We start from the raw sequence: 115,343 nt of genomic DNA, 5'->3' as shown, positions 1-115,343 counted from the left end.
TAAAATTCTTTCATCAGTTCCTTCAGGAAGTACGATAGAAATGCCTTTTCCTTGAACTTTTTCTTTTACTGTTGTAAATAAGTTGCTCACGAATAAACCCTCCTACATATGTTAAAAAACTCTATCTTTAAGAATACTGCTTTTCCTCTATATTTTAAACTTATAGCTCCCAAAAAATAGATAAAATGAAAATGATTATATTTTCATAAAATTCAGCCTAAAAATACGTCCTACTTAAGCCTTATTTTCTCCCGTTTTCTAATAAATATAAATGTGACAATTTTATGTGCCGAAACTTTATATAGATGATTTTAAAACTATATATGCTATAGTTAACGTGTAAAACTATCATTAACTGAGGTGAATAGAATGAGTGAAGCAACAACAACGTTAGATGGCTGGTATTGTCTACATGATTTACGTTCTATTGATTGGGCTGCATGGAAAACATTATCTAGCGACGAACGCGGACAAGCTGTGTCTGAATTTTTAAATGTCGTTGAAAAATGGAACGAAGTAGCTACTGCAAAAAAAGGTAGTCACGCAATGTATACAGTTGTTGGTCAAAAAGCTGATATTATGCTTATGATTTTACGTCCAACAATGGAAGAATTAAATGAAATTGAAACAGAATTAAATAAAACAACATTAGCTGAATATATGGTTCCTGCATATTCTTACGTATCTGTTGTTGAACTAAGCAACTATCTTCCAGCTGATGAAGATCCATACCAAAACCCACAAATTTTAGCTCGCTTATATCCTGAATTACCAAAAGCAAATCATATTTGCTTCTATCCAATGGACAAGCGTCGCCAAGGTGATGACAACTGGTACATGCTTCCTATGGAAGAACGTAAAAAAATGATGTACAGTCATAGTAAAATTGGTCGACAGTACGCAGGTAAAGTACGCCAAGTTATTTCAGGATCAGTCGGATTCGACGATTTCGAGTGGGGCGTAACATTATTCGCTGATGATGTTCTTCAATTTAAGAAACTTATATATGAAATGCGCTTCGATGAAGTAAGTGCTCGTTATGGTGAATTCGGAACATTTTTCGTTGGAAACATTTTACCGAACGAAAAAGTAGAGAAATTTTTACACATATAAAGTGAAACTTTAATCAGCCCTCACCAATCGGGCTGCCTGGCCAATAGCTGGATAAATAGTAAAAAAGGAACGAATTTCGTTCCTTTTTTTATTTCCATCTATATTTCTCCTCAAAAAACTTCTTTTCTCCGCAAATTTGAACAAAAATCGACAAATTCTTTTCAAATTTCTTGTAAAATTGTAACCTTTTTATATATAAAATTATGCTAGAATGATACGAGCTATATGCTAAATAACGATGCGAAGGTGATAATCTATATGAAGAAAATCTTGTCTATTTTACTATTGTTTGTATTGTCAATTTCTTCCTTAGGAGTAACAACATCCCATGCGGAAGAAAAAATACATATTGAGGCAGCCGCTGCACTTCTATTTGATGCAGATACAGGAAAAATACTGCATGAGCAAAATCCAGATGAATTACTAGCTATCGCTAGTATGTCAAAATTAATTGTTGTTTATGCTGTTTTAGAGGCAATTAAAGAAGGGAAAATTACTTGGGATACAAAAGTAAATATTTCTGATTATGCTTATGAAGTCTCTCGTAATAACGAATTCTCTAACGTACCGTTTGAAAAAGGACGTCAATATACTGTAAAAGAATTATATCATTCTATCGTTATCTTCTCTGCGAATGGATCTAGTATTGCTTTAGCAGAACTTCTTGCAGGAAGCGAAAAAAACTTCTTAAATCTTGCAAATGACCATGCAAAAAAACTAGGGTTAAAGAAATATAAATTTGTAAACGCTACTGGGTTAAATAACGCTGATTTAAAAGGGAAACATCCTGAAGGAACTGATCCGAATGGAGAAAACTCCATGTCAGCTCGCGATATGGGTATTCTTTCAAAAACAATTATTACAAAGTATCCAGAAATGCTAGAGGATACAAAACAAAGATTTAGAAACTTCCCGGATAATCATCCGAAGCCAATTCGTATGGAAAACTGGAACTGGATGTTACCAGGTGCTGCTTTCGCTTATGAAGGGTCAGATGGTTTGAAAACAGGAAGTTCTGATACGGCTGGATATGGATTCACTATTACAGCAAAACGTGGTGATTTACGTCTTATTTCCGTTATTATTAAGACAAAATCAATGGACGAACGTTTCACAGAATCTCGTGCATTAATTGAATATGGATTTAATAGCTTCGAAAAACAAAAGCTGAAAATTGATAAAAATAATACAATCTCTGTAGTAAAAGGGAAAGCAGATCAAGTAACTGTTGCACCTGAAAAAGAAATAACAGTAATTGCGAAAAAGGGTAACAAATCACCTTACAAAATTTCTACTGAAGCAGATAAGTCACTCGCTGAAGATGGACATTTAATTGCTCCTATTAAGAAAGATACAAAGGTGGGTTCCATCGTTTTAGAATCAACTGATAAATATGGTTTCTTAGATGGAAATAAGAGCATGAAGGTTGCTGCAAAAACGACAGAAGAAGTAGAAAAAGCAAATTGGTTCGTATTAACAATGCGTTCCGTTGGTGATTTCTTCTCAAACTTATGGTCCAAAATATTTTAATGATAAAAAGCTAGCACACGCTAGCTTTTTTATTTTCCTCTCTCAATGTAAAACTTCGTTTGGTTGTCATATCTGAGTCCTTTTCCTCATACGTATGAACTAGTAATTGTTCCACACTTCATCTAGAGATAAAGTGAAACTTTAATCAGTAGGGGTTTTGTTCATCCCCCACTGATTATTAGCCTTCACCAATCGGGCGTTTAGGGGCAGTTTGATCTCCCACCCACCTTCTTTGCTCCAGCCAAATTTCAAGGTGGGAGTCTTACTGCCCATTAATGCGGGATAAACCTCTTTCCAAAAGGTATTCCACAAAGAGAGGTGACACATAATGGGTGTTATTGCTTATAACGAAGAAGATGTAAAGTTATTAGCTAGACTGATGCGTGCTGAAGCCGAAGGAGAAGGGCAACAAGGAATGTTAATGGTCGGAAACGTTGGGGTAAATCGTGTCCGCGGAAATTGTTTAGATTTTAAAAAGATACGTAATTTACGTCAAATGGTTTATCAAAATCCTGGTGGTTTTGAGGCAACTCAAAAAGGATATTTTTATCAGCGAGCGAGGGAGCAAGATATCGCATTAGCAAGACGGACCATTCAAGGACAACGTTTTTGGCCCGCTAACTTTGCCTTATGGTTTTTTAGACCTGAAGGTCCTTGTCCGCCAACTTGGTATGACCAACAAAATTCTGGTCGCTTTAAAAAGCACTGCTTCTTCCAGCCATCTGCCGGAGACTGTCCAAGCGTATATTAGGGAATGAAAATGAGGAGGGATTTTTGAATGGCACAGCAACAAAACCCGTACTATGGAACAGGTTTTTATCAACCATCAGGTACTTACGTACAACCGCAACAAATGACCGCGCAGCAACAGCAACAACAGCAAGCAATGCAACAACAAGCTGCTCAGGCTCAACTTGCAGTTTCTCAAGGGATGTTACCGCTCGAGCAATCATATATTGAAAATATTCTTCGTTTAAACAAAGGAAAGCAAGCTACAGTTGTAATGACTTATGAGCGCGGTAGCTCGCTCGGTACACAATCTTATACAGGGATTATCGAAGCGGCTGGACGTGATCATATCGTTATTAGTGAACCACAATCAGGGAAACGTTTTTTACTATTAATGATCTATTTAGATTATGTAGAATTCCCAGAAGAAATTACGTATTTACCTAGTCAACAAGCAACTTATGCTCCAAGACCATAAACAAAAGCTGGCAAATGCCAGCTTTTGTTTTTTTATAACCCTTTTACTACTGCAGTTCCTACTAAAATCCACGCCACAATAAACGCTACACCACCAAGAGGTGTAATTGGACCAAAAAACTTAATACCTGTCGTACTTAGCGCGTAAAGACTACCTGAGAACATAATAATCCCAGCTACCATAAGCCAACCAGCAGTAGTTAAAAGTGATGATTGAATCTTATCCATCAATAGAGCAACTACGAATAGCCCACCTGCATGAAACATTTGATATGTAACGCCTGTTTTCCAAACTTCTAACATTTTCGCAGAAATTTTATTTTCTAAACCATGTGCCCCAAAGGCCCCTAACGCAACAGATAGCCCCGCTGCAATACAACCTAGTAAAAAGAAAATTTTCATCTTAATTCCCCTTTTTTACTTTTATCATAAGCAATTTTTTCATATAAGCCAAACGATTTAATCCTTAAAAATCAAATAAAGAATTACCATTTGCCCCTTCTTCTTTTATATACACAGGTTCTCCAGAAACCGGTATAACTGGTTGAACTGGTTGAACTGTTGTTATAGGCTGCGATCTAATTACTTGCGATTGAATTTGCGGCTCTCTATACGTAGAAGATTCAACCTGTTCATCTAATAGTAAATCGCATAAAGCACGCACAACTAATAAATGATCTTTTGATTTTTGTCCTTCACTACTTTTTGCCTTTGCAATTTCATTCGCCATTTTATTTAAAATCTTATCGCTCGATATTTGCATTCCTTATCACCTCGTACTTTGTAGTTCTTTCTCAAATTGCCCCAGCTTCTCTACTGAACCAAATACTATTATCATATCATGTTCTTGCAATTTTTCCTGCCCCGTCGGATTATGTATAATATCCCCACTTCTCAAAATCGCTAAAATTGTTACATCAAATTGATTTCTCACATCACTCTCTAGTAACGATTTATTGACTAAGATAGAATCGTTTCCGACTGAAATTTCTTCAATTACAAATGATTGCTCTATTCCATACAGTACTGTATCAATATAATGAACTGTTAGCGGATTCGCAATACCTTTTGCAATATGAATTCCTGCCATACTAGATGGATTAATAACCTTATTTGCACCAGCACGCCTTAATTTTTCTTCGGTTTCTTGCTTTTCCGCTCTTGCTACAATTTTAATTGCATCGTTTAATCCTCTTGCCGTTAATGTAATAAATACATTTTCAGCATCATTTGCAACAATAGCAACTAAACCAGCCGCTTTTGAAATTCCAGCATGATGTAAAACTTGATCCTCCGTCGCATCTCCATGTATATACAAAAGCTTTTCCTTCTCTAATATGCTTTCATCTTTATCGACAACAACAAATGGAATTTTCTTTTCTTGCAATTCGTGTACAACTTGAAGCCCCACTCTACCGCAACCACATACTATAATGTGATTTTGTAACTGTGCTATTTGTTTATCCATCTTCTTCCTCCGCACTGCATGAAATAAATTCCCTTCAATAATTATAGCTGCCACTACTCCAATTGCATATGTAACAATACCAACACCAACAGGAATAATAAGGAGCGCAAATACTTTCCCTGCTTGCGTTACAGGAACGGCATCTCCGTATCCAACAGTCAATACAGTAATCATCGTCATCCAAAATGCTTGAAACAAACTAATCTCTTCAATTGTCATAAATCCTAGTGTTCCTAAAATTACAACAAAGGTCATACATACAACAGCTATCCATAATTGCTTACGTGCATTCATATCGTGTTTCAACTCTTTTCTCTATCTACAATCTTTGCCAGTGGAAATAAAATACGTATATACTAGATACGGAATCTATGAAAGAGGTTGATATAATGAAGACATTTCTTTCCGCCTTACAATGGGCACTATTTATTTTAGCGGGAAGCCTTATTGTACCAATTAGTGTCGCAACTAGTTATGGTCTTGATGGCGCTGAAGCTATCGCATTCGTACAAAGAACATTATTTGTTCTAGGCTTTGCTGGTCTCTTGCAAGCTATATTTGGGCATAAACTTCCTATTCAAGAAGGTCCTGCTGGCCTTTGGTGGGGAATTTTCTCCCTTTACGCAAGTTTAGGCGTCATATTATTTGGATCAAGCAATGAGACACTTAAAGTTCTTCAATATGCTTTCTTATTAAGCGGTATTATTTGCATTATTCTTAGCGTTTTTGGACTCATTGATAAACTAGTTCGCTACTTTACACCGACAGTTATTGGAACATATTTATTTCTTCTTGTCACGCAACTCAGTGGCTCCTTCTTAAAAGGAATGTTTGGTCTTGATGGACAACATACAGAAGTACAACCAAAAGTATTTATTCTTTCACTCATTGTTATTTTACTATCCTTTTTCATTATGAAGCTACCTATTATTGGACAATATTCCGTTCTCTTCAGTATTGTCTGCGGCTGGATTTTATTTGCATGCTTCGGATTATCTAATCCTGTAACACCTGTAACAGACATAATCCGTCTTCCATCTCTATTCGTTTTCGGAATGCCTCGCGTTGAATGGAACATGGCAATTACAGTCATTTTCGTTACACTATTACTTCTAACAAATATGTTAGCAAGTATTCGTGTTGTACAAAAGGTTGTTTCTAAGTACGAAACAGATGCAGCTCCAGATCGATTTAAACAAGCTGGCATTATAACGGGAATAAATCAATTGCTAGGCGGTCTATTTTCAGCTATTGGACCTGTTGCCATTTCTGGATCAGCAGGATTTATTGCAACGACTAATATTTATAAACGCCTTCCATTTATATTAGGATCAAGCTTTATTATTGCCGTTAGTATATTCCCAAAGATCACTTCATTTTTTGCAGCAATTCCTGTTGCAGTTGGTTATGCCGCTATTTATCCTGTATTCGCAAGCATGATTGGCCTCGCCTTTCGAGAATACGAAACTGTCCAAGATAAAGAACGATTATTTAAAGTAGCCGGTCTTTCAATCTTTACAGGAGTCGGAGTTATGTTTGTTCCAGCAGGAGCATATTCCACACTTCCACCATTTCTAGCATCTTTTTTAAGTAATGGTCTCGTTCTTGGATCTGTAATGGCAATCTTGCTAGAAATACTATTTTCTCGTTCCACGGCAAAACAAATATCTTAAATTGGAAAACTTCCATTATTGCACTCTACCTTTAGAGTTGTTACGATAAAATCAAACTTTAATCATTGGGGTTTTATTCATCCCCAATGATTATTAACCAATATTATGAGCAACACACTCATAATAATTTATCTACTTCTTTTCAAAGAGGTTTGATGTCTTACTATTATTCCTCAATATCTTCATGAACATGTATTTTGATTTCAATTAAAGAAAGGAATTTTCTATATGACTTATAAAATGATTGTTTTAGATTTAGATGATACTTTATTACGTGATGACCATACTATTTCACCTCGTACGAAAGAAGCTTTAATGACTGCACAAGAGCAAGGGGTAAAGGTTGTACTTGCTTCTGGACGTCCAACGTTTGGTATGCGCAATGTAGCCAAAGAACTTCGTTTAGAAGAATACGGCAGTTTCATTCTATCTTTTAATGGTGCAAAAATTATTAACTGTAAAACAAACGAAGAAATCTTTAGTAGTACGCTATCTCCTGAAATCGTTCACAACCTATTTGAAATTAGTAAAACTGAAGATGTATGGATTCATACTTATATGGGCGATGATATCGTAACGGAAGAAAATAACCCTTATACTGAAATTGAGGGCGATATTACTGGTATGCCAATTGTTGTAGTAGATGACTTTAAAGCCGCAGTTAAAGAGCCGGTAGTAAAAGTATTAATGAATAAAGAGGCTGAACGTCTTGTTGAAGTTGAAAAGAAACTACAAAAACAACTAGAAGGCCAATTAAGCGTGATGCGTTCGAAACCATTCTTCTTAGAATTTACAGAAGCCGGTGTTACAAAAGGAACGAGCTTAAACAAACTGATCCAAAAGCTTGGCATTAAGCGTGAAGAAGTTATCGCAATGGGCGATAGCTATAACGACCAAGCAATGATTGAATTTGCTGGTCTTGGCGTTGCAATGGGCAATGCACCTGATGATATTAAAGAAATTGCAAACTATGTAACAGATACAAATATGAACGATGGCGTTGCAAAAGTTGTAGAGAAATTCGTTTTAAAAACAGAAGTACTTGTTTAATATTTTCATTCATAAAACCTATTTGAAGTCAAACACTTCAAATAGGTTTTTATTTAAATTCTCGTGCTTTTGTGACTATATTTTGAACTTTGCACTATTCTCGTAGTGTAAACTTTCTTTTTGTATATAATGAAACAAAATAGACTATTTTATTTTGAAAAAGAATACAAATTTACTATAAACAAGCATACGTTAAAGGAGGCTATTTTACATGTTATCTACACCAATCGGACGATTAAGAGCAATTGGACTAGTTGAGGGGATTTCTTTCCTATTACTATTATTTGTAGCAATGCCATTGAAATACTTCGCAGGATTTGCAACAGCTGTTAAAATTACAGGCATGGCTCATGGTGTTCTATTTATTCTATTCATCTTTGCAGTCATTCAAGTAACAATCGTACACCGTAAATCAATTTTATGGGCACTTGGGGCATTCGTTTCATCAGTTATCCCATTTGGTACTTTTGTACTAGATGCAAAATTAAAGAACGAGCAACAATGATAATAAAAAGGTAGTTAACGACTGTTAACTACCTTTTCTATTTATAAATTTGGAATTTCCCAATCAATTTCTCTCTCATCCATATTAGCTAAAATCGTATTTACTTTAGAGTACGGCTTACTTCCAAAGAAACCACGTCTTGCTGACAATGGGCTTGGATGTACAGATTCGATAATATGATGATTTGGATTCGTAATTAACTTCTTCTTCGCCTGTGCATGGCGTCCCCACAATATGAAAATAACTGGTTTTTCACGTTCATTTAATAGCTCAATTACACGATCAGTGAAATGCTCCCATCCTTTTCCTTTATGAGAATTTGCTTCACCTTGCCGAACTGTTAATACAGTATTTAATAATAAAACTCCTTGCTCTGCCCACTTTACTAAATAACCGTTATTTGGAATGCCATACCCATATTCATCTCGAAGTTCTTTATACATATTTAACAACGACGGTGGCGTTTTAATACCGGGTTGCACAGAAAAGCTTAAACCATGCGCTTGATCCGGTCCATGGTATGGATCTTGTCCTAAAATAACGACCTTTGTATTTTCATAACTTGTATACTCTAGAGCGTTAAAAATATCTTCTATCTTTGGATAAACAACATGTGTACTGTATTCTTCTTTCAAAAAATTAGCCAATTCGCGATAATATTCTTTCTCAAATTCTGGTGCCAATAACGGCCCCCAATCATTTTTTAAAACATTTTCCATACTGTCACTTCCTGTCTAATTAATTCAACATATCCTGTTTTGTAAATACTATGAACGAAATAATAAGGGAAACAACTGCCCAAACAGTTAAATTCATCAAAGAAAATCCCATCGATAAACCTTGTAATGCAGGTAATTTTCCTGATAAATAATCCGTTAATGATAGGTTCACACTAAAAATATATTTTGCGCCTTCCCAAGACGTTGCAAATGAACTTAAAATACCACCTGCAATTAATGCAGCTAACATAACACCCATACCAGCTGGTGTATTGCGAATTAAAACAGAAACCATAAACGATATAGTTCCGACAACGATAGCAACAAACCAAGCTAATCCGTACGCCATTAAAATATATTGCCACTGCGGAATAAGATGTACAAAATTCGTATTTAACGTTTCCTTATCAATGACAAATCCAGTTAAAACAGGTAAATTCCATCCCGAGTACCCAAATACAAGCCCTGATAATATGTAAGCAAACAAACCTACAAGAAGCAGTATGAGCGAAATGAAAAATAACATCGTCACGTATTTACTAAGTAGTATTTTCCAGCGCCGAATCGGCCGCGTAAGTAACATCTTCATCGTCCCATCACTTCGTTCTCCCGAAACGATATCAATAGCGACAATCATCACGAGAAGCGGAATAAACAATGTAATTCCTTGTTCAATAAATGCTCTGACAAAAGTCGGTGCACCCGGTGCCATCGGGTTAATATCATGATCTAAATAATATTGTTGTTGCTCAACTCTTACTTTTAACCAATCACGCCATTCTTCTGGCAACCTAGAATTGTTCAACCGGTTCTGGGAATCAACAATTTGCTGTTGTAATGAAACTTTCCAATCCTTTGTACCGAGTCTTTTTTGTGTCGTTTCTATTTCACGATACTGCGCATACACAAAAAGCGGGATCAAGATTGCTAAAATAAGCATGACAACAAAAATACGTTTCTTACGGTAAATCTTTTCTGATTCATTTAAAACTAGATTCGCAAATTCACGCATGCTGCTCACCCCTTGTGAGTTCAATAAATAAATCTTCTAGCGTAAATACAAGCTCCTTAACGCTATGCACATCTATCTCATTTTCTACAAAGTGTTTATTCCAACTACTTATAGATGCAATATCCATGCGGCATAGTAATCGCTCGCCTTCTACACTCACTTCTCTTACTTCCTCGGCCGCTTCTAGCATATCTTTCGCCTTAGAAATTGGTGTAACAATCCATTCTACACGATCACTTGCTGTTTTAATTAACTCTTCAACCTTGGCAACTGTTATCATTTTTCCTTTATGAATAATTGCAACACGATCACATATCATTTGTACTTCACTTAGCAAGTGACTTGAAATAAACACGCTCATATTTTCTTCTTTCACAAGCGTATGTATAAATTCTCTAAGTTCTCTAATCCCGGCTGGATCTAAACCATTCGTTGGCTCATCTAATATGAGCAACTTCGGATTCCCAAGGAGCGCCTGCGCAATTCCAAGGCGCTGTTTCATACCGAGTGAGTACGTTTTTACCTTGTCATGAATTCTTTCATCCAAATGAACCATTTGAGCAATTTCAATAATACGTTCATCTGATATATCACCTAACATACGAGCAAATTGCTTTAAATTTTCCCATCCTGTTAAATATGTATACAGTTCTGGGTTTTCAACGATACTCCCAATTTGACGCATCGCTTCTCTGAAATTTTCCTTAATTGAATAACCACCGATAGAAATCGTACCTTCTGTCGCCTTAATCAATCCGACTAACATTCGAATGGTAGTCGTCTTTCCAGCACCATTCGGTCCTAGGAACCCGAACACTTCTCCTTGCTTTACATCAAAGGAAATATTCTCTACAAGAGTCTTCTTTCCAATTACCTTCTTCAAGTCTCGTACGGAAAGTATCGTCGTCATTTTACCCCTCCTTGTTCTAGTTTTAACTTACTCACAACATTTTGAACTAATCGTTCTGCCATATATGTGTACCCTACTTCATTCGGGTGAAAATGATCAGAGTATAATAAATCTTTTCCACGGTTTTGGAATAAATCAAATGTCGGTGTAATATATACATTTTTATCATTTAACGCTAACTTCTCTAAAGAAGCGTTCCAATCCACAACAATGTTTGAAGACCCTTTTAAATCTTCTACATCTTCAAAAGGATTATATAAACCTAGCCAAAAAATAGGGCTATCTGTATTTAACTTACGAATTTGTTCTATAATTTTCTTAGCTTCATTTTGGAACGTTTCCGTATCAGGACGGTATGTTTCTAAATCTATCTTTCCAAGCGATTCCCAGCCTGGAAATAAATCATTTCCGCCAATTGTTAAAACGATCACATCTGCTTGCTTAATTGAATATTGAGCACCGCTGCTTTCAATTTGTTTTAATAAATCGGGCATTTTTGCACCACTCACTGCCAAGTTAGTTAGTGCAACCTTTTGCTTATAATCTTTTTGTAAATCTTCTTTCATTCGTCCAATATAGCCAATTCCTTCTTTATCACCAACGCCGCGCGTTAACGAATCACCTAAACTAACGACTTGCAATGTTCCCGTTTTCTTTTTCTCTTTTGCTACTACATCCGTTTTCTTAATTAAACTTGAAGCTTTCGGATTTAATACATCATTTACACCTGAAACAAAGCCATATGCAAATAAACAAAAAGATGCAATTGTAATGAGTAGGATTACTTTTACTACTTTTGATCTCATATCAAAACCCCTTTTAGCCCTCTTAGATTGTCCATAATTATACCAAACGAAATTTTGAAAAGCGATTTTCACACCTTCCCTATCACGTCGTTTCTCTATTTACTAACTCTGGTAATAACTCTATATGTTTCACATCTAATTTCTCTGCATTAATCTTTTCATATAATAATTCAAATGCTTTTATCCCGACATTTTTACTAGGATGAGAAATTGTTGTTATACCTAATATATCTGCTACCTCTTGATCGTCACATCCGATAATCGTCATATCTTCTGGAATTCGAATTCCTTGTTTTTTTGCTTCTGTTACCATGCCCGCTGCAATATGATTACAAGATACAAGAAACGCCGTCGGTTTTACAGACATACGAGCCCATTCTCTAATTACGTTACGTCCATCTTCCACCGTAAAACACCCTTCAAATTTCCAAGTCTCTAACGGTGTTACGGTACTCTGTTGCAGCGAATCTGCATACGCCTTTTTTCGTCTTTGGCTATTAATGCTATTACTTCTTCCAATGCAATATCCAATACGTGTATGACCGACATCTATTAAGCTTTTCATCCCATGCGAAAATAATTTGTAGTAATCAATATGCACACTTGAAATGCATTTCGAATCTATTTCTTCACACATAACAATCGGGCCGAATTTCGTATATTCTTCAAGTTTCTCCTTACTATTGGCACGGGAACATATAATAACCCCATCAAGCTTTTTCATTTTTAACATATGTAAAATTTCTAGTTCTCTTTCTTCACTGTAATTTGTCTGGCAAAGCATCATATTATAATTATTCTTTGCCGTTTCTTTTGATATCCCCTCAATAATAGCACTATAATATTGATCATTTACGTGTGGCAATAAAACGCCAATTACATTCGTTTTTCCTTTCACTAAATGAATCGCGTTCACATTTTGCGTATAATTCAATTCCTCTATAATCGCTAAAATTTCTTTTCGTTTCTGTTCATTCACGTATGGATGATTATTTAGTACACGTGAAACGGTTGAAACCGATACCCCGGCAAGTTCAGCAATCTTTCTTATATTCGTCATCTGATTTTCCCCTTCCCCTCAAAAATTCTCGCTTGACCTGGTAAGCTTTCCACAATATATCCTTTCCTAGCAAATACATTTAGAAAGGATATACAACTATGCTTCGATTCAAATTAGAATATATATTTTTTATTGGCGGTTTACTCATTCTCGCCATCGGTATTAATATGATGACGACAATTACTTCCTTTGGACTTAGCCCTTACGATTCCTTCTTTATTGCACTATATCAAAATTTCGGGATAAGTATTGGTTTTTGGATTTTCATGATTAACTTTGCTTTTACACTTATCGTACTCTTTTGGAATAAAAAACAAATTACAATCGGCACAATTGTAACGATGATTCTTATTTCTCTTTTTGTTGACTGGATTGGTTCCATTACAATTATTATGGACGCTATCCGCTCTCTTCCAAAATATATAACACTTATTTGTGGAAATCTATTTGTCGGAGCTGGCATTGGCCTTTATGTCTCAACAAACCTTTGCGCAGCACCTCAAGAAGCTTTCGTTTTAACAGTTGCTGAAAAGAGAAAATGGACGTTTAGAAAAACAGAGATTTCATTGGCTTTTCTATTTTTAACATTAAGCTTCTTATTAGATGGACCCATCTATTTTGGAACAATTATCTTATCCTTTACAACAGGTTGGATCATTCAAGCATTTATTCAAATTGGTACGCAGATTTTAAATAGAAAAGAGCCTATTAAGCAAGCCGCTTAATAGGCTCTTTCTGTTTTATGGTAAGAGATACTACTTAGCATCCCCTTCAATTCGATAATTTGCTTTCACACAATCAATTTCTTCATACCCTTGCAATGTATGTAGAATGTACTCGTAATCCGCAAGAGAAGCACGATGCGTTACAATTACAATTTCTGCTTTCCCTTTCTCTTCAAGCGGCATTTGAATAATCTTTTCAAAGCTAACACCACGCTCAGAGAACAATGATGTAATTTTTGCAAATACACCAATTTCGTCTTTTACATGAAGTCTTAAAAACTTTTTCACGACAATTTCGTCTGGCTCCTTTAACACCTTTTGATATTGTGGGACTACAGCACTATTTCCTGTTACCCCTAGTCTAATATTTTGCATTACAGCAACCAAATCCGAAACAACCGCTGTTGCTGTCGGTAAGCTTCCTGCTCCCGGCCCATAAAACATCGTTTCTCCTACCGCTTCACCGTACACATACACAGCATTATATTCATTTTGCACTGCCGCAAGAGGATGTGTATTAGGAAGTAAAGTCGGTTCAACTGTAACCTCTAATTTTTCGCCATCTCTCTTTGCAAGACCAATTAATTTAATTGTATAACCTAAGCTCTTACTATATTCAATATCTTCTTCTGTAATAGAAGTAATTCCTTTTACTTTCACATCTCCAAGCTCTACGTTTGTAGAGAAACCGAGAGTAGCTAAAATCGTCATTTTTCTTGCCGCGTCTAAACCTTCTACATCTGATGTTGGATCTGCTTCTGCAAATCCAAGTTGTTGGGCTTCTTTTAACACGTCGTTATATGCTCTCCCTTCATCTGACATTTTCGTCAAAATAAAATTTGTCGTTCCATTTACAATTCCCATTACTTTCGTAATAAGATCTGAAGAAAGTCCTTCTACGATGCTTCGCAAAATCGGGATTCCTCCAGCTACACTTGCTTCATAAAACAAATCAGCCTTATTATCCTTTGCTACTGCTAATAGTTCCGCTCCGTGTAACGCCATTAAATCTTTATTTGCAGTCACAACGTGCTTCCCACTTTGTAAAGCTTGTAAAATATATGCCTTTGCATCATCAATGCCACCCATCACTTCGATGACAACATCAATATTTGGATTATCTAAAATTTCATTTGCATTTTGTGTTAATAGAGTAGAAGGTACCTCTACCTCTCTCTCTTTCTCAATGTTTTGCACCAATACTTTCGTTACCTTCACTGGACAACCCACTTGGTGTATAAGTCGCTCTTGATGATCTGTAATAATACGAACTACACCGCTACCAACTGTCCCAAGACCTAATAGACCAACCTGAATTTCTTTCATAATACTGTCCACCCCTCAAAAATTGTGTTTAGATGAAATTATATGAGTAAAAAATCTGAAAAACAATGTATTTTGAACATTCGGAAAAATAAAGAGTGATTCTTACAAAGAAAACGTTGCCACGTGTTACACAATCTTTTTTTACAATGCATAAGGGGTTTCTTGATACACGTAATAATTCAACCAATTAGAGAATAATAAATTCCCATGACTCCTCCACCTAACAAGCGGCTTTTCATCTGGATTATTATGTTTAAAATAATTTTTTGGCACGTCAATATTTAACCCTTTGTCACGATCTCGTTCATATTCTTGTTTTAACGTCTCACAACTATATTCACTATGTCCGAGGGCGAAAACTTGCCTTCCTTCTTGCCCAATAACAAGGTGAACACCAGCTTCTTCAGAGTTTGCTAACAACGTTAATTCTTTCACCCCTCTAATATCACTCTCTCGTACTTCTGTATGACGGGAATGCGGGGCAAAAAACAACTCATCAAACCCCTGTAACAGTTTCACATGTTGCTCACAGACTTCATGTTCAAATACGCCGAACATTTTTTCCTTAAGGGGATACTTCGGAACGCCGTAATGATGATACAAAGCAGCCTGTGCCCCCCAGCAAATATGAAGCGTCGATGTTACATTCGTTTTTGAATACTCCATAATACGTTTAAGCTCTTCCCAATAATCTACTTCTTCAAAAGAAAGAGTTTCAACTGGCGCTCCTGTAATAATGAGCCCATCAAATTTTTCATTTTCAATATCACGAAACGTTTTATAAAAGCTTGTTAAATGGTCCTGCGCTACATTACGAGACAGATGTGATTCCATATGAAGCAAATGAACATCTAATTGCAATGGTGTATTTCCAATTAATCGAAGTAATTGTGCCTCTGTGTCTTGCTTCGTTGGCATTAAATTTAATATAGCAATTTTCAATGCCCGAATATCTTGTGTTTCTGCTCGTTCCTTCGTCATTACAAAAATATTTTCTTTTTGCAATACTTTACGAGCTGGTAAGTCTTTATCAATTATGATCGGCATGTTGTTTGCCTCCGACTAATGCCGCTTCTAAATCTGCAATAATATCAGAAACATCTTCTATACCAACCGATAAACGAATTAAATCAGATGTAACACCAGCTAAACGCTGATCTTCAGCACTTAATTGTCTATGCGTCGTACTAGCAGGATGTATAACACAAGTTCTTGCATCAGCTACATGCGTTACGAGAGTCGCTAGTTTTACATTTGCGATAAATTCTTTTGCTGCTTCTAATCCACCTTTAATACCGAAAGTTAAAACTCCACTAGCACCTTTTTTCAAATACTTTTGTGCTAACGAGTAATTTTCATTACTATCTAACCCCGGATAATTCACCCATTCAATACGTTCATGGTTAGCAAGCCACTTGGCAACTGCGAGAGCATTTTCGCTATGACGCTCCATTCGTAAATGCAGTGTTTCTAAGCCAATATTGCTAATATACGCATTGAATGGGCTCATACAATTTCCATAGTCTCTTAACAGCTGAACACGTGCTTTCACAATATAAGCTGCTGCCCCGAAGTTTTGAACATAGCTTACGCCGTGATAACTTGGATCTGGTTCAACAAGCTCAGGATATTTCCCTTTTGTCCAATCAAAATTTCCTCCGTCAATTACAATGCCACCTAAAGAGCTTGCATGCCCATCAATATATTTCGTCGTAGAATGAACAATAATATTTGCTCCATGTTCGAACGCTTGGCATAAATAAGGAGTCGCTAATGTGTTATCAACGATAAAAGGTACTTCCAGCTCCTTGGCTGCATCTGAAAATTCTTTGAAATTTAAAACGTTCATTGCTGGATTTCCTAACGATTCTGCATAGATGAGTTTCGTCTTATCATTAGCAAGTGCCACAATTTCATCTGCTGCTAAATTTGGATTAAAGAACGTAACATCAATGCCAAGCTTACGTAAACTTACTCCAAATAAATTAAACGTCCCCCCGTAAACTGTTGAAGAACAAAGAAGATGATCTCCACTACTACAAATATTTAAAACTGCTAGCATAATGGCTGCCTGCCCAGAAGCTGTTGCAACCGCTCCTACACCGCCTTCTAAATCTGATAACTTCTGCTCGAATGCAGCTAGAGTAGGATTGCCAATACGCGTATATATATATCCTTCTGCCTCTAAATTAAATAGTGCTGCTAAATCATCCGACGTATCGTATTTATACGTTGTACTTTGATAAAGCGGCAAAACACGTGGTTCACCATTCTTTGGTGTATAGCCACCTTGCACACAAATCGTTCCTTTTCCCCATGATTCTCCCATCTCTCATTCTCCTTTCTTTTATACAAAATAAAAAACTGCCCCTTTCCTGAAAATAAGAAAGGAGCAGTTTGAAAACACGCTCTAAAGGCTCTTTCTTATCTCTCAGGATTATTACCTGCAGGATTTGGCACAATTCCGTTATACGGCTGTTGCCAAGGTTTCATCGGGCCTGTCCCTCCACCTTTTCTTGATAAGACTATGCAATTACCGTTGATTTTATAGCAATAATTTCCTAATGTCAATTGATTTTTCCGAATGTTCTAAAATAAATGTTAACAGTTTTATAGAAAGCAACAAAAGAAATATATTCCATTCTATTTCAAAAAAGACCTTTAAAAAACTCAAATCAATCTATAAAATTAAATAAGTAACTTAAACTATAAATTCAAAAAATCGCCCTACATGTTGAATAAGCAATCCTCTCAAAAAGATACTATACATATTCAATCCATTTCACACTAACATCTGCAACCTTTTCCTACTAAGACTTGCATAATGGAGGTATAACATGACAAATACAAAAGACATGCATTATATAATCGTCTTATATGGCATTCTTCTAGGATCCATAGTAGGCGCTACAGTCTGGCTATTTTTAGTTACGATAAATATCGGAATCCATTTTATTTGGGGTTATTTACCTAGCGTTTTCTCTTCCCCCCCTTATTACACCCTTTGCGTAACCACAATCGGCGGGATTCTTGTTGGTTTATCACAAAAATACTTTGGTACATATCCACGTCTTATGCCAGAGGTTATGGATGAATATAAAAAAACAGGTAGGATTGAATACCGTTTTGTCCATCAAGCTACTTTAACTGCGATTATTGTCTTAATATTTGGGGCTAGTCTCGGTCCAGAAGCCGCACTTGTTGGAATTATTGGCGGACTTTGCACATGGGTTGGTGATCGCTTTAAATTTGCTTTAAAGGGAATGAATGAACTAACAGAGGTTGGAATTGGTGCTACTTTAAGTGTCATTTTTAATGCACCATTATTCGGTTACTTGGCCCCAAATGAAAATGAGAGTGAGCAAATTAACGAATTTTCTAAAGGAAAAAAAGCAATTGTATACTTAACTACTACTTTTGCAGGTTTTTCTGTTTATTTACTACTGAGTAAACTCGATAATCGAGGATCCTTTATTGTTGATTTTGGAGAAGGTTCACTTTCTTTCAATGAATGGATCGCATTTCTCCCGCTTGCTAGTATTGGTGCTATAATTGGTTTCTTTTATTTCAAATTAGAATTCATATTAGAGAAGTTAATTCATCCTTTTACAAAGTACAAAATTACACTTGGAATTATCGGTGGTATTTTATTAGGAATTGTAGGCACTTTTCTTCCGTACACATTATTTTCAGGGGAACATCAATTAAAAGAATTAGTTGTTGAATGGGGGCATTTATCCTTTTGGATACTACTTCTTTCAGGGGTTTTAAAGCTATGCATTACTGCCGTTTGTTTAAATACGGGGTGGCGTGGTGGACATATTTTCCCAATTATATTTTCAGGGTCAAGTATTGGATACGCTATAGCTTCTATTCTTCCTATAGATCCAGTAGCATCTGTGGCCATCGTAACGACAGCGATTTCGAGCTATGCGTTACGAAAGCCAATAGCTATAACTTTGCTATTACTTATGTTTTTCCCGCTTAATTTACTATTACCAATGCTCGGGGCAGCAGCGATTGGTAATGCATTTCCGCTTCCTAAACGGAACGAAACTACAAATTAATAAAAATAGGCAGTAGGGACAAAAATTCCACTGCCTATTTTTGTTACACATGCCGCTTCAATAGAGCGTATAAATCTTCAAAACTATGCACTTCATATGTTGGCACAATCTCGCTATCATTTAATTTCTTTTCTGGATTAAACCAACAAGTATCAATTCCCGCTACATATCCACCTTTAATATCGGCGCTTAATGAATCCCCAATAATAAGCCCTTCCTCAGAAGCAAAGTTAGGAATCCGTTCAAAAACATAATCAAAATACTCTTTCATGGGCTTTTGAAAACCTGTATCTTCAGAAACAAAAATACCTTTAAACAATGAATGTAACCCTGCATTGCGTAAACGTTTATCTTGCGTCTTAGAAACGCCGTTTGTCACTATATATAAATCATACTCATTTTGAATTTGATTTATAAATTCAAATGCACCTTGTATGAGTTGATTTCCTTCTTCTAAGTAGCTACGGTAATTATTTTCGAATAATATCCCATCTACTTCTTCCCCGTACTCTTTAAATAAAATGGAAAACCGTGTATTTACAACTTCATCGCGGTTGATTTCGCCTTTTTCAAAAACATCCCAAAGACCTTTATTAACTTTTTTATAACGCGCTTCAACCTCACTAGTTAGAGGAATCCCTTTCTCCTCAAAAAGCATACGTAATGCCACTTTCTCCGTCTTCTGGAAATCTAACAGTGTATCATCTACATCAAACAACAATGTTTTATATTTTTTCATAAACCCCTCACACTCTCTTTTCTACAAAAACAAATTTAAGTAAATCGTATCATTCTTTCTTGTAAAAATAATAGGAGATATCTCATACTAAATATGAGGTGAAAATATGAAAGTCAGCAAAAACAACGAAGAAATTTCTCATTACATGCAAACTTACAATCTCCACACTCTTTTTTCTTTTGATGTCTTACCGTATGCTGAGCTACATTCCTTCCAAAAGAAAGAAAAGATATGTACTGAAGGGGTTGATTTCCCTTATCTTTATTATTTAATTTCTGGGAAAGCAAAAATATATATGAGTCACAAAAACGGAAAGGTTTCATTAATTAACTTTATTCAAGCACCTTCGTTCATTGGAGAATTAGGATTAATTGGTGTAGAATCCTTTACTAAAGCAGTTGAGGTAATCGATGATTGTATTTGCTTAGCACTTCCTCTTAAAGATTGTCAGCATCTTTTATTGCAAGATGCTACCTTTTTACAGAAACTATGCAAATTCATTGGCGAAAAAACAATTGCCCGAACAGAAAGTTATGCAAAAAACAATAGTTATCCGTTCGAAAATCGATTAGCGGCGTTTATTCTATTAACAGAACAAAATAATTGCTATACCGAAAAACATACCGAAGCCTCAGAATACTTAAACGTCAGTTATCGTCACCTTTTATACGTATTAAACCAGTTTTGCCAGCAAAATTATTTAAAAAAAGAAGGCCGAACATATTATATACAAGATCGAAGTCAATTAGAAAAACTTGCTGATGAGTTAAAAATATAAAGAAACAGCATTAACGTTTATGTTAATGCTGTTTCTTTGAGTGGCGATTATAATTTCAATTAAAATTTGCTTGCTACTTTAGCTGCTTCTTCAAGACCCGCAGTAATGATTTCTTCTGCTTTATCTGGGAATTGGTTATGTCCTTCAATAACCACTGTTTCCATGTTTGTTGCACCGAAGAAGCCCATCATACTTGCTACATATTTAACAGCCATTTCTACTTCAGCCGCTGGACCTTCAGAATATACGCCACCGCGTGCGTTTAATAATGCGATTTTTTTATCTCCAATAAGTCCAACTGGACCTTCTGGTGTATATTTAAACGTTTTACCAGCACGGTTTAAATAATCAATATACGTGTGCAATACTGCTGGAATCGTTAAGTTCCATAATGGGAAACCGAAAACAACTTTATCAGCTTCTAAAAATTGATTTAAGTACTTATCAGCAACTGCTACTGCCTTTGCTTCCTCTTCCGTTAAATCAAATCCTTTACCTGCTTTGAATGTACCATTAATCATGTCTACGCCTACGTATGGTAATTCTTCTTTATATAAATCAAGTTCTACTACTGTATCATTTGGATGTGCTTCTTTATAGTTTGCTAAAAATGCCTCATATAATTTCACACTAACTGCTTGTTCCGCTGGACGATTGTTTGCTTTTACGAATAAAACTGTTGCCATTATTTCTTCCTCCTAATACTCACTCTTACGTTGTTATATGTTTTTAAAAAAGGTATCCCTTGTAATTGTTGTTTTGTTGCTTACAAACATATTTTATCTTTATATCAAGACAATTTCGTCCTCACATAGACGTATTTTTCCATAAAAAAAGTCCACCTCCTAAAGGCGAACTAGGTCTTACGACTTTCGTCTTATACAATCCCATTTTTCACTGCATATAATGCTGCCTGCGTGCGATCAGATAAGTTTAATTTACTCAAAATACTACTTACATGTGCTTTAACCGTTTTTTCTGTAATAACTAAAACAGAGGCAATTTCTTTATTGCTCATCCCTTTTGCTAATAGTTGTAACACTTCGTTTTCTCTTGCTGTCAATACATCTACATGAACGAAATGTTCCTCTGCCCTCTCTTCTTTAGGCAATGTTTGAGAGATAAGGGTGCTCGCAATATCGGGATGTAATTGAATATTACCTTTATATGCGCTTCTAATAGCTTCAACAAGTTGATCCGGTTCTACATCTTTTAAAATATAACCACTTGCTCCTGCTTTTAATGCTGGTAAAACATGTGCCTGATCAGAAAAGCTAGTTAATACGATTACTTTCACATCTGGATATTCATTTTTTATACAAGCTGTCGCCTCAACGCCATCCATTTCAGGCATATATAAATCCATTAGTACAACATCAGGATTTGTTTCTCCTACTTTCACTAATGCTTCTTTCCCATTATTTGCTTCTCCAACTAACTCTAAATCTTCCTGTGTACTCAAGAAAAATGCTAACCCTTTTAAAACGACTGTATGATCATCAACTAACAATACTTTTATTTTCACAAACTTCCCTCATTTTCACATCATAATGGTACATTTACTTTTACGCTCGTTCGTCTCTTGCTACTTACAACTTTAATTGTTCCACTAACTAATTCTACTCTTTCACGCATCGTAGTCATACCGAGTGATTTTTTCTCTTTTATATCTTTTTCTACAAAGCCATTTCCTTGATCAACTATTTCTAATGATACATTTTTCTCAGTCACTGTAAAATAAACCGTCGCTTCTTTTACACCTGCATGCTTACTTACATTGTTTAACGCTTCTTGTCCAATGCGCCATAATGCCTCTTCTACCACACGAGGTAAGTCACGAACACCGGTAACTTGCTCCCTAATTTTCAATCCTAAGTTTTCACCGTACTGCTTTAGAGCAGGTAATAATCCTTTTTCTAATCCTGCCGGACGAAGCTGCCAAATTAATGTCCTCATTTCTTTTAATGCCCCTTGCGCTAGTTCACGCATGTCATGCAAAGATCGATCCACTTTTTCGTTTTGACCTTTTAAAACTGCCTCAGCACCTTTTGTCATAAAGGTTAATGAAAATAATTTCTGTGAAACAGAATCATGTAAATCTCTTGCTAATCGATTTCTTTCTTCCATTCGTACAAGTTCACGACGCTGCTCGTTTAATCTTAAATTCTCTATTATCAACGAAATATGATTCGATAGCGCTTGGATTACATCTATTGTATTCACATCAAATTCTCCATTATTTAAACTTACACATAAAACACCAAATACATGGCTTTGAATATGTATTGGCGTAGCAATAACAGCTCCATTTAGATGTACATTATGACCAATTTGACGTTTTAAAAGAACCGATTCACCTTTTACTAGCGCCTTCTTTGCCGCTTCTTTTACATCTTCTTGTAACTCTTCCTGACTAAAAGACGCTCGCAAAGATAATTCTTTTTCTTCTCTAATAAAAAACGCCACTTGATTCCATTGAAATACTTCACCTACGTGATTTACAACTTTTTCAGGTAATACATTAAACCTATGAATTGTTTTTAAATCTTGAATAAAACGTTCCAATTTCACATAATAATGTGCTCTTCGTTTTTCATTTTCATATAATTTCGTTCGTTTTAAAGCCGTCCCAATTTGGAAAGCAACGGATTGGAGCAATACTAATTCTTCTTCTGAAAAATGTGTTTTACCTGGACTCGCTACATTTAATAAGCCAAACTTTTCTCCTCCTGCTTTTAAAGGAACTGTAGCATGATGAAGAATTCCTTCTGTATCTCCCCAATTGTATTCAATTGCATTATTAATTCTTTTACATTCAATAATGTTAACAGCTCGTTCTAATTTCCCATCTACAAATCCACGTAAACACCAACATTCACCTTCACACATTGGGCGTTTGTTTTCATATGTCAGCGCCTCTGGTAACTGGTAATCGATCAACTTCGTATACTTCCCATTTTCATCCGCAAGAAAGATCCATCCTGTCGTCAAACCTGTTACACTTAGCAATTTTTCTAGCACCGCTTGCAATACATGATATGTATCATTTGATGTATTTAGTGTTTCTGCAATTTCTTTTAATATAACTAATTCATTTGTACGATTATCTCGAAACATGCTCAATCTCCTACATACAAGATTTTAAATCGCCTCTAAAGTAAATCATCTACTTTTCACTTTGTACTTATTCGTAACATTGATATAATGGTGAAAACATAGTTTTCATTATATCACTTGAGGGGGATTTCATAATGACATTAAATAAAGCACTTACTATCGCTGGTTCTGATACAAGTGGCGGTGCTGGTATACAAGCAGATTTAAAAACATTCCAAGAACTTGGCGTATATGGAATGACATCTCTTACGACGATCGTAACGATGGATCCACATAACGGTTGGGCACATAACGTATTCCCAATCCCAGCTTCTACATTAAAACCACAATTAGAAACAACAATTGAAGGTGTTGGCGTAGATGCTTTAAAAACGGGTATGCTTGGATCAGTAGAAATTATTGAAATGGTTGCAGAAACAATTGAAAAGCATAATTTCAAAAACGTAATAGTTGATCCTGTTATGGTATGTAAAGGCGCAGATGAAGCATTACATCCTGAAACGAATGATTGCTTACGTGACGTTTTAGTTCCAAAAGCATTAGTTGTAACACCAAACTTATTTGAGGCTTACCAATTAAGCGGCGTGAAAATTAATTCTCTTGAGGACATGAAAGAAGCAGCGAAGAAAATCCACGCTTTAGGTGCTAAATACGTCCTAATTAAAGGCGGTAGTAAACTAGGTACAGAAACTGCAATCGACGTCCTATATGACGGAGAAACATTCGATCTTCTAGAATCAGAAAAAATTGATACTACCAACACACACGGCGCTGGTTGTACATATTCTGCTGCAATTACAGCAGAACTTGCAAAAGGAAAATCTGTGAAAGAAGCAGTAAAAACTGCTAAAGAATTTATCACAGCTGCTATTCGTTACTCATTCAAGATTAACGAATACGTAGGACCAACTCATCATGGTGCATATCGTAAATTCGTTGCACCGAAAGAGCTTGTCTAGCGTATAAATAAAAACACCCGCAGAGCTAATACGTTGCCTCTGTGGGTGTTTTTTTTAATAAACTTTACATCTTCTGGTCATCTTACCTTTAAGATGCAGAATTGACCTGATTTCTACCATTTCTTTTTGAGTAATATAACGCGTCATCAGCCGCTTGAATAAGCTGTTCCTGTGATCCTTTATACTCTGAAATCCCTACCGACACTGTGATTTTTATTTTCGTTCCATCTAACAATTGAAATGAATGTTTTTCAACAGCTATACGGATTTGTTCCCCAAGATGAATACCATAAGATAGTCCCTTCTGCGGTATCAAAAGTGCAAATTCCTCTCCACCCTTTCGAAAAACCAAATCCGGAAATGTTGAAATTCCTCTTAAAATACACCCTATTTGTTTTAACACTTCGTCTCCTGCCGGATGCCCATACGTATCATTTACATACTTAAAGTGATCAATATCTATAAGTAGCAAACAAAGTGAATCATTTTCCATGTGTTTATTACCAATATGATGATTCATCTCTAGATCAAACTGCCTTACGTTTCCTAAACCTGTCAATGCGTCTATCGTTGCGTATTGCTTCATCGTTTGAAATAGCTCATTGGATTGTAAAACATAGTTTGCACTTACGAATGTTATGTAGCCTGTAGTAATACTTGAAATTAAATACAGTACAACTACAGATATATCGTTAAATAATATATACATCGGTACTACTAAAATAGAAAGGCAGTATACGTGTAACCATATCAACTTTAATATAATGGAAATTTGCATTCTTGCAATAAAGATAACACCAATTCCACTTAATACAATTGTATAGCAAGCCAATTCAGAGGCTAAAGAGTACTCAGTAAAAACTATCCTTGTAATTAAAATCATAATAACTGTTATACTACTAGCTATCGGTCCTCCAACTATAATTGCTAAAATAACAGCTAGATAGCGTAGATCCAACATAATATCTTCAATATGTACACCAAAATGCATTAGTAATATACCTAATATTCCAGTAAAAATACCTACTACACATTTCTGCCAGAAAGAGAATCCTTCTTTTAACGGACTATCTCTTAAAAGCTGACCTCCAATAAAGATAAAGGAAAGAATGATTGTTGTGTTTACAAATAAATCCCTTAACATAAAATAATCTCCCTACTTTTTCGTCTATCCCTTTCCTTACTTTATTGTATACGAACTCCCTATAATTCCCAAAGCTTTTTATTTATTTTTGCTGTTCCACGTGAAACAGCAAAAAATAAAAAAGGGACGAAGATTCGTCCCTCTTTTATTAACAACAACGTGATATCTTGCCGCCTTTCGCATTAAATCTAGCTTCTTGCGCCTCAGCGAAAAATTGCTTCTGACATACAATCTCTTCTTCTGGATGATGCTTTTTCATATGCTCCACATATGCTTCATAACTTGGTACCCCTACAAGTAAACTAATAAACTGTTTCCTTTTACCCCATACTTGCCGTAGTTTTTTAAGCATAATTCCTCGACTCACTTTCATCCCTAGGAATATATGGTGCCTCTTTTAACGGCATCGGCTTATTTCTTAATACTTGAATCCAAATTCGAATTGCAGAAATTAATACGGCGATTACAACTATCATAAAAATCCCACAAAGTGCGGCATCGATATAATCATTGAAAATAATTTGTTTCATTTGAGCGACATTTTTAGCTGGAGCTAACACTTTCCCCTCATCTAATGCTCCCTGAAACACCTTTGCATGAGATAGAAATCCTATTTTTGGATTTTCATGAAATAGCTTTTGATAACCAGCTGTCATTGTTACAATTAACAATCCGACAGTCGGGATAAGTGTCACCCAAACATACACCTTTTTCCCCATTTTGAATAAAATTGTCGTCCCAAGTAATAATGCAATACCCGCTAACATTTGGTTTGCAATACCGAACAATGGCCATAATGTATTAATTCCACCAAGTGGATCTATTACTCCTTGGTATAAGAAATATCCCCAGCCTAATACACATAACGTTGTAGCTATTACATTCGCTAATGTAGAATCTGTTTTTGCAAACGGCTTATATACATGTCCTAAAATATCTTGAATCATAAAGCGACCGACACGCGTTCCTGCATCAATCGTTGTTAAAATAAATAGTGCTTCAAAAAGAATGGCAAAATGATACCAAAATGCCATCATTGCGGTCCCACCTATTACTTGCGAGAAAATATATGCCATACCTATCGCTAACGTTGGTGCGCCACCTGTACGTGATAAAATCGTTTGTTCTCCAACGTTTACAGCAAGATTTTTTAATTCATTTGGTGTAATAGCAAATCCCCATGAAGAAATAACTTGGGCCGCCTGAGATACATCCGTACCGATAAGTGCTGCCGGACTGTTAATTGCAAAATAAGTTCCTGGTGTTAATACACAAGCCGCAATCATAGCCATCGCCGCTACAAACGACTCCATCAACATTGCTCCATAACCAATTGGCTGTGCATGCCCCTCTTGCTCAATCATTTTTGGCGTCGTACCAGATGAAACAAGCGCATGGAATCCAGACACCGCCCCACAGGCAATCGTAATAAATAAGAACGGGAATAAGTTACCTGAGAAAACAGGGCCTGTTCCATCGATAAATTTTGAAACTGCTGGCATTTGTAAATCTGGTGCTACAATTAAAATACCGATTGCCAATCCAACAATTGTCCCTACTTTTAAAAATGTACTTAAATAATCACGCGGTGCCAAAAGCATCCAAACTGGTAATGCCGATGCAATAAATCCATATACGATAAGCATAATAGCAATTGTTTCACCACTAAACGTAAACATACTTGCAAGCGTTGGGTTTTCAGCTACATACTGACCTCCAATAAGAGATAGAATAAGTAGAATAATACCAATTACCGATCCTTCACCAACCCGGCCAGGTCTAATGTAGCGCATGTATACTCCCATTAAAATAGCGATAGGAATCGTTGCCGCTATCGTAAACATTCCCCAAGGGCTTCCGATAAGTGCCTTTACTACAACTAATGCTAATACTGCTAATAAAATAATCATAATGCCTAAAATACCTATCATGGCAATGAGCCCAGTCACAGGGCCTATCTCATCTTTAATCATTTCACCTAACGATTTACCATTACGTCTCATCGAAGCAAATAAAATTACAAAATCTTGTACAGCTCCAGCGACCACTACCCCGACAATAATCCAAATTGTCCCTGGTAAATATCCCATCTGTGCTGCCAAAATAGGTCCTACTAAAGGCCCTGCCCCAGCAATTGCTGCAAAGTGATGCCCGAATAATACCCACTTATTTGTCGGAACATAATCTTTTCCATCATTCAATGTATGGGCTGGCGTTTGCCGATTATTATCTAAATCAAAAACCTTTCTCGCTATAAATCTACTATAAAATCGATAAGCAACTGCATACACACATACTGCAGCTACTAAGAGCCACACAGCATTAATAGTTTCACCTTGTGATAAAGCTATTACACCAAAAGCACCTGCTCCTACTGCCGTAATAACCCCCCAAAGTAAAATCGACTTCAACGTCTTCACATACAATCCCCCCAATACTACTTCTTAGTGGAGATTGTACTAAATTTTCTGAATATTTAAGTTGAATCCTCCTTATCATGAAGGATTTTTAGTTTATCATGTTAAAATACTCTCATTACCTACTATAATTCAATTTTATTTCGAAGGCGCTTTACATAATTACGGCTGACTGGAATCGGTTGCTCATCATACCTGTCTAAATATAAATTATACGTGCCGTTATAATATGGTTTCAGTTCTTGTACATATGACATATTAATTAAATAGCTTTTATGCACACGTAAAAAATCATATACATTTAGTTTATTTTCCAATTCTTGAAGTGTATATGTTGAAATATACTGATTATTTGTTGTATAAATTGAAACCGTCTTATTCTCCTTATTTTTACTCACATATACAATATCTTCTGGGAAAACATATCTAATTCCCTCTTGACCTTCTATCGGTAGTTTTCGCAAATAACTCTTTGCTCTCTCTCCTTGCTCTTTACCCATTCTATATAAAAGAAATTGTAAATCTTCTTCACGAAATGGTCGTAATAAATAATAAAATGCTTGAAAACGAAATGCTGTAATGGATTCTTCTATATCCTCACCCATAAAAATAAATTTCGTATAGCAATTTACTTCTCGTAATAAACTCGCATATTCAAAACCAGTACCATCTATTAATTGCGAACTTAAAAAAACAAAATCTGGTGTATGTTTTTTCATTATTAACAAAGATTCTGCTCCTGTATTCGTTTCAAAACATTCTATATTTCGAATATTCTCAGTAAAGTTCTCAACTAATTTCCTTCGCTCTTCTGCCTCTTCCATGATAAGTAAAATTTTCATTTATCCAACCACCTAATTCCTTTGTCCGTATGTCCTGTTGTATACATTCTCTTTAATAAGAAACAATCCCTTTTTCTTACTATACCATTATTTATCTAAAAAAACAGAAAAAAGGAAACCACCTCGGTCCCCCCTTTCCTTTTACGCTAATTCTCGTTGCTTCGTTTCTTGCCCAAGTATAACTACAGCAAATGCTCCAATTAAAATTGATCCACAGAAGATCGTAAATATTAGCGAAAGTGAAGCTTGTGCAGCAACTAAATAGCCTACTAATAACGGGCCAATAATACCACCAATACGGCCAAATGCGGCCGCCATTCCTGCACCTGTACCACGAATAGCTGTCGGATACTGTTCAGGTGTATAAGCGTATAATGCCCCCCAGGCACCTAAATTAAAGAAGGATAGTAACATGCCTGCCACGATTAAAACTGTTAATGAATCTGCAACTCCAAACAAGTAGGCACTGCACGCTGTACCGATTAAATACGTAACTAAAACAAACTTTCGCCCAAGACGTTCAATAAACCAAGCGGCTGTGAAATACCCTGGAAGTTGAGCTAATGTCATAATAAGTACGTACTGGAAACTTTTTATTAAACTAAATCCTTTTAATACCATTACACTAGGTAACCAAAGGAACATTCCATAATAGGAAAAGACAACACAAAACCATAAAATCCATAACATAATTGTAGCTTTACGATATTCTCCAGACCAAACTGACTTTATATTTTCGATAACAGACGGTCTTTTTTCGACCTTTTCAAATCTCGGAGAATCTGGTAAATTCCATCTTAAATATAAAGCATATAGTGCCGGAACCGCACTCAACACCATCGCAACTTCCCAACCATATTTCGGAATAACGAAATATGAGATAAGAGCTGCAATTAGCCAGCCACCTGCCCAAAAACTTTCTAATAGCACAACTATTTTACCTCGTTCATGTGCTTCAACACTCTCTGATACTAGTGTAGAGGCAACCGGAAGCTCACCGCCAAGCCCCATACCAATTAAAAATCTTAAAACGAGGAACATCGCGAGTGTCGTCGTTAAAGCAGTTAAACCACTACCGATAGAAAATAGTAATAATGTAATAATAAAGACTGATTTTCGGCCTATTTTATCCGATAGTATCCCAAAAAGGAGCGCTCCTACTGCCATACCAATTGAATTAATACTACCTATCCATCCCATTTCTTGCGTACTTAATCCCCAATCTTTTTGGAGTGCCACCATTACAAATGAAAGCATTCCAACATCCATTGCATCAAATAGCCATCCAAGCCCCGCTATGCCAAGTAGCTTTCGCTTCGAAATTTCTTTTACCTTGCCCACAAGAAGTCCTCCTCACACAGGTGTCTTTACACATCATTTTACATGTGTGAATTACATAAGTAAAATACTTTCGTGTAAAAAATTCTCCTTCATCATTCCCAAAATTTAAAATATTTATCAAAAATCAACAAAAAAAAGTAGCGAGATTTCGCTACTTTTTTGAACGCATTACTTCTTTTAAAAATTCCGCTAATACTAACTGACGACGCCAGCGTGTTGGATTACTACATAACCTGTAAAACCACTCTAAATGAATCGCTTGAATCCACTTTGGTGCGCGTTTTACCTCTCCCGCCCATACGTCTAAACTTCCACCTACTCCAACAGCCATTTTCGTTTCTAAACGATGCTTATTGTTTTGGATAAAGTTCTCTTGTCTTGGGAAACCAAGTGCAACAAGTAGTAGATCTGGTTTTGCTTCTTGAATACGAGAAACGATATTCTCTTCTTCTTCTTGCTTAAAATACCCATCTTGCGTACCAACAATAGATACAGCTGAATATGTCTTCTTTAAATGATCCGCTGCAGCTTGTACAACATGTGGTTTTGCTCCTAATAAGAAAACGGATACTGGTTTATTCTCTTCTGATAACTTCGCAAACAAATTACACATTAAATCAAAACCTGCTACACGCTCTTTTACAGGTGTACCAAGCATACCACTTGCTTTTACAACCCCAATACCATCAGGTGTAATTAAATCTGTATTTAATAATGTTTTATGGAACTTTTCATCCTTTTTTGCACACATAACAATTTCAGGATTCGCTGTTACTACCTGAAAGGTATCATTTTGCTCCGATTCTAGTTGTTCCTTTAAATATTGGACTGTTTCATCCATTGTCATTGTAGAGAAAGGAACGCCTAGAATATCAACTGTTTGTACTGCCATAATTAAATATCCTCTCTATTTCAATAAAAGTTTTTTATATGCACTACGAGTATCTTCATACAAATTCTTTAGTGAGAAATGAGTAGATGCGTAATCATATAAACGATTTCCCATCTCTTCTAATTCCCCATTCAACCACTTTTCATAAGCATTTTCTAATGATTTTGCTAACGAATCTGCATCACCAATCGGTACAATCCATCCATATGTATCATCAACTATTAGCTTTCTCATATCCCCCACATTTGTTGCAATCGATGTTAAGCGTTGATTGGCTGCTTCTAATAAAACAAGAGGGAAACTTTCACTATAAGAAGTTAACAAATTAATGTGTGCAGATGCATATAATTCTTTTGAATCTGTACGAAAACCTAGAAAAATCACCTTATCCTCTAAGTTTTTTTGTTTCACCATAGCTTTTAATTCTGCTTCTATAGGTCCATCACCAAGCAAAAGTATCTTTATATTTTGGATTTTAATTTTTTGTAACGCTTCAAATAAAATACTATGTCCTTTAACAGGATGAAGACGAGCTACTTGGATCGCTGTAAATACTCCTTCATCGATACCAAATTCACTCTTATCATAAGCCTTTGCTGGAATATTATCATACTCAATTCCATTATAAATTGTACAAATTTTCTCTTCTGATACCCCAAGCTTTATTATATTTTCCTTAAAGTTTTCCGTAATTGCAAAAAACAAATCTACTTTCTTGAAAGAACGTAAATTTAATTTCGTAAATACCCATCCTTTTAATCCCCCCTTCATAAAATCTAAGGTTGGATCACTATGAACGGTCATTATCCATTTCGCTTTTATACCTTTTTTCAAGAGGGAGAGGTAGAAATTCGCTCGTGCGCCATGTGTATGCACAATGTCAAAGTGATTTTCATTAATAAATGATTTTATTTTTGAAAGAATTGATAGGTCGTACCGAGATGACTGAGTAAAAACATGTACTTGAATACCAAGGTTCCTCGCTTCTCTAGCAATCGCCCCTTCTTCAAATACCATTAATTCCACTTCTTTCTGTGGAAACTGAGATAAGAGTGAAATAATATGTGTTTTCCCCCCACCTTCTTCTGCACCAGCATTAATATGCAACACTTTCATTTCTTACATCCTCCATTTTTATTTTTATTTACTATAACAAAAATAAAAGCTAACATATGCTAGCTTTTATTTTTCTATCATTCAATTTCCAAGTCAACTATTAAATATGCCATGAGTAATACTAAGTAAAAACTTACTCCAGGTGCCATTAAAATATGCCCAGCGATAAATGAGATACCTAATCCTAATAGGATCGCTGCAATTACCATTGCGTACCTCACTGTAAATATTTGTTTAAACTTAGTAAATACACATGCGATGAATTTAATGCCAAAGTATACGAACGGAACTACCAGTAAAATAAATCCTATAATTCCGAATGAATAGAACCAATCATGAAAATCACGTTCAATCAATTTCGGATCTGCTTTATAGTTACCAGCATAACCCATACCTAATAATTTTTGAGACATTGGGGCTTCCTTATAAAAATCTTTATACATTTGCTCAAATATTTGACGCCCACTAAAAATAATAGCTTGAGTTTCTTCCTTTTTCTCAGCTACTTTTTCTTTCTCTTTTTCTTTCTCTCTTTCTTTTTCTTGTTCCTTTTCTTTCTCTGTCACTGGAGGTTTATGCTCTTTCGCTTCCTCTTTCTTTCTCTCTTCATTTTTCGCACTCTGTTGCTGTTCAATAAATTGGAAATGGAATCCCATGTTTTTCATGAATGGCGAAAAAGGTGTATATGCCATTATGCCTACAAAAACAGTCATTGCAATAAAACCATTTAATAAATAGACATTTTTCTTTCCATCTTTACGCTGTGTATATGCCTGGATAAAGCACATAACAACTGCAATAGCCATTGCCACAAAGATGGCTCCTACACCAACCTTCGTTCCAATTGCAAATAGTGAATAGACAACTAAAACTGAAGGAATCCAATAATATACTTTACCTATACTTTTTGTTTTTTCAATTGAATACAGAATAACAATTGGGCACATGATGGCTAAAATAGATCCTAGCTCGTTACCTGCATAAAACCAACCACGAGACCCCAATTTCAACCACGTATAACTATTGTAATCTGTTCCCGTTGCAATCGAAACTACCATTACTATTCCTATGATTAACGATGCATACGTAATATATTCAAGCATTTTTGAATGTCTTTTTTCTTTTAAAGATTTAAAAACAAACACATAACAAGTAAGCATAACAAACGGATATAAAGCTTTTGCTATAAACTTAACTTCTTCTGTAAACACCATAGGGTTCTTTGTAAATTTATTATTTATTAACCCAATAGTGAAAACAATTCCAACTAGAATTATATACGATATATATTTTATACTCTCTCTCTTCTTTGTTTGAATTAAAATATATATCCCACCTAGAAGCATAACGAATAAACGTGTAATAACTCCAATAGTCGTATCAATTTTTAAAACCATTATACAAAATGCTGTAAGCAAATCTAAAATGGGTTGCAACAAAATAAAGATTAATAGAAAATTTTCAAATTTATTACTTGTACTATTTTCCCTTAACATCTAGAACCTCCATAACTTATACCTAAATTCACTCTATACAATTATTATTATTTTTCTCATCTCAAATATGTATTATAACATATATTTTTTAATTAAACGTCTCACATTTCTATCCAACCTTACCTCATAAAAAAAGTAAATTTGCATTTTCAAACGCTTTCCTTCCTTATTTTTTCTTTTTTTCTACATGTAACGAAAATGCATTGTTATTTACATAACTTTAGTGTATATTTTTTCTCTGGAACATCTTTAGGAGGAAGGGATTACAGCCATGTTATTAATCGACATATTTACGTTTCTTGGCATTATCGCCGCTGCTATTTCTGGTACATTAGTTGGTTTAAAAAAAGATTTAGATTTATTCGGTGTCCTTTGTTTAGCTGTAGCTACTGCGCTCGGCGGCGGTATTATTCGTGATATTATGATCGGTAACCTGCCTCCTGTCGCATTTGTAAAACCTATTTACTTTTTCGTAAGCGTATTATCAGCACTATTTACTTGTATGTTTTTTGAGCGTATCAATAAACTTCAAGTCGTTATTATGCTTTCTGATGCTGTTGGCTTAGGTGTTTTTACAGCCATTGGTGCAAATGCGGCAATGTCACATCATGTTGATGCCTCATTTTTAGTTGTTTCAATGGGAGTCATTACGGGGATTGGAGGCGGTATTTTGCGTGATATATGCGCCCAAGATATCCCTTACGTATTCCGAAAAGAAATTTACGCAATCGCTTCTATATTAGGAGCAATTAGCTTCTTAATCACACATGCAATGGGGGCGCACGTATTAGCTTTCTATGTTTGTTTATTAGTAACATTCATTATTCGTGTCGTCACTGTAATATATAATGTACATTTCCCTGTTTTCTTTAAAACACATGCTAAAATTAATAAAGGTCATTAAGAGAATTCTACATAGAATTCTCTTAATTTATATACTATTCTATACACAGATATAGAGTAATTGAATATAAAAATATATAATTATATTAGAAACAAAAATGAAAACGCTTCACAAACAGGGGGAAGAACGATGCTTGGGGTTTTTAAAAAACATACTCATAAAACAAACACCAGTATAATTGAATTAAGTAAGGAACAACAAATAACCTTTAACGTACCTGCTAATTCCGAATTAAGGATTCAAATGGATATGCTACATATTTCAAAGGAAGATTTACAAATTGTAAAAGTACTACAGCCCTTTATTTATGAGGAAATAGATTGGATTACAGAAAAATTCTATGCCAATATTACAAAACAACCTAATTTAATTACTATTATTGAACGTTACAGCTCTATTCCAAAACTAAAACAAACTTTAAAAACACATATTAAAGAATTATTCAGTGGAGATATGCACGAAGATTTTATTGAACAACGTGTCAGAATTGCCAAAAGACATGTTCAAATTGGCTTACATAGAAAATGGTATACGGCTGCCTATCAAGAATTATTCCGTTCCATCATAAAGATTTTACAAACAAAGATTACAATAATCGATGATTTTTCATATTCTATAAATGTAATAAATAAATTATTCACACTTGAACAAGAGCTTGTTCTTGCAGCTTATGAATCTGAGTATGAACAAATTCAAAAAGAACATGAAAAAGAAAAAGAAATAACGGCTATGACAATTACACATATTGCAAATGAACTAGCAGCTGTATCTGAAAAAACAAGCTCTTCTATTCAAAAGTTAACTGCTAAATCCGAAACTATTGTAGAGATTGCCAAAACCGGTACATCATTAGCAACAACATCAGAAGAAAAAGCTAATAAAGGTAAAGAACAATTAAATCAGCAAAACAAACGAATGGGATACATTCAAACAAATATGGAAACTATCATTACAGATACTCATGAACTTCTCAATATTTCTAACAAAATTAACGAAATCATAGATATCGTTAAATCAATTGCAGAGCAAACAAATTTACTAGCACTAAACGCTGCTATTGAATCTGCACGTGCTGGAGAGTTTGGCAAAGGTTTTTCTGTTGTAGCTGGAGAAATCCGAAAATTATCAGAGCAAACGAAAGAATCGATCTCCAACGTTACAAAACTCGTTGAAAAAACAAATGAACAGATTATTCATGTTTCTTCTTCTGTAAAACAAATTAGTTCTCTCGTATCTGAAGGAACTGATAGTATGTACGCGACAGATCAATACTTCCATGAAATCGTAAAAGATATGTCTAATTCGAAAGAACAGAATAAAAAAATTGAAAATGAATTAGAAGCTATTTCGCAAGTAATGAAGGGCATTCAAGACGATTCTTCAAAAATGGCTCTAACAGCTGATAGTCTACAACTAGAACTAAACCGATAAGGCCAAGCTTATATTAATAACGATTTTTCATCATCTAACAATAAAAAAAGAATCCATTTTGGATTCTTTTTATTTTCTAAAAAATATTTTTTGACAATATACATAACTCATATAGACACCGAAGCTTTGTAAAATAAACAATGCTGGCATAATAATATTATAGTATGCCATATCTACTTGAAAGATTTTTAGCAATACATATCCGCTAATCAACAATAAGAACAACATGTATCCTTCATTCTTTTGTTTCTTAATAAGGAAATGTAATAAAGCTATAGCCATGAATAATGTTATCGCTATATATATCAGCTTTTCACATTTGAATAGGATAGAATTTATCCCCTCATCTGAAAACTGATTCATTACTGGTTTTAGCAGTTTAAATCTTTCACTCTCAATCTCTTTTAACTTTTGATCAATATGTTCTATTACAGTTTGATTTCCCGGTATTTTTTCCTCTTTTTGATTTTTACCGATTAAAACCGATTGAACATACGTCTCATTCGAAATCGTATATTGTGACATTCCCATCGTCTTAATTCCGTAACTCACGCCAAAATGAACACTATAAAATAGAATAAGCATCCCTATCATCTTTAATAGTATTTTTTGTTTCGTTGCGGATTGAAACAATTCAATTAACAACACATATACCGCAATAAAAATAGGAAGAAATAACCCCATTGGGAACAGCATATTGCTAAATGCAAATAATGTCGCTGAAAGCACCCACATATAAGGATGATCTAATCCTTTATATAAAAGTATGTAACAAGCAAAATAAAATAAGCATATTGCGAGCGACTCAGGCGCTAATAAGGAACTCATAAATATATTTGGAATATATAAAGCGTAAAATACGGACGCAATGCGACCACATTCTTCCCCAAAAACCATAGCGGCAATACGATAAATTAAAAATGCAGTTCCTGTACAGAACAAAATATTAAATAACTGTAAAACAAATACCGTATCACCAAATATACGAATAACTATCGATTCATAAATGATAAAGGGTAACTGTGTTACATTCTCTATATTATTGCCAATTGCAATCTGCTTTGCAGACTCATACATCGCTTTCATATCACCGATGATCGGAACATCTACAAATAAAACCATACTAACTCTCACAACTATAGATACGCTCATAAGAAAAATAAAAAATTGTTTATCTGTAAAACGATATTGTAAAATTGATGCCACTAACAATATGAGGATGACGAAAATTGCCAATACGATTGTTACACTCGTTGTACTTCCTCCAAAAAATTGCTTACTTGTTTCAAACGCTGACCAACAACTATAAACAAAAAATGCGAGCATCGCACCAATCATTATTTTACTGAAAAAAGACGAAAAATTTGTTTGTATATGATTCATATGTCCATTGCACCTCTATCTCCATTCATAACAAAACGATTCTATCATGAATAGGTACACGGCTGATAGGGAATTTCTATGACAAATATATAGTCATTACTTTTTCACTTGCAATGTAAGCGAATCCTCTTTTACACTACACTTTAGACAAAATAAATTTTCTTTCAGTTACATGAATATACTTTCAAAAGTATTATTACTCCTCTACTCATACATTTTACTTGTTTAAATACCCGGTAAAATCAAATAGGAACTAACCTTCCTTTTATGTCATAAAGAACATGTCACTCTGATTGAAAATGTACACTAGGGGCTGAATATATGGAAAAGAAATTTATGAGAGAATCAAAAGCAATTAAAACAACACGTGTTTTTCCAAATGATTTAAACAACCATCAAACATTATTTGGTGGCAAATTATTGGCTGAAATTGATAGTATTGCTTCTATTGCAGCAGCAAGGCATAGTCGCAAGCATTGTGTGACAGCATCCATTGATTCTGTTGATTTTTTAACACCTATTCATCAAGCTGACTCTGTTTGTTATGAGGCATTTGTTTGCTATACTGGGAAATCATCTATGGAAGTCTTCGTAAAAATAATTGCAGAAAATTTATTAGAGGGAGAACGCCGTATCGCTGCTACTTGCTTTATTACATTCGTAGCATTACAAGATGGAAAACCTTCTTCTGTACCTCAAGTATTACCAGAAACTGAGGAAGAACATTGGTTGCATAAAACTGGTTCCGAACGTGCTGAGACCCGAAAAAAAGGACGTTTAAAAAGCAAAGAAATGGCTGAGGTATTAACTTTAAATAAGCCTTGGAGTGTATAAAATTTCAATATCGAAAATACCTTCTGAGCGGATAACTAAATTGTATTCGCTCATTTCTTTATAAACAGTTCAAGTCTCTCGTACAATCTCTACGTCTTTTCACAAATACTATGTAATATTTTTATACATATCTTGGCTAGGCTATTTCAATATTAACTTTTTCTAGTGTATAAAGTTCTATTTATAACTCGCTTCTAATCGAGGAATAGTTGCTTTACAAAGTTTATGTAAGGTACACTTATACGGGCGGTCAGCAAACTAATTTAAAAATTTGCAAGTTGTGTAGAAAACGCCTTGTTTTTTACTATATCAAAATACAATAAAAAACGATCATTATTCTTTACCAACGAAAAACAATTTCATTTTAGTTGAAGTAATTATCCCTACTTAAAAACTTTAATATAAAACGCATTTTAATTAAATTGTATTACTTTAATGGAAAGGTGAAACTATGCAAAAGTCTATTGTTTCAAATATTTTTTATAAAATACTACTCAATACGTTTAACATTATACTTCCCATCTTAGTTGGTCCATACGCATACCGCATGCTAGGAGCCAATTCAATGGGAACTGTTAACTTTGCTGAAACTATTTTTAATTACTTTTTCATATTCGCGGTTTTTGGTGTATATCAATATGGCTTACGTGAAGTTAGCTTAATTAAAAATGATAAAAAGAAAGTTTCTCAATTATTCACAAGTCTCTATGTAATTAATGTTACAACTAGCCTTTTAGCTTTATGTGCTTTTTTAGCCTTTAGTTATATTGGATATGGAAATAAAAGCTTATTTCCTGTTCTTCTTATTTTTGGCTTCAATTTTATTTCCAATCTATTTTATGTGGAATGGTTCAATGAAGCGTATGAAAATTATGACTTCATCACTAAAAAAACAGTTATTGTTCGACTAATTTATGTTGTACTGCTTTTCTGCCTAGTTCATGGAGTGGATGATTATAAAACATTCGCAGGTTTATTAGCACTATCAACATTTTTAAATCATTCTATTAGCTTTGTATATGTGAAACGCCAAGTTAAGTTTGATTTTTCTAACTTAACCATTATCCCGCATTTAAAACCGTTGCTATTAGTCGTCATTTTTTCAAATGCTAATATTTTATATACACAATTAGATCGTCTTGTGTTAGGTGAATACGCCGGAAAAGCAGAGGTCGCTTACTACGTTATGGCTTTTCAAATTATGACCATTATTAATACACTTATGTTAAGCGTTGTACAAGTAACGATTCCACGGCTTTCTTACTTATCAGGAAATGCATCTGAAAGTGAGTATGAATCTTTGTTAAACAAAATTTCAAAAGTGTATTTTATTACCCTATTTCCCGCCGCAATTGGTTTAATGCTCATTGCTCACGGAGCTGTTGTCATTTATGGTGGATCAGAATTTGCTGGGGCTGGTAATACATTAATTGTGTTCGCTTTCTATATGATTACAGTTGGTATTGAATCTATTTTATCGAATCAAATTATTTATGTTAAAAAGAAGGAAGGTATTTTAGTACGCTTCTTATTCATTTGCGGGTTTATTAACCTAGCATCTAATATTGCACTAATATTCTTCCATGTGCTTACACCAGCGACAGCAATTTTCACAACTACAATTGCTAACAGTTTATTAATTGTACTTGAATATATTTATGTTAAAAAGAAATTAAAAGTGAATTATACATTATTTGATATGCCAAAACTTAAATATCTATTTTATTCACTAACATTTGTACCAATAGCATTCGTTATTCGTATGTTCGTATCTGGGCAAATACTACAAGTTCTCCTAGTCATGGTAGCATGCGGATTAACATATGCTCTTATCCTTTTCTTAACAAAGGATGAAATTCTCTTTACTCTAATAGAAAAAATACAAGCACGATTTAAAAAAGCTTAAACGTAATTCTTAAAGGAGCTGTTAAAATTGAAATTCTCTTTAATCATGGCTACTTGTGGCAGACGTGATGATATTCTTGACTTACTAAAATCACTTGAAAAACAAACTTACCAAAACTTTGAACTCATCGTAGTAGATCAAAATGATACTCCAATCTCGGATCTCTTTGATGAATATAAAGAAAAATTTTCTATTAACTACATTTATACACCTATTAAAGGGTTATCTAGAGCTCGAAATACTGGATTAAAAGTAGCGGATGGCGATATCATCGCTTTTCCAGATGACGATTGTATTTATGAAACAAATGTTTTAGAAAGTATATTAGAAACTTTCAACTCTAATAACGATGTTCAGTTTATATCAACAAACACTACTAATGTTGAAGGAACTGGTTCTTTAATACTTGCACCTAATACAGACATTATTCTTAATAACAAATATGGATTTTTAGGTCCCTCTTTTACACTATTCTTTACAAAACAATTTGTACAAGATGTAGGTACATTCGACGAGGATTTAGGTGTTGGCTCTGGAACGATTTATGGAGCTGGTGAAGAAACCGACTTTGTTCTACGCGGTATGAAAAAAGACCACACTGGTTTATTTAGAAAAGATCTGTTCGTATACCATCCTGTAAAAGAAGAAGTTATAAATGAACAATCATTAAAACGTGCCATTTCTTATGCTGGCGGTTTTGGCAGAGTGATTCGCTTACATTATGGATTCCCTTATTTCTTACGTGCTGTTGCTGCTGCCACATTCCGTATGACACAAAATATTTCTAATGATAAACGTAAATTCCATGCAAATCGTTTACGCGGGATTATTCGTGGATATTTAAAATAAACTCATATGAAAAAGGTGTAACCATTTCTATGAAATGGTTACACCTTTTATTTCTTTTGCATAGATAAGATTGTTTCCTCTAATCCTTCGCGATAAGATGTTTTAGGTACTTTCCCAATGAGCATTTCATATTTTTCTCCACTTAATACAACCGGTTTTTCTGTCAAATAGAGCATTTCTACATATTCTTTCATCTGCTTATCAAATAAACCCATTAACTTTATTATTCCTCTTTTTACGGTCATAACTTGTTTTGTATATCCCGTCAATTCGCGTATATATTGCATCATCTCTTCTCCGGTAATGACACCGCAACCTGGTATGTTCCACTGTTGTCCATAAGCCTCCTCACATAACGCTAATTCAACCATCGCTTTTGCACCATCTGGCGTAAAAATATACTCGCGTGCAATTCTCTTATCTCCAACAAAGCTAGACACTTTATTTGCAAGTACGCCATGTAAAGTATGATGAACAAGTGTGCTTTCCGCATTTGGACCGTAAAAATCAGGAAAATGAGCAATAAACATTTTGACGCTACTCTGCTTTGCCATCGCTTCAAGTTGTAATCGTATTTTCCCCTTCTTCGTATGAGGATTCTTTTCAGCATCTTCTTTAACCAGCCTTTGATTTTGCCTTCCATATGCATAAATATTATCAACGATCCCTAACTTACTATCACTCTCTTTTGCTACTTCCAATATGTTTCTTAATAGTTTATGTTGCTTCTTTTCCCAATCTGAATATGGGATATTTACAGCATGGAATATAACATCTACACCTTTCGCGGCATCTATTATATCCTCTTTTACAAATACATCTCCTGCTACTGTTTGTATATGTTCCTCTCCTTGAAATAAATTCTCCAACTTCTCCTTATTTCTTGCAAAGGCAACTACATCAATCCCTCTATTACATAACTCCTTTGTAATCGCATATCCCATTGCTCCTGATGCTCCCAGTACTAACGCTTTTCTCATCATAAGTTCCCCCTCTAATTAATTAACCACTGTTCAATTAATAACAAAAAGAAAATCACCTACATTAGAAGCGATTTTGAAATAAACTCTACATGCACTTGAGCAAGCCCCTTTAATTCTTCAAATGTTTGCCCACTTCCGCAATAATGTGCGACAAACCCATGTAATGATAAAAAGACAGACCATATCGTCATTGTATCTATTTTTTTATTACATAAAGAAAAAACAACCTTTGCAAATTTTTCATAACTAACATTTGGGCCGTCTGCCAAACATTCCTTTAACTCATCGTTTTTAATTAAAAACATAATTTCATAATGACTTTGATTTTTCAAACCAAACTCTATAAAACCAAATAAAACTGCTTTTAACTGCTCTTCTCGAGATAAGTTTCTTTTACTAATCTCATCTAACTTTTCATTTAACAATTGAAAGTCTTGTTCTACCATCGCATAAAAAAGTTCAGCTTTATTTTTAAAATGGTAATAAATTGAACCATGGCTATACCCTAGTTCCGTCGCAATTTTACGCATTGAAGTGTGCTGATATCCTTGTTGTACAAATAAATTTCTTGCTACGTTCATAATCATTTCTCTTGTTAACTCTTGTTTGACTGCTCTTCTTGGCGACATTTTTTATACCTCACGATTTAATTAACCACTGTTCAATTATATTATATATTTTTTCCAAAATAATGCAACTCCTTATTTGAAAAAATATACATTTTTGAAATGATAGCATTATATCGAAGAATTTAGTATCATGATTCAAGACACTATTTAGAATTGAACGGAGGACATTATGAGCTTATTAACTGTTGAAAAATTAGGCCATACATTTGGTGATCGTACATTATTTAAAGATGTATCCATGCGCTTACTCGCAGGAGAACACGTTGGATTAGTTGGAGCAAACGGTGTTGGTAAATCAACATTTATGAATATAATTACTGGTCAACTTATCCATGATGAAGGCCGAGTTGAATGGACACCTGGTACAAATTATGGTTACTTAGACCAACATACAATTTTAACACCTGGCCGCACAATTCGTGACATATTAGCAGATGCGTTTTTACCTTTATTTGAACAAGAAAAAGCTTTAAATGAAGTTACAGAAAAAATGGGAACTGCTACACCTGAAGAATTAGAAGAGCTTCTTGAGCAAATGGCAGAAATACAAGATGCTCTTGAAGCAGGGGGTTTCTATTTATTAGATATGAAAATTGAGGAAGCAGCGCGTGGTCTTGGAATTGACGCAATTGGTTTAGATCGTGATGTTGCCGCATTAAGTGGTGGACAACGTACAAAAGTGTTACTTGCAAAATTACTACTTGAACAACCAGAAGTATTACTATTAGATGAACCTACCAACTATCTAGACGTTGAACATATTCATTGGTTAACAAATTATTTAAAAGAATATCCACATGCATTCCTATTAATTTCCCATGATACGGAATTTATGAATAAATGTGTCGATATTATTTTCCATCTAGAGTTTACAAAAATGACGCGTTATACAGCGACATATGAAAAATTCCTAGAACTTGCGGAAATTAATAAAAACCAACATATTAATGCTTACGAAAAACAAAAAGAATTTATTAAAAAACAAGAAGATTTTATTGCGAAAAATAAGGCTCGCTACTCAACGACAGGTCGTGCAAAGAGTCGTCAAAAACAACTCGATCGTATGGAACGTATCGATCGTCCTGAAACAGCAATTAAACCTGAATTCTCATTTAAAGAGAGTCGCGCAAGTAGCCGATTCGTCTTTGAAGGAGAAAATGTAGAGATTGGATATACACATCCGTTATTACCAAAATTAACGATGACAATCGAACGTGGTGAAAAAATTGCAATCGTTGGATGTAATGGGGTCGGTAAGTCAACACTATTAAAGACAATTTTAGGTAAGATCAAACCATTAAGCGGAAAAACAAGTCTTGGTGACTTCTTAAATCCATCATACTTCGAACAAGAAGTAAAAGCTGATAATATAACACCAATCGATGATGTTTGGAATACATTCCCTAGCATGGACCAACACCAAGTACGTGCAATGCTAGCAAAATGCGGTTTGAAAAATGAACATATTTCTCGTCCACTGAACCAATTAAGCGGTGGTGAACAAGCAAAGGTTCGTTTATGTAAGCTAATGGGAGAAGACAGCAACTGGTTACTATTTGACGAGCCGACGAACCACCTTGATGTTACAGCAAAAGAGGAACTAAAAAAGGCGATGAAAGCATATAAAGGAACAATTCTTCTTGTATGCCACGAACCCGATTTTTATGAAGATTGGATAACAAAAACTTGGGATGTAGAAAAATGGGCCCAAGAAAATTCTTAATCACCTGAAATCATCCCTTTACACCACCACTTAGTGTGTAAAGGGATTTTTCCTTAAAATAGCCATAAAATTCAATAAGGAGTTTTTAATTATAATGCAAAGTTCATTTTTTCTAAAACTCAATACATTTTTTGTGAAATCATTGTTAGTGCTATGTCTCATTATTTCTGGAGCTATTACATGGCACTCAGTATATGTAGTTAGAGAACAGGCCAACACTCGTTTACTTATTATAATCCCAAGTATTATTCTAATAGGGATTTTATTTTTACTAATTGGCTATATTTCCAATAAATATATGTCAAAATTAATGTTCGCCATTTCACTTATCATTTTAGCTTTCTCTATTCGATTAATCTGGATTCTTAATATCCAAACTCCTGTCGAATCAGATTTTGGTATGATGTACAATGGTGCTTTACAAGCGACTAAAGGAGATTTTAGTTTTGCTCAAAGCATATATTATACTTCGTGGGTTTATCAACTTGGATTTACAATGTACGAAGCTTTTATTGTTAATTTATTTGGTGAAGGGACCTTCCTTCTAAAACTCTTAAATGTATTCTATTGCACTGGAACAACATTTCTCGTTTACAAAATAACTTCTCACATATTTAATGAGTGGTCCGGACGCGTGGCTGGATTACTATATGCAGTATATATCCCAAGTATTGTGCTGAGCTCAGTCCTAACAAATCAGCATCTTGCCACGTTCCTATTTTACCTTGGATTTTATTTATTAATTACAAAAGGATTAAGCCATAAATATATGTGGATTTTTATAGGAGTTTCACTTTCCTTAGGGGACATCATGCGTCCGCTTGGTGGTATAATCTTGATTGCAGTAACTATTTATGTCTTTTTACACGGTATGTTAGGGAAATCAAAGCAAGATATTTTCACTTCTATAAAAAAACTTTGTGGGATTTTCGTTGTATTTTACCTTGTTCATTACATTATAAGTTATTCGTTTATATCTGCGGGAATTACACAATATCCACTATCTAACCGTGATCCTCTCTGGAAGTTTACAGTAGGATTTAATCACGAAACAAAAGGTGGCTATTCTGCAGCAGATGCGGAATATATTATGTCCCTTGAGATTGGCGAAGAACGAAAAGCTGCTGAAAAGAAACTGATTCAAGAACGATTAGCTGATCCACAAAAGGTTTTATCGTTATTTGGTGATAAGTTCATACTCATGTGGGCAGAGTACGACTCCGCCCCAGTATGGAGTCTACTAACACTTGGGAACACAGATAATGATATGATTACTTTAAAAGACGACCTTACGAAATATGAAAAGTATATATATACTACATCTATGCTATTCAGTACATTAGCACTTCTTTATCTCATATTGACTAAGCAAAACAACACGCATTACACACTATTTTTATTATTAATAATTGGTTACGTAACTGTTCATTTCTTAATCGAATACCAAACAAGATATCGATACTTCATCATGCCTAGCTTTACCATCATTCAAAGCTATGGGCTATATTTATGCTATCGATTTATATCAAATAGAAAAACCTCAAAAGTATAAAATACAGTAAGGTTTTAATCATCAAAACAAATTAAAACCGAATAAAAAGGCATGAGCCCGGTACAATACCGAACTCATGCCTTTTCATTTATATCTATATTCTCTTTTTTATTGAAAGCATGATTTATACCAAAAGCAGCCAAGATTACCATTGATATTGTAGCTGAATAATGATATCTTGATGCCACTTCTACTAACAACTGTGCCATTGTTAGCCCTATTGCAAATAAGCAAATAATAAATAGAGAAGATTTATTTTTATTTTTTATAGCCACTAATACACCTAGTATTGAGGTAGCAATTAAGAAGTAATAAAACATATTCGATGCTACAGTATATCGTACTATATTATCTAATACAGGCCCAGCATAGTCCACTGCTGAACTATCATCACCTAAAAACGAAAAGAATTTATCGGAGAATAGTTTCACAAAGTCGATATTACCACTTTGCACCCTTTCTTTTGCTTCTTCTAGCATTTTCTGTTGAGCATCATCAGCAGTCCATCCTGGTTTATCACTATAATAAAACAATAGTTCAGCATCTGGCTTATTCCATTTCCCCGAACTTTCCTCATTAAATCCTACATAAATATTATAACCCGGGGTTGATGCTATTTCTTCACCTAAACGTAATGTTATATACTGATTTATCGCCGAGGAAAAAATAAGGTATCCGACAACGATAACCCCTACATATGTTATCTTATTTAACCATATTTTTTTATTCCCAATTTGCTTTATATCTATAATAAAGAACCATATCACTAGAGCTATAATTGGAACTGCTGCAATTGGTCGTACCATATTCATAAATGCAAGTAACGCTGCTATTAAAATGGAATAAACAAGTAATCTTTTTATATTTATATTGGCGATTTTCTCATGAACGATTATCATAATCATCCAAATCAACAACAGTACTGTACAATAGAGCGGCTCTGACAATGCAAACATATTATACATGGTTTGCGAAGGTAACGCGATCCATAAAACACTTGCTGTTATTGCAGTTTTTACCCCACCAATTTTTCTAGATATAGCATATATTAATCCCATTGATATTGTAGTTAGGATAACATTCAAAATAGGTGGTATCATATAACTAGAGCCAAATATCTTCAAGAAAATACTTAAGACGGACGCATAACCAAAAATATGTGGAAATAATGCTATGTATCTCTTATTAATAACGAAGCTTTCACTTAATTCTTCTGCAGTATAATAAAACGTAGCATAATCAACTAATGGCTGAATTTGATAGCTGAGCACCCATGTTAATTTAACTGCTAAACAAACGATTACTAAAACGAAAAAGCATTTTTTTTCATTTAATTTTTCTAGATACAGCGAGCCTTTTCTAAGGATAAAACTTCCTACTATAGATAATAATAAAACACCCGTTAATAATATTACGTAATTATATTTTTGTGTATCTGAAAAATAATTAATAAATAATACCGAAGCAAAAAATCCGTATATGATATATACCGCTCGTGTAGAGAAAGTAGACATTCCTTTTAAAAATAAGTTCAATACAATTTACTCCTTTATACATTACTATAAGAATAGTGGTATCTCCTTTACAAAAATGTAATGAATATGTAGGGCCCTTCATTTCTACCCAAAAACCTAAAATACCCATTTTTTTTGCTCACACTATACCTTTTCTAATTGTCGATCGTAAATCAATCATACCATATATATAACTAGACTTTACATATATCGCTCGTTCTTTTCATATTTTCCCTAATTAAAACAAATAACGTTTCACCATAAAATATGTTATAATATGTATTTGTTATGTATGAATAATCTTTCTATATTTTCTATTTTATAAAAATGAGGATACTATGATGGAAAAACTCTTAAAGTTTGGTTTAGTAGGAATCTTTAATACACTCATTACAATTATTAGTTTTGGGATATTGGTAAAGCTCGGGATGAACTATCTTGTTGCGAATACCATTGCCTATTTAATTGGTGTTGCCAATAGCTATTATTGGAATAAAAATTGGGTGTTTAAACCTAATAATAAAAGCACGTCAATGTTCTTTAAGTTTCTAACTGTAAATTTAATTGTATTGGCTTTTAATACATTATGTTTGTTTATATTAGTAGATAAACTTACCTTTAATGCATTTATTGCACAAATCTTCGCAATTGGTGTTGGAATGGTTATAAATTTTATCCTTAATAAAATTTGGACATTCAACCAAACTGAACAGGCTACCAATTAAACTTAAGCAACTTATTAAAACTACGGAGGATACAACATGGAAAAATTAATTTCGGTTGTAGTTCCTATGTACTTCGAGGAAGAAGTGGCACAGGAATGTTATAATCGTTTAAAGTCCGTTATGCTTCAAAATAATATTAATTATGAATTTGTCTTTGTAAACGATGGTAGTACAGATCGTACAATGGACATTTTATCTGAGATTGCAGCAAATGATTACCGTACAAAAATTGTTGATTTTGCACGTAACTTCGGACATCAAGTAGCTGTTACAGCGGGTATTGCTGCTGCAAAAGGTGACGCTATTGTAATTATAGATGCAGATTTACAAGATCCACCAGAAGTTATTCCTGAGCTTATTGCCAAATGGGAAGAAGGATATGAAGTTGTTTATGCAAAACGTAAACAACGTAAAGGTGAAACTTGGTTTAAACTTTTAACTGCTAAATATTTCTATAAATTCTTAAACTATATGTCTGATATCGATATCCCAAAAGATACAGGTGATTTCCGAATCATCGATCGCAAAGTTGCTGATGTGTTCAATCAAATGACAGAACGAAATCGCTTTATTCGCGGTATGATGTCTTGGGTTGGCTTCCGCCAAACGTATGTTGAATATGAACGTGACGAGCGTTTTGCTGGTGAAACAAAATATCCATTAAAGAAAATGATTAAATTTGCATCAGACGGTATCATTGCCTTTTCGACAAAACCGTTACGAATTGTTATGTCTTTAGGCTTATTATCAGTTCTCATTTCTATAATTGTCTTGCTGTATACAATTACTGTGAAAATCATCGGCGATGGTACTCAAACAGGTTGGGCATCCATTATGGTTGCTATTACATTCTTTAGCGGTATTCAGTTACTTGGTCTTGGAATCGTCGGTCAGTATATTGCTCGTATTTATGACGAAAGTAAAAACCGTCCGATTTATATCGTGAAAGAAACGATCAATATTGAACAAGAAGAGGCTGCACAGAAAAAAGAAAAAGTGAATGCATAATAAAAAAGGTAACAATGAAAACTATCATTGTTACCTTTTTATATTGTAATACCCCATAAGTCTCAAACGGAACTCTTTTAAATTTGGGTATACATCTAAATTAGACAACATCCCTTGAATGACTGGGACCCTTGGATTTGGCAATCTCATTTCTGCCTCTAAAACATCTAGCGTAATAAGTAATTCATCATCTTCTAATTGATCAGCTAATGTACGCTTAAAAACAATTATTTCTTTTAAAAAATGCTCCTTAACTTGTTCTTTAATAAGCTCTGATTTACAAAGAAACTCTCCAAGTCTTTCTTCATGTAAAACAGGTTCTTCCGAAGATTCTATAAGTCCATCTACTAAATGATCCACCCTTTTTAAAATAAAAGCCGATACATAGGACAAATCAATTTCTGGCGCTTGTAAAATAATTAATTCTAAATATCCACGGCAGATCCCTTCTGCCATAATTACTAAATCTAATAAATACGGCATAACCTTGTCACCATAAATAGACAACAAACTATTTCGATAAAATGCATGAGATTCCAATTTCATCCGCATCATAAATTCTTCTACTTCTTTATTAAATGGAATAGCATTTTCCCTCGCATGCATAATAATAAATTCCTTATGCTTTTGTATATCATTAAACTGGCAGCACAATTGTTTTTCAAATTTTTCACGCGGTAATAGTGATTCTTTTTCAATATCCATCATTTTATTTTGAATCTTGTCATAATAATATCGAAGTGTTGCTAATAAAAGCTCATCTTTCGATTTAAAGTATAAATAAAAAGCTCCCTTAGATATACCACAAGCTGTCACAATTTCCTGCACTGATGTCGCATTTACACCCTTAGTCGCAAATAACTTCATAGCCATCTCTATAATTAAGCGCTCTTTTTCTTTCATATCTTCTCTCCTACGTTTAATCTCGCATCATATTATAAACTCGAATTTGATTTTATTATACCATCTCTTTTCATTGACTACTGACCAATCAGTCAGTTATATTATGTATTAGACTGACCAGTTGGTCAATACGATATAAAGGGAGCACAAACATGAACAAAATCATCAATTTCTCATTAAAAAATAAGTTCGCAGTTTGGCTACTAACCATTATTGTTACCATTGCAGGGATATATTCTGGGCTTAATATGAAACTGGAAACAATTCCTGATATTACAACACCTGTTGTAACAGTAACTACGGTTTATCCTGGTGCTACACCAGAAGAAGTAGCTGACAAAGTTTCAAAACCGATGGAAGAGCAATTGCAAAATTTAAGCGGTGTAAACGTTGTGAGTTCATCATCTTTTCAAAACGCATCTTCTATTCAAGTAGAGTATGATTTTGATAAAAATATGGAAAAGGCCGAAACAGAAATTAAAGAAGCTCTCGCGAATGTGAAACTTCCTGAAGGCGTAAAAGATCCGAAAGTTTCACGAGTAAACTTTAATGCCTTTCCTGTTATTTCGTTAAGTGTAGCAAGTAAAAATGAATCTTTAGCTACGTTAACAGAAAATGTAGAAAAAAATGTTATTCCAGGATTAAAAGGACTTGATGGTGTTGCATCTGTTCAAATTTCAGGTCAACAAGTAGATGAAGTACAACTTGTTTTCAAGAAAGATAAGATGAAAGAATTAGGTTTAAGTGAAGATGCTGTAAAAAATGTGATTAAAGGATCGGATGTATCTTTACCACTTGGCTTATATACATTTAAAGACACGGAAAAATCAGTTATTGTAGATGGAAATATTACAACAATCAAAGCATTAAAAGAGCTAAAAATCCCAGCTGTACCTTCAGCACCTAGCGCTCAAGGTAATCAAAATGCTGGAGCCGGTGCACAAACGCCGCAAATGAATCCAGCCGCTATGAATGGAATTCCAACAGTTACATTAGACGAAATTGCTGACATTAAAGAAGTTGGGAAAGCAGAATCTATTTCTCGAACGAATGGAAAAGAAGCCATTGGAATTCAAATTGTGAAGGCTGCTGATGCAAATACGGTTGATGTTGTAAATGCTGTGAAAGATAAAGTAAAAGACCTTGAGAAAAAATATAAAGACTTAGAAATCATCTCAACCTTCGACCAAGGTGCACCGATTGAGAAATCAGTTGAAACAATGCTTAGCAAAGCAATTTTCGGGGCTATCTTTGCGATTGTTATTATTATGTTGTTCCTACGAAATATCCGAACAACATTAATCTCTGTCGTTTCTATACCACTTTCTTTATTAATTGCTGTTTTAGTTATAAAGCAAATGGATATTACGCTTAACATTATGACGCTTGGAGCAATGACAGTCGCTATCGGACGCGTTGTCGATGACTCCATTGTTGTTATTGAAAATATTTACCGAAGAATGTCGTTATCAGAAGAGAAACTACGCGGAAAAGATTTAATTCGTGAAGCTACGAAGGAAATGTTTGTCCCAATTATGTCTTCTACTATTGTAACCATTGCTGTATTCTTACCTCTTGGACTTGTAAAAGGTATGATTGGTGAAATGTTCTTACCATTCGCCTTAACTATCGTCTTCGCTTTATTAGCATCGTTACTAGTAGCAGTTACAATCGTACCAATGCTAGCTCATTCTTTATTTAAAAAAGAGAGCATGAGAGAAAAAGAAGTACATCACGAAGAGAAACCAAGTAAATTAGCAAACGGTTATAAACGCATACTTGCATGGGCTTTAAATCATAAAATCATTACATCAAGTATCGCTGTCCTTCTATTAGTTGGTAGTCTCGCACTTGTGCCGATTATCGGTGTAAGCTTCTTACCTTCTGAAGAAGAAAAAATGATTATTACAACATACAATCCAGAGCCAGGTCAAACATTAGAAGACGTTGAAAAAATTGCAACGAAAGCTGAGAAGCACTTCCAAAATAATAAAGACGTCAAAACAATTCAATTCTCATTAGGTGGCGAAAACCCAATGAGTCCTGGTCAATCAAATCAAGCAATGTTCTTCGTTCAATATGATAACGATACGAAAAACTTTGAAAAAGAAAAAGAACAAGTTGTGAAAGATTTACAAAAGATGTCTGGAAAAGGCGAATGGAAAAACCAAGATTTCGGAGCAAGTGGCGGTAGTAATGAAATTAAACTATACGTTTACGGAGATAGCTCGGAAGACATTAAGCCTGTCGTAAAAGATATTCAAAATATCATGAAGAAAAACAAAGATTTAAAAGACATAGACTCTAGTATTGCAAAAACATATGCAGAGTACACTTTAGTAGCAGATCAAGAAAAGCTAAGTAAAATGGGTCTAACGGCCGCTCAAATTGGAATGGGCCTTTCTAATCAACATGATCGCCCTGTTTTAACAACAATTAAAAAAGACGGTAAAGATGTAAATGTATATGTAGAAGCTGAAAAACAAAATTATGATACAATCGATGATTTAACAAATCGAAAAATTACAACACCACTTGGCAATGAAATTGCTGTTAAAGATGTGATGACTGTAAAAGAAGGTGAAACTTCTAACACAGTAAAACATCGTGATGGTCGCGTTTATGCAGAAGTTAGTGCGAAATTAACATCGGATGACGTTTCAAAAGCATCTGCTGCAGTTCAAAAAGAAGTAGATAAAATGGATCTTCCTTCTGGTGTAGACGTTTCTATGGGAGGCGTTACAAAGGATATTCAAGAATCATTCAAACAACTTGGCTTAGCGATGTTAGCTGCGATTGCCATTGTATACTTCGTTCTTGTCGTTACATTTGGTGGTGCCCTTGCACCATTTGCGATCTTATTCTCGCTACCATTCACAATCATTGGTGCACTCGTTGCCTTACTAATCTCTGGTGAAACGTTAAGTGTATCTGCAATGATTGGTGCGCTTATGTTAATCGGTATCGTTGTAACAAACGCCATCGTGCTTATTGACCGTGTTATTCATAAAGAAAATGAAGGTTTATCCACACGTGAAGCATTACTAGAAGCTGGTGCTACACGCCTTCGTCCAATTTTAATGACTGCAATTGCAACAATCGGGGCTCTTATCCCGCTTGCATTAGGATTTGAAGGCAGCGGCTTAATTTCTAAAGGACTTGGTGTAACTGTAATTGGTGGATTAACGAGTTCAACATTATTAACACTTCTTATCGTTCCAATCGTTTATGAAGTATTAAGCAAGTTTAAAAAGAAAAAAGTAAAAAAATAACCTCGCAATTAGCGAGGTTATTTTTTATCTCCAAACAAGATTAGGCAATCTCCATATCCCTCTTTCTCTAACTCCTCTTTTGGGATAAATCGAAGAGCTGCTGAATTTATACAATAACGAAGGCCATTTGGTCCTGGGCCGTCTGGAAATACATGCCCAAGATGTGAATCTCCTTCCTTACTTCTCACTTCCGTGCGCGTCATATTATGACTAACATCCATTTTTTCTTTCACACTAGCTGACATCACCGGTTTCGTAAAGCTCGGCCAGCCACATCCACTATCAAATTTATCTATAGAAGTAAACAATGGCTCGCCTGAAACGATATCTACATAAAGACCTTCTTCTTTATGGTTCCAATACTCATTTCGGAATGGTGGTTCTGTACCGTTTTCCTGTGTTACATAAAACTGCATCTCATTGAGTTTTTCTTTTAAATGAGCATTATCCTTTGGCCAATGTTGCTTAATAAAAGCATCTCGTCCCGATCCTTTACGATATAACTCATAGCGGAATGTATTTTTCTTATGATATCCTTGATGATATTCTTCAGCTGGATAAAATGTAGCAGCTGGCAATATTTTTGTCGCAATTGGCTTTGAAAATCGCTCACTCTTCGCAAGTTCTTCTTTTGAAGCCTCTGCCTTTTTCTGTTGTTCTTCATTATGATAAAAAATCACCGTTTCATAAGACTGTCCACGGTCGTGGAATTGTCCGCCGACGTCAGTTGGATCAATCTGTCTCCAATATATTTGAAGCAACTCTTCATACGGCATTTTATTTGCATCAAATGTAATTTGTACCGCTTCATAATGTCCCGTCGTTTCTGAACAAACTTCTTTATAGGTTGGATCTTCTTTATGACCACCTGTATAGCCAGAAACGACCTTTATAATACCTTCCATCTCTTCAAATGGCGAAACCATGCACCAGAAGCACCCGCCAGCAAATGTAGCCAATTCTATCTTTTCATTTACAGCCATTATTTCACCCCTATTCTATATTCTTCTTACAGTATGGCATAAGAAACATAATGTTATAAAAGAAAAAGCATCGAATATCGATGCTTTTTCTTTACTTCACTCTATTTTTTTCAATATCCCTCTCCATTTCATCACTCGTTACATCTAAAACATCTAATAAGAAAATGAAGATCGGAATACCGATAATAAGTCCCCACACACCTAAAAAGTGCTCTGAGAAAATTAATACCATAAACGTATAAAAAATCGGTAAATTTGTTTTTTGGGACATAAACTTCGGATTCAATACGTAACTTTCAAGTGCATGAATAACTGTTACGATAACTAAAATATAAACAACGTACATAATACCGCCGATATTGTAAGCAATCATACAAAGCGGGAATAACGAAATAATAACCCCAGCTACTGGAATTAAACCAAGTAAGAAGATCATTAACGCTAAACCTAATAATTGTGGAAATCCTAATATCCATAATGCAATAACAGATAAAACACAGTTAACAACCGCAATTAAAAATTGTGCTTCAATTACTTTTCCAAATGAACGTGCAAATTTCTTTCCGAAGTACTCAATTTCATGATAGAAAATTGCAAGCCTGCTTTCTTTAAACTTTGCAGTAAAAGCAACGATACGGGCCTTTTCCAACAAGAAAAATAAACTTAAAATTAAAGAAAGTAAAACTTGAAGACCGAACTTCCCAACATTCGTAATAGATTTATACAAAATGTCTACGCCTTGTCCTACATATTTCGAAAGTTCCATATGATTGACAGCATTAACCGCATACTTAATCAATTCACTATCCGGTGGATTTCTTAAAAATACGTTAAATTGATAAATCAATTGTGAAATTTGTATCGTTAATACTGGTAAATATTTAAATAGTGTAATAGCAATTCCACCAATTAACATTACGTATAGAAATGCTATAATGAGTTTTCGATTAATGGGCATAAAATTATCTAATTTGCGAGAAATAAACTTTTGGAATCGATCCATTAAATACGTAAGAATAAACGTAATTAATATTAAATTCAACATACTTTGCAACCCATATAACACGAGAGCAAGTATTACTAATACGAGTAACCTCTGAAATCCTTTGCTTTGAAACAGGTTTTTTATTTGCATAATCGACGAGTACTCTCTCCTGTCCTATAAAGTAAAACGTTAATAAGTAGATTTCTCTCTATTTTCTACCTATAATTTATTCATTCATATGAAGATGAGCTATCATATAATTCCTAAAACCATACAGTAGCTTACTTCTTATTTTACAATACAATGACCTAATTCAAAACGTATTCTACACAGTATTAATGAAGATTTAAGGAAACTTGCATTTTGCTAACAATAGGTCTTACCACTACTGTAACATAAAAAGCAAGCCATCAGTAGGAATGTGTCCTACAAATAGCTTGCTTTTCTCATTTTTTAAGTAAGTTTTACTATCCAACGAATGGCATGAACATCGGTATGACGACAACTGTTACAACCCCAACTACTGTTACAGCAATACTTGCCATAGCTGCCTCTACTTCACCCATTTCAATTCCTACCGCAACACCTAATGCATGACCTGCTGTTCCAAGTGCTAGACCTTTCGCAATTGGATGTTTCACTCTAAATGTTTTTAAAAATAATGCTCCTAATGCGTATACGATAACTGCGTTAAAAATAACTGCAAACGATGTTATGGCTGGAATACCACCAATACTTTCAGAGATTGGTAATGCAATTGCTGTTGTTGCTGCCTGTGGTAACATTGAATTCATTACTGCTGTATCTAAACCAATTGCCTTTGCTACAATGAATACGACAATTACTGAACAAATAGATCCAACCACGATAGCCGATAAAATTTGCCACCAATATTTTTTTAACTTATCAACTTGTTTATATAATGGAATGGCAAATGCGATTGTTGCTGGCTCTAAGAAGAAACTAATCATTTTTCCGCCAGTATTATATTCTTCAAAAGTAAAATTACCTACCTTTAGAAAGACAATCCCTAATACCATTGCCACGAATAACGGTGTAAATAAGAAGAATCCTTTTGAGTGCTTAAATAATAATGTGCCGATTCCGTATGCGATTAATGAAACGACGATTCCGAAATATGGAGTCATTGTACTTGCCATGTTCATTACCCCCTAACAATATATACTAAAATGGTTACGCAACTTTTCCGTGCTTGCGTCCTTTATTGACTACTTTCAATTCTTTTGTATCTTTTGTTTCTTTGTCATCTTTTCCTAAAATAAATTGTGCAAATAACCCTGTTACAGCGAGTAAAATAATTGTTGCGACAACAATTACAGTTAGTATTTGTACAAAATATTGTCCCATTACACCAAGAGAATTAATAACTGAAATACCTGATGGGACGAAAAGGAATCCGATAATACCTGTTAAAGCTGTTCCGAGTGATTCAACCTGCTCTAATTTAATAACTTTTAAGCATAATAGACTAAATAAAATGACTAACCCGATTACCGATGAAGGCATCGGAATTGCTAAATGTGTTGCAATAATATTAGAAATTAACATAATAGCTGAGAATATGAATGCTTGTGATAAAAAACTATATACTTTTTTCGTACTCATTTTGGCCACCTCTTTCGATTTGGTACCTTTATTGTATAAGATGCACACGTTCCAGTAAGCGTTTACAAAACAGAGCGTCACATATACAGAATCAGTTACAAAAATAAGAGGATGAAATACAAAAGCTGCTTCTTAAATACGAAGCAGCTTTTTAAGTTCTTTTGCATATGTACGGCTAACAGGTACTTTTGATCCTTCTTTCATAATTAAATTATAAGTAGAATTGAACCACGGCTGCACTTCTGTAATATGATTAATATTTGCAATAAAACTACGATGAACACGCATAAAACTTGTTTGTGGTAACTTCTTTTCCAAAATTACAAGTGTATCGTGTGTTACATATGTTTCTCTCATTGTTTTTACTGTTACTTTCCCATCTACGAGTCCTACATATATAATATCTTCAATATTTACAAGTACGATTGACTCCTCAATTGGCAGTGCTAATTTATGCATCTCTGCTGTTACATCTGTCCCCTTTATTTCTTGCTTCGTTTCTATTTTCGCTTGTTTTTGCTTTTTATATTTCTTCAATGTCTGTACAATGCGTTCTTCATCGAATGGTTTTAAAATATAATCTAACGCATCTACTTCAAATGCTTGTAATGCGTATTGATCATAGGCCGTTGCAAATACAATCGCAGGGGGATTTTTCATCTTTTTTAATATATTTGCGATTTCAAATCCATTATCATCGGATAATTGAATATCCAGAAATACAATATCTGGTTTATGGTTCATTAGTTCCTCTAATGCGTCTTCCACACAATCAGCCTCACCAATTATCTCAACTTCTTTCGTTCTTTCTAATAAATATTTTAGCTCATCACGTGCTAACATCTCATCATCAACTACTAATACTTTTAACAACCCGTTCTTCCTCCCCTACTTTTTTTGGAATTATAAAGGTAACCTCCGTCCCCTTATTTAATTCACTTTGAATATGAAGCATCGTGTCTTTCCCAAATAAACCGACTAGACGTTCATTAATATTATATAAAGCTGTTCCAGTCCCTTTCTTTGATGAAACTACCATTTTCCCTAATTGTTCTAAACGTTCTATCTCAATTCCCTGCCCATTATCCTTCACTTCAAAGTGAACCATACCTTCTCTTTCAAACACATGCACTTCTACTTCGCATACTGGTTGTTTCTTTGGAAAAGCGTGCCGCAATGCATTTTCAACCAATAATTGAAGAACAAATGGTGGTACTAGAGTTGTCTTTAGCTCTTCCTCAATATACAGCTTTACTCCATACTTATTTGGGAACCTTGCTTGTTCTAGTGATAAGTATGCCTGTACATGGTTTAATTCTTGTTCTAGTGGAATCAATAACTGACGTGCCCCTTGCAAATTACAGCGGAAATACACACTAAGCTGTAATAATAACTTCCTTGCTTTTCCTACATCGGTTCGGCATAAAGCTGATACTGTATTAATCGCATTAAATAAAAAGTGCGGGTTAATTTGTGCTTGTAATGCTTTTATCTCCGCATCTTGCAATAATTTGCTTTGCAATTCAGCTTCACCTAATTCAAGTTGTGTAGAGAATATTTTTGCCAACCCTTCTGCTAATTCCTCTTCCACACGACTTAACTGGTTAGGATTTTTGAAATACAGTTTTAATGTCCCTATCGTATTTCCATGTGAAGTGAGTGGAATAACGATCGCCGCTTGCAAGGGACAACCTTCATGTTGACAATTAATAACCTCACGTGATTTTGCTTTCATTATTTTCCCTGTGTTTAACACTTCTTTCGATAAACCAGTTATCAAACTATGTGAAGGAATATGGTGATCTGATGCTAATCCAACATGAGCTAATATTTTCTCTGTATCTGTTAAGGATACCGCATCTGTTCCTGTAAAGCGGTGAATAATTTGTGCCACATGCTTACACGATTCTTCTGTTAAGCCTTGGCGAAAATACGGTAACGTTTTATCAGCAATACGTAATACCTTATGGGTCTGAAGTGCCTTTGCGTTCTCTTCCTGACGCAAAATAGCTTGTATCATAGAAAGTAAAATAAAACTTCCAAAACTATTTACAAGGATCATTGGTATCGCAATTGTTTTCACAATACTAATTCCATCCTTTACAATTAATAGGATCATAATCATTTCTAAAGAAACGATAACAACACTTAAAATTGCTGAAAACTTAGGTGTAATTGTACGGTTATATTTTTTGAAAATGTATCCGATATACCCTGTTATAATCCCTGCTAAAATAGAAGAAATTGCACAACTTAGCGCTGTCGTACCACCGAGCATATAACGATGAATACCAGCGATAACTCCTACCCCAACTCCTACGATTGGTCCACCAAGTAAACCACTAATACCCACACCCATAATACGTGTATTCGCAATGGTACTTGATGAAGAAACACCTTGTAGCCAATTTTCATTCATAATCGTATTTCCTGCTATTTCAATACCAGTGTAATTGCTTACAATTGTAAACACAGAAAAAATACAAATAAGCTTAAGCTTATCTACATATCCGTCCTGCCTATGGAGAAGGCGCCTAAACGTTTTAATATGAGAGAGTAAAAATCCTAAAATAACGATAAGTCCGACGCGTTCAATCATCATGAGTACTAAATTTAACATCTTTGATTCATTCCTTTTTATTTAGTTAGTTTTATTATGGGAAAATAACGAAGTAGGCGTCAAGAAGAATGAAATGCTTTTTGAAATATTTTACACATGGAAATCTCCTCTTTATTTGACAATGTAATAGAAGAGTGCTAAAAATAAAGTAATATCATACAGTCCTTTAACCCAACCCCGTGAGGTTGAGAAGGAAGTCGGAATACAATATACGTATGTTCTTTTTTAGAGATACGTATGCTTTTTTGGCCTTCTCATCATATCAGGTGAGAAGGCCTTTTGTTATTCTTCCATAGCGACTGTAGAAAAAAATAAGGAGGAATAATAATGAACATCACCACTGATGTACAAACAACAGAGGAGACGAAAGAGAAAAGATATAAAACACTGTTTGGTTCTGCACTAGGATACGCCGCAGAAGGTTTAGATATGCTGCTCTTATCTTTCGTACTCGTCTATATTTTAAAAGAGTTTCATTTAAGCCCTGTTGAAGGTGGAAACTTAACATTAGCTACGACAATTGGTATGCTAATTGGTTCTTATTTATTTGGGTTTATCGCTGATTTATTTGGTCGTATCCGTACAATGGCCTTCACCATCTTACTATTTTCACTAGCAACAGCACTCATTTATTTCGCAACAGATTACTGGCAATTATTAATTCTTCGCTTTTTAGTTGGAATGGGAGTTGGTGGTGAATTCGGAATTGGAATGGCCATCGTAACTGAAACATGGTCAAAAGAAATGCGTGCTAAGGCAACATCGGTCGTTGCACTTGGATGGCAATTTGGTGTTTTAGTAGCTTCACTTCTTCCAGCATTTATTGTCCCGCATTTTGGATGGAGAGCTGTTTTCTTATTCGGACTAATTCCAGCTTTACTAGCTGTTTATGTACGTAAAAGTTTAAGTGAACCGAAAATATGGGAGCAAAAACAACGCTACAAAAAGGAATTGTTACAAAAAGAAGCTGATGGTATTTTAACAACTACTGAAGCAGAACATCTAAAACAAATAAAAAAATTCCCACTTAAAAAGTTATTTGCAAATAAAAAAGTAACAATAACAACAATTGGTCTTATTATTATGTCGTTTATCCAGAACTTCGGATATTATGGGATTTTCACATGGATGCCAACTATTTTAGCAAATAAATATAACTATACATTAGCAAAGGCGAGCGGTTGGATGTTCATCTCTACGATTGGCATGCTCATTGGAATTGCAACCTTTGGTATTCTGGCTGATAAAATTGGTCGTCGTAAAACTTTTGCAATCTATTATATCGGTGGTACTATATACTGTCTTATTTACTTCTTTCTATTCACAGATTCAACATTATTATTATGGGGAAGTGCATTGCTCGGATTCTTTGCAAATGGAATGATGGGCGGATTCGGAGCCATTTTAGCTGAAAACTATCCCGCCGAAGCTCGCTCTACAGCGGAAAACTTTATTTTCGGTACAGGACGTGGTTTAGCTGGATTTGGCCCTGTTATTATCGGTTTACTCGCTACAGGCGGAAATTTACTTGGAGCATTATCCTTAATTTTCATCATCTATCCAATCGGATTAATTACAATGTTATTATGTGTGCCAGAAACAAAGGGAAAAGTATTAGACTAAACGAAAAAGAGGAAGCATCTCATTTAAAATGCTTCCTCTTTTCAGCGTTTATTTATCATTTATTTTGATTTACTAGCTTTCTGGAATAAGAAAGCAGTTTTATCTTTTTTTTGTACAATGCCTTGCTTCAATGCTAATTCTCCTGCAACTTTAGGTGCCAGCCACAGCATCGGGAATAACAAAATTGATACCGGAACAGCTGTCACTACAATGAAAGATTGTAATGCATTAATGCTTCCTTCTCCCATATATAAAAGAATTGCTGCAACTGCTCCCATAATAAGCGACCAAAAAATTCGCAAGCTAATTCTAGGATCTCCATCTCCAGTCACTGCCATTGAAATGGAATAAGCCATTGAATCTCCTGTTGTTACTACAAATAAAATTGTTAATAAAAGAAATGCCGGTCCAATAATATTAGATAGTGGCAGTTGCTCTGTAATTGCAATCATAGCTGCTGGCATACCAGATTCACTTAAAGCGTTCGAGATAGATCCAGGCTTCATTAATTCATAAAATACACCCGATCCTCCCAATATAGTGAACCAGAACGTTGTAATAATAGGTGCAATAATTCCAATTGCAACGATGATTTCGCGAATCGTTCTTCCTCTTGAAATTCGACTCACTAAAATTGCCATCATTGGTCCATATCCAATAAACCATCCCCAGAAAAAGATTGTCCAAGATCCTAACCAACCTGTATCCCCGCGGTATGTGCTCATTGGTATAAACTCATTTATATAAAACCCAAACGAAGAAACAAATGAATCAATAATAAATCCACCTGGTCCAAAGAATAACACAAACACCATCAATAAAATCGCTAGTTTAACATTTAAATCACTTATTATTTGAATCCCTTTATCAATACCCGTTACCGCAGATATAGTAGAAACAGCTACCACACAAATAATAATTGCTAATTGAGTAGTAAACACGTCGGAAATTCCGAATAATGCTTGTAAGCCATAACTTGCTTGTAAGCCTAAAAATCCGATCGGACCAATTGTTCCTGCAGCTACTGCAATAATTGCAAATGCATCAATCATCGTTCCAAGCAAACTCTTTCGCAATTTCTCTCCAAAAATAGGATATAAAAGCGTACGAGGTTTTAACGGCATACCTTTATGATAATGTCCATACATCATAACTACCGCACTAATTGTACCTAAAATCGTCCAAGCTAAAAATCCCCAATGCATATAACTTTGTGCTAAAGCAGGCATGACTGCTTCTTTCGTTCCAGCAGATATACCTTCATGTATTGGTGGCACCGTCATCAAATGGTACATTGGCTCTGCCGCTGCCCAAAAAACGCCACCTCCGGCAAGTAGTGTAGACATAATAATAGCAAGCCACTTTGCCGTACTAATCTCAGGTTTTTCTAAATTACCTAGTTTGACCTTCCCATATTTCGAGAATGCCATACACATCGCAACAATAAATGTACCTAACAATAAAATCTGCCAAAAAGCCCCGAAGTACTTAATTGAAAATGCAAAACTGCGATTAATAGCTCCCTCTACATAACCTTTATTTAAGAAAACTGCGATTACAAATAATAAAAGCGAACCACCACTAATAAGAAATACAGGCCAATCTGTTTTTTGATTCTTCATCCTCATTTACACATCCTCCTTCCTCAGCAATCTAAAAAAACAACTTTATTATGTTTTCTTGTTTAAATCCAAAACACAATTATTATATAAATATAATAATCCATCAATTTTCCACATACTTATGTTGTCCCTAAAAATATGCTAAATCCCTTATTTAAAAGAAACATTCTATTCCTCTTACATAAAAAAGCAAAACAAAAGACCTTATATGTCTATAAGGTCTTTGAAACAGAAATTTGATTATAACATAAGGAACTCCCTGGTTCAAAAAGCTCCTGCCAAAAATAACCGAGAGTAAAGGCTTCCATTTGCTACATAACAGTAATTAAAAAAATTTTATATTTTACAGGAAATCCCCCTATACTAAATATTATTTATGAAAGAAATTTGGCTTCAAAATATCATTCGGATACGGTTTATGATAAATATGAGTGGCAGCTGGCGATAATGGCGGTATTAACCATACCCAATTTCCTGTTACAACGCGACCACAGGCAGCTTCTTGCTTCTCAAATTGCTGAAATTGTTGTGCAGCAGTATGGTGGTCAACAATACTAATTCCTTGTTTTTTAAATGAATATAATACAGCAATGTTCAACTCAATTAATGCCTTGTCTTTCCATAACGTGCTATTTCTTGATGTATCTAAATTCATCATTTCTGCAACTGCTGGAAGTAAATTATAACGATCCTGATCAGCTAAGTTCCGAGCTCCAATTTCCGTCCCCATATACCATCCATTAAACGGAGCTGCCGTATAAGAAATACCACCAATCTCTAAACGCATATCTGAAATCATCGGCACTCCATACCATTTCACTTCTAAAGATGAGATTGGGTAATCTGGATGCTCAATTGGTACTTCTTTTACTTCTTCTTTTGGAATTTCTTTATATATAGGCTCTTTTCCATCAACAGAAAATACAAGCGGTAATACATCAAAATTCGTACCTTCTCCCTGCCAGCCAAGTTCCTGACAAAAATCCGTAAATGTAGCGGAATGAGAATCACCGATTACTCCCATTTCTGTTTTATATCCTGCATATCGAATTAATTGATGATTATAAATTCGTATATTATTTTCTTCACTTTCATATTGCTTAAAAATTGTAATTGTCGGTTTAACTTTCCCGTCGTTCGTTGCATATTTAATGTGATGAATTAACGCATTATATACACCTTCTTCATCATTCACTTCACGTGCATCTAATATGTGCATCTTACTCCAGAATAGCCTTCCAATACATCTATTACTATTACGCCATGCCATTCGCGAACCATGAACAAGTTCTTCAAATGTATGCTCATACGTTCCCGTTCTCTCTATTTCCATGTGAATTTCTTTTATACGCTCTTCTATGAATTGCTCTTTATTAAGCTCTTTATAGCAAGTAGTAATAAAATTACTCGCTTCCTCTATTAATTGTTTCGTTTTACTCATAAACAATCTCCTTCTATTTCAACAAACGCTACTAATTTACAGTATAAGCAAAAAGGATAATAGTCACAAACGAAAGTGAAAGTGTTACTTTTATTGTAATATTTTCAGAAAATTATAGAAATCTCTCTTGACTTCTATGAAAAATAAGTGTATTTTTGACTCAGGTAAAATATTTTTACCTAGACCAACTTTAAACTAGAAAGGAGGGAATATTATGTCTTCATTTCAATTGCCAAAGCTTTCATATGACTATGATGAATTAGAGCCATATATTGATAGCAATACACTTTCTATTCATCACGGAAAGCACCATGCGACATATGTAAACAATTTAAATGCTGCTTTAGAAAACTATACTGAATTACATAATAAATCTTTAGAAGAGTTACTATGTAATTTGGATGATTTACCAATGGAAATTATTACAGCAGTTAGAAATAACGGTGGTGGTCATTATTGTCATAGTCTTTTTTGGGAAGTGATGAGCCCTCGAGGTGGCGGCGAGCCTAATGGAGACGTTGCAAAAGGAATTGATTATTATTTCAATACCTTTGACAACTTAAAAGACCAACTGTCCAAAGCGGCCATTAGTCGTTTTGGAAGTGGATATGGATGGCTTGTTCTTGACGGTGAAGAACTTTCTGTTATGAGTACACCGAATCAAGATACACCTTTGCAAGAAGGGAAGATCCCGTTACTCGTCATTGATGTATGGGAACATGCCTATTATTTAAAGTATCAAAATCGGCGCCCAGAGTTTGTTACCAACTGGTGGCATACAGTGAACTGGGACCGGGTAAACGAGAAATATTTACAAGCAATTCAATCACAAAAACATTAGTCGTGCGTATAAGGTAAATTTGGTAATGTAAAATCAGTATTGTCGAAATCCTCCAGAATCCCCCGGATTGCCACCGGGGGATTTATGATTACTTCATTGTATTTATGTAATGGCGTAAAATATTTTTCATTTCTAGTTTCAACTCTCGGAATGGAAATCCCAATTCACGAGCCTTTTCATTATGTAACGTACAATTAATTACTTCATTATAAGGCGCTTTATTATCTCCTACTTCTTGAATGAGAGCTTTTATCCCCGTATTTTCTTCTATGAAACGAATAACTTCTCTGGTAGAAACTACCCCGTTGCTACAAGCATTAATCGGCCCTTCTATGTTTTCCATCCCACACCAAGCTAAAAACTTTCCTGCTTCTTTCTCATGTATAAATGCTAAATCTCCATCTACATGATCCACAACGATAGGCTCTTGTTTCACAACATGTTCAACGTAAAATTGTAATCTTTTCGTATAATCATTTTCTCCAATAACAACTGGAAAACGCACTGCAACAACTGGGAATGCTGCATGTTGAAATACAACTGCCTCAGCTAATCTCTTACCTTCACTATAATTAAAATCATTCCTATCTCCATACGTGATTGCATACTCATATGGATTAAAGTCCTCTTCTAACAGACCTAGTGCAGGCTCATAGACAGCCATTGAAGATGTCATAATATACTTCTTAGTTTTTCCTTTTAACACTTCACATGCTCTCTTCGCTGCATTTGAGCTATAGCATAAATTATCGTATACAATATCATAACTTTTACCTTCTAAACGCTTTGCTAGTTCTTTTTCGTCTTCTCTATCTACGATAATTCTTTTTACTGCACTTCCAAAGGAATCTTTAGTAACTCCCCTCGTCGCAATCGTTACATCATGTCCAGCTTGCAACAGTACTTCTACTAAATGTTTACCAAAAAATCTTGTTCCCCCTAGTACCAATACTTTTTTCACCTTCATCATCCCCGTTTTCATAAATTGTAAAATACTACCTCCCTTATTATAAATGCTAAAATAAAAAAACATGGAATCAGTTTAACGATTCCATGTTTTTTCTACATATGACGCATTAACGTACTCGATATTTAAAAATACAATAACAGAAATATAAAATAGAAATTACTGATACATAAACCCATAGTTCATATACAAATCCCTCTCCCCAAACTCCCATAAAATAAAAGAGTGAAGGCAGTGTCAATGTTACCCATGATTGTACGAAAGCAATTCTTCCAAGATATTGATTGATATTCTTTTTTTGTGTATTTAATACAAAGAATAAATACCAAAGTAATGCCCACATAAACCATGTTAACGCATTAACAACATCGTTGAATTGAACAAATGAAACGACCATATAGAATAAAGCAATAATCGCTACCCAAATACAGAACCATCCTAGACCACTACTATCCATTCCCTTTATAAAAGTAACACCTACATATAAATAGGTTAATCCAAATAAAAAGGTAGCTGCATATGAATATACCGTCCAATTACTTTGATCAGAAATCATAATCAAATAGAACGGAATGATAATTTGTAATGCCCCCACAAATAAATTAAAAACACCTGCGCTTTTCATCTCTGCTTTTCCTAATATAACAAGACTATTTAAAAATAAAGCTGCACCTGAAAGTAATAATCCTACATAACCCATATATATTCGTGTGAAAATCTTATCTTTTCACACTTTTAACCTCCCCACACTTTAAAGTGATACCTATATTATTTTTCTTCCCATTTAAAACCACATACATAATTTTTCATCTGAATAAGTCAGACTTCCTACCTTAAAAAAGAGCAAACTTAAAACGCTTTCAATAATAAATAAACCTATCAAAATATGCAATAGGATTCCTTGATTATAAACGGACTCTAACAAGGATACAAGTGTTGGAATACTTTTCAATCATACGTTTTTAATTTCTATAAAAAATGAATAGAATGATACATTTTCCCTATCTCATTCTACTAATGCCTAGCATAAAATATAGTACAATCATATCATTTTAAGGAAGGTTTGATATTTATGCCTCTTCATTATCCAAATCAACCTGTTTTTCACTCCACAGGTGTATTAACAAGAGAGCCTGCAACTGTTTCAGCAGTAGTAAACATTGTAAATTTAGATGCATTTTACGCACACTATGTAAGTATAGAGGTTTGGGATTGGTCTAACTATTCTAATCCTGTAAAATTACCTGTACTAATTGGTGAAAATGCGGAAGTAGTATTTCCATATATTTTACAAGGGAACAACTTAGCAGTTTTTTATGCTGATTTAGGTGACGCTGTTGACTTGTATGAAATTCGTATTTCTTATCCTAGCCACTCCAATATTATCGCAAATTGTTTTGGACGAAGCATACCGCCATACGCAAGCCAAGAAGGTAATACCGTATATCATAAACAACTTGTTCGAATTCATTAAGTTCTCTTTCCAAATCACCAATTTATAAAAGCATTCAATAGATTAAATTCCTATTGAAGTGCTATGGTCAGTAATACTCTCTTTCATTTTCTTTTCCTCAACGAAAACTATTACTGACCTTTGGTTCCTTTATTATACATAAATACAATAAAAATAAAGTATCCTCCTTAAATCATTTGATAGCCATTTTTATTATTTACCTGCCATCTCCAAGAATCTAAACACATTTCTTCTAATCCATATTCCGCTTCCCATCCTAATTCTCGCTTCGCTTTAGATACATCAGCAAAACATATCGCTACGTCCCCAGGACGACGCCCGATAATTTTATAAGGTATTTTTTTGCCCGAAACCTTCTCAAAAGCATTAACCATCTCCAATACACTATACCCTTTCCCTGTACCAAGGTTATATGCATCTATTCCTGTAGTTTCAAGCACTTTCTCAAGTGCCTTTACATGTCCTTTTGCAAGGTCAACAACGTGAATATAATCACGAACACCTGTCCCGTCTTTTGTTGGATAGTCATTTCCAAATATATTTAATTCCTTTAACTTCCCTACCGCTACTTGTGTTACATATGGCATTAAATTATTAGGAATCCCATTTGGATCTTCTCCAATACGACCACTTTGATGCGCCCCAAATGGGTTGAAATAACGAAGTAACGCGATACTCCATTCACCATCAGCTTTTGCAACATCACGCATAATTTGCTCTATCATTAACTTTGTTTGCCCATATGGATTTGTCACGCTTAATGGAAATTCTTCCGTAATTGGTGATGTTTTTGGAATTCCATATACAGTTGCAGACGAACTAAAAATAAATTTTTTCACATTATGTTTTTGCATTACATCACATAATATAATCGTACTTATAATATTATTATAATAATATGTAAGCGGAATTGTAGTAGATTCCCCAACTGCTTTGAAGCCAGCAAAATGAATAACTGCTTCAATGTTATTTTCCAAAAAAATCTCATTCATTTTTTCACGATTTAAAACACTTTCATTATAAAATTTAAATTGTTTCCCTGTTATTTCTTTTACTCGGTTTAAAGACTCTATTGAACTATTTGAAAGATTATCTACGACTATAATTTTATAATTATTATTTAATAATTCTATACACGTATGACTACCAATATATCCTGCTCCACCCGTTATAAGTATCGCCATATATATAGTCCCCCACTTATCATCAATTATAAAATTTTATAATCTCAATACACATCTATCCTATCATATTCCAAGATATAAATTCTAAATATTATAAATTTTCTTTTATATAAAAAGCTACATAACCTTTAAGTTATGTAGCTCTTCAACATCTATATTTTTCTATATCATTTTTTATTACCCAAAAATTTTAGTAAAAGCTATCCAAACGTTCTGATTTGTTAAATTACGTAACAATATACACTTAGAAAGTGTGCCAGGCTTCCTAATAATACGAAAACATGAAAAATTTCATGGTGTCCCATATATTTAAACTCCAACCATTTTGGCTTAGCACCGTAAATAAACCCACCAATTGTATAAAAAATACCTCCAAGTATTAAGAAAAGGATACCTCCTGTACTTAAATTCTCAGCTAGCGGTGCAAAGAATAGAACAATTAACCAACCCATCAGAAGATAAATTCCTGTCGATAACCATCTTGGGCAATTAAACCAAAACATTTTAAAAACAATACCACAAATCGCAGTTGCATAAACCAAACAAAATAGTAGTAAACCATTTGCCGAACTTAATGTAATTAAGCAAAAGGGTGCATATGTACCTGCAATTAATATAAAAATCATAGAATGATCTAACTTCCTAAAGAAATAAATAACACGTTCACTGGCTACAACACTATGATACACAGCTGATGCCATATAAAGGACCATCATCCCAATACCGAATAAAATAACAGCTGTAATTGCAGCAAAAGATGGCATCTTAACAGAAACTTTCACAAGCATGGCTAATAATGCAATAAATGCTAATACAGCTCCTCCTAAGTGAGTAAATGCATTAACCGGTTCTCTTACATAAGCATTCATATAAACACCCCTCATATAATTACATGTAGTTTTAATAACTACATGTAATTATATACACATTATTTATACTAGTCAACATTTACAATTCACTTGTTTCGTAATACCATATTTAAAGATATACTAAACATTCAGTTCCACTAAGTTATAAAAGTGAGGGGTTTTACGTGGAAAATATAAATAAATTACTTGAATCATTACATTTAGAAAAAAATATTAAACTTGAGGATATCCCAAATGTCGACTTATATGTAGACCAAGTTGTTCAACTATTTGAGAATACTTATGCGGATACAACAAGAACTGATGATGAAAAAGTATTAACAAAAACAATGATTAACAATTACGCAAAAGGGAAACTATTCATCCCTATTAAAAATAAAAAGTATTCAAAAGAGCATATGATTTTAATTAGCTTGATTTACCAATTAAAAGGAGCCCTTTCCATTAATGACATAAAAAGCTCCTTAGAAAATATAAATGTACCTTTACTAAACGATGATACATTCGAATTAAATACTCTCTATAAAGATTATCTTGCTCTTACTGAAACCAATGTGGAAACCTTTAACCAGGACGTAAATAACCGTATTAGGGAAGTAAATGAGATTTCCTCCTTAGAAGATCAAAAGCTAGAAAAGTTTTTATTACTAACATCCTTCGTGACGATGAGTAATATGTACAGACGATTGGCAGAGAAGTTAGTGGACGATTTAAAAGAATCGTAAATAAAAAAACTATCCACCTGTTACAGTGGATAGTTTTTTTATTTACTTAATTGCTTCATGGACTTTTAATTGTTTCCCTTTAATCGTTGTAGTTTTCATGGTCTTTAAAACAATTGGTCCTTTTCCATTTAATATTTCAACGTAAGAAACATTGTCCTGTATCGTAATAATTCCTATATCTTCTGCTGTAACACCTTTAATTTTAGCAATTGTGCCGACAAAATCTACCGCTCTAATTTTCTTTTTCTTCCCACCATTAAAGTACAGCTTCATAATCCCTTTGTTTAAGTCTGCACTTTTATCTTTCTTTATAATTGGTTTAGCATGTATTTTTTCCTCAAATACTGCCTTCCCTTTCATAACCTCTTCTTTTGAAGGTGCATATGCCTTTGGAATTTCAAAGCCGATGTACGCCTCAATTTCTTCTAAAAATCTATTTTCATACGGAGTTATGAATGTAATAGCTTTTCCTTTATTACCAGCTCGTCCCGTTCTTCCCGTACGATGTACATAACTTTCTTTTTCTAACGGAATATCATAGTTAATAACATGTGTAATATTATCAATATCAATTCCTCTAGCAGCTACGTCTGTCGCTACTAAATAACGGAACTTTCCTTTTCTAAAATCGTCCATAACTTCAAAACGATCTTCTTGCACCATACCACCATGTATTTTGTCACAAGGATAGTTAACACGGTTTAACTGTCTAAATACGTGATCTACATTTTCTTGTGTACGGCAAAAAATAATACAACTATCTGGATTCTCAATTGTTGTTACATCTTTAAGAAGTGAAAGCTTCTCCTCTTCTCTCGTCTCAAAAAGTGTATGTTCAATTTTGTCTGTGGTAATCCCGGCAGCCTTAATTTCAATATGCGTTGGCGAATCCATATACGTACGGGATAACTTTTCAACATCTTCTGGAAGTGTTGCCGAAAATAGCATTGTCATTCGCTTTGTAGGTAATTCATCAATAATTGCCTCTACTTGATCAATAAAGCCCATATTTAGCATTTCATCTGCTTCATCAATGACTAAATACTTCAGACATTCTAAAGAAAGGGTACCTTTTTCAATATGATCTAACACACGGCCAGGAGTCCCCACTACGATATGTGTCTTTTGTTTTAACTCTAATTTTTGACGTGCAAATGGAGACTTACCATAAACGGCCGCAGCCTTAATTCTTTTGAAGCGGCCTATATTCGTAATATCTTCTTTCACTTGAACAGCAAGTTCTCTCGTCGGCGTCAAAACTAATGCTTGTGGCTTATTCTCTTCCCATTCCACCATTTCACAAAGTGGAATACCGAATGAAGCTGTTTTTCCACTTCCAGTTTGCGATTTTACAACAAGATCCTTCTTTTTCAATGCAACTGGAATAACCTCTCCTTGCACTTCTGTTGGATGTTCATATCCTAAACCAGTAAGTGCTCGTATTATTTCTTTACTTAATGCATAATTACTAAATTCCTTTTTACTCATATACTAACCTCATTTGAATTTTATATTTAAATAACTATACTCTCCATATCTAACGTCAAGTTATACCAAGATACTATATTAAATCAATGTTTTCAATTCATTTAAGTTTCAATTTATCTACGTATAATTCTTAAATAATAAAGGACAGCCTTAATTATAAGTCTGCCCCTCTAAATTGTATTCATCTTTTATGGAACTAATTTTTTTACAACTGGTATTCTTTGCAATACTAAAGTAATTACCATACTAAGAACAATTGTGATTGTTACATTAATAGGTATTGCCAATATTGCATGTGCATGTTCATTCACCTTTGGAAATACTCTGTACAGATAGTTATTTAATAAGAAAAAGTGAAGGATATAAATACCAAGGCTCGCTTGATTTATACCGCGTAATACAAATGGTAATTTTTTTTCTGAATTTCCGAAAGAATATTTAAAAAATACAAATAAGCTAATTGCCATAAGTACAACACCTGGAGAAAAGTATCCATACCAAAACTGATCCAATTGCCCGTTTGCCTGAACTGTATAATAATATGTAACAAAGAATGTAATAATAAATCCTACAATTCCTCCAATGTAAGCAAAATTCCTCCACTTTTTCACAATATCATAATTGGATAAATAATAACCAAGCAGGAAATAGCCTACATAATTTGTAACGTAAAATAATTCAATATTAAAGTTGATAGGATAATAATATTTTGCCAAATTAACGACAACAGATGCATATAACCATAAAATTAAAAAATACTCTATCTCTTTCTTTTGAGCATTCTTCACAAAAATTTTCAGTAAAGGTGTAATTAAGTATATCCCTACAATCATGTACATGAACCATAAATGTCCACCAATACTATCTGTTAGAAAATATTTTATCCCCTGTTTTATAGAACGTGGGAAATATCCTGCATAAGCTCCGTATAAATAAAATAAAACACTCCAAGCTACAAAAGGTATAATTACCTTACTTGCACGTTTCTGTATAAATTCTCCAATAGAAATATCTTTCGTACCCTTTAATAATAAAGCTCCACTAATCATCACAAAGATTGGAACGCTAGCGCGTGAAAGTGACTCAAAAAGATTCCCAGACAACCAACGCGAAACGTTATTTGCATCCAATGTGGAAACATAACCAGCGGAGACATGAATTGTAACTACTGCGATTGTCGCTAACACACGCAACCAGTCCATATACACTAATCGTTTCATTAACAGCTCTCCTAAATTTACATATTTGATTTTTCCTATACCACACATAATTTTACATTAAATCATGTTATGTTAAAACAAATTTTGACGATATAAACCTACAGTAGACTTAAATCAACTTATTTTTTTTATATAAACATTAAAACCTTTGACTTATCAGTGAAAATAATGTAAATTATCCTTTGGACGAACATTTTTAAATAAACTGAATAAAATATTCGTATTTTAGGGGTGTAAATGATGGAAAACGTATTCGACTATGAAGATATTCAATTAATTCCTGCAAAATGTATTGTGAACAGCCGCTCTGAATGTGATACAACTGTCACTTTAGGTAAACATAAATTTAAATTACCTGTCGTACCTGCTAATATGCAAACGATTATTGATGAAAGAATCGCAACTTATTTAGCTGAAAATAATTACTTCTATATCATGCATCGTTTCCAGCCAGAGAAACGTATCTCATTTATTAGAGACATGCAATCACGTGGATTAATCGCTTCTATTAGCGTTGGTGTAAAAGAGGACGAGTATGAATTCGTACAACAATTAGCTGCTGAGCAACTTACACCTGAATACATCACGATTGATATCGCGCACGGACATTCTAATGCGGTAATCAACATGATTCAACATATTAAAAAGCATTTACCAGAAAGCTTCGTTATCGCTGGAAACGTTGGAACTCCAGAAGCGGTAAGAGAATTAGAAAACGCTGGTGCTGACGCAACAAAAGTTGGTATTGGACCTGGTAAAGTTTGTATTACTAAAATTAAAACAGGCTTTGGAACTGGCGGTTGGCAACTAGCTGCACTTCGCTGGTGTGCAAAAGCTGCAAGTAAGCCAATTATCGCTGACGGTGGTATTCGTACACACGGCGACGTAGCTAAATCTATTCGATTTGGGGCGACTATGGTTATGATCGGTTCTCTATTCGCTGGTCATGAAGAGTCTCCAGGGGAAACAATCGAAAAAGATGGAAAGCTTTATAAAGAATACTTCGGTTCAGCTTCTGAATTCCAAAAAGGTGAGAAGAAAAACGTTGAAGGTAAGAAAATGTTCGTGGAGCATAAAGGTTCTTTAGAAGACACTTTAATCGAAATGGAACAAGATCTTCAATCTTCTATCTCTTACGCTGGTGGAACAAAATTAGATGCTATTCGTACTGTAGATTATGTTGTCGTGAAAAACTCTATTTTCAACGGTGATAAAGTATATTAATTCTTATATTCAGCTCGAAGGACAAGCATGTGTATGCCTGTCCTTCTTTTTTATGTATAAAACCGTTAAATATTTTTATTTTACTGAATTTTCTAGTATCATATTTTTAAATACTTAAAATAAGGGGGCTATAATAAATGAAAAATGTAATTGAAAATCGCCTTATTCGCGCAGAAGTTCCTACTGAACTAACATGGGATCTTTCTGATTTGTATAAATCTGATGCCGAGTGGCACGCTGCATTAAACGTATTAGAAAATGATATACAGAAACTTGATGCATTTAAAGGACGCTTGCATACTAGCTCCACTACTTTACTAAATTGCTTACTTATAGAGGAAGAGCTTTTAATGAAATTAGCAAAACTGAGCTCATATGCAAACCTAAAAGAATCTGCTGATCGGACAGATCCAGTTATTCAAGCGAACTCTTCCAAAGTTTCTGCTCTAGGAACGAAAGTACATACAGCACTATCCTTTATTCATAATGAAATTCTCTCATTTGAAGAAGGCACGATTGAAAAATATTTAATTGAGGAGATAAAACTCAACCCTTTTCGTAAATCATTACTAGAAGTGCTGAGCAAAAGGCAGCACACTCTTTCACCTGAAACAGAAGAAGCACTTGCTGCACTTGGCGAAGTTCATAGTTCTCCATACAAAATTTACGGCATGACTAAATTGGCCGATATGGATTTCAATCCTATACAAGACGCACAAGGAAACGAATTCCCTTTGTCATTTGCATTATTTGAAAGCAATTATGAATTCTCTCCAAGCGCATACATACGTAGAAAAGCATATGAATCGTTTGTTTCCACTTTGAAGCGATATAAAAATACAGTTGCCACAACATATGCTACTGAAGTAAAAAAACAAGTGACACTCTCTCGTTTACGCAAATATGAATCCGTTACTCATATGCTTTTAGAGCCGCAAAAAGTTCCACTTGAAATGTATAACAATCAACTTGATATTATTTATAAAGAATTAGCGCCTCATATGCGCCGTTTTGCAGATTTAAAAAAGAAAGTATTAGGACTCGATCAAATGCTTTTCTGCGACTTACATGCACCTTTAGATCCTGAATTTAATCCAGCAATTACTTACGAAGAAACAGGCAAACTCATTCAAGATTCTTTAAAAGTATTAGGAGATGAATATAGTTCCATTATCGAAAAAGGCTTCAAAGAAAGATGGGTAGATCTTGCAGATAATGTAGGCAAATCAACAGGAGCATTTTGTTCAAGTCCATATGGTTCTCATCCATATATTTTAATTACATGGCAAAATACGATGCGCGGATGCTTCACATTAGCACATGAATTTGGTCATGCTGGGCATTTTTATTTAGCAAATAAAAACCAGCGCATTATGAATGTACGTCCATCTATGTACTTTGTTGAAGCACCATCAACAATGAATGAATTATTACTAGCCCAACATTTACTTGCAACAACCAACGATAAGAGAATGCGCAGATGGGTCATTCTACAACTACTTGGCACATATTATCATAACTTTGTTACTCACTTACTTGAGGGCGAATACCAACGAAGAGTATATACTCTAGCAGAAGAAGGACAAGCACTTACAGCTAAAAGTTTAACCGAAATAAAAACAAATGTCCTTTCTACATTCTGGGGGGATTCTGTAGAAATCGATGAAGGTGCCGGCTTAACTTGGATGCGCCAACCTCATTATTACATGGGCTTATATTCTTACACGTATTCCGCAGGTCTAACTGCATCTACCGCAGTAGCCCAAATGATTAAAGAAGAAGGGCAGCCTGCCGTTGATCGCTGGTTAGATGTACTTCGCGCTGGTGGTACAATGAAACCACTTGAATTAATGAAACATGCCGGAGTAGATATGTCAAAACCAGATGCAATCCGTAAAGCTGTTTCTTACGTTGGCTCCTTAATTGATGAATTAGAGCGTTCTTATCAAGAATAAAAAAATAAGCCCTCGCTTCTTTATGAGGGCTTATTTCATATTTACTTTCCAAACCTTTTACGGTATCCACATTTCCTACATAACTCTTCGACTGCAACTCTTTTCGAAAATCCATCGACAATGTTTGTTGCTCTTTCACCTTCTATAATGTTAGAAAATGAATCATTATTAATATTCCCAAGATTAATAATCCCTTCACCGTCTAAACAGCAAGGAATAACCGTTCCATTTGCTAAAATACCCGCTTGATTTCGAAGACCATGACAGAATCCTTTTCCATCATCCTCTTCTTCATGCAATGCCGGCCATTGAAATTCATAATCTTGATTAATAAAGACACGTTCCGCAATTTTTATACCTTTTCCTGGTGTAAGCTTCTCTTCAATTTGATAAGGCAGATCAAACTCATTTTCAATTATGGATAATAGCTCTCTATTTTTCTGGATTTCAGCATTTGTCTTATTATCCTGAGTTAAATTCCATAACCTTAGCGAAACAATTAAATCTGATTGACTTGTTGCTTCCCTAATGAAGGCAAGTATACTTCTTACATAGCCCTCTTTATCTTGCGAACCTGGATGTCCATCAAAACTGTGCAGGGAAAAGTTCATTTGTCTTAGAGCAGGCTTATTTAACAGTCTATGCCTTCTCTTATTAATTAACGTTCCGTTCGTTGTAATATTAACTTTAAATCCTTTTTCATGGCTTAAATCTAACAGTTGATCTATTTTTGGATGGAGCAACGGCTCACCCTTCACGTGCAAATAAATGTAGTCTGTGTGAGGTTTAATTTGGTCTAATCTTTTAGCAAAATCCTCCACAGAAATGAATTGCTTCTGCCTTTCCGTCGGCGGACAAAAGCTGCACGCAAGATTACATACACTTGTAATCTCTAAGTAAAACTTCTTAAACTTCTTCACCTTTAATTCCTCACTTCTCTGACTACTTATAATTTTTTCCTCTTCATATTACAGCATACTTTTTTAGAAATAGAAACATACTTATTTTAGGAAATCTGCATACCACCTATTAATGTTTAAAAGACCATCGGTGATTTTTATCCAATGGTCTTTTTTACTCTTTTTATATACAAATGGAAATTTACTTATGATATGGTTCACCACGATTAATACGAAACGCTCTATACACTTGCTCAAGCAATACTAATCGCATTAATTGGTGTGGTAATGTCATTTTTGAAAAAGAAAGAGATTCATTGGAACGCTTCATTACTTCTGAACTTAGTCCAAGTGATCCACCAATTACAAAGGCAACTTTACTCTTTCCATATGTAGCAAGACGATCTAGGCTTACTGCAAATTCTTCTGATGACTTTTGTTTTCCTTCTATCGCTAATGCGATCACGTGCGTATCATCAGAAATTTTATCCAGTATACGTATACCTTCTTTTTCTTTTACAATTAACATTTCGGCTTCACTTAAATTTTCTGGTGCTTTTTCATCTGGCAATTCAATTACTTCTACTTTTGCGTACGCAGATAATCGTTTTAAATATTCTGCTATACCTTGTTTTAAATACTTTTCCTTTAATTTTCCGATTGAAATAATCGAGATATTCACATTTATTCCCCACCTTACAAACATGTTATCCACATAACTTATCCACATATCCACAAATGTTACCCACATATTGTGTGAGAATCTGTGTTCGATACAACATATGTCGCCTCATTTTGACAAAATTCACATGTTTTTTTCTCTTTTTCTGAGTTATCCACATTGTTAATAACCGGTGCAACTTCACATTCATCAACAATAATATCTAACGCTAATTCAACATGTTCTAAACAACAAGGTAAATTCATGTTCTTCACCTCACTTTTCTACAATAGAAAACAGGAGGTAGGCCCTCCTGTTTTTAATATTTTTGAATGCCTAATTTCACCGTTGTTGTTGCTCTTTTTGTACCACGATAAAACGTAAGAGTCATTTTATCATTAATTTTTTTATCATATAAGGCCGTACGGAAACCAATAATATCGTTTACCGGTTTTCCATCTACCGCTACAATAACATCATGTTCTCGCAAACCAGCATCCGCGCCTGGTGAAGGACTTTTCACATCTAAAATGCAAACTCCCTCTGCTACATTGCCTGGTAAATGTAATGTTTTGGACCAATAATAATTCGGAATCTCATTTAATGATCTAAGTTCAATTCCAACATAAGGTCTTCTTACTTTCCCATACTTCTCAAGTTCATTCATAATCGGAACGGCTCTAGTAACCGGAATAGCTAATCCGATTCCTTCCACTTCTTTTGCAGCAATTTTCATTGAGTTAATACCAACTAATTGTCCTGCCGCATTTACAAGTGCACCACCACTATTACCTGGATTAATCGCTGCATCTGTTTGTAATACTTCTACTTGCCAATCGTAATGACCATCTTGGTCTAAGTCTACAGGAACAATACGCTCGTTAGCTGAAATAATACCTTGTGTAACGGTCCCAGAAAATTGCAGTCCGAGTGGATTTCCAATCGCAATGACCGGTTCTCCTCGACGAACTTTATTAGAATCGCCAATCTCAATTATTTTTTTCACATGCTTCGCATCTATTTCTAGTACAGCTAAATCTGTGACTACATCGGTTCCTAATACTTTCCCTGGGACCTTCTTACCATCACTTAGACTTACTTCAATACGATTTGCTCCAGCAACGACATGGTTATTTGTTACAATGTAAGCTTGTCCATCTGTCTTTTTATAAATGACACCAGATCCTGTACCGGCTTCTGAATCTGCCTCTGAAAAATTGTCTCGTTGAATATTAATAATACCAACAACAGCTTCAGAAGCGCGATCAACAGCGTCTACAAAGCTAACCTGTTTAATCCCTTGAGCTTCAGCCACGTTACTTCCACTTGCTTCAGCTTGCGGAAGCGCGCCAGCGTGATTCGAAAATAAAGGAGCCCCAAATGCAAATAATGAAGCCCCTACAATTGTTCCTGCTATGCTAGAAATGACAATACCTTTATGCTTCTTTTTACCTGCACGTTTTATACGATACTTTTCTTCATCAATAAAGGACATATTTGTTCACCTATCTTCCTGAAAACAACTATATTCACCTTTATTGTTTACTAAAATGAAGAATTATACGTATTGAATTTTCGTAGGCATTTTTGGATCTGTATCATGAATTTCAAAGGATTCTCCCACTCCAAATCCTTTTTCCTCTAACACTTGCGATACTGACATACGCGCTAGTTCTTTCATATTGTTATCTAAGCTTAAATGTGCTAAATAAATATGTTTTGTCTCATCTGTAATTACATCTGCCATCGCTAACGCAGCATCCTCATTACAAACGTGACCAACGTCGCTTAAAATACGTCTTTTAATGCTCCACGGATAACGTCCCATACGAAGCATTTCCACATCATGATTACTTTCAAATACGAAAGCATTAGCTCCCTTAATAACACCTTTCATACGGTCACTCACGTATCCTGTATCTGTAATAAGGGCTAATTTTCTATTATTGTTATGAAAAGCATAAAACATCGGCTCTGCCGCATCATGGGAAACTCCAAATGACTCGACCTCAATATCACCGAATGTTTTCACATCCCCAACTGAGAAAATGAACTTTTGCTCAGTTGGGATATTTCCTATTAAATGTTCCATTGCATTCCATGTTTTCTCGTTCGCATAAACTGGTAAATCATATTTACGCGCCAATACACCTAATCCTTTAATATGGTCACTATGCTCATGTGTGACAAGAATACCTGATACATCATTTATATTCAGTTCTGCTTGTTTAAATAAAGCCTCTGTTGCTTTACCACTTAAACCTGCATCGACGAGTAATTTTTTTTCATCCGTTCCTACATATAGCATATTCCCTGTACTTCCACTTGCAAGCACACTAAAATGCATACTCATTCTTTCTCACTCCATTATGTTCTTCCGGCACTTGAGTTTCCCCTAATTCCATAACTTGTCCTTCAATTGCATTCACAAAAAAGTCCTTTTTCTGCTCTGTCTTTAAGTTCCAAGTTGGAGCTAGCACTTGTATATTAGAAGATGATTCAGCTAGAGCCGCATATCCAATCTGCGCCTCTTTCACGTGCGTATTTTCTGCAATTTTATTTTTTAAATATATATTTTCCAAAGCTGTTTGAGCAGTTATAATTTCTTGTTCTTTCGTTTTTTCACTTTCGCCCATTTCCTTCAAATCCGTTAACATTGTTTGTGTATACGAAACAAGCTCGTTTTTTTCATTTAAATCCACAACAATCATTGCATGATTATTGTGGAAAATCGGCTTATCCTTATACTTTTGGAAGAAATAAATTTTAGAGTCTTTCATTGCTCCAAATTCGTATTTCTGCCCATCAAGGACACTGTTTTTTAAGAAATCATTATATTTATCCTTAGATAATGATTTTGCATTTAAAAATGGCTCTTTCAACTTACCTTCTATCGTATATTCATTTTGCAGATGCGCTGTTTGATTTTTTAAAGATTGCACATCTTCTTCTTTAAAGTTTTTATTTTTCGCCATAATAAATGACTCTTTTTTCGGCTCTTTAGGAAAACTCCCCATAGTAATTTTAGATTCTTTTAATTGTTGATCAATTTTTGTTTCTGTCACAATTTCCAACTGATTACTATCTTGCTTTTGAATGAACTGAAAGATAAGAAAGAGGTCTAAAACAAAAAAGGTCACAATAAATATCGTTTTAATTCGATCCCAATCCATTTAGTCCTCCCTCACTCCACTCATATATTTTTTGTTTACCCTCTTCATCACATTTTACATACCATATCGGCTGTAAAATACTGATCTCTCCTCCGTTCACAGGACCTCCGTTCACGGAAGATTTCAATGACATTTTATAACCAATACCAACATCCTGAATTGAATTTTTGTCAATTTCCGGATTATTCTCTAATGATGTCATCACTGTACGACCTGATGCAAGAGAAGTGGGTGTACTAGGTAAAGGAATATTGAAATCAAAAAGAGATCTCTCATACTGCATGATTTCGCCTGAACCCCATGCTTGTTTTAATTCAGCCATTCCATCTGCATTAAATACAGGTAAACCGCCCTCGTATAAACGGAATGAGGTTTTCCCCTTATTAATATAATCAAGACGATAAGAATTTAAGTTACCACTGTGCCCACTTACAAAGTCGAAGCTTTTCTTCAAAAGCATCGCATTATCTGTAACTTTATCACTATATACTGCGGAATTTTTATATTTCAACATTAAATTCAACTTATCAATTTCCATAGATCGAATACCATCTGTAAATGTTTCCTTTGATTTCTCGGTAATAGGACTTAAATAACGCGGATCACTAAATAAAACATTTTTAAATGAATCCACATCTAACCCAGACACAAAATACTCTATCTGATTTAATTCCGTAATTCCATCTGGTAAAAACAGTTTTTTTGTATCATTTACTTGATATTCAAAATATGGTTTTGCTAGTGTAATAAATCGATTTTGGTCGTTTATAACATCCTTTACATAAGCACCACTCAACATCGCTTGATATATTCTACGAGGATTATCATAAGAAATAAAATTAACTTTAATTTCTTGGTCCTTGCTTCGAGAAGGATCGATTACAATGCGATTAAAACTTCTATTAGATTCTAAATTTTTATCTTTAATATTGAACATGTCTTTAATCGTCTCAAGTGGCACATTTGTAGGAAAAACAAATTCAATCTTTTCTTCTCCGTGTACATAAGAAAGAAAATCCCCTTTAGGAACTGTGCCTGTTATTTCCCTAAAATCATGTAATTCTCCATTTTCAAGAATTTTATAAAGTGAGTTCACGTTATTCGTATTCTCACTTACGTAATGATTTTTTTCTTTATGAACAATAACAGAGGATGGGCGAACAACTCCTGAAATCTTTATCGGATTTATCTCTTCATTACCTTGAACAAATTTTGTATTTTGCACAGAAGTGGAATCGGGAACATATGTCCATAAATTAAAAGTTAAAAATAGACTAATAACAACTAAATTAATTAGAACTATCGTTTTAAAGTTTTCCATACTCATTCCCAATCGTCCTCTTCATCTGGTGCCAGTGGCAGTGTGAAATAAATCGTCGTTCCTTTTCCTTCCTCACTCTTCGCCCAAATAGAACCACCATGTGCCTCAATCATTTCTTTTGCAATAGCTAATCCAAGACCTGTACCACCCATTTGTCTTGAACGGGCTTTATCCACACGATAAAAACGTTCGAAGATTTTATCTACGTTTTCTTTCGGAATACCCATACCTTGGTCACTTACACTAATCTCTAATAACTCCCCTCGATCACGTAAGCGATATGTTACTGTTCCACCTTCTGGCGAATACTTTAATGCGTTAGAAATAATGTTATACAACACTTGTGTAATTTTGTCCGTATCCATATCAATAAATCTAGATTTTTTAGAGAAAGATCGTTTGAAACTTACATTTTGCTCTTTAGACATTTCAAAGCGATCAATAACATTATTAAAGAAGTCAGTAAAGTCAACCCACTCTTTCATCAAACGATGTTCTGTACTATCAAGCTTAGATAGTTGCAGCAGCGCATTTACAAGCCTTATCATTCTTTCTGTTTCCTCTTGTGTAACTGTTAAAAATTGCGGTGCAATATTTGGATCTTGCCATGCACCATCTGTCAGCGCTTCTAAGTAACTACGCATCGTTGTTAATGGTGTTCTTAATTCATGAGAGACGTTCGCCACAAACTCGCGGCGTTCCCCTTCTATACGCTCCTGCTCCGTTACATCGTATAATACAGCAATTAAACCATTTGCCTTCCCCGTCTCTTTTTGAATAACAGAGAAACTAGCACGTAAAATGTATGGTTCATTTCTCGTACTAAAATCTAATAAAACAGAATCAGGCTCTTCGTATAAATGATCGAGCGTAAATTCTTCCTGTATCCCCAATACTTCTAAAACCGATTGATCCAGCGCCGTTTCACGCGAAACATTTAGCATCTTTTCCGCAGGGTCATTTAATAAAATAATATCCCCTTTTCGGTCAGTAGCAATTACTCCATCTGTCATATGTGATAAAACAGATGATAATTTACGTCTTTCGCTTTCTGTTGAAGAACGAGCTTGTTGTAGCTTTTTTGATAAATTATTGAAAGATAATGCTAATTGGCCAATTTCATCATGACTATGGACCTTTACTTTTCTCGAATAATTTCCTTTTGCCATTTCAATTGCTTGCCTTCGCATATCTGAAATTGGTCTTGTAATTGTTTGAGCTAGTAAAATCCCAAGTACAGCCGTTACTAACAAAGCAATCACTGTTCCGGTAGCAAAAATTTGATTTATATCCTTCATTTGTTTGTATACATCTTCCATAGATGCAACAATACGAATGACACCAAGTACCTCCCCAGCTTTATCGCTCTGAATAGGAGTAATCATCACTTGAACTCGATGGCCAGTTCCTCCATCTTTCTCAATTTTTGATTCTAGTTTATTTTGTACAATTACCCGTTGAACAGCTATATCTGTCGATGTTCTGCCTATCTTATTTTGCTTAGCCGTGTCTGAAATCGCCATTAATTTTCTATTAGAATCAAATACACTTACTTCTTGAATATCTTTCTTACGATCCGATGCAAACTTTTGAATCGAATTTTTTATAGCGTCATCTAATGATTCTGGATCTGTTTTTTCACGACTTTTTGTAAATTCTTGCTTTAAATTATACGATAGTAAATTCGTTTGTTGTGTCAGGGAATCCTTAAAGCCTTGTACAAGACTTTTTTCTAATTCTCTTACGAAATATACACCGATTACTTGCATCGCTATTAATATTAATAGCATATATATGAGCACAAACTTTAAATGAATGGATTGAAAAAAACCAACCTTTTTCATATATTATTCCTGCTCTGGGTCACGCAAGTAATACCCTACCCCACGTCTAGTTACAATTAAAGTAGGATGACTTGGATTATCTTCAATTTTTTCACGTAAACGACGTACTGTTACATCCACTGTACGCACATCTCCAAAATAATCATAACCCCAAACTGTTTGCAATAAATGTTCACGTGTCATAACTTGTCCTAAATGTTTTGCTAAATAATGTAGCAATTCAAATTCACGATGTGTAAGCTCAATATTTTCCTCACGCTTTGTTACACTATAAGCATTTGGATTAATAATAATTGGTCCAATAACCATTTCAGTATTTTCTTCTTTTTCTGCTGCACCACCTTGTTGATGGCGGCGTAAATTCGCCTTCACACGAGCAAGTAATTCCCTCGTACTAAATGGCTTCGTTACATAATCATCTGCTCCAAGCTCAAGCCCTAATACCTTATCAATTTCAGAGTCCTTCGCTGTAAGCATAATAATCGGCATTTCTGAGTTTTTACGTATTTCACGACAAACCTCTAAACCATCTTTTCCTGGTAGCATAATATCTAATAAAACCATATCTGGCTGTTCTTCATTAGCTTTCTCAATTGCTTCATCACCATCATGTGCCATTACAATTTCAAAACCCTCTTTTTCTAGGTTGAACTTCAAAATGTCTGCAATCGGCTTTTCATCATCAACTACTAAAATTTTCTTTCCCATCATCGTCTATTTCCTCCTCATAAAAATATGGTCAATGATTCTTAAATATATTGATGTTTCTATAGTATATCCCTATATGACAGCAACCTTTATTTAAGTGTTCTCTCCTCTATTCTCATAGACTCATGTATGATCCACCTTTACACGGAATCCTATACGATCTACAGAAAAACCTCTAGCTTCAACTGCTAGAGGCTCCTCATCCTATTGTAAAATAACTACCCACATTTGTAAAACTACACAAAATAAAAAGGATATTAAGTGGGCCCACTTAATATCCTGAGAGTGGCTCGGGACGGAATCGAACCGCCGACACGAGGATTTTCAGTCCTCTGCTCTACCGACTGAGCTACCGAGCCAAAACTATATATAAAACCACTAATGGTGGTATAAACAAAAGTGGCGGTCCCGACCGGGGTCGAACCGGCGATCTCCTGCGTGACAGGCAGGCATGTTAACCACTACACCACGGGACCAAAAATAAACATAAAAAAACATGACCCGTACGGGATTCGAACCCGTGTTACCGCCGTGAAAGGGCGGTGTCTTAACCACTTGACCAACGGGCCACGAAAAATAAAATGGTGAGCCATGAAGGATTCGAACCTTCGACCCTCTGATTAAAAGTCAGATGCTCTACCAACTGAGCTAATGGCTCATACTCACCAACGTCATATTTTCGTGACGACAAGATGTATCATAACATATCATCTTTTATTTTTGCAATACTTTTTTTGTTTTTTTTATAAAAGATAAGAAAAAACTCATGCGGACATGAGTTTTTCTTAAAAATATCAATTAAACTTCGTATACGTTACGAACGATATTCGTTTGGTTACGGTCTGGTCCAACTGAGAACATAGATAATTGGATTCCTGTTAATTCAGAAACACGCTCTACGTATTTTCTTGCATTTTCAGGAAGCTCATCTAATGATTTCACACCAGTAATATCTTCTTCCCAACCTGGAAGCTCTTCATATACAGGCTCACATTTCGCTAAAATGTTTAAGTTTGCTGGAACTTCATCTATAACTTCTCCGTTATATTTGTAAGCAACACAGATTTTAAGAGTTGGAATACCTGTTAATACATCAATAGAGTTTAATGATAAATCCGTTAAACCACTAACACGACGTGCATGTCTTACAACAACGCTATCGAACCAACCTACACGGCGTGGGCGACCAGTTGTTGTTCCGTATTCACGACCAACTTCACGAATTTGATGACCAATTTCATCATTAAGTTCAGTAGGGAATGGACCATCACCAACACGGCTTGTATATGCTTTACATACACCTACAACGCGAGTAACTTTCGCCGGACCAACTCCAGTTCCAACTGTTACACCACCAGCAATCGGGTTAGAAGATGTAACAAATGGGTACGTACCGTGGTCAATATCAAGCATAACACCTTGTGCACCTTCAAATAATACACGGTGATTGTTATCTAGTGCATCATTTAATACAACAGATGTGTCGCATACATATTGTGCGATTTGTTGTCCATATTCGAAGTACTCTTCAAAGATTTCTTCTACGCTGAAACCTTCTGTATCGTACATTTTTTCAAATAAACGATTTTTCTCTACTAAATTGCGCTCAAGCTTCTCTTTAAATGCTTCACGGTCTAAAAGATCAGCCATACGGATACCAATACGAGCAGCTTTATCCATATATGCAGGACCGATACCTTTTTTCGTTGTACCGATTTTGTTATCACCTTTACTAGCCTCTTCTAACTCATCTTGTTTTAAATGATAAGGTAAAATAACGTGTGCACGGTTACTTACACGTAAATTATCAGTACTTACACCACGGTCGTGTAAGTATTTTAACTCTTCAAGTAATGCTTTTGGATCTACTACTAAGCCATTTCCGATTACACAAATTTTCTCTTTATAGAAAATACCAGATGGAATTAAGTGTAACTTATATTTAACTCCGCCGAAAACAATTGTATGTCCCGCGTTATTTCCACCTTGATATCTTGCAACTACTTCCGCATGCTCAGAAAGAAAATCAGTGATTTTACCTTTTCCTTCGTCGCCCCATTGTGTTCCTACAACTACTACTGAAGACATTATTAAAGCACCTCCGCAATTTTCAAACGATCTATTCAAACAATATAATTGTACCAAAACCGAAAAAGAAGTCAACCAAAAAAGCGAACATTTTTTTATTAAAAATCATTTTCGTTCGTAAGAATTATATTTTCACCTTATGAAAGCCTTATCTTTACTCTATAAAAAAAGAAACACATCTTATTATAAGAAATGTGTTTCTTTTTTATACTGCCTTTATGCCCCATCCTCAAAGCGTCGTTCTAAGTTAACGAATTTATTAAATTCTTTAACAAACGCAAGCTCTACTGAACCTACCGGACCATTACGTTGTTTTGCGATGATAATTTCAATCGTATTTTTATTTTCCGTTTCACGGTCATAGTAATCTTCACGATACAAGAATGCTACAATATCAGCATCCTGCTCAATACTCCCCGATTCACGAATATCAGACATCATAGGGCGTTTATCTTGACGAGATTCAACACCACGGGATAACTGTGAAAGGGCGATAACAGGCACTTGTAATTCACGCGCAATCCCTTTTAATGTACGCGAAATCTCAGATACTTCCTGCTGACGGTTCTCGCCCGACTTCCCACTTCCCTGAATAAGCTGTAAATAGTCAATTAAAACCATCCCAAGACCTTGTTCCTGCTTTAATCTACGGCATTTTGCTCGAATCTCATTTACCTTAATCCCTGGTGTATCATCAATATATATACCGGCATTTGAAAGGCTTCCCATCGCCATCGTTAACTTCGCCCAATCATCAGAAGTTAATGACCCAGTACGAAGTCTTTGCGCATCAATATTACCTTCTGCACAAAGCATACGCATAACAAGCTGATCAGAGCCCATCTCCAAACTAAAGATCGCTACATTTTCATCCGTTTTCGTCGCTACGTTTTGTGCGATATTTAATGAAAATGCAGTTTTCCCTACTGACGGACGCGCCGCTACTATGATTAAATCATTTCGTTGGAAACCTGCGGTCATCTTATCTAATTCAGTAAATCCAGTTGGTATTCCTGTAACTTCACCTTTTTGATTATGCAAAAGTTCGATTTTATCGTAAGCATCCACAAGAACGTCTTTAATATTCTGGAATGCTTTAGCGTTCGTTTGATGAGATACTTCTAATATTTTTTTCTCAGCCTCATTTAAAAGGCCGTCCACATCATCTTCCCTCTCATATCCATCAGACACGATATGAGTCGCCGTTCGAATTAAACGACGTAAAAGCGCCTTTTCAGCGATGATTCGTGCATAATACTCTACGTTAGCAGCAGTTGGAACAATCTCTGCTAACTCTGCTAAGTAAGAAACCCCACCAACTTCTTCTAGTAATCCTTGATCAGCCATCGCTGACGTCATCATTACTAAGTCAATTGGCTCTCCCTTATCAGACAAGCCAAGCATCACTTCAAAGATCTTTTGATGTTTCGTTCGATAAAATGAGTCAGGTACCAATAGTTCTGATGCTGACGTTAACGCATCTTGATCAATCAATATGGCACCTAAGACTGCCTGCTCAGCTTCTATATTATGCGGAGGGGTACGATCAGCCATTACATCACTCATACGCAATCCTCCTTGTTTAATTTATTTTTATTGTTCACTAACATGAACTTTTACTTTTGCTGTTACTTGCGGATGCAATTTTACAGTCACATTTGTATAACCTAATGCACGAATTGCATCATCCATTTCAAATTTACGTTTATCAAGTTTGATTTTATGTGATTTTTGCATTGCGTCTACGATTTGTTTGCTTGTGATAGAACCAAATAAACGGCCACCTTCTCCAGATTTCGCCTTCAGTTCCACAGTTAATTTCTCTAAAGTTTCTTTCAGCTCTTTTGCATTCTCAAGCTCTGCTGCTGCATCTTTTTCTTCTTTACGCTTTTGAGCTTCTAAAGTTTTCATACTGCTGTTTGTCGCTTCAGCAGCTAATCCTTGTTTTAGTAAAAAGTTATTTGCATAACCATCTGGTACGTTTTTTATTTCTCCTTTTTTACCTTTACCTTTTACGTCTTTTAGAAAAATTACTTTCATGATTGTGTGCCTCCCTGTAAATAGTCATCAATAACAAATCGAAGCTTCTCCTCAGCTTCATCTACTGTAACATTTTTCATTTGTGTGGCTGCATTCGTCAAATGCCCGCCACCTCCTAGATTCTCCATAATTAGCTGCACATTCACTTCACCTAAAGACCTGCCGCTAATTCCAATGAAATTCTCCCCACGTTTCGCTATAACAAATGATGCAATAATACCCGTCATCGTTAATAGCGTGTCCGCTGATTGTGCAATAAGCACTTGATCGTAATAGTCATCACTATCAACTTTTGCAATAGCAATTCCATTTTTATAAATGTACGCATTTTTAATAGCTTTTGCAACTCGTAAATACTGATTCATATCTTCTTTTAACAATTCTTGTACAAGTACAGTATCTGCACCATGCGAGCGTAAATAAGAAGCTGCATCAAACGTACGAGCACCCGTCCGGAACGTAAAACTTTTCGTATCAACAATAATACCAGCTAACAATGCCGTCGCTTCTAACATTGTCATCTTTAAATTTTTCGGTTGATACTCAAGTAATTCTGTAACAAGTTCTGCCGTCGAAGAAGCATATGGTTCCATGTAAACAAGTAATGGATCTTCAATAAAATCTTCTCCACGACGATGATGGTCAATCACCACTACATTTTCAATTTTACGAACCAGTTTTTCCTCCATCACCATAGAAGGCTTATGTGTATCCACAACAACAAGTAAGGACTCATCATTTGCAAATTCCATCGCTTGATCTGGGGTAATAAAATGAGACCATAGTTCTTCATTTTGTTTCACTTTATCCATCAGACGTTTAATTCCCTTATCGGAATCATTTTCATCTAACACAATATATCCTTTGCGCTCATTTAATTGAGCTACCTTTAAAATACCAATCGCAGCACCAATTGCATCCATATCAGGGGCCCTATGTCCCATTATAATGACATTACTACTTTCTAATACTAAATCCTTCAATGCATGCGAAATAACTCTAGCACGTACACGAGTACGCTTTTCAACTGGATTTGTTTTACCGCCGTAAAATTTAACTTTACCTGTCGCTTGTTTAATAGCTACTTGATCCCCACCACGTCCAAGCGCAAGGTCTAAACCAGATTGAGCCATTGCTCCAAGCTCTGATAAAGGCATATCACCTGATCCGACACCCACACTTAACGTAAGTGGTATATTCCTTTTAGATGTTTCTTCACGCACTTGATCTAAAATGTTAAACTTGCCTTTCTCCATTTGTGCTAAAATACTTTCATTTAGTACAACGAAGAACCTCTCTGAAGATGCACGTTTTAAATAAGCGCCATACTTAACAGCCCATTCATTTAGACGTGACGTCACAAGACTTGTTATATTCGTACGTAATTGATCATCTAATCCTTGTGTAACTTCATCATAGTTATCTAAATAAATAACAGCTAAAACAGTGCGTTGATCTTCATACATCTTTTCAATTTCTGTTTGTTCCGTTACATCAAAGAAATAAATTAGCTTTTCTTCTTTCCTTACAAAAACACGGAACTTTCGATTATTTAAAGAAACTATATCGTCAGAAGTTTCCCCCTTAATAAAAAGGAGTAATGTTTCTGATACATCGTAAAGGTGCCAACCGGCTAATGCATGCTGTCCCAAACATGATGATAAATAAGGATTTGCCCAATCAATCCCATAATCCTTATTGTATAACAAAATACCAATTGGCATTTGGTTAAATGCTTCATTACTCACTTTCTTTACCCTTGTAATCATATCTGTCGTATGTTTTTCAAAATTTCTTTGGAAAGTAAGTTCGAATCGTATAACGACAAAAAGTACAATACAAAAGATAAAAAAGGATGATATTCCCATAATTAAATGAAAGTAACAGAGGAGTGAAATTAGCACAAATACAAAAAATGCCAATACATAAACAGGATATAAAAACCACTGTTTCTTATAAAATTCAGGCATGTATACAACTCCTATAAAGTAAAACTAACTCACCTTCCAGTTAGTTTTACAGATTAAAATAGTATAAGGAATATTATTTTATCCCCCTATTTTAGAACGCAATGAAATCCCTAAGTCAATTATACCTAAGATTGTTACAAGAGGAAACATCATCGGAATAAACATGCATACAATAAAACTAATAATAGGAACACCTTTAGTAAATCCTTTTCTATGCGCTAAAAAGGTGATAAATGTCAGACCTTGCAGTACGAGCAATAGTACAAATATGACATATAGGTTGGAAAATACCATATATAAATATGATGCTGGTTCTACCTTTATAAAAGTTGCTAACAAAATAAATATAACGTAATACCAGACAACGCTCTTTGGCAATTGTATATCTTTAAATTTAGGCCAAGATATAACGTCATACTTTAACTTCCTCAAGACACTACCCGATAGGAGCACTGTAATCCAAGAAAAACAAACAGAAACCATTACAAGTAAACTCGGGAATAGTGTTTGTAATATCTCATTGAATTGTCCAAATAACTCTTTTTGTTCTTTACTAATTGGCATACCTGCAGCGCTTACCATCTTTTCACTTTGCGCCATACCTTCATTAAACATATTTTGTATTTGCTTCATTAAATCTATGTTAAAAAACTTTATACTTGCAACATAAATGAGCACAAAACCAATTAAATATGCAAGGGTTCCTGCCATCAAGATCTCTATTGGCTTTTTTCTTTTTTTATACATGGATCCTAAAACAATCCCTATCAATCCAAACATTATTGTCTTCACTAGATTCAAGGGCTGGCTCACAATAACGGTAATAAAAAGCGCAGCTGTAAAAATTATAAAAGCATTGGATAACCTATATTTTATCGTAAACAATATAAACGGTAATGGTAATGCGAAAGTTACAACTGTACCTAAAACCGGAACGTATAAAGACACAAGCAATAATATCGCGTATATAGCTAATAACGCTGCGCCTTCAGTAATAAATTTTGTTTGTTTCATGATTTAACCTCTCTTTCAAAAAAGAAAAGCATAGCAAAATGCACAGTAGAGTCCGACTCTACTGTGCATTTCATACGCTATTATTCACCAACATATGGTAAAAGTGCCATTTGACGAGCACGTTTAATTGCAACTGTAAGTTTGCGTTGGTATTTTGCGCTTGTTCCTGTTACACGACGAGGTAAAATTTTACCACGTTCAGAAACGAAACGTTTTAATAAATCAACATCTTTATAGTCAATGCGAGTGATGCCGTTAGATGTGAAGAAACACACCTTACGACGTTTCGCACGTCCACCTTTGCGTCCTGCCATGTCTATTCCCTCCATTCTTTGTTAAAAATAGCCGATTCATACCATTAAAATGGTAAATCGTCGTCCGAAATGTCAATCGGTTGACCAACATTCGAAAATGGATCGTCATTCTTCGTAAATCCAGAGTTTCCAGTGTTACCTGAGTTGCCTGAATTACTAGATTGACCAAATGGGTTAGAGCTTTGGTTACCGAAACCAGCTCCTGATGGTTGCTGATTGAATGAACCACGTTGCTCCCCACCGCCATTACGCGGCTCTAAAAATTGTACGCTCTCCGCAAGAACTTCTGTTACATATACACGTTTACCATCTTGTCCATCGTAATTACGAGTTTGAAGACGTCCGTCTACGCCTGCTAAGCTACCTTTTTTCAAATAATTTGCCACGTTTTCTGCTTGTTTACGCCATATTACACAATTAATAAAGTCAGCTTCACGCTCACCTTGTTGATTCGCAAATGCGCGATTCACAGCTAACGTAAAAGTAGCTACTGCAACACCATTGGGCGTGTAACGTAAGTCAGGGTCCTTAGTTAAACGACCAACGAGGATAACACGATTCATCAATCGAACCACTCTCCCTTATATATCAATTATTTTTCTTCTTCTTTAACAACGATATGACGAAGGATATCTTCGTTGATCTTAGCTAAACGGTCGAATTCGTTAATCGCTTCTGCGTTAGAGTTCACGTTTAAGATCATGTAGAAACCTTCACGTAAGTCGTTGATTTCGTAAGCTAAACGACGCTTACCCCACTCTTTCGTGTTAATGATTTCTGCACCATTGTTTGTTAAAACACCTGCAAAACGTTCAACTAAAGCTTTTTGAGCTTCTTCTTCAACGCCAGGACGAATGATGTACATAATTTCGTACTTTCTCATTACACTTTCACCTCCTTTTGGTCTAAACGGCCCATAATGGGCAAGGAGCAATTAATTTATAGTAATTACTCACGAGTTTAGATTATATCATAGTAAGTTATATGAATCAACTCACCAATACGTAAAAAACTTGGCAAACACATAATATATTTGCCAAGTTCATATCTTTATTTTTCCTAGGAAATATTAAATTAAACGTTAAAACGGAAGTGCATAACATCTCCGTCTTTTACGATATACTCTTTTCCTTCTAAACGTACTTTTCCAGCTTCTTTTGCAGCTGTCATAGAACCATTTGTCATTAAATCATCATAAGAAACTGTTTCTGCGCGAATAAATCCACGCTCAAAGTCTGTATGAATTACGCCCGCACATTGTGGTGCTTTCATACCTTGTTTAAACGTCCATGCACGCACTTCTTGCACACCAGCTGTGAAGTAAGTAGCAAGTCCTAATAAGTCATATGCAGCACGGATTAACTGATCTAAACCAGATTCTTCAATGCCTAGTTCTTCCAGGAATACTTTTTTCTCTTCCTCATCTAACTCAGCGATTTCTGATTCAATTTTTGCACATACAACAATTACTTGTGAATTTTCATTTGCTGCAAATTCTTTTACCATTTGTACGTATTTATTTTCAGAAGGATCCATAATATCATCTTCACTTACGTTTGCTACGTATAGCATTTCTTTCGTTGTAAGTAAATGAAGGCCTTTAACAATCTTCATTTGCTCTTCTGTAAATTCAACAGTACGAGCTGGTTTCCCCTCTTCGAAAGCTTCTTTTAAACGCACTAAAATTTCATGCTCATATACTGCTTCTTTATCTTTTTGTCTTGCTAATTTCGCAACACGCTCGATACGTTTATCAACAGACTCTAAGTCTGCTAAGATTAGCTCTAAGTTGATTGTTTCAATATCATCAATTGGATCTACTTTTCCTGAAACGTGCGTAATATTTTCGTCTTCAAAACAACGAACAACTTGGCAAATTGCATCTACTTGGCGAATGTGAGATAAGAATTTATTTCCTAACCCTTCGCCCTTACTTGCACCTTTTACGATACCTGCAATATCAGTAAACTCAAATACAGTCGGAACAGTCTTTTTCGGTTCTACTAATTCCGTTAATTTATTTAAACGCTCATCTGGTACTTCTACAATTCCTACGTTTGGATCAATTGTACAGAATGGATAGTTCGCAGATTCTGCTCCTGCTTGTGTAATTGCATTAAATAAAGTGGACTTCCCTACGTTAGGTAATCCAACAATCCCAGCCGTTAATCCCATATTTTTCACTCCTATGTCTCAATCTTTCATCATTATAGATAGTAACGAAAAAAATGACAAGTTTCCTCCAAACGAAAAAAGCAACAGCCACCTACTGCAACTGTTACTTTTTCTCTATTCTTCGTGCTTCACAAGTATTTTTTTCACCTTACGATCAAACTCTCTTCGAGGAATCATTACTGAATGGTCACATCCCTCGCACTTAATGCGGATATCCATTCCCATACGAATAATTTTCCAACGATTCTCACCACATGGGTGGGCTTTCTTCATTTCCACAACGTCGTACAAGTTATATTCCTTTTGCTCCACTCTCCAAACCCCTCTCGATACTAAAGTGCTTTTCCACTAACCAGTTCTTCACGATTATATAAAACCATACGTGGATATGGAATTTCAATTCCATGTAAATCTAGACGATTTTTAATCTCTTTACGAAGTGCTCTTGCAATAACTGCATGTTGCATCGGTTCTACTTCAGCAATAACGCGTAATATAACTTCTGATGCAGCTAATGTTTGCACACCTAATAATTGAGGCGTCGTTACCATTTTTTCGTATTGTGCAGGTAACTCTACTAATAAATCCTCAATAACTTGCTCTGCTTTCGCAATGTCAGCCTCATATGAAATAGATACATCAACAAATGCTACACTATTACTAACTGAGTAGTTAGTAACTTGAACAATACTTCCGTTTGGTAAAGTATGAATTTCACCTGTCCAACTCTTTACTTTCGTTGTACGAAGTCCAATTTCTAAAACGACTCCTTCAAATTGACCGATTTTAACATAATCGCCAACTGAAAACTGATCTTCTAGCAAAATAAATAAACCTGTAATAACGTCTTTCACTAAACTTTGAGCACCAAATCCGACTGCTAAACCAATTACCCCGGCACCCGCTAATAAACCTGATGCATTAATATCAAACACACCTAAAATCGCAATTAGCATAATGAACATAACAACGTATGCTACAATATTTTCAAGTAATTTCGCTACCGTAACTGTACGACGTTCTGAAATTTGGATTGGAGAACGGCTCCCCATGCGAAACGCATTTCGTACAACCGCTCTTGCAACTCGCACAACAACTGCACCAATTATTAAAATAATACATATTTTTAATGTCGCAACTCCAATATGAGCCCAACGATCAGCATCCAATAAATACTGTTTCGTAGAATTAAACCACTTCGTTAATAAATCCATGTATCTCTACCTCTCCAGCCAAAATTTCTTTTTAGTTATTCTTCTTATTGTATCAGAAGTCTCTCTGATTGCTGAAAAAATTTATAACTTTAATTGCATTTGTTAACTTCTATCCAGGTATAAAATGGAACGAATATATATATACTAGTACTATTATTTCCGTTTTCATTTACATTTTGCAAAAAGTACGCACTTATAGTTTTCCATTTTATTCGCCATATAACATATTTTGAAAATTTATTAAAAGGATGGGTGCTTCATGAATATTGGAAGTTTTCGCTTACCTTTTTTCGAAAAAGAAACTCAAAATGTTATGCACCAAGATTTAGAAGCCTCCGAGACAATCAGTAACTTCTTGCTTTCCCATATTCCTATTCAAACTAATATACCACTTATTCTCGTTTGTATCGGAACAGATCGTTCCACCGGTGATGCACTCGGCCCATTAGTTGGCGCTAAGCTAGAACAAGTAGAAATCAAAAACTTCCAAGTGTTCGGCACACTAGATGAACCAGTGCATGCACTGAATCTAGAAGAGAAAATTCAAAATATACAGAAAGAAAATCCTACTTCCTTTATAATTGCCGTTGATGCATGTTTAGGAAAGTCTCAAAATATCGGTTCAATTACTACTGGAAAAGGACCTAGTAAACCTGGTGCTGCGATGAATAAGAAATTACCTGCAGTTGGTGATTTGCATATACACGGCATCGTCAATTTAAATGGTTTTATGGAGTTTTTTGTTCTTCAAAATACGAGATTAAGTTTAGTGATGAAAATGGCCGATGTAATCGCACAAAGTATAAAAGAGACGGATCAAAAATTATCTGCATTAAAAAAAGCAAACCATCTATAAATAATAAGATGGTTTGCTTTTTAATTTTTATGTGATAATAATTCTAAAATACGATTTAAATCTTCTTTATTAAAAAATTCAATTTCGATTTTACCTTTTTCTTTTTTTGTCTCTTTAATTTTCACATCTGTGCCAAACTTTTCTCTTAAGAACGTTTCACGTTCTACGAAAAATATATTTCGCTCTTTTTTCACTTGTTTTGTTTCACGTGAAACGTGTTGATTAATCTCTTGGACGATTTTCTCTAATTGACGAACATTTAATCCTTCTTTTTCAATGCGTTTCAATAAGGACTTCAACTGTTCTTCATCTTTGATTGTAAGTAAAGTTCTCCCATGAGCCATTGAAAGTTGACCATTTGCAATCATATCTTGTACGAAAGAAGGGAGGCTTAATAACCGAGTATAGTTTGCAATGTAAGGTCTACTTTTACCAAGACGTTTCGCTAATTGTTCTTGCGTTACATTTAGCTCATTCATTAACATCTGGTATGCCGTTGCCTCTTCCATCGGATTTAAATCTTCTCGTTGTAAGTTTTCTAACAAAGCAAATTCCATCATTTGCTGCTCGTTTAATTGCCTTACAACGGCAGGTACCTTTTCAAGTCCAGCCTCTTTGGCAGCACGATATCTTCTTTCACCTGCAACAATTTCATATCCTTTAATACTCTTTCTAGCAATTAACGGTTGTAATATGCCGTGTTCTTTAATAGAAGCCGCTAATTCCTCAATCGCAGCTTTATTAAAGTGCTTACGCGGTTGGTATGGATTCGGCCTTAATTCAGTTACGATAATCTCCTGAATCGTTTCTTCTTCTTTCACATCTAAATCAGGAAAAAACACATTAATCCCTCTTCCTAAACCTTTAGCCACCTGCAATCACTTCCTCTGCTAAATCTATATATACTTCTGCCCCTCTTGATTTAGCGTCATACTGCATAATCGGTTTCCCATGACTTGGTGCCTCACTTAAGCGAACATTACGTGGAATAATGGAACGGTATACTTTATCCCTAAAGTATTTCTTCACTTCATCTATAACTTGAATCCCTAGATTTGTACGGGCATCTAGCATTGTTAACAATACACCTTGAATTGCTAGATCTTTATTTAAATGTTTTTGTACAAGTCGAACTGTATTTAATAGCTGACTTAATCCTTCGAGTGCGTAATATTCACACTGAACAGGAATAATAACAGAATCTGCTGCTGTTAATGCATTAATCGTTAATAACCCTAAAGACGGGGGACAGTCGATAATAATGTAATCATATTCATCACGAACTGGCTGTAATGCCCTTTGCAAACGTACTTCCCGGGAAATAGTCGGTACCAATTCAATTTCAGCACCAGCCAATTGAATTGTAGCGGGTAGAACATCTAAGTTTTCAGTTGCGGTTTTCCGTATAACTCCCTGAACATCTGCATCTTCCACAAGAACATTGTAAATACATTGGTCTAATTCTGACTTTTCAATTCCCACACCAGTCGTTGCATTTCCTTGAGCATCAATATCTACGAGAAGGACTTTCTTACCTACTTGCGCCAATCCAGCCCCTAAATTAACAGATGTTGTTGTTTTTCCAACACCGCCTTTTTGATTAGCAATAGCAATGATTTTTCCCATGATGTCACCTACTTTCAACCTTTCTATCTTATTCTAGTAACAATTACGTTTATTGTAACATGAAATAAAAGTTTTTCTTTTCCGTCCTTATTAAACTTCAAAATTTATTTCTAAACTCCTTCTTCGTTAACAAGAAAATATAGCAAAAGAGACCTCTCCAGTAGGATAAGGTCTCTAACACATCATTATTATTTTTTCTTCGGAACTTTAATCGTAATTTGATAGTACTCATCAAATTCTTCTTCCTCAGAATTAACATTTAAACCACTGTCAGCCACCATTTGTAATGATTGCCTAATTGTATTCATAGCAATTCTCGCGTCTCGGCTTACTGCTTTTTGCTTCGCCTTGCGCTTCGGTTTTACTTCTTCTAGTAATTTCGCGATTCGTTCCTCTGTTTGTTTTACATTGAGCTGTTTTTCCACAATTTCTTGTAAAACTTTCAGTTGTAATTCCTCATTTTTTAAAGGAATGAGAGCACGAGCATGACGTTCTGTAATACTTTTTTCTAACAATGCACTTTTTATTTCTTCAGGCAACTTTAACAATCGCAACTTATTTGCGATTGTAGATTGTCCTTTTCCAAGTCGTTGTGCCAATGCTTCTTGCGTTAAATTATGTAACTCAATCAGCTTTTGATATGCCACAGCTTCCTCGATTGCTGTTAATTCCTCACGTTGTAAATTTTCAATCAACGCTACAGAAGCCGTCTCTGTATCATTTAAGTTCTTTATGATCGCAGGGACCTTTTCCCAGCCTAACTTCGTTGCTGCGCGAAAACGTCTTTCTCCAGCAATAATCTCGTACTTATCATCCTCATACTGCCTCACAACAATCGGCTGAATGAGCCCGTGTGTACGAATCGTTAATGCCAACTCGTCGATACGTGCATCGTCAAAAACCGTTCGTGGTTGATAACGATTAGGAGTAATATTTACGATCGGAATTTCTTGTATTTCTTCATATACCTTTTTATCTATTTCTTCATGGCTTTCGTCTTGTAATTCGAATTCGCTCTCTTTATCTCCAAAGCCAAATAAACGAGAAAACGTATTTTTCATACATATTCCACCACCTTTTAGGCCTATTGACTATTCTACATAAAATGTTTCCTATGAAACATTTACGTTTTCATTTATATAATTTAATCTTACGTCTAATAAGATTTATTTTTCAATAGGTAATTTATTGGGTGTTCCCGGTTTGCGTGGATATTTCTTTGGTGTCTTGCGCTTTTTCTCGATTAATAAAATATTACGTTCACTTTCTTCAAACGGTAATTGGAACGTAGACATCTCTTTTAACTCTCCGCCAAGCACCTCTAAAGCATACTTGCCATTTTCAATTTCTTCGTTTGCTGCTGCACCCTTCATCGCAATGAATGTTCCTCCAACTTTTACAAGTGGTAAACATAGCTCACTTAATACAGAAAGACGCGCAACTGCACGTGCCATTACAATATCGTACGATTCACGTACACCTTCTTTTTTCCCAAATGTTTCAGCACGATCGTGACAAAATGCAACGTCACTTAATTCTAGCTTTTGTGCTAAATGATTTAAGAAATTAATACGTTTTTGCAATGAGTCTACAATTGTTACTTTTAAGTGCGGGAAACAGATTTTTAAAGGAATACTTGGGAATCCAGCCCCTGCACCAACATCACAAATTGAGAATGGTTTTGAAAAATCATAATAAAAAGCAGCTGTAATAGAATCAAAAAAGTGTTTTAAGTATACTTCTTCTTTTTCCGTAATAGCCGTTAAGTTCATTTTTTCATTCCACTCTACTAATGTTTCAAAGTAGATTTTGAACTGCTCTAACTGCCTAGAAGAGAGGGTAATACCCTTCTCTTCTAGCATAGATTGAAATTGTTCTATGTTCATCTAGCGATAGCTCCTTACTATTTATTGGTTCGATACGCGCGCAATTTTTCCTTGTTCAATATACACAAGTAAAATGGAAATATCTGCTGGATTTACGCCAGAAATACGTGAAGCCTGCCCCATTGAAAGTGGACGAACATCTTTCAATTTCTGTCTAGCTTCTGAAGCAAGGCTAGAAATTGCATCATAATCAATATCCACAGGGATTTTTTTATTTTCCATTTTCTTCATACGCTCTACTTGCTGTAATGATTTTTCAATATATCCTTCGTACTTAGTCTGAATTTCAACTTGTTCCGTAACTTCATCACTTAATTCTACTTCGCTTGGTACTAAAAGATGAATATGCTCATATGTCATCTCTGGACGACGTAATAAGTCACTTGCACGTATTCCGTCTTTCAATTCACTTCCACCAATGCTACGAATTAATTCTTGAACTTCAGGACGTGGTTTAATAATAATGCTACCTAAACGTTCCTTTTCCTGTTCAATTTGTAACTTTTTATTTGTAAATCGCTCATAGCGCTCTTCTTTAATTAATCCGATTTCACGACCAACTTCAGTTAAACGAAGATCAGCATTATCGTGGCGTAATAATAGACGGTACTCTGCACGAGATGTTAATAAACGATATGGTTCATTTGTACCTTTCGTTACAAGATCATCAATTAAGACACCAATATAAGCATCCTCGCGCCCTAAAATAACTTCTTTTTTACCTAAAGATCGACATGCCGCATTAATTCCAGCCATAAGCCCTTGTCCTGCCGCTTCTTCGTAACCAGAAGTTCCGTTAATTTGTCCTGCTGTATATAAATTTTTAATGTTTTTCGTTTCAAGTGTTGGCCATAATTGCGTTGGCACAATTGCATCATACTCAATTGCATAACCTGTACGCATCATTTCGACATTTTCCAGCCCCGGGATTGTTCTAAGCATGTCACGCTGTACATCTTCTGGTAAGCTTGTAGATAGACCTTGTACGTATACTTCTTGCGTATTGCGTCCCTCTGGCTCTAAGAAAATTTGATGACGTGGTTTATCATTAAATCTTACTACTTTATCTTCAATAGAAGGACAGTATCTAGGTCCTGTTCCTTTAATCATACCAGAATACATAGCTGAACGATGTAAATTTTCATCTATTAAACGATGTGTTTCCGTACTTGTATATGTCAACCAACATGGAATTTGATCCATAATAAATTTCGTCGTTTCAAAAGAGAACGCACGTGGTTTATCATCACCCGGTTGAATTTCTGTTTTACTGTAGTCAATTGTATTGCTGTTTACACGAGGAGGTGTACCTGTTTTAAATCTAACAAGATCAAATCCAAGCTCCTCTAAATGCTCAGATAATGTAATAGATGGTTGCTGATTATTTGGACCGCTCGAATATTTTAAATCACCCATAATAATCTCACCACGTAAAAATGTTCCAGTTGTAATTACGACTGTTTTTGCTGTATATTCAGCACCCGCTTGCGTAATTACCCCTTTACATACGCCATCTTCAACGATTAAACGCTCTACCATTCCTTGGAACAAAGTTAAATTTGGTGTTTCTTCAATTGTTTTCTTTAATTCATGTTGGTAAGAGAACTTATCTGCTTGTGCTCGAAGTGCACGTACAGCTGGTCCTTTACCTGTATTTAACATACGCATTTGAATATGCGTTTTATCAATATTGCGTCCCATTTCTCCGCCTAATGCATCAATTTCACGAACAACAATCCCTTTTGCTGGTCCACCAACAGAAGGGTTACATGGCATAAACGCTACCATATCTAAATTAATTGTTAACATTAATGTTTTGGAGCCCATTCGTGCTGCCGCAAGACCAGCTTCACATCCTGCATGACCTGCACCGATTACTATAACATCGTATGAACCGGCATTGTATCCCATTATTTATTCCTCCTAATAATCTCTATCTTTCTGAAACATCGCCATATTATTTTCCTAAACAAAATTGAGAGAACAACTGGTCAATTAAGCTTTCATGGACAGTATCACCAGTAATTTCACCGAGTATTTCCCACGTTCTCGTTAAATCAATTTGTACCATATCAATCGGAACACCATTTTCTATTGCCTCAATTGCATCTCCAATTGTCTTTTCTGCTTGTGTTAATAATCCGATATGCCTTGCGTTAGAAACATATGTCATATCTGCAGAATCAATTGTTCCTTCAAAGAATAGCTCAGCTATCGCCTGTTCAAGCTCATCTATTCCTTGCTCCTCGATTAAGGATGTTGTAATAACACGATTTCCCGCAGCCAATTCTGCAACACGTTCCATATCAATTCCTTGCGGTAAATCCGTCTTATTCACAATAACAATGAAATCTTTTCCTTGTACCGCACGGAATAAATCTTCATCTTCATTTGTTAAAGCCTCACTATAATTTACGACAATTAACACTAAATCTGCTTGGCTCATCATTTCTTTTGAACGTTCTACCCCAATTCGTTCAACAACATCTTCCGTTTCACGAATCCCGGCTGTGTCTATAAGTTTAAGTGGTACACCACGCACATTAACGTACTCTTCAATAACATCACGAGTTGTTCCTGCAATATCAGTTACAATTGCCTTTTTCTCTTGAACGAGACTATTTAATAGCGATGACTTCCCAACGTTAGGTCTACCGATGATTGCAGTAGCAATACCTTCACGTAAAATCTTCCCTTGCTTCGATGTTTCTAATATTTTTGCAATTTCAGCACGAACATGTGTCGCTTTCTCAATTAAAATATTATGTGTCATCTCTTCCACATCATCATATTCTGGGTAATCTATGTTTACCTCAACATGAGCTAGCGTTTCTAATATGTCCTGACGCAGGCGGCCAATTAATTTAGATAATCGCCCCTCCATTTGATTAATCGCTACGTTCATTGCACGATCTGTTTTTGCACGGATTAAGTCCATGACAGCTTCTGCTTGTGATAAATCAATACGACCATTTAAAAAAGCACGTTTTGTAAATTCACCAGGCTCTGCTAATCGTACTCCTTGCGCTAAAATAAGCTGCAATACTTTATTTACCGAAACAAGTCCACCGTGGCAGTTAATTTCTACTATATTTTCGCGTGTAAAAGTTCTTGGTGCACGCATAATAGACACCATAACTTCTTCAATAACTTGATTTGTATCTAAATCAACAATATGACCATAATGAATTGTGTGAGAAGGAACCTCTGTTAAGTCCTTCCCTTTAAAAATACGATTAACTTTTTCAACCGCATCATCCCCACTTACTCGAACAATGGCAATTGCGCCCTCTCCAAGCGCTGTGGAAATCGCAGCAATTGTATCAAATTCCATGTCCTTTCACCTCACCTGCTTATTTATCTCTATTTCAACACGATTATTTTCTTCACTAAATTATTAGAATACCATAACGAACCTATCTACAAAAGAATAATAACTCATTTTATTATGTCCTCATGTAAAAAACACTAAACTTATTCACAGTGGATAAGTTTAGTGTTTTTAGTTATCCACATCTGTTTTCCCCTCAAAAAAACCGGCACTCATTTGAGTAACCGGTCATTTGGAAGATATTACAACATGCCGATGTGGTTCATTTCCTTCAGAAGTTGTATTGATATCTTGATGATTAGATAATGCTTGATGGATAATTTTTCGTTCAAAAGATGGCATCGGCTCTAAAACAACTCTTTTTTTCGTTTTAGACACTTGTTTTGCTAATCGATAAGAAAGCGATTCTAACGTACTTTTTCTTTTACTACGATAATTTTCAGCATCTAGTGTGATACCAATATACTGTTTCGTATGGCGATTCGCGACAAGTTTTGTCAAATACTGTAAAGAGTTCAACGTATTACCTCTTTTTCCAATTAAAACACCTACATTATCACCAGAAATTGTAAATTCAACTTCGCGTCCCTTTACAATTTTACTAATCTCGACTTCCACACCCATGTTGCGAATAACATTTTTTAAATACTCTTCACATTCTTGAATGGGATCTTTCTTCAATACAACTTCTACTACTGCAGGACGATTCCCAAATAAGCCTAGGAATCCCCTTTTACCCTCATCGATAATATTTATATCAACTTGATCTTTTGAAGTGTTTAATTGCCTTAAAGCATCTTCTACTGCCAGCTCGACTGTTTGTCCTTTAGCAGTAATTACACTCACTTACCTGATCCTCCAGCCTTACTAGCCTTAATTTCTGGCCCTTTGATAAAGTACATTTGAGCGATACCAAAGATATTACCAACAACCCAGTAAAGTGATAATGCCGCTGGGAAGTTAATTGCAAAGATTAAAATCATAATCGGCATAAGCCAAATCATCATTGCCATTTGTGGATTTTGACCAGCAGTTCCTGCCATTGCAAGCTTTTGCTGAATAAATGTCGTAATCGCTGCAACAACCGGTAAGATATAGTAAGGGTCTGCCTGTCCTAAATCAAACCATAAAAATGTATGTTTACTAATTTCTGATGTTCTCATAATCGCATGATAAAATGCGAATAAAATAGGCATCTGAACAAATATTGGTAAACAACCGGCTAATGGATTTACACCATTTTTTTGATATAACTGCATCATTTCTTGTTGTAATTTTTGCTGTGTTGCTTGATCTTTAGAGCTATGTTTTTCTTTTAACTTCACCATTTCTGGTTGTAATGCTTGCATTGCTTTCGTACTCTTCGTTTGTTTGATCATTAGTGGTAATAATGCAAAACGAATGATAAGAGTTGTAACGACGATTGCTAAACCATAATTCTTACCGAATAATTCAGCAAAATACGTAATTAACTGAGATAGTGGATATACAAAATATTCATTCCAAATCCCAGTGCTTTTCGGTGTAATTGGCTGATTTACTTCACTACAGCCAGCAGTAATTGCCATTAACGCAACAACCATGGCTAGTAAACCTAATTTCTTTTTCAAAGCCTACTCCTCCTTGTATCGGTATGTATATAGTGTAATTCATTTCCTTACGCTACTTTTTTATTTTTTTCATACCAGAGCGTTTAAAGACATGAATTAAGCTTTTCTTTACTTCTTCATATGTCATCTCTGCACAAGGCTTCCTTGCTATTATAACAAAATCTTTTCCAGAATCTATCTCATCTTTCAATTCTGTAATGGACTGACGGATCATACGCTTAATTCGATTACGAACTACTGCGTTTCCTATCTTCTTGCTAACAGAAAGACCGATGCGAAAATTTGGCTGTTCTTCTTTATTTAGTTGGTATACAACAAACTGACGGTTCGCATTTGATTTTCCTTTTTGAAAAACCTCCTGGAATTCATCATTCTTCTTTATACGATTTTTTTTCTTCATATCAATTGACACTCCTGTATTTCATCAGCGGAAATTCACTATTATTAGAAAAAAAGACCACTGAACGATCAGTGGTCTACGCAGATAATACTTTTCTTCCTTTACGACGACGAGCTGCTAGCACTTTACGTCCGTTCGCTGTGCTCATACGGCTGCGGAAACCATGTACTTTGCTGCGCTTACGTTTATTTGGTTGGTAAGTTCTTTTCATTATATGACACCTCCCTGAGGAATATCTGTTAAAGACAGTCTTATAAATTATAGTTAATCAACTAGGAAAATGTCAATGGTTCTCGAAATTTTCATCAAATATTCATTTTGAACCTGTTCACATTCTTTTTCACAATTCTTATATTTCCTTGTGGATAAATGTTTTTTTCTGTTTTTTATATCCACAAACTTTTTTCTCACTTTTACACAGTATATCGTATTGTGGACAAGTTTATTCCACAAGGTATTGATTTTGTGGATAACTTTCTTAATTTCATTGCTATAGCTACTTTTTTTTGATATTATAGTTGTGTTTTCACTTTGAATAAGTTTCCCACATGTTTATTTTATCCACAATTTGTGTATAACATGTGGACAGTTTTAATCACATGTGGGTAAATAGTTGTCCACATTTGCTTTTTTTGTCGAAAACCCTATCTCATATACAAACGACGTTTTTAGGTTTTAAAAGACGTTTCGTATAAATATACACTTACTATTTATTGGGTTGTACATTTGTTGCGCAACCTTATTCTTTTACCATCTTAGTAAAGGAGGGACACCTTTGGAAAACATCTCTGATTTATGGAATAGTGCCTTAAAAGAACTTGAAAAAAAGGTCAGTAAACCTAGTTATGAAACGTGGTTGAAGTCAACAACAGCACATAACTTAAAGAAAGACGTATTAACGATTACAGCTCCAAATGAATTTGCTCGTGATTGGCTAGAATCTCATTACTCAGAACTCATTTCGGAAACACTTTATGATTTAACAGGGGCAAAATTGGCTATTCGCTTTATTATTCCCCAAAGTCAAGCTGAAGAGGATATCGATCTTCCTCCTATAAAAAAAAATCGAGCACAAGATGATTCTACTCATTTACCACAGAGCATGTTAAATCCAAAATATACATTTGATACATTTGTTATTGGCTCTGGTAACCGTTTTGCCCATGCTGCTTCATTAGCTGTAGCCGAGGCTCCAGCTAAAGCATATAATCCTCTCTTTATTTACGGGGGCGTTGGGCTTGGAAAGACGCATTTAATGCATGCGATCGGTCATTATGTAATTGAACACAATCCAAACGCGAAAGTTGTATATTTATCATCCGAAAAATTTACAAATGAATTCATTAACTCTATTCGTGATAATAAAGCAGTCGATTTTCGTAATAAATATCGCAATGTAGATGTTTTATTGATAGATGATATTCAATTTCTTGCTGGAAAAGAACAAACTCAAGAAGAGTTTTTCCATACATTTAATGCATTACACGAAGAAAGCAAACAAATTGTAATTTCAAGTGATCGGCCACCAAAAGAAATTCCAACTTTAGAAGATCGTCTTCGTTCTCGCTTTGAATGGGGACTCATTACGGACATTACGCCACCAGATTTAGAGACGCGAATTGCGATTTTACGTAAAAAAGCAAAAGCTGAAGGACTTGATATACCAAACGAGGTTATGCTGTATATCGCAAATCAAATCGATTCAAACATTCGTGAATTAGAAGGTGCGCTCATCCGAGTTGTAGCTTATTCATCTTTAATTAACAAAGATATTAATGCTGATTTAGCAGCTGAAGCACTTAAAGATATTATTCCAAATTCTAAACCAAAAATTATTTCTATTTATGATATCCAAAAAGCTGTCGGGGGCGTTTACCAAGTAAAATTAGAAGATTTTAAAGCGAAAAAGCGTACAAAATCAGTTGCGTTTCCTCGTCAAATTGCAATGTATTTATCACGCGAACTTACAGATTCCTCTTTACCTAAAATAGGTGAAGAATTTGGTGGACGTGACCATACAACCGTTATCCATGCCCATGAAAAAATTTCTAAGCTACTAAAAACGGATACGCAATTGCAAAAACAAGTCGAAGAAATTAATGATATTTTAAAGTAGTAGCTGAATAGTGTGAATAACTCTCCTTGTTTTACGCACAGTCTATCCACATGTAGATAGACTGTTTTTACATCTTTCAACGGGGTTATCCACATATCCACAAGCCCTATTACTATTACTACTATTTTTTATCTTTATTAATTAAATAAAATCTTATACTTACCGGAGGTTTTTCTTTATGCGTTTTACAATACAAAAAGACTATCTTGTAAGAAGTGTACAGGATGTAATGAAGGCTGTTTCTTCTCGTACAACAATTCCAATTCTTACAGGAATTAAAGTTGTCGCTACTGAAGAAGGGGTTACACTAACAGGAAGCGATGCAAACATCTCTATTGAATCCTTTATTCCCGTCGAAGAGGACGGAAAAGAGATTGTAGAGATAGGACAATCAGGAAGTATTGTTTTACAAGCAAAATATTTTAGTGAGATCGTAAAAAAATTACCGAAAGACACTGTCGAAATTTCTGTGGAAAATCATTTTATGACAAAAATAAAATCTGGAAAATCAGAGTTTAACTTAAATGGTTTAGATTCTGCTGAATATCCATTATTACCACAGATTGAAGAGCATCATGTTTTTAAGATTCCAACAGACTTACTTAAACATATGATTAGACAAACTGTATTTGCAGTTTCTACTTCGGAAACAAGACCGATCTTGACAGGTGTAAACTGGAAGGTATATAACAGCGAATTAATTTGTATTGCAACAGATAGTCACAGACTAGCACTTCGAAAAGCAAAAATCGAAGGATATAATATTGCAGATGCGTTTCAAGCAAATGTTGTAATTCCGGGTAAGAGCCTAAATGAATTAAGTAAAATTCTAGATGAGTCGGAAGAAATGGTAGATATCGTTATTACGGAGTATCAAGTATTATTCCGTACAAAACATTTATTATTCTTCTCAAGATTGTTAGAAGGAAATTATCCTGATACAACACGTCTAATTCCAGCAGAGAGTAAGACGGATATTTTTGTGAATACAAAAGAATTTCTACAGGCCATTGATCGTGCTTCACTATTAGCAAGAGACGGCCGCAATAATGTTGTAAAATTATCAACGTTAGAACAAAAAATGTTGGAAATCTCTTCTAATTCTCCGGAAATCGGAAAAGTAGTGGAAGAAGTTCAATGTGAAAACGTAGATGGAGAAGAATTAAAAATATCTTTTAGTGCAAAATATATGATGGATGCATTAAAAGCTTTAGATAGTACAGAGATTAAGATTAGCTTTACTGGGGCAATGAGACCATTCTTAATTCGTACAGTAAATGATGATTCAATTACTCAATTAATTTTACCAGTTCGTACTTACTAGATAGAAAATAAGGGTTGCTAGTTTAAAGATGCTAGTAGCCCTTATTTGATTTTGGGGTATTACTTTCCTAATGCTAGTTTATTTAGTACAATGAAAGAATGAACACTTTGAGAAAGTGAGCGATTTTATGAAACGTATTAAAATTTCAACAGAGTATATTACACTAGGACAATTTTTAAAGTTAGCTGATGTAATCGATACAGGTGGCGCTGTAAAATGGTTTTTACAAGAATATGAAGTGTACGTGAATCAAGAACTTGAAAACAGAAGAGGTCGCAAGTTATATGCGAACGATATTATTGAAATTCCGGGTAGCGGAACTTTCCAAGTTCAGGCATAAAGGGGGAGCCCTTTGTTTATTTCAGAAATACAATTAAAAAACTATCGCAATTATGAAAAATTAGAGCTTTCCTTTGAAGATAAAGTGAATGTAATTATCGGCGAAAATGCGCAAGGGAAAACAAATTTGATGGAAGCTATTTATGTGTTAGCGATGGCGAAATCTCATAGAACCTCCAATGACCGCGAGCTTATCCGTTGGGATGAAGATTTCGGTCAAATTAAAGGGAAATTACAAAAGAGAAATAGTTCTTTGTCTTTAGAATTAAATATTTCGAAAAAAGGTAAAAAGGCAAAATTAAATCAACTTGAACAACAAAAGTTGAGTCAATATATTGGCGAAATGAATGTTGTCATGTTTGCCCCAGAAGATTTAAATCTTGTAAAAGGAAGCCCTCAAGTAAGAAGACGCTTTTTAGATATGGAATTAGGACAAATAGCTCCTGTTTATTTGTATGAATTAAGTCAATATCAAAAAGTGCTCACGCAACGAAACCACTTGCTAAAAAAAATGCAAGGGAATAGTAAAAATGAGGAAACGATGTTGGATGTATTTACACTGCAACTGATTGAACACGGTGCAAAAATATTGCAAAAGCGTTTTGATTTTTTACATTTACTGCAAGAATGGGCAGCCCCAATTCATCGTGGTATAAGCCGTGGATTAGAAGAATTAGAAATTATTTATAAACCGAGTGTAGATGTATCAGAATCAATGGATTTGTCGAAAATAAAAGAAGTATACTATGAAAGTTTTCAATCTGTGAAACAACGTGAAATTTTCCGTGGTACGACTTTAATTGGTCCTCATCGTGATGATTTACAATTCTTCGTTAATAGTAAAAATGTTCAAGTCTTTGGTTCGCAAGGACAACAACGAACGACTGCACTATCCCTAAAATTAGCTGAAATTGAATTGATTTATTCAGAGGTTAAAGAATATCCAATCCTTTTGCTGGATGATGTTTTATCAGAATTAGACGATTATCGTCAATCACATCTGTTAAATACAATTCAAGGAAAGGTGCAAACATTTGTTACAACGACGAGTGTCGACGGAATTGAACACGAAACATTGAAAGACGCGAAAACAATTCATGTAACGAACGGCACGGTAGATTGTGAAATAGATAGGGCATAAACCCCTGTTTAAATGGAAAAGTAGGTGATCTTTGTGTCAATGGAACAAAAACAAATGCAAGAAAATGCATATGATGAAAGTCAGATACAGGTACTTGAAGGACTAGAGGCAGTTCGGAAACGTCCAGGTATGTATATTGGATCTACGAGTGGGAAAGGACTTCACCACCTTGTATGGGAAATTGTTGATAATAGTATCGATGAAGCATTAGCAGGATATTGCGATGAAATTAACGTTAGTATTGAAGAAGATAATAGTATTCTTGTAACGGATAATGGCCGTGGTATCCCAGTTGGTATACAAGAAAAAATGGGACGTCCTGCAGTTGAGGTTATTATGACTGTCCTCCACGCTGGTGGTAAATTTGGCGGTGGCGGTTATAAGGTTTCTGGTGGTTTGCATGGTGTTGGTGCATCTGTTGTAAATGCCTTGTCAACAGAACTAGAAGTATTTGTACATCGTGACGGTAAAATTCATTACCAAAAATACGAAAGAGGTATTCCGGTTGCAGATTTAAAAGTTATCGGTGATACAGATAAAACTGGAACAATAACTCGCTTTAAACCGGATCCAGAAATTTTTAAAGAGACGACAGAATATGAATTTGATACGCTAGCGACTCGTATGCGTGAGTTGGCGTTTTTAAATCGTAATATTAAATTAACAATTGAAGATAAACGTGAACATAAACAAAAGAAAGAGTTCCACTATGAAGGTGGAATTAAATCATATGTTGAACATTTAAATCGTTCAAAACAACCAATTCATGAAGAGCCTGTATATGTAGAGGGTTCAAAAGATGGTATTCAAGTTGAAGTTGCGCTTCAATATAACGAAGGATATACAAATCATATTTACTCATTTACAAATAATATTCATACGTATGAAGGTGGTACACATGAGGTAGGATTTAAAACTGCCCTAACACGTGTGATTAACGATTATGGCCGTAAAAATAACATTTTAAAAGATGCGGATAGTAATTTAACTGGTGAAGATGTTCGTGAAGGTTTAACAGCAATCGTGTCAATTAAACATCCAAATCCGCAATTCGAAGGGCAAACGAAGACGAAACTTGGAAATAGTGAAGCGAGAACGATTACGGAGTCAGTATTCTCAGAGGCTTTTGAAAAGTTCTTACTGGAAAATCCCAATGTTGCACGTAAAGTTGTAGATAAAGGAACGATGGCAGCGCGTGCGCGTGTAGCAGCTAAAAAGGCTCGTGAGCTAACTCGCCGAAAGAGTGCTTTAGAAGTTTCAAGTTTACCAGGGAAATTGGCAGACTGTTCTTCTAAAGATCCAGCAATTAGTGAAATTTATATCGTAGAGGGTGACTCTGCGGGTGGATCTGCAAAACAAGGACGCGATCGTCATTTCCAAGCGATTTTACCGCTGAAAGGTAAAATTATTAATGTTGAAAAAGCACGCTTAGATAAAATTTTATCAAATGATGAAGTTCGTACAATTATTACGGCGATCGGTACAAATATCGGTGGAGACTTCGATATTGAAAAAGCACGCTATCATAAAGTTATTATTATGACCGATGCCGATGTTGATGGTGCGCATATTCGTACCCTATTATTAACGTTCTTCTATCGTTATATGCGTCAAATCATTGAGTGTGGCTATATATATATTGCGCAGCCACCTTTGTTTAAAGTACAACAAGGTAAAAAAATTCAATATGCTTATAACGATAAAGAACTTGAAAAGATATTAGCTGAGCTACCAGCTCAGCCGAAACCAGGAATTCAACGTTATAAAGGTCTTGGAGAAATGAATCCAACTCAGCTATGGGAGACGACAATGGATCCAGAAGTACGTTCGTTACTTCAAGTTTCTCTTCAAGATGCAATAGAAGCAGACGAAACGTTTGAAATTTTAATGGGTGATAAAGTGGAACCACGTCGTAACTTTATCCAAGAGAATGCAAAATACGTGAAAAACCTTGATATTTAAATGAGTAATGACAGGAATCTAAGTATTCCTGTCTTCTACATATAAATCAATGTATGTGTAACGGAAATGTAAGAGGAGGTGCTCGTTGATGTCAGACAATCAACAACAAGCACGAATTCGAGAAATTAATATTAGTCATGAAATGCGTACCTCATTTTTAGATTACGCAATGAGTGTTATCGTATCTCGTGCATTACCAGATGTTCGTGATGGATTAAAACCTGTGCATCGTAGGGTTTTATATGCGATGAATGATTTAGGAATTACAGCTGATAAAGCGTATAAGAAATCAGCACGTATTGTTGGTGAAGTAATTGGTAAGTATCACCCCCACGGTGATTCAGCTGTTTATGAAACGATGGTACGTATGGCGCAAGATTTCAGTCAACGTTATATGCTTGTTGATGGGCATGGTAACTTCGGTTCTGTAGATGGAGATTCAGCAGCGGCAATGCGTTATACAGAGGCAAGAATGTCTAAGATTTCTATGGAATTAATACGTGATATTTCAAAAAATACAATTGATTATCAAGATAACTACGATGGTTCGGAAAGAGAGCCGATTGTATTACCAGCGCGTTTCCCTAATTTATTAGTAAACGGTACGACAGGTATTGCTGTTGGTATGGCAACAAATATCCCGCCGCATCAGCTTGGCGAAGTAATTGATGGTGTGCTGGCATTAAGTCATAACCCTGATATTACTATCGCGGAATTGATGGAATATATTCCTGGGCCAGACTTTCCGACGGCAGGTTTAATTTTAGGGCGAAGTGGAATTCGAAGAGCTTACGAAACAGGTCGCGGTTCTATTATGCTTCGTGCTAAGGTTGAAATTGAAGAGAAGTCAAACGGTAAACAATCTATTATCGTAACGGAACTACCTTATCAAGTTAATAAGGCACGATTAATTGAAAAAATCGCAGAATTAGTTCGCGATAAGAAAATTGAAGGTATTACAGATTTACGTGATGAATCCGATCGTAATGGTATGCGTATCGTTATGGAAGTACGTCGTGATGCTAATGCTAATGTACTATTAAATAATTTATATAAACATACAGCGCTTCAAACAAGTTTTGGTATTAATATGTTATCTCTTGTAAATGGAGAGCCTCAAGTACTAAATTTAAAACAAAACTTATATCATTATTTGGAGCACCAGAAGGTAGTAATCCGTAGACGTACTGCTTATGAATTAGAAAAAGCAGAGGCACGTGCTCATATTTTAGAAGGGTTACGAATTGCTTTAGATCATCTTGATGAAGTTATTACGTTAATTCGTAGTTCAAAAACGGCAGATATTGCAAAGCAGGGCTTAATGGAACGTTTCGGTTTAAGTGAGAAACAAGCGCAAGCGATTTTAGACATGCGTCTGCAACGCTTAACTGGATTAGAACGTGAAAAAATCGAGCAAGAATATCAAGACTTAATGAAGTTAATTGCTGAATTAAAAGCGATTTTAGCAGATGAAGAGAAAGTTCTTGAGATTATTCGTGAAGAATTAACAGAAGTAAAAGAACGTTTCAATGATAAGAGACGAACAGAAATTACAATTGGCGGTATGGAATTTATTGAAGATGAAGATTTAATTCCTGAGCAAAACATTGCGATTACGTTAACTCATAACGGTTATATTAAGAGGTTGCCAGCTTCTACGTACAAAACACAGAACCGCGGGGGACGTGGTGTACAAGGAATGGGTACGAATGATGATGACTTTGTTGAACATTTATTAACAACGTCCACTCATGATCATATTTTATTCTTTACAAACAAGGGTAAAGTATACCGTACGAAAGGATATGAAATTCCAGAGTATAGTCGTACTGCGAAAGGGCTACCGATTATTAACCTATTAGGGGTAGATAAGGGTGAGTGGATCAATGCCATTATTCCAATTCGTGAGTTTGGTGATGACCAGTTCCTATTCTTTACAACGAAACAAGGTATTTCTAAGAGAACGCCACTTTCATCATTTGCAAATATACGTACGAACGGTTTAATTGCAATTTCGCTTCGTGAAGAAGATGAAGTGATTTCTGTACGTTTAACATCTGGCGATAAAGATATTATCGTAGGGACAAGCAACGGTATGTTAATTCGCTTCAATGAACAAGATGTGCGTTCTATGGGCCGTAATGCAGCTGGTGTAAAAGCTATTACACTAGGCGAAGAGGACCAAGTAGTAGGTATGGAAATTGTTGAAGAAGATACGAATGTCTTAATCGTAACGAAAAACGGGTACGGTAAGCGTACTCCAGTTGAAGAGTATCGACTACAAAGTCGTGGTGGTAAAGGTCTGAAAACTTGTAACATTACAGATAAGAACGGTAAATTAGTAGCAGTTAAATCTGTAACAGGTGAAGAAGACATTATGTTAATTACAGCCGCGGGTGTTATTATTCGTATGCCGGTTGATCAAATCTCTCAAATGGGACGTAATACACAAGGTGTTCGTCTAATTCGATTAGAGGATGAGCAAGAGGTAGCAACAGTAGCAAAAGCGCAAAAGGATGAAGAAGAAGAAACTAGTGAAGAGGTTTCTTCTGAAGAATAAGAGAGGGGATTCTCCCTTCTCTTTATTTTTTTATAATAATACTTGCATAGCAATAAGAAACTATATATAATAGGCAGAGTCAGCAAATGAGAGATACAAGTTATCTTGAAAAACTTGTTGACGAAAATAATATACTATGATATATTATAAAAGTCGCTGAAACGCGATATTGAACTTTGAAAACTAAACGAAACAAACAACGTGAAACGTCAATTTTTATTTTTAGATGCTAGACAAACTAACTTTATTGGAGAGTTTGATCCTGGCTCAGGATGAACGCTGGCGGCGTGCCTAATA

General features: G+C 35.1%; 107 protein-coding genes, 4 tRNA genes, 1 pseudogene and 1 riboswitch (1 of these 113 running past the window's edge). Of the genes and pseudogenes, 35 read left to right on the top strand and 77 right to left on the bottom strand.

Annotated elements, in window-relative coordinates:
• Positions 1-90 carry the 5' end (the start) of a phosphate acetyltransferase gene (pta, locus tag ACS2MN_RS22080; protein WP_000067215.1) on the bottom strand. 882 nt of this gene lie to the left of the window's left edge, so only the first 90 of its 972 coding nucleotides appear in the window; its start codon is at positions 88-90; its stop codon lies beyond the left edge, outside the window.
• Positions 91-369: 279 nt separating this feature from the next.
• Between pta and hemQ the strand changes: the two genes are divergently transcribed.
• From hemQ to gerQ, 4 genes are all read left to right on the top strand, one after another.
• A complete protein-coding gene (gene hemQ, locus ACS2MN_RS22075; RefSeq protein WP_001287596.1) occupies positions 370-1,113 on the top strand; it encodes a hydrogen peroxide-dependent heme synthase in 744 nt (247 codons plus the stop codon).
• 258 nt (positions 1,114-1,371) lie between these two features.
• Positions 1,372-2,643: a serine hydrolase gene (locus ACS2MN_RS22070; protein ID WP_346994763.1), complete on the top strand. Its 1,272-nt coding sequence runs from the start codon at positions 1,372-1,374 to the stop codon at positions 2,641-2,643.
• A 328-nt stretch (positions 2,644-2,971) separates the two neighbouring features.
• Positions 2,972-3,394: a cell wall hydrolase CwlJ gene (gene cwlJ / locus ACS2MN_RS22065; RefSeq protein WP_000538157.1), complete on the top strand. Its 423-nt coding sequence runs from the start codon at positions 2,972-2,974 to the stop codon at positions 3,392-3,394.
• A 27-nt stretch (positions 3,395-3,421) separates the two neighbouring features.
• Entirely contained in the window at positions 3,422-3,850 is a 429-nt protein-coding gene (gene gerQ / locus ACS2MN_RS22060; RefSeq protein WP_000068641.1) for a spore coat protein GerQ, read from the top strand.
• Between the two features lie 32 nt (positions 3,851-3,882).
• Here gerQ and ACS2MN_RS22055 read toward each other — a convergent pair whose 3' ends face one another.
• The 3 genes from ACS2MN_RS22055 to ACS2MN_RS22045 all read right to left on the bottom strand — a co-directional run bounded on the left by ACS2MN_RS22055 (position 3,883) and on the right by ACS2MN_RS22045 (position 5,611).
• On the bottom strand, positions 3,883-4,251 hold the full coding sequence (locus tag ACS2MN_RS22055; RefSeq protein ID WP_000688311.1) for a DUF423 domain-containing protein: 369 nt from the start codon (positions 4,249-4,251) through the stop codon (positions 3,883-3,885).
• A 64-nt stretch (positions 4,252-4,315) separates the two neighbouring features.
• The gene (locus tag ACS2MN_RS22050; protein ID WP_001167342.1) at positions 4,316-4,612 is read right to left on the bottom strand and encodes a YwdI family protein; all 297 of its coding nucleotides are present in this window, start codon (positions 4,610-4,612) and stop codon (positions 4,316-4,318) included.
• 6 nt (positions 4,613-4,618) lie between these two features.
• Entirely contained in the window at positions 4,619-5,611 is a 993-nt protein-coding gene (locus ACS2MN_RS22045) for a potassium channel family protein (protein WP_000994012.1), read from the bottom strand.
• A 95-nt stretch (positions 5,612-5,706) separates the two neighbouring features.
• Between ACS2MN_RS22045 and ACS2MN_RS22040 the strand changes: the two genes are divergently transcribed.
• From ACS2MN_RS22040 to ACS2MN_RS22030, 3 genes are all read left to right on the top strand, one after another.
• Entirely contained in the window at positions 5,707-6,990 is a 1,284-nt protein-coding gene (locus ACS2MN_RS22040; protein WP_000847019.1) for a purine/pyrimidine permease, read from the top strand.
• Between the two features lie 228 nt (positions 6,991-7,218).
• On the top strand, positions 7,219-8,040 hold the full coding sequence (locus tag ACS2MN_RS22035) for a Cof-type HAD-IIB family hydrolase (RefSeq protein ID WP_000221383.1): 822 nt from the start codon (positions 7,219-7,221) through the stop codon (positions 8,038-8,040).
• Between the two features lie 211 nt (positions 8,041-8,251).
• Positions 8,252-8,545, top strand: a complete 294-nt coding sequence (locus tag ACS2MN_RS22030) for a DUF3817 domain-containing protein (RefSeq protein WP_000953396.1) — start codon at positions 8,252-8,254, stop codon at positions 8,543-8,545.
• A 41-nt stretch (positions 8,546-8,586) separates the two neighbouring features.
• Here the strand turns inward: ACS2MN_RS22030 and ACS2MN_RS22025 are convergent, their stop codons facing one another.
• Genes ACS2MN_RS22025 through ACS2MN_RS22005 form a run of 5 tightly spaced genes read right to left on the bottom strand, consistent with a single transcriptional unit; the run spans position 8,587 to position 13,052 of the window.
• Positions 8,587-9,264, bottom strand: a complete 678-nt coding sequence (locus ACS2MN_RS22025; RefSeq protein ID WP_070174008.1) for a uracil-DNA glycosylase — start codon at positions 9,262-9,264, stop codon at positions 8,587-8,589.
• 19 nt (positions 9,265-9,283) lie between these two features.
• Positions 9,284-10,276 (bottom strand): ABC transporter permease subunit, encoded by a 993-nt coding sequence (locus tag ACS2MN_RS22020; protein ID WP_088055788.1) that lies wholly within the window; start codon positions 10,274-10,276, stop codon positions 9,284-9,286.
• Positions 10,269-11,186 carry an ABC transporter ATP-binding protein gene (locus ACS2MN_RS22015; RefSeq protein WP_000207726.1) on the bottom strand — a complete coding sequence of 306 codons (918 nt, stop codon included), beginning with the start codon at positions 11,184-11,186 and terminating at the stop codon, positions 10,269-10,271. The genes ACS2MN_RS22020 and ACS2MN_RS22015 overlap by 8 nt, the downstream gene beginning before the upstream one ends.
• Positions 11,183-12,064 carry an SGNH/GDSL hydrolase family protein gene (locus ACS2MN_RS22010; protein ID WP_002092964.1) on the bottom strand — a complete coding sequence of 294 codons (882 nt, stop codon included), beginning with the start codon at positions 12,062-12,064 and terminating at the stop codon, positions 11,183-11,185. Before ACS2MN_RS22010 ends, ACS2MN_RS22015 begins: the two co-directional genes overlap by 4 nt.
• Before the next feature lie 10 nt (positions 12,065-12,074).
• Positions 12,075-13,052 (bottom strand): LacI family DNA-binding transcriptional regulator, encoded by a 978-nt coding sequence (locus ACS2MN_RS22005; protein WP_346994762.1) that lies wholly within the window; start codon positions 13,050-13,052, stop codon positions 12,075-12,077.
• Between the two features lie 98 nt (positions 13,053-13,150).
• Between ACS2MN_RS22005 and ACS2MN_RS22000 the strand changes: the two genes are divergently transcribed.
• Positions 13,151-13,777, top strand: a complete 627-nt coding sequence (locus ACS2MN_RS22000) for a YczE/YyaS/YitT family protein (protein WP_000943408.1) — start codon at positions 13,151-13,153, stop codon at positions 13,775-13,777.
• Positions 13,778-13,807: 30 nt separating this feature from the next.
• Here the strand turns inward: ACS2MN_RS22000 and ACS2MN_RS21995 are convergent, their stop codons facing one another.
• The 3 genes from ACS2MN_RS21995 to ACS2MN_RS21985 all read right to left on the bottom strand — a co-directional run bounded on the left by ACS2MN_RS21995 (position 13,808) and on the right by ACS2MN_RS21985 (position 17,432).
• A complete protein-coding gene (locus ACS2MN_RS21995; protein WP_000659113.1) occupies positions 13,808-15,103 on the bottom strand; it encodes a homoserine dehydrogenase in 1,296 nt (431 codons plus the stop codon).
• Between the two features lie 141 nt (positions 15,104-15,244).
• A complete protein-coding gene (gene metA / locus ACS2MN_RS21990; protein ID WP_001121527.1) occupies positions 15,245-16,150 on the bottom strand; it encodes a homoserine O-acetyltransferase MetA in 906 nt (301 codons plus the stop codon).
• Complete coding sequence (locus tag ACS2MN_RS21985) at positions 16,134-17,432, bottom strand: bifunctional O-acetylhomoserine aminocarboxypropyltransferase/cysteine synthase (RefSeq protein ID WP_000504769.1); 1,299 nt, start codon at positions 17,430-17,432, stop codon at positions 16,134-16,136. Before ACS2MN_RS21985 ends, metA begins: the two co-directional genes overlap by 17 nt.
• A gap of 92 nt (positions 17,433-17,524) precedes the next feature.
• Positions 17,525-17,629: riboswitch (SAM riboswitch) on the bottom strand.
• A 311-nt stretch (positions 17,630-17,940) separates the two neighbouring features.
• On the opposite strand from ACS2MN_RS21985, the gene ACS2MN_RS21980 reads away from it, so the two are divergent.
• Complete coding sequence (locus ACS2MN_RS21980; protein WP_000185592.1) at positions 17,941-19,170, top strand: chloride channel protein; 1,230 nt, start codon at positions 17,941-17,943, stop codon at positions 19,168-19,170.
• A gap of 43 nt (positions 19,171-19,213) precedes the next feature.
• Here the strand turns inward: ACS2MN_RS21980 and ACS2MN_RS21975 are convergent, their stop codons facing one another.
• Positions 19,214-19,909: a YjjG family noncanonical pyrimidine nucleotidase gene (locus ACS2MN_RS21975; protein WP_000760209.1), complete on the bottom strand. Its 696-nt coding sequence runs from the start codon at positions 19,907-19,909 to the stop codon at positions 19,214-19,216.
• A 106-nt stretch (positions 19,910-20,015) separates the two neighbouring features.
• On the opposite strand from ACS2MN_RS21975, the gene ACS2MN_RS21970 reads away from it, so the two are divergent.
• Complete coding sequence (locus ACS2MN_RS21970) at positions 20,016-20,687, top strand: transcriptional regulator YeiL (RefSeq protein WP_000868705.1); 672 nt, start codon at positions 20,016-20,018, stop codon at positions 20,685-20,687.
• Between the two features lie 59 nt (positions 20,688-20,746).
• Here the strand turns inward: ACS2MN_RS21970 and ACS2MN_RS21965 are convergent, their stop codons facing one another.
• The 3 genes from ACS2MN_RS21965 to ACS2MN_RS21955 form a co-directional block, all read right to left on the bottom strand.
• On the bottom strand, positions 20,747-21,373 hold the full coding sequence (locus ACS2MN_RS21965) for an FMN-dependent NADH-azoreductase (RefSeq protein WP_000246726.1): 627 nt from the start codon (positions 21,371-21,373) through the stop codon (positions 20,747-20,749).
• A gap of 191 nt (positions 21,374-21,564) precedes the next feature.
• Positions 21,565-22,212, bottom strand: coding sequence for a response regulator (locus ACS2MN_RS21960; RefSeq protein ID WP_000695809.1), 648 nt, complete (start codon positions 22,210-22,212; stop codon positions 21,565-21,567).
• Positions 22,213-22,232: 20 nt separating this feature from the next.
• Positions 22,233-23,804: a GAF domain-containing sensor histidine kinase gene (locus ACS2MN_RS21955; protein WP_000488135.1), complete on the bottom strand. Its 1,572-nt coding sequence runs from the start codon at positions 23,802-23,804 to the stop codon at positions 22,233-22,235.
• A 134-nt stretch (positions 23,805-23,938) separates the two neighbouring features.
• On the opposite strand from ACS2MN_RS21955, the gene pdxK reads away from it, so the two are divergent.
• On the top strand, positions 23,939-24,763 hold the full coding sequence (gene pdxK / locus ACS2MN_RS21950) for a pyridoxine/pyridoxal/pyridoxamine kinase (RefSeq protein WP_000174244.1): 825 nt from the start codon (positions 23,939-23,941) through the stop codon (positions 24,761-24,763).
• 88 nt (positions 24,764-24,851) lie between these two features.
• On the opposite strand, the gene ACS2MN_RS21945 is transcribed toward pdxK, so the two are convergent.
• The 8 genes from ACS2MN_RS21945 to ACS2MN_RS21910 form a co-directional block, all read right to left on the bottom strand.
• The gene (locus tag ACS2MN_RS21945; RefSeq protein WP_088055792.1) at positions 24,852-25,907 is read right to left on the bottom strand and encodes a GGDEF domain-containing protein; all 1,056 of its coding nucleotides are present in this window, start codon (positions 25,905-25,907) and stop codon (positions 24,852-24,854) included.
• A gap of 148 nt (positions 25,908-26,055) precedes the next feature.
• Complete coding sequence (locus ACS2MN_RS21940) at positions 26,056-26,259, bottom strand: YbdD/YjiX family protein (protein WP_000914411.1); 204 nt, start codon at positions 26,257-26,259, stop codon at positions 26,056-26,058.
• Complete coding sequence (gene cstA, locus ACS2MN_RS21935; protein ID WP_088055793.1) at positions 26,252-28,327, bottom strand: carbon starvation protein CstA; 2,076 nt, start codon at positions 28,325-28,327, stop codon at positions 26,252-26,254. Before cstA ends, ACS2MN_RS21940 begins: the two co-directional genes overlap by 8 nt.
• A gap of 122 nt (positions 28,328-28,449) precedes the next feature.
• The gene (locus ACS2MN_RS21930; RefSeq protein ID WP_088055794.1) at positions 28,450-29,166 is read right to left on the bottom strand and encodes a LytR/AlgR family response regulator transcription factor; all 717 of its coding nucleotides are present in this window, start codon (positions 29,164-29,166) and stop codon (positions 28,450-28,452) included.
• 141 nt (positions 29,167-29,307) lie between these two features.
• Positions 29,308-30,507 (bottom strand): MFS transporter, encoded by a 1,200-nt coding sequence (locus ACS2MN_RS21925; RefSeq protein WP_000521084.1) that lies wholly within the window; start codon positions 30,505-30,507, stop codon positions 29,308-29,310.
• A gap of 151 nt (positions 30,508-30,658) precedes the next feature.
• Positions 30,659-31,399, bottom strand: coding sequence for a WecB/TagA/CpsF family glycosyltransferase (locus tag ACS2MN_RS21920; protein WP_000290755.1), 741 nt, complete (start codon positions 31,397-31,399; stop codon positions 30,659-30,661).
• A 15-nt stretch (positions 31,400-31,414) separates the two neighbouring features.
• Positions 31,415-32,515, bottom strand: coding sequence for a glycosyltransferase family 4 protein (locus ACS2MN_RS21915; RefSeq protein WP_000865926.1), 1,101 nt, complete (start codon positions 32,513-32,515; stop codon positions 31,415-31,417).
• A 77-nt stretch (positions 32,516-32,592) separates the two neighbouring features.
• Complete coding sequence (locus ACS2MN_RS21910) at positions 32,593-34,011, bottom strand: O-antigen ligase family protein (RefSeq protein ID WP_000943144.1); 1,419 nt, start codon at positions 34,009-34,011, stop codon at positions 32,593-32,595.
• Between the two features lie 271 nt (positions 34,012-34,282).
• On the opposite strand from ACS2MN_RS21910, the gene ACS2MN_RS21905 reads away from it, so the two are divergent.
• From ACS2MN_RS21905 to ACS2MN_RS21895, 3 genes and pseudogenes are all read left to right on the top strand, one after another.
• A complete protein-coding gene (locus ACS2MN_RS21905; protein WP_000924369.1) occupies positions 34,283-34,915 on the top strand; it encodes a trimeric intracellular cation channel family protein in 633 nt (210 codons plus the stop codon).
• A gap of 129 nt (positions 34,916-35,044) precedes the next feature.
• Positions 35,045-35,542: pseudogene (locus ACS2MN_RS21900) on the top strand (protoglobin family protein); the annotation flags it as partial.
• 102 nt (positions 35,543-35,644) lie between these two features.
• Positions 35,645-36,346: a methyl-accepting chemotaxis protein gene (locus tag ACS2MN_RS21895; protein ID WP_370115450.1), complete on the top strand. Its 702-nt coding sequence runs from the start codon at positions 35,645-35,647 to the stop codon at positions 36,344-36,346.
• 69 nt (positions 36,347-36,415) lie between these two features.
• Here the strand turns inward: ACS2MN_RS21895 and ACS2MN_RS21890 are convergent, their stop codons facing one another.
• Positions 36,416-37,729, bottom strand: coding sequence for an ArnT family glycosyltransferase (locus tag ACS2MN_RS21890; RefSeq protein ID WP_098710711.1), 1,314 nt, complete (start codon positions 37,727-37,729; stop codon positions 36,416-36,418).
• A gap of 321 nt (positions 37,730-38,050) precedes the next feature.
• Between ACS2MN_RS21890 and ACS2MN_RS21885 the strand changes: the two genes are divergently transcribed.
• From ACS2MN_RS21885 to ACS2MN_RS21875, 3 genes are all read left to right on the top strand, one after another.
• Positions 38,051-38,563: an acyl-CoA thioesterase gene (locus ACS2MN_RS21885; protein WP_000412115.1), complete on the top strand. Its 513-nt coding sequence runs from the start codon at positions 38,051-38,053 to the stop codon at positions 38,561-38,563.
• Between the two features lie 451 nt (positions 38,564-39,014).
• The gene (locus ACS2MN_RS21880; protein WP_346994761.1) at positions 39,015-40,469 is read left to right on the top strand and encodes an oligosaccharide flippase family protein; all 1,455 of its coding nucleotides are present in this window, start codon (positions 39,015-39,017) and stop codon (positions 40,467-40,469) included.
• Positions 40,470-40,496: 27 nt separating this feature from the next.
• Positions 40,497-41,318 (top strand): glycosyltransferase family 2 protein, encoded by an 822-nt coding sequence (locus ACS2MN_RS21875; RefSeq protein ID WP_000672689.1) that lies wholly within the window; start codon positions 40,497-40,499, stop codon positions 41,316-41,318.
• Between the two features lie 47 nt (positions 41,319-41,365).
• Here ACS2MN_RS21875 and ACS2MN_RS21870 read toward each other — a convergent pair whose 3' ends face one another.
• Both ACS2MN_RS21870 and ACS2MN_RS21865 read right to left on the bottom strand, forming a co-directional pair.
• Entirely contained in the window at positions 41,366-42,301 is a 936-nt protein-coding gene (locus ACS2MN_RS21870; RefSeq protein WP_002046064.1) for an SDR family NAD(P)-dependent oxidoreductase, read from the bottom strand.
• Between the two features lie 56 nt (positions 42,302-42,357).
• Complete coding sequence (locus tag ACS2MN_RS21865; RefSeq protein ID WP_016107332.1) at positions 42,358-42,930, bottom strand: TetR/AcrR family transcriptional regulator; 573 nt, start codon at positions 42,928-42,930, stop codon at positions 42,358-42,360.
• A 169-nt stretch (positions 42,931-43,099) separates the two neighbouring features.
• Here ACS2MN_RS21865 and ACS2MN_RS21860 point away from each other — a divergent pair, with 169 nt between their 5' ends.
• Entirely contained in the window at positions 43,100-44,653 is a 1,554-nt protein-coding gene (locus ACS2MN_RS21860; RefSeq protein ID WP_000055386.1) for an ABC-F family ATP-binding cassette domain-containing protein, read from the top strand.
• 94 nt (positions 44,654-44,747) lie between these two features.
• The gene (locus ACS2MN_RS21855) at positions 44,748-46,205 is read left to right on the top strand and encodes a glycosyltransferase family 39 protein (RefSeq protein WP_001191900.1); all 1,458 of its coding nucleotides are present in this window, start codon (positions 44,748-44,750) and stop codon (positions 46,203-46,205) included.
• Between the two features lie 74 nt (positions 46,206-46,279).
• Here the strand turns inward: ACS2MN_RS21855 and ACS2MN_RS21850 are convergent, their stop codons facing one another.
• Positions 46,280-47,740 carry a glycosyltransferase family 39 protein gene (locus ACS2MN_RS21850; RefSeq protein ID WP_001048187.1) on the bottom strand — a complete coding sequence of 487 codons (1,461 nt, stop codon included), beginning with the start codon at positions 47,738-47,740 and terminating at the stop codon, positions 46,280-46,282.
• A gap of 320 nt (positions 47,741-48,060) precedes the next feature.
• Here ACS2MN_RS21850 and ACS2MN_RS21845 point away from each other — a divergent pair, with 320 nt between their 5' ends.
• The gene (locus ACS2MN_RS21845; RefSeq protein WP_000413274.1) at positions 48,061-48,444 is read left to right on the top strand and encodes a GtrA family protein; all 384 of its coding nucleotides are present in this window, start codon (positions 48,061-48,063) and stop codon (positions 48,442-48,444) included.
• A gap of 36 nt (positions 48,445-48,480) precedes the next feature.
• Entirely contained in the window at positions 48,481-49,452 is a 972-nt protein-coding gene (locus tag ACS2MN_RS21840; RefSeq protein WP_087950789.1) for a glycosyltransferase family 2 protein, read from the top strand.
• Positions 49,453-49,482: 30 nt separating this feature from the next.
• Here ACS2MN_RS21840 and ACS2MN_RS21835 read toward each other — a convergent pair whose 3' ends face one another.
• The gene (locus ACS2MN_RS21835; protein ID WP_087950788.1) at positions 49,483-50,355 is read right to left on the bottom strand and encodes a TetR/AcrR family transcriptional regulator; all 873 of its coding nucleotides are present in this window, start codon (positions 50,353-50,355) and stop codon (positions 49,483-49,485) included.
• A gap of 152 nt (positions 50,356-50,507) precedes the next feature.
• On the opposite strand from ACS2MN_RS21835, the gene ACS2MN_RS21830 reads away from it, so the two are divergent.
• A complete protein-coding gene (locus tag ACS2MN_RS21830) occupies positions 50,508-53,627 on the top strand; it encodes an efflux RND transporter permease subunit (RefSeq protein WP_346994760.1) in 3,120 nt (1,039 codons plus the stop codon).
• A 17-nt stretch (positions 53,628-53,644) separates the two neighbouring features.
• Here ACS2MN_RS21830 and msrB read toward each other — a convergent pair whose 3' ends face one another.
• The 6 genes from msrB to lytS form a co-directional block, all read right to left on the bottom strand.
• Entirely contained in the window at positions 53,645-54,610 is a 966-nt protein-coding gene (gene msrB, locus ACS2MN_RS21825; RefSeq protein ID WP_087950786.1) for a peptide-methionine (R)-S-oxide reductase MsrB, read from the bottom strand.
• Positions 54,611-54,701: 91 nt separating this feature from the next.
• Positions 54,702-55,745: an AI-2E family transporter gene (locus ACS2MN_RS21820; protein WP_001166024.1), complete on the bottom strand. Its 1,044-nt coding sequence runs from the start codon at positions 55,743-55,745 to the stop codon at positions 54,702-54,704.
• 317 nt (positions 55,746-56,062) lie between these two features.
• Positions 56,063-56,755, bottom strand: coding sequence for an antiholin-like protein LrgB (gene lrgB / locus ACS2MN_RS21815; RefSeq protein ID WP_000168870.1), 693 nt, complete (start codon positions 56,753-56,755; stop codon positions 56,063-56,065).
• A gap of 34 nt (positions 56,756-56,789) precedes the next feature.
• Positions 56,790-57,221 (bottom strand): antiholin-like murein hydrolase modulator LrgA, encoded by a 432-nt coding sequence (gene lrgA / locus ACS2MN_RS21810; protein ID WP_087950785.1) that lies wholly within the window; start codon positions 57,219-57,221, stop codon positions 56,790-56,792.
• 132 nt (positions 57,222-57,353) lie between these two features.
• Entirely contained in the window at positions 57,354-58,094 is a 741-nt protein-coding gene (locus ACS2MN_RS21805) for a LytR/AlgR family response regulator transcription factor (protein WP_000921837.1), read from the bottom strand.
• Complete coding sequence (gene lytS / locus ACS2MN_RS21800; RefSeq protein WP_087950783.1) at positions 58,072-59,841, bottom strand: two-component system sensor histidine kinase LytS; 1,770 nt, start codon at positions 59,839-59,841, stop codon at positions 58,072-58,074. Before lytS ends, ACS2MN_RS21805 begins: the two co-directional genes overlap by 23 nt.
• A 327-nt stretch (positions 59,842-60,168) precedes the next feature.
• Here lytS and ACS2MN_RS21795 point away from each other — a divergent pair, with 327 nt between their 5' ends.
• Positions 60,169-61,464, top strand: a complete 1,296-nt coding sequence (locus ACS2MN_RS21795) for an MFS transporter (RefSeq protein ID WP_001028013.1) — start codon at positions 60,169-60,171, stop codon at positions 61,462-61,464.
• 59 nt (positions 61,465-61,523) lie between these two features.
• Here ACS2MN_RS21795 and ACS2MN_RS21790 read toward each other — a convergent pair whose 3' ends face one another.
• Positions 61,524-63,092, bottom strand: a complete 1,569-nt coding sequence (locus tag ACS2MN_RS21790; protein WP_098652878.1) for a BCCT family transporter — start codon at positions 63,090-63,092, stop codon at positions 61,524-61,526.
• 364 nt (positions 63,093-63,456) lie between these two features.
• Positions 63,457-64,527 (bottom strand): nitric oxide synthase oxygenase, encoded by a 1,071-nt coding sequence (locus ACS2MN_RS21785; protein WP_000047638.1) that lies wholly within the window; start codon positions 64,525-64,527, stop codon positions 63,457-63,459.
• A 214-nt stretch (positions 64,528-64,741) separates the two neighbouring features.
• Between ACS2MN_RS21785 and sodA the strand changes: the two genes are divergently transcribed.
• Entirely contained in the window at positions 64,742-65,368 is a 627-nt protein-coding gene (gene sodA, locus ACS2MN_RS21780) for a superoxide dismutase [Mn] (protein WP_000094052.1), read from the top strand.
• Between the two features lie 88 nt (positions 65,369-65,456).
• Here sodA and ACS2MN_RS21775 read toward each other — a convergent pair whose 3' ends face one another.
• Both ACS2MN_RS21775 and ACS2MN_RS21770 read right to left on the bottom strand, forming a co-directional pair.
• Entirely contained in the window at positions 65,457-66,350 is an 894-nt protein-coding gene (locus tag ACS2MN_RS21775; RefSeq protein ID WP_000847856.1) for an NAD-dependent epimerase/dehydratase family protein, read from the bottom strand.
• Positions 66,351-66,444: 94 nt separating this feature from the next.
• Positions 66,445-67,035, bottom strand: a complete 591-nt coding sequence (locus ACS2MN_RS21770) for an AmiS/UreI family transporter (RefSeq protein ID WP_000542573.1) — start codon at positions 67,033-67,035, stop codon at positions 66,445-66,447.
• Positions 67,036-67,407: 372 nt separating this feature from the next.
• Between ACS2MN_RS21770 and ACS2MN_RS21765 the strand changes: the two genes are divergently transcribed.
• Complete coding sequence (locus tag ACS2MN_RS21765) at positions 67,408-67,809, top strand: hypothetical protein (RefSeq protein WP_001128273.1); 402 nt, start codon at positions 67,408-67,410, stop codon at positions 67,807-67,809.
• Between the two features lie 167 nt (positions 67,810-67,976).
• Here ACS2MN_RS21765 and galE read toward each other — a convergent pair whose 3' ends face one another.
• On the bottom strand, positions 67,977-68,993 hold the full coding sequence (gene galE / locus ACS2MN_RS21760; RefSeq protein ID WP_000996154.1) for a UDP-glucose 4-epimerase GalE: 1,017 nt from the start codon (positions 68,991-68,993) through the stop codon (positions 67,977-67,979).
• Between the two features lie 221 nt (positions 68,994-69,214).
• Positions 69,215-69,862 (bottom strand): PAQR family membrane homeostasis protein TrhA, encoded by a 648-nt coding sequence (trhA, locus tag ACS2MN_RS21755; RefSeq protein ID WP_000995370.1) that lies wholly within the window; start codon positions 69,860-69,862, stop codon positions 69,215-69,217.
• Positions 69,863-70,026: 164 nt separating this feature from the next.
• On the opposite strand from trhA, the gene ACS2MN_RS21750 reads away from it, so the two are divergent.
• Positions 70,027-70,587 carry a DUF1836 domain-containing protein gene (locus ACS2MN_RS21750; protein ID WP_000427895.1) on the top strand — a complete coding sequence of 187 codons (561 nt, stop codon included), beginning with the start codon at positions 70,027-70,029 and terminating at the stop codon, positions 70,585-70,587.
• A 42-nt stretch (positions 70,588-70,629) separates the two neighbouring features.
• Here ACS2MN_RS21750 and dbpA read toward each other — a convergent pair whose 3' ends face one another.
• Complete coding sequence (gene dbpA, locus ACS2MN_RS21745) at positions 70,630-72,075, bottom strand: ATP-dependent RNA helicase DbpA (RefSeq protein ID WP_000037210.1); 1,446 nt, start codon at positions 72,073-72,075, stop codon at positions 70,630-70,632.
• 188 nt (positions 72,076-72,263) lie between these two features.
• A complete protein-coding gene (locus ACS2MN_RS21740) occupies positions 72,264-73,295 on the bottom strand; it encodes an acyltransferase (RefSeq protein ID WP_000827024.1) in 1,032 nt (343 codons plus the stop codon).
• A 240-nt stretch (positions 73,296-73,535) separates the two neighbouring features.
• Between ACS2MN_RS21740 and guaC the strand changes: the two genes are divergently transcribed.
• On the top strand, positions 73,536-74,519 hold the full coding sequence (gene guaC / locus ACS2MN_RS21735) for a GMP reductase (RefSeq protein ID WP_000432443.1): 984 nt from the start codon (positions 73,536-73,538) through the stop codon (positions 74,517-74,519).
• A gap of 137 nt (positions 74,520-74,656) precedes the next feature.
• Positions 74,657-76,474: an oligoendopeptidase F gene (pepF, locus tag ACS2MN_RS21730; protein ID WP_438894772.1), complete on the top strand. Its 1,818-nt coding sequence runs from the start codon at positions 74,657-74,659 to the stop codon at positions 76,472-76,474.
• A 41-nt stretch (positions 76,475-76,515) separates the two neighbouring features.
• On the opposite strand, the gene ACS2MN_RS21725 is transcribed toward pepF, so the two are convergent.
• The 24 genes from ACS2MN_RS21725 to ACS2MN_RS21610 form a co-directional block, all read right to left on the bottom strand.
• A complete protein-coding gene (locus tag ACS2MN_RS21725) occupies positions 76,516-77,394 on the bottom strand; it encodes a radical SAM/SPASM domain-containing protein (RefSeq protein ID WP_000713626.1) in 879 nt (292 codons plus the stop codon).
• 181 nt (positions 77,395-77,575) lie between these two features.
• Entirely contained in the window at positions 77,576-78,055 is a 480-nt protein-coding gene (rlmH, locus tag ACS2MN_RS21720; RefSeq protein WP_001027003.1) for a 23S rRNA (pseudouridine(1915)-N(3))-methyltransferase RlmH, read from the bottom strand.
• Between the two features lie 59 nt (positions 78,056-78,114).
• On the bottom strand, positions 78,115-78,300 hold the full coding sequence (locus tag ACS2MN_RS21715) for a CxxH/CxxC protein (protein WP_001052827.1): 186 nt from the start codon (positions 78,298-78,300) through the stop codon (positions 78,115-78,117).
• Between the two features lie 53 nt (positions 78,301-78,353).
• On the bottom strand, positions 78,354-79,529 hold the full coding sequence (locus tag ACS2MN_RS21710; protein WP_000008024.1) for a S1C family serine protease: 1,176 nt from the start codon (positions 79,527-79,529) through the stop codon (positions 78,354-78,356).
• 63 nt (positions 79,530-79,592) lie between these two features.
• Positions 79,593-80,387 carry an MBL fold metallo-hydrolase gene (locus tag ACS2MN_RS21705; RefSeq protein ID WP_000061688.1) on the bottom strand — a complete coding sequence of 265 codons (795 nt, stop codon included), beginning with the start codon at positions 80,385-80,387 and terminating at the stop codon, positions 79,593-79,595.
• On the bottom strand, positions 80,371-81,207 hold the full coding sequence (locus ACS2MN_RS21700) for a two-component system regulatory protein YycI (RefSeq protein WP_000383715.1): 837 nt from the start codon (positions 81,205-81,207) through the stop codon (positions 80,371-80,373). Before ACS2MN_RS21700 ends, ACS2MN_RS21705 begins: the two co-directional genes overlap by 17 nt.
• Positions 81,188-82,534 carry a YycH family regulatory protein gene (locus ACS2MN_RS21695; RefSeq protein ID WP_000061574.1) on the bottom strand — a complete coding sequence of 449 codons (1,347 nt, stop codon included), beginning with the start codon at positions 82,532-82,534 and terminating at the stop codon, positions 81,188-81,190. Before ACS2MN_RS21695 ends, ACS2MN_RS21700 begins: the two co-directional genes overlap by 20 nt.
• Positions 82,531-84,372, bottom strand: coding sequence for a cell wall metabolism sensor histidine kinase WalK (walK, locus tag ACS2MN_RS21690; protein WP_000755358.1), 1,842 nt, complete (start codon positions 84,370-84,372; stop codon positions 82,531-82,533). Before walK ends, ACS2MN_RS21695 begins: the two co-directional genes overlap by 4 nt.
• A gap of 3 nt (positions 84,373-84,375) precedes the next feature.
• A complete protein-coding gene (walR, locus tag ACS2MN_RS21685; protein WP_000971864.1) occupies positions 84,376-85,083 on the bottom strand; it encodes a cell wall metabolism DNA-binding response regulator WalR in 708 nt (235 codons plus the stop codon).
• A 283-nt stretch (positions 85,084-85,366) separates the two neighbouring features.
• Positions 85,367-85,439 (bottom strand) — tRNA-Phe (locus ACS2MN_RS21680).
• Between the two features lie 41 nt (positions 85,440-85,480).
• Positions 85,481-85,556 (bottom strand) — tRNA-Asp (locus ACS2MN_RS21675).
• A 21-nt stretch (positions 85,557-85,577) separates the two neighbouring features.
• Positions 85,578-85,649 (bottom strand) — tRNA-Glu (locus ACS2MN_RS21670).
• Positions 85,650-85,662: 13 nt separating this feature from the next.
• Positions 85,663-85,738 (bottom strand) — tRNA-Lys (locus ACS2MN_RS21665).
• Between the two features lie 140 nt (positions 85,739-85,878).
• Positions 85,879-87,168 carry an adenylosuccinate synthase gene (locus ACS2MN_RS21660; protein WP_000100232.1) on the bottom strand — a complete coding sequence of 430 codons (1,290 nt, stop codon included), beginning with the start codon at positions 87,166-87,168 and terminating at the stop codon, positions 85,879-85,881.
• A 216-nt stretch (positions 87,169-87,384) separates the two neighbouring features.
• Positions 87,385-88,734 carry a replicative DNA helicase gene (gene dnaB, locus ACS2MN_RS21655; protein WP_001286243.1) on the bottom strand — a complete coding sequence of 450 codons (1,350 nt, stop codon included), beginning with the start codon at positions 88,732-88,734 and terminating at the stop codon, positions 87,385-87,387.
• A gap of 27 nt (positions 88,735-88,761) precedes the next feature.
• The gene (gene rplI, locus ACS2MN_RS21650; protein ID WP_000864222.1) at positions 88,762-89,208 is read right to left on the bottom strand and encodes a 50S ribosomal protein L9; all 447 of its coding nucleotides are present in this window, start codon (positions 89,206-89,208) and stop codon (positions 88,762-88,764) included.
• On the bottom strand, positions 89,205-91,178 hold the full coding sequence (locus tag ACS2MN_RS21645) for a DHH family phosphoesterase (RefSeq protein ID WP_001113907.1): 1,974 nt from the start codon (positions 91,176-91,178) through the stop codon (positions 89,205-89,207). The genes rplI and ACS2MN_RS21645 overlap by 4 nt, the downstream gene beginning before the upstream one ends.
• 78 nt (positions 91,179-91,256) lie before the next feature.
• Positions 91,257-92,192 carry a YybS family protein gene (locus ACS2MN_RS21640; RefSeq protein ID WP_346994758.1) on the bottom strand — a complete coding sequence of 312 codons (936 nt, stop codon included), beginning with the start codon at positions 92,190-92,192 and terminating at the stop codon, positions 91,257-91,259.
• A gap of 80 nt (positions 92,193-92,272) precedes the next feature.
• Entirely contained in the window at positions 92,273-92,506 is a 234-nt protein-coding gene (rpsR, locus tag ACS2MN_RS21635; protein WP_000918874.1) for a 30S ribosomal protein S18, read from the bottom strand.
• A gap of 44 nt (positions 92,507-92,550) precedes the next feature.
• Positions 92,551-93,072 (bottom strand): single-stranded DNA-binding protein, encoded by a 522-nt coding sequence (ssb, locus tag ACS2MN_RS21630; RefSeq protein ID WP_000981965.1) that lies wholly within the window; start codon positions 93,070-93,072, stop codon positions 92,551-92,553.
• A gap of 26 nt (positions 93,073-93,098) precedes the next feature.
• The gene (gene rpsF, locus ACS2MN_RS21625; protein ID WP_001233781.1) at positions 93,099-93,389 is read right to left on the bottom strand and encodes a 30S ribosomal protein S6; all 291 of its coding nucleotides are present in this window, start codon (positions 93,387-93,389) and stop codon (positions 93,099-93,101) included.
• Between the two features lie 191 nt (positions 93,390-93,580).
• Positions 93,581-94,681 carry a redox-regulated ATPase YchF gene (gene ychF, locus ACS2MN_RS21620; RefSeq protein ID WP_000524664.1) on the bottom strand — a complete coding sequence of 367 codons (1,101 nt, stop codon included), beginning with the start codon at positions 94,679-94,681 and terminating at the stop codon, positions 93,581-93,583.
• Between the two features lie 114 nt (positions 94,682-94,795).
• Complete coding sequence (locus tag ACS2MN_RS21615; protein ID WP_000435485.1) at positions 94,796-94,993, bottom strand: DUF951 domain-containing protein; 198 nt, start codon at positions 94,991-94,993, stop codon at positions 94,796-94,798.
• A gap of 20 nt (positions 94,994-95,013) precedes the next feature.
• On the bottom strand, positions 95,014-95,895 hold the full coding sequence (locus ACS2MN_RS21610) for a mechanosensitive ion channel family protein (protein WP_000365113.1): 882 nt from the start codon (positions 95,893-95,895) through the stop codon (positions 95,014-95,016).
• 259 nt (positions 95,896-96,154) lie between these two features.
• On the opposite strand from ACS2MN_RS21610, the gene yyaC reads away from it, so the two are divergent.
• Entirely contained in the window at positions 96,155-96,751 is a 597-nt protein-coding gene (gene yyaC / locus ACS2MN_RS21605; protein WP_001020735.1) for a spore protease YyaC, read from the top strand.
• 20 nt (positions 96,752-96,771) lie between these two features.
• On the opposite strand, the gene spo0J is transcribed toward yyaC, so the two are convergent.
• From spo0J to rpmH, 10 genes are all read right to left on the bottom strand, one after another.
• Positions 96,772-97,623: a stage 0 sporulation protein Spo0J gene (spo0J, locus tag ACS2MN_RS21600; RefSeq protein WP_001051820.1), complete on the bottom strand. Its 852-nt coding sequence runs from the start codon at positions 97,621-97,623 to the stop codon at positions 96,772-96,774.
• A complete protein-coding gene (gene soj / locus ACS2MN_RS21595; protein WP_000516116.1) occupies positions 97,616-98,377 on the bottom strand; it encodes a sporulation initiation inhibitor protein Soj in 762 nt (253 codons plus the stop codon). The genes spo0J and soj overlap by 8 nt, the downstream gene beginning before the upstream one ends.
• A gap of 188 nt (positions 98,378-98,565) precedes the next feature.
• Complete coding sequence (noc, locus tag ACS2MN_RS21590) at positions 98,566-99,438, bottom strand: nucleoid occlusion protein (RefSeq protein WP_000799019.1); 873 nt, start codon at positions 99,436-99,438, stop codon at positions 98,566-98,568.
• A gap of 105 nt (positions 99,439-99,543) precedes the next feature.
• Positions 99,544-100,263 (bottom strand): 16S rRNA (guanine(527)-N(7))-methyltransferase RsmG, encoded by a 720-nt coding sequence (gene rsmG, locus ACS2MN_RS21585; protein ID WP_001019628.1) that lies wholly within the window; start codon positions 100,261-100,263, stop codon positions 99,544-99,546.
• A 21-nt stretch (positions 100,264-100,284) separates the two neighbouring features.
• On the bottom strand, positions 100,285-102,174 hold the full coding sequence (gene mnmG, locus ACS2MN_RS21580) for a tRNA uridine-5-carboxymethylaminomethyl(34) synthesis enzyme MnmG (protein ID WP_000541048.1): 1,890 nt from the start codon (positions 102,172-102,174) through the stop codon (positions 100,285-100,287).
• 46 nt (positions 102,175-102,220) lie between these two features.
• The gene (gene mnmE / locus ACS2MN_RS21575) at positions 102,221-103,597 is read right to left on the bottom strand and encodes a tRNA uridine-5-carboxymethylaminomethyl(34) synthesis GTPase MnmE (RefSeq protein ID WP_000393771.1); all 1,377 of its coding nucleotides are present in this window, start codon (positions 103,595-103,597) and stop codon (positions 102,221-102,223) included.
• Between the two features lie 225 nt (positions 103,598-103,822).
• Positions 103,823-104,440, bottom strand: a complete 618-nt coding sequence (gene jag / locus ACS2MN_RS21570; protein ID WP_000111507.1) for an RNA-binding cell elongation regulator Jag/EloR — start codon at positions 104,438-104,440, stop codon at positions 103,823-103,825.
• On the bottom strand, positions 104,437-105,204 hold the full coding sequence (gene spoIIIJ / locus ACS2MN_RS21565; RefSeq protein WP_000727744.1) for a YidC family membrane integrase SpoIIIJ: 768 nt from the start codon (positions 105,202-105,204) through the stop codon (positions 104,437-104,439). The genes jag and spoIIIJ overlap by 4 nt, the downstream gene beginning before the upstream one ends.
• A 52-nt stretch (positions 105,205-105,256) precedes the next feature.
• Complete coding sequence (rnpA, locus tag ACS2MN_RS21560; RefSeq protein ID WP_000728890.1) at positions 105,257-105,604, bottom strand: ribonuclease P protein component; 348 nt, start codon at positions 105,602-105,604, stop codon at positions 105,257-105,259.
• Positions 105,605-105,680: 76 nt separating this feature from the next.
• A complete protein-coding gene (gene rpmH, locus ACS2MN_RS21555) occupies positions 105,681-105,815 on the bottom strand; it encodes a 50S ribosomal protein L34 (protein WP_000831901.1) in 135 nt (44 codons plus the stop codon).
• A gap of 564 nt (positions 105,816-106,379) precedes the next feature.
• Here rpmH and dnaA point away from each other — a divergent pair.
• The 6 genes from dnaA to gyrA all read left to right on the top strand — a co-directional run bounded on the left by dnaA (position 106,380) and on the right by gyrA (position 115,046).
• Entirely contained in the window at positions 106,380-107,720 is a 1,341-nt protein-coding gene (dnaA, locus tag ACS2MN_RS21550) for a chromosomal replication initiator protein DnaA (RefSeq protein WP_000428014.1), read from the top strand.
• Positions 107,721-107,898: 178 nt separating this feature from the next.
• Positions 107,899-109,044 carry a DNA polymerase III subunit beta gene (gene dnaN / locus ACS2MN_RS21545; RefSeq protein WP_001212897.1) on the top strand — a complete coding sequence of 382 codons (1,146 nt, stop codon included), beginning with the start codon at positions 107,899-107,901 and terminating at the stop codon, positions 109,042-109,044.
• A gap of 127 nt (positions 109,045-109,171) precedes the next feature.
• On the top strand, positions 109,172-109,384 hold the full coding sequence (gene yaaA / locus ACS2MN_RS21540) for a S4 domain-containing protein YaaA (protein ID WP_000821369.1): 213 nt from the start codon (positions 109,172-109,174) through the stop codon (positions 109,382-109,384).
• A 12-nt stretch (positions 109,385-109,396) separates the two neighbouring features.
• A complete protein-coding gene (gene recF / locus ACS2MN_RS21535; RefSeq protein WP_000470741.1) occupies positions 109,397-110,524 on the top strand; it encodes a DNA replication/repair protein RecF in 1,128 nt (375 codons plus the stop codon).
• Between the two features lie 39 nt (positions 110,525-110,563).
• The gene (gene gyrB, locus ACS2MN_RS21530) at positions 110,564-112,486 is read left to right on the top strand and encodes a DNA topoisomerase (ATP-hydrolyzing) subunit B (RefSeq protein ID WP_000435980.1); all 1,923 of its coding nucleotides are present in this window, start codon (positions 110,564-110,566) and stop codon (positions 112,484-112,486) included.
• An 88-nt stretch (positions 112,487-112,574) separates the two neighbouring features.
• Complete coding sequence (gene gyrA / locus ACS2MN_RS21525) at positions 112,575-115,046, top strand: DNA gyrase subunit A (protein WP_001282862.1); 2,472 nt, start codon at positions 112,575-112,577, stop codon at positions 115,044-115,046.
• Positions 115,047-115,343 lie beyond the last annotated feature (297 nt).

Origin of the sequence: Bacillus cereus group sp. BceL062, from assembly GCF_051780025.1 — a bacterium.
Taxonomy (GTDB): domain Bacteria; phylum Bacillota; class Bacilli; order Bacillales; family Bacillaceae_G; genus Bacillus_A; species Bacillus_A toyonensis.
The sequence above is the reverse complement of the archived record's forward strand: the minus strand, read 5'-3'. Positions and strand labels throughout refer to the sequence as shown.

Coding starts and splice junctions, on each gene's coding strand:
- hemQ (WP_001287596.1), top strand. CDS start 370: ATGAGTGAAGCAACAACAACGTTAGATGGCTGGTATTGTCTACATGAT.
- ACS2MN_RS22070 (WP_346994763.1), top strand. CDS start 1,372: ATGAAGAAAATCTTGTCTATTTTACTATTGTTTGTATTGTCAATTTCT.
- cwlJ (WP_000538157.1), top strand. CDS start 2,972: ATGGGTGTTATTGCTTATAACGAAGAAGATGTAAAGTTATTAGCTAGA.
- gerQ (WP_000068641.1), top strand. CDS start 3,422: ATGGCACAGCAACAAAACCCGTACTATGGAACAGGTTTTTATCAACCA.
- ACS2MN_RS22055 (WP_000688311.1), bottom strand. CDS start 4,251: ATGAAAATTTTCTTTTTACTAGGTTGTATTGCAGCGGGGCTATCTGTT.
- ACS2MN_RS22050 (WP_001167342.1), bottom strand. CDS start 4,612: ATGCAAATATCGAGCGATAAGATTTTAAATAAAATGGCGAATGAAATT.
- ACS2MN_RS22045 (WP_000994012.1), bottom strand. CDS start 5,611: ATGAATGCACGTAAGCAATTATGGATAGCTGTTGTATGTATGACCTTT.
- ACS2MN_RS22040 (WP_000847019.1), top strand. CDS start 5,707: ATGAAGACATTTCTTTCCGCCTTACAATGGGCACTATTTATTTTAGCG.
- ACS2MN_RS22035 (WP_000221383.1), top strand. CDS start 7,219: ATGACTTATAAAATGATTGTTTTAGATTTAGATGATACTTTATTACGT.
- ACS2MN_RS22030 (WP_000953396.1), top strand. CDS start 8,252: ATGTTATCTACACCAATCGGACGATTAAGAGCAATTGGACTAGTTGAG.
- ACS2MN_RS22025 (WP_070174008.1), bottom strand. CDS start 9,264: ATGGAAAATGTTTTAAAAAATGATTGGGGGCCGTTATTGGCACCAGAA.
- ACS2MN_RS22020 (WP_088055788.1), bottom strand. CDS start 10,276: ATGCGTGAATTTGCGAATCTAGTTTTAAATGAATCAGAAAAGATTTAC.
- ACS2MN_RS22015 (WP_000207726.1), bottom strand. CDS start 11,186: ATGACGACGATACTTTCCGTACGAGACTTGAAGAAGGTAATTGGAAAG.
- ACS2MN_RS22005 (WP_346994762.1), bottom strand. CDS start 13,052: ATGACGAATATAAGAAAGATTGCTGAACTTGCCGGGGTATCGGTTTCA.
- ACS2MN_RS22000 (WP_000943408.1), top strand. CDS start 13,151: ATGCTTCGATTCAAATTAGAATATATATTTTTTATTGGCGGTTTACTC.
- ACS2MN_RS21995 (WP_000659113.1), bottom strand. CDS start 15,103: ATGAAAGAAATTCAGGTTGGTCTATTAGGTCTTGGGACAGTTGGTAGC.
- metA (WP_001121527.1), bottom strand. CDS start 16,150: ATGCCGATCATAATTGATAAAGACTTACCAGCTCGTAAAGTATTGCAA.
- ACS2MN_RS21985 (WP_000504769.1), bottom strand. CDS start 17,432: ATGGGAGAATCATGGGGAAAAGGAACGATTTGTGTGCAAGGTGGCTAT.
- ACS2MN_RS21980 (WP_000185592.1), top strand. CDS start 17,941: ATGACAAATACAAAAGACATGCATTATATAATCGTCTTATATGGCATT.
- ACS2MN_RS21975 (WP_000760209.1), bottom strand. CDS start 19,909: ATGAAAAAATATAAAACATTGTTGTTTGATGTAGATGATACACTGTTA.
- ACS2MN_RS21970 (WP_000868705.1), top strand. CDS start 20,016: ATGAAAGTCAGCAAAAACAACGAAGAAATTTCTCATTACATGCAAACT.
- ACS2MN_RS21965 (WP_000246726.1), bottom strand. CDS start 21,373: ATGGCAACAGTTTTATTCGTAAAAGCAAACAATCGTCCAGCGGAACAA.
- ACS2MN_RS21955 (WP_000488135.1), bottom strand. CDS start 23,804: ATGTTTCGAGATAATCGTACAAATGAATTAGTTATATTAAAAGAAATT.
- pdxK (WP_000174244.1), top strand. CDS start 23,939: ATGACATTAAATAAAGCACTTACTATCGCTGGTTCTGATACAAGTGGC.
- ACS2MN_RS21945 (WP_088055792.1), bottom strand. CDS start 25,907: ATGTTAAGGGATTTATTTGTAAACACAACAATCATTCTTTCCTTTATC.
- ACS2MN_RS21940 (WP_000914411.1), bottom strand. CDS start 26,259: ATGCTTAAAAAACTACGGCAAGTATGGGGTAAAAGGAAACAGTTTATT.
- ACS2MN_RS21930 (WP_088055794.1), bottom strand. CDS start 29,166: ATGAAAATTTTACTTATCATGGAAGAGGCAGAAGAGCGAAGGAAATTA.
- ACS2MN_RS21920 (WP_000290755.1), bottom strand. CDS start 31,399: ATGGCAGTACAAACAGTTGATATTCTAGGCGTTCCTTTCTCTACAATG.
- ACS2MN_RS21915 (WP_000865926.1), bottom strand. CDS start 32,515: ATGAAAGTGTTGCATATTAATGCTGGTGCAGAAGAAGGTGGGGGGAAA.
- ACS2MN_RS21910 (WP_000943144.1), bottom strand. CDS start 34,011: ATGTTAAGGGAAAATAGTACAAGTAATAAATTTGAAAATTTTCTATTA.
- ACS2MN_RS21905 (WP_000924369.1), top strand. CDS start 34,283: ATGTTATTAATCGACATATTTACGTTTCTTGGCATTATCGCCGCTGCT.
- ACS2MN_RS21895 (WP_370115450.1), top strand. CDS start 35,645: ATGACAATTACACATATTGCAAATGAACTAGCAGCTGTATCTGAAAAA.
- ACS2MN_RS21890 (WP_098710711.1), bottom strand. CDS start 37,729: ATGAATCATATACAAACAAATTTTTCGTCTTTTTTCAGTAAAATAATG.
- ACS2MN_RS21885 (WP_000412115.1), top strand. CDS start 38,051: ATGGAAAAGAAATTTATGAGAGAATCAAAAGCAATTAAAACAACACGT.
- ACS2MN_RS21880 (WP_346994761.1), top strand. CDS start 39,015: ATGCAAAAGTCTATTGTTTCAAATATTTTTTATAAAATACTACTCAAT.
- ACS2MN_RS21870 (WP_002046064.1), bottom strand. CDS start 42,301: ATGATGAGAAAAGCGTTAGTACTGGGAGCATCAGGAGCAATGGGATAT.
- ACS2MN_RS21865 (WP_016107332.1), bottom strand. CDS start 42,930: ATGTCGCCAAGAAGAGCAGTCAAACAAGAGTTAACAAGAGAAATGATT.
- ACS2MN_RS21860 (WP_000055386.1), top strand. CDS start 43,100: ATGAGCTTATTAACTGTTGAAAAATTAGGCCATACATTTGGTGATCGT.
- ACS2MN_RS21855 (WP_001191900.1), top strand. CDS start 44,748: ATGCAAAGTTCATTTTTTCTAAAACTCAATACATTTTTTGTGAAATCA.
- ACS2MN_RS21845 (WP_000413274.1), top strand. CDS start 48,061: ATGGAAAAACTCTTAAAGTTTGGTTTAGTAGGAATCTTTAATACACTC.
- ACS2MN_RS21840 (WP_087950789.1), top strand. CDS start 48,481: ATGGAAAAATTAATTTCGGTTGTAGTTCCTATGTACTTCGAGGAAGAA.
- ACS2MN_RS21835 (WP_087950788.1), bottom strand. CDS start 50,355: ATGAAAGAAAAAGAGCGCTTAATTATAGAGATGGCTATGAAGTTATTT.
- ACS2MN_RS21830 (WP_346994760.1), top strand. CDS start 50,508: ATGAACAAAATCATCAATTTCTCATTAAAAAATAAGTTCGCAGTTTGG.
- msrB (WP_087950786.1), bottom strand. CDS start 54,610: ATGGCTGTAAATGAAAAGATAGAATTGGCTACATTTGCTGGCGGGTGC.
- ACS2MN_RS21820 (WP_001166024.1), bottom strand. CDS start 55,745: ATGCAAATAAAAAACCTGTTTCAAAGCAAAGGATTTCAGAGGTTACTC.
- lrgB (WP_000168870.1), bottom strand. CDS start 56,755: ATGGCAAGTACAATGACTCCATATTTCGGAATCGTCGTTTCATTAATC.
- lrgA (WP_087950785.1), bottom strand. CDS start 57,221: ATGAGTACGAAAAAAGTATATAGTTTTTTATCACAAGCATTCATATTC.
- lytS (WP_087950783.1), bottom strand. CDS start 59,841: ATGTTAAATTTAGTACTCATGATGATTGAACGCGTCGGACTTATCGTT.
- ACS2MN_RS21795 (WP_001028013.1), top strand. CDS start 60,169: ATGAACATCACCACTGATGTACAAACAACAGAGGAGACGAAAGAGAAA.
- ACS2MN_RS21790 (WP_098652878.1), bottom strand. CDS start 63,092: ATGAGGATGAAGAATCAAAAAACAGATTGGCCTGTATTTCTTATTAGT.
- ACS2MN_RS21785 (WP_000047638.1), bottom strand. CDS start 64,527: ATGAGTAAAACGAAACAATTAATAGAGGAAGCGAGTAATTTTATTACT.
- sodA (WP_000094052.1), top strand. CDS start 64,742: ATGTCTTCATTTCAATTGCCAAAGCTTTCATATGACTATGATGAATTA.
- ACS2MN_RS21775 (WP_000847856.1), bottom strand. CDS start 66,350: ATGAAAACGGGGATGATGAAGGTGAAAAAAGTATTGGTACTAGGGGGA.
- ACS2MN_RS21770 (WP_000542573.1), bottom strand. CDS start 67,035: ATGGGTTATGTAGGATTATTACTTTCAGGTGCAGCTTTATTTTTAAAT.
- ACS2MN_RS21765 (WP_001128273.1), top strand. CDS start 67,408: ATGCCTCTTCATTATCCAAATCAACCTGTTTTTCACTCCACAGGTGTA.
- galE (WP_000996154.1), bottom strand. CDS start 68,993: ATGGCGATACTTATAACGGGTGGAGCAGGATATATTGGTAGTCATACG.
- trhA (WP_000995370.1), bottom strand. CDS start 69,862: ATGAATGCTTATGTAAGAGAACCGGTTAATGCATTTACTCACTTAGGA.
- dbpA (WP_000037210.1), bottom strand. CDS start 72,075: ATGAGTAAAAAGGAATTTAGTAATTATGCATTAAGTAAAGAAATAATA.
- ACS2MN_RS21740 (WP_000827024.1), bottom strand. CDS start 73,295: ATGAAACGATTAGTGTATATGGACTGGTTGCGTGTGTTAGCGACAATC.
- guaC (WP_000432443.1), top strand. CDS start 73,536: ATGGAAAACGTATTCGACTATGAAGATATTCAATTAATTCCTGCAAAA.
- pepF (WP_438894772.1), top strand. CDS start 74,657: ATGAAAAATGTAATTGAAAATCGCCTTATTCGCGCAGAAGTTCCTACT.
- ACS2MN_RS21715 (WP_001052827.1), bottom strand. CDS start 78,300: ATGAATTTACCTTGTTGTTTAGAACATGTTGAATTAGCGTTAGATATT.
- ACS2MN_RS21710 (WP_000008024.1), bottom strand. CDS start 79,529: ATGTCCTTTATTGATGAAGAAAAGTATCGTATAAAACGTGCAGGTAAA.
- ACS2MN_RS21705 (WP_000061688.1), bottom strand. CDS start 80,387: ATGAGTATGCATTTTAGTGTGCTTGCAAGTGGAAGTACAGGGAATATG.
- ACS2MN_RS21700 (WP_000383715.1), bottom strand. CDS start 81,207: ATGGATTGGGATCGAATTAAAACGATATTTATTGTGACCTTTTTTGTT.
- ACS2MN_RS21695 (WP_000061574.1), bottom strand. CDS start 82,534: ATGAGTATGGAAAACTTTAAAACGATAGTTCTAATTAATTTAGTTGTT.
- walK (WP_000755358.1), bottom strand. CDS start 84,372: ATGAAAAAGGTTGGTTTTTTTCAATCCATTCATTTAAAGTTTGTGCTC.
- walR (WP_000971864.1), bottom strand. CDS start 85,083: ATGATGGGAAAGAAAATTTTAGTAGTTGATGATGAAAAGCCGATTGCA.
- ACS2MN_RS21660 (WP_000100232.1), bottom strand. CDS start 87,168: ATGTCTTCAGTAGTAGTTGTAGGAACACAATGGGGCGACGAAGGAAAA.
- dnaB (WP_001286243.1), bottom strand. CDS start 88,734: ATGAGTGATGTAATGGCTGATCGTACCCCTCCGCATAATATAGAAGCT.
- rplI (WP_000864222.1), bottom strand. CDS start 89,208: ATGAAAGTAATTTTTCTAAAAGACGTAAAAGGTAAAGGTAAAAAAGGA.
- ACS2MN_RS21645 (WP_001113907.1), bottom strand. CDS start 91,178: ATGCCTGAATTTTATAAGAAACAGTGGTTTTTATATCCTGTTTATGTA.
- ACS2MN_RS21640 (WP_346994758.1), bottom strand. CDS start 92,192: ATGAAACAAACAAAATTTATTACTGAAGGCGCAGCGTTATTAGCTATA.
- rpsR (WP_000918874.1), bottom strand. CDS start 92,506: ATGGCAGGACGCAAAGGTGGACGTGCGAAACGTCGTAAGGTGTGTTTC.
- rpsF (WP_001233781.1), bottom strand. CDS start 93,389: ATGAGAAAGTACGAAATTATGTACATCATTCGTCCTGGCGTTGAAGAA.
- ychF (WP_000524664.1), bottom strand. CDS start 94,681: ATGGGATTAACGGCTGGGATTGTTGGATTACCTAACGTAGGGAAGTCC.
- ACS2MN_RS21610 (WP_000365113.1), bottom strand. CDS start 95,895: ATGGATTTATTAACGAAGTGGTTTAATTCTACGAAACAGTATTTATTG.
- yyaC (WP_001020735.1), top strand. CDS start 96,155: ATGAATATTGGAAGTTTTCGCTTACCTTTTTTCGAAAAAGAAACTCAA.
- soj (WP_000516116.1), bottom strand. CDS start 98,377: ATGGGAAAAATCATTGCTATTGCTAATCAAAAAGGCGGTGTTGGAAAA.
- noc (WP_000799019.1), bottom strand. CDS start 99,438: ATGAAAAATACGTTTTCTCGTTTATTTGGCTTTGGAGATAAAGAGAGC.
- rsmG (WP_001019628.1), bottom strand. CDS start 100,263: ATGAACATAGAACAATTTCAATCTATGCTAGAAGAGAAGGGTATTACC.
- mnmG (WP_000541048.1), bottom strand. CDS start 102,174: ATGGGATACAATGCCGGTTCATACGATGTTATAGTAATCGGTGCAGGT.
- mnmE (WP_000393771.1), bottom strand. CDS start 103,597: ATGGAATTTGATACAATTGCTGCGATTTCCACAGCGCTTGGAGAGGGC.
- rnpA (WP_000728890.1), bottom strand. CDS start 105,604: ATGAAGAAAAAAAATCGTATAAAGAAGAATGATGAATTCCAGGAGGTT.
- rpmH (WP_000831901.1), bottom strand. CDS start 105,815: ATGAAAAGAACTTACCAACCAAATAAACGTAAGCGCAGCAAAGTACAT.
- dnaN (WP_001212897.1), top strand. CDS start 107,899: ATGCGTTTTACAATACAAAAAGACTATCTTGTAAGAAGTGTACAGGAT.
- yaaA (WP_000821369.1), top strand. CDS start 109,172: ATGAAACGTATTAAAATTTCAACAGAGTATATTACACTAGGACAATTT.
- gyrB (WP_000435980.1), top strand. CDS start 110,564: ATGGAACAAAAACAAATGCAAGAAAATGCATATGATGAAAGTCAGATA.
- gyrA (WP_001282862.1), top strand. CDS start 112,575: ATGTCAGACAATCAACAACAAGCACGAATTCGAGAAATTAATATTAGT.